Annotated in this window: 75 protein-coding genes and 3 tRNA genes; 59 read left to right on the top strand and 19 right to left on the bottom strand. The window is 69.6% G+C overall.

Going from position 1 to position 84,647, the window contains the following annotated elements:
* Positions 1 to 936: 936 nt before the first annotated feature.
* The 16 genes from dnaE to KAH28_RS07920 all read left to right on the top strand — a co-directional run bounded on the left by dnaE (position 937) and on the right by KAH28_RS07920 (position 22,005).
* Positions 937 to 4,461 (top strand): DNA polymerase III subunit alpha, encoded by a 3,525-nt coding sequence (gene dnaE / locus KAH28_RS07995; protein ID WP_290575463.1) that lies wholly within the window; start codon positions 937 to 939, stop codon positions 4,459 to 4,461.
* 67 nt (positions 4,462 to 4,528) lie between these two features.
* Entirely contained in the window at positions 4,529 to 5,488 is a 960-nt protein-coding gene (locus KAH28_RS07990) for an acetyl-CoA carboxylase carboxyltransferase subunit alpha (RefSeq protein WP_290575462.1), read from the top strand.
* Positions 5,469 to 6,809 (top strand): tRNA lysidine(34) synthetase TilS, encoded by a 1,341-nt coding sequence (gene tilS, locus KAH28_RS07985; RefSeq protein WP_290575461.1) that lies wholly within the window; start codon positions 5,469 to 5,471, stop codon positions 6,807 to 6,809. Before KAH28_RS07990 ends, tilS begins: the two co-directional genes overlap by 20 nt.
* Positions 6,810 to 6,920: 111 nt before the next feature.
* Positions 6,921 to 9,581, top strand: coding sequence for a DNA gyrase subunit A (gyrA, locus tag KAH28_RS07980; protein ID WP_290575460.1), 2,661 nt, complete (start codon positions 6,921 to 6,923; stop codon positions 9,579 to 9,581).
* Positions 9,582 to 9,593: 12 nt separating this feature from the next.
* Positions 9,594 to 10,676 carry a 3-phosphoserine/phosphohydroxythreonine transaminase gene (gene serC / locus KAH28_RS07975; protein ID WP_290575459.1) on the top strand — a complete coding sequence of 361 codons (1,083 nt, stop codon included), beginning with the start codon at positions 9,594 to 9,596 and terminating at the stop codon, positions 10,674 to 10,676.
* A gap of 76 nt (positions 10,677 to 10,752) precedes the next feature.
* Positions 10,753 to 11,916 carry a phosphoglycerate dehydrogenase gene (locus KAH28_RS07970; protein ID WP_290575458.1) on the top strand — a complete coding sequence of 388 codons (1,164 nt, stop codon included), beginning with the start codon at positions 10,753 to 10,755 and terminating at the stop codon, positions 11,914 to 11,916.
* A complete protein-coding gene (pheA, locus tag KAH28_RS07965; protein WP_290575457.1) occupies positions 11,916 to 13,025 on the top strand; it encodes a prephenate dehydratase in 1,110 nt (369 codons plus the stop codon). Before KAH28_RS07970 ends, pheA begins: the two co-directional genes overlap by 1 nt.
* A gap of 152 nt (positions 13,026 to 13,177) precedes the next feature.
* Positions 13,178 to 14,320: a histidinol-phosphate transaminase gene (gene hisC / locus KAH28_RS07960; RefSeq protein WP_290575456.1), complete on the top strand. Its 1,143-nt coding sequence runs from the start codon at positions 13,178 to 13,180 to the stop codon at positions 14,318 to 14,320.
* Positions 14,317 to 15,213: a prephenate dehydrogenase/arogenate dehydrogenase family protein gene (locus KAH28_RS07955; RefSeq protein WP_290575455.1), complete on the top strand. Its 897-nt coding sequence runs from the start codon at positions 14,317 to 14,319 to the stop codon at positions 15,211 to 15,213. Before hisC ends, KAH28_RS07955 begins: the two co-directional genes overlap by 4 nt.
* A gap of 4 nt (positions 15,214 to 15,217) precedes the next feature.
* Positions 15,218 to 16,540, top strand: a complete 1,323-nt coding sequence (gene aroA / locus KAH28_RS07950; protein WP_290575454.1) for a 3-phosphoshikimate 1-carboxyvinyltransferase — start codon at positions 15,218 to 15,220, stop codon at positions 16,538 to 16,540.
* Positions 16,537 to 17,217, top strand: coding sequence for a (d)CMP kinase (gene cmk, locus KAH28_RS07945; protein WP_366918147.1), 681 nt, complete (start codon positions 16,537 to 16,539; stop codon positions 17,215 to 17,217). Before aroA ends, cmk begins: the two co-directional genes overlap by 4 nt.
* Before the next feature lie 94 nt (positions 17,218 to 17,311).
* Positions 17,312 to 18,988 carry a 30S ribosomal protein S1 gene (gene rpsA / locus KAH28_RS07940; protein WP_290575452.1) on the top strand — a complete coding sequence of 559 codons (1,677 nt, stop codon included), beginning with the start codon at positions 17,312 to 17,314 and terminating at the stop codon, positions 18,986 to 18,988.
* Between the two features lie 212 nt (positions 18,989 to 19,200).
* Positions 19,201 to 19,509: an integration host factor subunit beta gene (locus KAH28_RS07935; RefSeq protein ID WP_290575451.1), complete on the top strand. Its 309-nt coding sequence runs from the start codon at positions 19,201 to 19,203 to the stop codon at positions 19,507 to 19,509.
* On the top strand, positions 19,502 to 19,801 hold the full coding sequence (locus KAH28_RS07930; protein ID WP_290575450.1) for a LapA family protein: 300 nt from the start codon (positions 19,502 to 19,504) through the stop codon (positions 19,799 to 19,801). The genes KAH28_RS07935 and KAH28_RS07930 overlap by 8 nt, the downstream gene beginning before the upstream one ends.
* 3 nt (positions 19,802 to 19,804) lie before the next feature.
* Positions 19,805 to 20,962: a tetratricopeptide repeat protein gene (locus KAH28_RS07925; protein WP_290575449.1), complete on the top strand. Its 1,158-nt coding sequence runs from the start codon at positions 19,805 to 19,807 to the stop codon at positions 20,960 to 20,962.
* 47 nt (positions 20,963 to 21,009) lie between these two features.
* Positions 21,010 to 22,005 (top strand): SDR family NAD(P)-dependent oxidoreductase, encoded by a 996-nt coding sequence (locus KAH28_RS07920; protein WP_290575448.1) that lies wholly within the window; start codon positions 21,010 to 21,012, stop codon positions 22,003 to 22,005.
* 36 nt (positions 22,006 to 22,041) lie between these two features.
* Here KAH28_RS07920 and KAH28_RS07915 read toward each other — a convergent pair whose 3' ends face one another.
* The 3 genes from KAH28_RS07915 to KAH28_RS07905 are packed head-to-tail and all read right to left on the bottom strand — an operon-like array spanning position 22,042 to position 25,071.
* The gene (locus KAH28_RS07915; protein ID WP_290575447.1) at positions 22,042 to 23,526 is read right to left on the bottom strand and encodes a M48 family metalloprotease; all 1,485 of its coding nucleotides are present in this window, start codon (positions 23,524 to 23,526) and stop codon (positions 22,042 to 22,044) included.
* Between the two features lie 22 nt (positions 23,527 to 23,548).
* Entirely contained in the window at positions 23,549 to 24,463 is a 915-nt protein-coding gene (gene asd / locus KAH28_RS07910; RefSeq protein ID WP_290575446.1) for an archaetidylserine decarboxylase, read from the bottom strand.
* Positions 24,460 to 25,071, bottom strand: a complete 612-nt coding sequence (locus KAH28_RS07905; RefSeq protein ID WP_290575445.1) for an SCO family protein — start codon at positions 25,069 to 25,071, stop codon at positions 24,460 to 24,462. Before KAH28_RS07905 ends, asd begins: the two co-directional genes overlap by 4 nt.
* A gap of 98 nt (positions 25,072 to 25,169) precedes the next feature.
* Between KAH28_RS07905 and prmB the strand changes: the two genes are divergently transcribed.
* Both prmB and aroC read left to right on the top strand, forming a co-directional pair.
* Positions 25,170 to 26,117, top strand: coding sequence for a 50S ribosomal protein L3 N(5)-glutamine methyltransferase (gene prmB / locus KAH28_RS07900; protein WP_290575444.1), 948 nt, complete (start codon positions 25,170 to 25,172; stop codon positions 26,115 to 26,117).
* Entirely contained in the window at positions 26,107 to 27,219 is a 1,113-nt protein-coding gene (aroC, locus tag KAH28_RS07895; protein ID WP_290575443.1) for a chorismate synthase, read from the top strand. Before prmB ends, aroC begins: the two co-directional genes overlap by 11 nt.
* A gap of 155 nt (positions 27,220 to 27,374) precedes the next feature.
* Here aroC and KAH28_RS07890 read toward each other — a convergent pair whose 3' ends face one another.
* Entirely contained in the window at positions 27,375 to 28,241 is an 867-nt protein-coding gene (locus KAH28_RS07890) for a LysR family transcriptional regulator (protein WP_290575442.1), read from the bottom strand.
* 110 nt (positions 28,242 to 28,351) lie between these two features.
* Here KAH28_RS07890 and leuC point away from each other — a divergent pair, with 110 nt between their 5' ends.
* The 17 genes from leuC to KAH28_RS07805 all read left to right on the top strand — a co-directional run bounded on the left by leuC (position 28,352) and on the right by KAH28_RS07805 (position 47,492).
* A complete protein-coding gene (leuC, locus tag KAH28_RS07885; protein WP_290575441.1) occupies positions 28,352 to 29,755 on the top strand; it encodes a 3-isopropylmalate dehydratase large subunit in 1,404 nt (467 codons plus the stop codon).
* Between the two features lie 3 nt (positions 29,756 to 29,758).
* Positions 29,759 to 30,409, top strand: coding sequence for a 3-isopropylmalate dehydratase small subunit (leuD, locus tag KAH28_RS07880; RefSeq protein ID WP_290575440.1), 651 nt, complete (start codon positions 29,759 to 29,761; stop codon positions 30,407 to 30,409).
* On the top strand, positions 30,406 to 31,482 hold the full coding sequence (gene leuB / locus KAH28_RS07875) for a 3-isopropylmalate dehydrogenase (RefSeq protein ID WP_290575439.1): 1,077 nt from the start codon (positions 30,406 to 30,408) through the stop codon (positions 31,480 to 31,482). The genes leuD and leuB overlap by 4 nt, the downstream gene beginning before the upstream one ends.
* A 247-nt stretch (positions 31,483 to 31,729) precedes the next feature.
* Entirely contained in the window at positions 31,730 to 32,752 is a 1,023-nt protein-coding gene (locus KAH28_RS07870) for an aspartate-semialdehyde dehydrogenase (protein WP_290575438.1), read from the top strand.
* 114 nt (positions 32,753 to 32,866) lie between these two features.
* Positions 32,867 to 36,094: a FimV/HubP family polar landmark protein gene (locus tag KAH28_RS07865; RefSeq protein ID WP_290575437.1), complete on the top strand. Its 3,228-nt coding sequence runs from the start codon at positions 32,867 to 32,869 to the stop codon at positions 36,092 to 36,094.
* Complete coding sequence (locus KAH28_RS07860; protein ID WP_290575436.1) at positions 36,095 to 36,781, top strand: hypothetical protein; 687 nt, start codon at positions 36,095 to 36,097, stop codon at positions 36,779 to 36,781.
* A complete protein-coding gene (truA, locus tag KAH28_RS07855) occupies positions 36,781 to 37,557 on the top strand; it encodes a tRNA pseudouridine(38-40) synthase TruA (protein WP_290575435.1) in 777 nt (258 codons plus the stop codon). Before KAH28_RS07860 ends, truA begins: the two co-directional genes overlap by 1 nt.
* A gap of 22 nt (positions 37,558 to 37,579) precedes the next feature.
* Entirely contained in the window at positions 37,580 to 38,212 is a 633-nt protein-coding gene (locus KAH28_RS07850) for a phosphoribosylanthranilate isomerase (protein WP_290575434.1), read from the top strand.
* Positions 38,202 to 39,416, top strand: coding sequence for a tryptophan synthase subunit beta (gene trpB / locus KAH28_RS07845; protein ID WP_290575433.1), 1,215 nt, complete (start codon positions 38,202 to 38,204; stop codon positions 39,414 to 39,416). The genes KAH28_RS07850 and trpB overlap by 11 nt, the downstream gene beginning before the upstream one ends.
* A gap of 304 nt (positions 39,417 to 39,720) precedes the next feature.
* Positions 39,721 to 40,530, top strand: a complete 810-nt coding sequence (gene trpA, locus KAH28_RS07840) for a tryptophan synthase subunit alpha (protein ID WP_290575432.1) — start codon at positions 39,721 to 39,723, stop codon at positions 40,528 to 40,530.
* Between the two features lie 60 nt (positions 40,531 to 40,590).
* On the top strand, positions 40,591 to 41,463 hold the full coding sequence (accD, locus tag KAH28_RS07835; protein WP_290575431.1) for an acetyl-CoA carboxylase, carboxyltransferase subunit beta: 873 nt from the start codon (positions 40,591 to 40,593) through the stop codon (positions 41,461 to 41,463).
* Positions 41,464 to 41,473: 10 nt separating this feature from the next.
* Positions 41,474 to 42,709, top strand: coding sequence for a Mur ligase family protein (locus KAH28_RS07830; RefSeq protein ID WP_290575430.1), 1,236 nt, complete (start codon positions 41,474 to 41,476; stop codon positions 42,707 to 42,709).
* A complete protein-coding gene (locus KAH28_RS07825; RefSeq protein ID WP_290575429.1) occupies positions 42,706 to 43,350 on the top strand; it encodes an SPOR domain-containing protein in 645 nt (214 codons plus the stop codon). Before KAH28_RS07830 ends, KAH28_RS07825 begins: the two co-directional genes overlap by 4 nt.
* 71 nt (positions 43,351 to 43,421) lie before the next feature.
* The gene (locus tag KAH28_RS07820; RefSeq protein WP_290575428.1) at positions 43,422 to 43,949 is read left to right on the top strand and encodes a CvpA family protein; all 528 of its coding nucleotides are present in this window, start codon (positions 43,422 to 43,424) and stop codon (positions 43,947 to 43,949) included.
* A gap of 4 nt (positions 43,950 to 43,953) precedes the next feature.
* A complete protein-coding gene (purF, locus tag KAH28_RS07815; RefSeq protein WP_290575427.1) occupies positions 43,954 to 45,477 on the top strand; it encodes an amidophosphoribosyltransferase in 1,524 nt (507 codons plus the stop codon).
* Positions 45,470 to 46,666, top strand: a complete 1,197-nt coding sequence (locus KAH28_RS07810) for an O-succinylhomoserine sulfhydrylase (protein ID WP_290575426.1) — start codon at positions 45,470 to 45,472, stop codon at positions 46,664 to 46,666. The genes purF and KAH28_RS07810 overlap by 8 nt, the downstream gene beginning before the upstream one ends.
* A 10-nt stretch (positions 46,667 to 46,676) precedes the next feature.
* The gene (locus KAH28_RS07805) at positions 46,677 to 47,492 is read left to right on the top strand and encodes a ferritin-like domain-containing protein (protein ID WP_290575425.1); all 816 of its coding nucleotides are present in this window, start codon (positions 46,677 to 46,679) and stop codon (positions 47,490 to 47,492) included.
* A gap of 663 nt (positions 47,493 to 48,155) precedes the next feature.
* Here the strand turns inward: KAH28_RS07805 and KAH28_RS07800 are convergent.
* From KAH28_RS07800 to dusA, 6 genes are all read right to left on the bottom strand, one after another.
* Complete coding sequence (locus tag KAH28_RS07800; protein ID WP_290575424.1) at positions 48,156 to 49,949, bottom strand: TadG family pilus assembly protein; 1,794 nt, start codon at positions 49,947 to 49,949, stop codon at positions 48,156 to 48,158.
* A gap of 18 nt (positions 49,950 to 49,967) precedes the next feature.
* A complete protein-coding gene (locus tag KAH28_RS07795) occupies positions 49,968 to 50,471 on the bottom strand; it encodes a TadE/TadG family type IV pilus assembly protein (protein WP_290575423.1) in 504 nt (167 codons plus the stop codon).
* Positions 50,471 to 50,974 (bottom strand): TadE/TadG family type IV pilus assembly protein, encoded by a 504-nt coding sequence (locus KAH28_RS07790; RefSeq protein WP_290575422.1) that lies wholly within the window; start codon positions 50,972 to 50,974, stop codon positions 50,471 to 50,473. The genes KAH28_RS07795 and KAH28_RS07790 overlap by 1 nt, the downstream gene beginning before the upstream one ends.
* A gap of 138 nt (positions 50,975 to 51,112) precedes the next feature.
* Complete coding sequence (locus KAH28_RS07785) at positions 51,113 to 51,799, bottom strand: UDP-2,3-diacylglucosamine diphosphatase (protein WP_290575421.1); 687 nt, start codon at positions 51,797 to 51,799, stop codon at positions 51,113 to 51,115.
* A 23-nt stretch (positions 51,800 to 51,822) separates the two neighbouring features.
* A complete protein-coding gene (locus KAH28_RS07780) occupies positions 51,823 to 52,398 on the bottom strand; it encodes a peptidylprolyl isomerase (RefSeq protein WP_290575420.1) in 576 nt (191 codons plus the stop codon).
* A complete protein-coding gene (gene dusA / locus KAH28_RS07775) occupies positions 52,395 to 53,414 on the bottom strand; it encodes a tRNA dihydrouridine(20/20a) synthase DusA (protein ID WP_290575419.1) in 1,020 nt (339 codons plus the stop codon). Before dusA ends, KAH28_RS07780 begins: the two co-directional genes overlap by 4 nt.
* 153 nt (positions 53,415 to 53,567) lie before the next feature.
* Between dusA and KAH28_RS07770 the strand changes: the two genes are divergently transcribed.
* The gene (locus KAH28_RS07770) at positions 53,568 to 54,506 is read left to right on the top strand and encodes a glutathione S-transferase family protein (RefSeq protein WP_290575418.1); all 939 of its coding nucleotides are present in this window, start codon (positions 53,568 to 53,570) and stop codon (positions 54,504 to 54,506) included.
* Here KAH28_RS07770 and KAH28_RS07765 read toward each other — a convergent pair.
* The 6 genes from KAH28_RS07765 to KAH28_RS07740 all read right to left on the bottom strand — a co-directional run bounded on the left by KAH28_RS07765 (position 54,503) and on the right by KAH28_RS07740 (position 60,715).
* Positions 54,503 to 56,143 (bottom strand): hypothetical protein, encoded by a 1,641-nt coding sequence (locus tag KAH28_RS07765; protein WP_290575417.1) that lies wholly within the window; start codon positions 56,141 to 56,143, stop codon positions 54,503 to 54,505. The genes KAH28_RS07770 and KAH28_RS07765 overlap by 4 nt on opposite strands.
* A 78-nt stretch (positions 56,144 to 56,221) precedes the next feature.
* Positions 56,222 to 57,664: a sucrose phosphorylase gene (gene gtfA / locus KAH28_RS07760; RefSeq protein WP_290575416.1), complete on the bottom strand. Its 1,443-nt coding sequence runs from the start codon at positions 57,662 to 57,664 to the stop codon at positions 56,222 to 56,224.
* 33 nt (positions 57,665 to 57,697) lie between these two features.
* On the bottom strand, positions 57,698 to 58,459 hold the full coding sequence (locus KAH28_RS07755) for an SDR family oxidoreductase (RefSeq protein ID WP_290575415.1): 762 nt from the start codon (positions 58,457 to 58,459) through the stop codon (positions 57,698 to 57,700).
* A gap of 45 nt (positions 58,460 to 58,504) precedes the next feature.
* On the bottom strand, positions 58,505 to 59,401 hold the full coding sequence (locus tag KAH28_RS07750; RefSeq protein ID WP_290575414.1) for a bile acid:sodium symporter family protein: 897 nt from the start codon (positions 59,399 to 59,401) through the stop codon (positions 58,505 to 58,507).
* A gap of 28 nt (positions 59,402 to 59,429) precedes the next feature.
* Positions 59,430 to 60,515, bottom strand: coding sequence for a phosphotransferase family protein (locus KAH28_RS07745; protein WP_290575413.1), 1,086 nt, complete (start codon positions 60,513 to 60,515; stop codon positions 59,430 to 59,432).
* Between the two features lie 5 nt (positions 60,516 to 60,520).
* Positions 60,521 to 60,715 (bottom strand): hypothetical protein, encoded by a 195-nt coding sequence (locus KAH28_RS07740; RefSeq protein WP_290575412.1) that lies wholly within the window; start codon positions 60,713 to 60,715, stop codon positions 60,521 to 60,523.
* Positions 60,716 to 60,875: 160 nt separating this feature from the next.
* Between KAH28_RS07740 and ribA the strand changes: the two genes are divergently transcribed.
* The 6 genes from ribA to KAH28_RS07710 all read left to right on the top strand — a co-directional run bounded on the left by ribA (position 60,876) and on the right by KAH28_RS07710 (position 66,565).
* The gene (gene ribA, locus KAH28_RS07735; protein WP_366918150.1) at positions 60,876 to 61,496 is read left to right on the top strand and encodes a GTP cyclohydrolase II; all 621 of its coding nucleotides are present in this window, start codon (positions 60,876 to 60,878) and stop codon (positions 61,494 to 61,496) included.
* A gap of 10 nt (positions 61,497 to 61,506) precedes the next feature.
* Entirely contained in the window at positions 61,507 to 63,534 is a 2,028-nt protein-coding gene (locus KAH28_RS07730; protein ID WP_290575410.1) for an AarF/ABC1/UbiB kinase family protein, read from the top strand.
* Positions 63,531 to 64,556 (top strand): quinone-dependent dihydroorotate dehydrogenase, encoded by a 1,026-nt coding sequence (locus tag KAH28_RS07725; protein WP_290575409.1) that lies wholly within the window; start codon positions 63,531 to 63,533, stop codon positions 64,554 to 64,556. Before KAH28_RS07730 ends, KAH28_RS07725 begins: the two co-directional genes overlap by 4 nt.
* Positions 64,557 to 64,620: 64 nt before the next feature.
* Positions 64,621 to 65,826, top strand: coding sequence for an OmpA family protein (locus KAH28_RS07720; RefSeq protein WP_290575408.1), 1,206 nt, complete (start codon positions 64,621 to 64,623; stop codon positions 65,824 to 65,826).
* 77 nt (positions 65,827 to 65,903) lie between these two features.
* Positions 65,904 to 66,131 (top strand): DUF1289 domain-containing protein, encoded by a 228-nt coding sequence (locus KAH28_RS07715; RefSeq protein WP_290575407.1) that lies wholly within the window; start codon positions 65,904 to 65,906, stop codon positions 66,129 to 66,131.
* The gene (locus tag KAH28_RS07710) at positions 66,128 to 66,565 is read left to right on the top strand and encodes a thioesterase family protein (protein ID WP_290575406.1); all 438 of its coding nucleotides are present in this window, start codon (positions 66,128 to 66,130) and stop codon (positions 66,563 to 66,565) included. Before KAH28_RS07715 ends, KAH28_RS07710 begins: the two co-directional genes overlap by 4 nt.
* A 68-nt stretch (positions 66,566 to 66,633) precedes the next feature.
* Here the strand turns inward: KAH28_RS07710 and purB are convergent, their stop codons facing one another.
* Positions 66,634 to 68,001, bottom strand: a complete 1,368-nt coding sequence (purB, locus tag KAH28_RS07705; RefSeq protein ID WP_290575405.1) for an adenylosuccinate lyase — start codon at positions 67,999 to 68,001, stop codon at positions 66,634 to 66,636.
* A 111-nt stretch (positions 68,002 to 68,112) separates the two neighbouring features.
* On the opposite strand from purB, the gene KAH28_RS07700 reads away from it, so the two are divergent.
* The 5 genes from KAH28_RS07700 (at position 68,113) to aceA (ending at position 73,632) form a co-directional block, all read left to right on the top strand.
* A complete protein-coding gene (locus KAH28_RS07700) occupies positions 68,113 to 69,483 on the top strand; it encodes a class II fumarate hydratase (protein ID WP_290575404.1) in 1,371 nt (456 codons plus the stop codon).
* 53 nt (positions 69,484 to 69,536) lie between these two features.
* On the top strand, positions 69,537 to 71,057 hold the full coding sequence (locus KAH28_RS07695) for a fumarate hydratase (protein ID WP_290575403.1): 1,521 nt from the start codon (positions 69,537 to 69,539) through the stop codon (positions 71,055 to 71,057).
* A gap of 10 nt (positions 71,058 to 71,067) precedes the next feature.
* Positions 71,068 to 71,577, top strand: coding sequence for a disulfide bond formation protein B (locus KAH28_RS07690; protein ID WP_290575402.1), 510 nt, complete (start codon positions 71,068 to 71,070; stop codon positions 71,575 to 71,577).
* Positions 71,578 to 71,606: 29 nt separating this feature from the next.
* Positions 71,607 to 72,086: a ribonuclease E activity regulator RraA gene (rraA, locus tag KAH28_RS07685; RefSeq protein WP_290575401.1), complete on the top strand. Its 480-nt coding sequence runs from the start codon at positions 71,607 to 71,609 to the stop codon at positions 72,084 to 72,086.
* 232 nt (positions 72,087 to 72,318) lie between these two features.
* Positions 72,319 to 73,632 carry an isocitrate lyase gene (gene aceA / locus KAH28_RS07680; RefSeq protein WP_366918149.1) on the top strand — a complete coding sequence of 438 codons (1,314 nt, stop codon included), beginning with the start codon at positions 72,319 to 72,321 and terminating at the stop codon, positions 73,630 to 73,632.
* Between the two features lie 67 nt (positions 73,633 to 73,699).
* Here aceA and KAH28_RS07675 read toward each other — a convergent pair whose 3' ends face one another.
* Both KAH28_RS07675 and KAH28_RS07670 read right to left on the bottom strand, forming a co-directional pair.
* A complete protein-coding gene (locus KAH28_RS07675) occupies positions 73,700 to 75,277 on the bottom strand; it encodes a POT family MFS transporter (protein WP_290575399.1) in 1,578 nt (525 codons plus the stop codon).
* Between the two features lie 205 nt (positions 75,278 to 75,482).
* The gene (locus tag KAH28_RS07670) at positions 75,483 to 77,594 is read right to left on the bottom strand and encodes a PhoX family phosphatase (protein ID WP_290575398.1); all 2,112 of its coding nucleotides are present in this window, start codon (positions 77,592 to 77,594) and stop codon (positions 75,483 to 75,485) included.
* A 167-nt stretch (positions 77,595 to 77,761) separates the two neighbouring features.
* Here KAH28_RS07670 and KAH28_RS07665 point away from each other — a divergent pair, with 167 nt between their 5' ends.
* The 12 genes from KAH28_RS07665 to ccsA form a co-directional block, all read left to right on the top strand.
* Entirely contained in the window at positions 77,762 to 78,421 is a 660-nt protein-coding gene (locus KAH28_RS07665; RefSeq protein WP_290575397.1) for a response regulator, read from the top strand.
* Positions 78,418 to 80,229, top strand: coding sequence for an excinuclease ABC subunit UvrC (gene uvrC / locus KAH28_RS07660; protein ID WP_290575396.1), 1,812 nt, complete (start codon positions 78,418 to 78,420; stop codon positions 80,227 to 80,229). The genes KAH28_RS07665 and uvrC overlap by 4 nt, the downstream gene beginning before the upstream one ends.
* 72 nt (positions 80,230 to 80,301) lie before the next feature.
* The gene (gene pgsA / locus KAH28_RS07655; protein ID WP_290575395.1) at positions 80,302 to 80,874 is read left to right on the top strand and encodes a CDP-diacylglycerol--glycerol-3-phosphate 3-phosphatidyltransferase; all 573 of its coding nucleotides are present in this window, start codon (positions 80,302 to 80,304) and stop codon (positions 80,872 to 80,874) included.
* Positions 80,875 to 80,911: 37 nt separating this feature from the next.
* Positions 80,912 to 80,987, top strand: a tRNA-Gly gene (locus KAH28_RS07650).
* 50 nt (positions 80,988 to 81,037) lie between these two features.
* Positions 81,038 to 81,111: transfer RNA gene (locus KAH28_RS07645), tRNA-Cys, on the top strand.
* 44 nt (positions 81,112 to 81,155) lie between these two features.
* Positions 81,156 to 81,242 (top strand) — tRNA-Leu (locus KAH28_RS07640).
* A 48-nt stretch (positions 81,243 to 81,290) separates the two neighbouring features.
* On the top strand, positions 81,291 to 81,902 hold the full coding sequence (gene ccmA, locus KAH28_RS07635; protein WP_290575394.1) for a heme ABC exporter ATP-binding protein CcmA: 612 nt from the start codon (positions 81,291 to 81,293) through the stop codon (positions 81,900 to 81,902).
* Positions 81,899 to 82,567, top strand: a complete 669-nt coding sequence (gene ccmB / locus KAH28_RS07630) for a heme exporter protein CcmB (RefSeq protein ID WP_290575393.1) — start codon at positions 81,899 to 81,901, stop codon at positions 82,565 to 82,567. Before ccmA ends, ccmB begins: the two co-directional genes overlap by 4 nt.
* Positions 82,564 to 83,310, top strand: a complete 747-nt coding sequence (locus tag KAH28_RS07625; RefSeq protein ID WP_290575392.1) for a heme ABC transporter permease — start codon at positions 82,564 to 82,566, stop codon at positions 83,308 to 83,310. The genes ccmB and KAH28_RS07625 overlap by 4 nt, the downstream gene beginning before the upstream one ends.
* A complete protein-coding gene (gene ccmD / locus KAH28_RS07620; RefSeq protein WP_290575391.1) occupies positions 83,303 to 83,464 on the top strand; it encodes a heme exporter protein CcmD in 162 nt (53 codons plus the stop codon). The genes KAH28_RS07625 and ccmD overlap by 8 nt, the downstream gene beginning before the upstream one ends.
* Positions 83,451 to 83,921 (top strand): cytochrome c maturation protein CcmE, encoded by a 471-nt coding sequence (gene ccmE / locus KAH28_RS07615; RefSeq protein WP_366918148.1) that lies wholly within the window; start codon positions 83,451 to 83,453, stop codon positions 83,919 to 83,921. Before ccmD ends, ccmE begins: the two co-directional genes overlap by 14 nt.
* The coding region (gene ccsA / locus KAH28_RS07610) for a cytochrome c biogenesis protein CcsA (RefSeq protein WP_290575389.1) at positions 83,921 to 84,647 on the top strand (727 nt) is incomplete at its 3' end. The genes ccmE and ccsA, both read left to right, overlap by 1 nt.

Here is an 84,647-nt window from a genome sequence, read left to right as displayed (position 1 = left end):
CGCTCCGGCCCGCCCGCGGGGCGGGCCGGAGTCCCGGCGACTGGCGGCGCGCTCCGGGGTCGCCGCGGACGGACATCCTGTCCTCCGCGGCTCGGCCGGCCTTCCGTGGCCGGCCGACTCCCTGCGCGCACCACCAGTCGCCGCGCCTCCTGAAGGGGGACATGGTCGGCTCGTTGCTTCGCAACGTCGCAGCAGTGACGTGGCGCCATTCCCGATCTGTGGCGACGTTGCGAAGCAACGAGCCGTCCCGGGTGCCTTCACGGGTGGCCGGACCGGGAGGCGCGCGCAGTGGGGCTGCGAGACAGGACGTCGAGCAAGGGTGAGCCCGACCGAATGCCCAGTGGGCATTCGCAGCGAGGCGAACGCCCGGACATGGATGTCCGGGCCGGGGCATGTCAGGAGCGAAACGGTAGCGCCACGGATGGCAGGCGCCAACCGCACGCTACTGCAAGGATCATCGCCGTCACTAAGCTCGGCTCCTGCCTCGCTAAGTGACCCTGCCAGGGCCTTCCTGGCCCCGGCGTTCACCCGCTGCGAAGCGCCACCGGCGCTTCGGTCGGGTTCACCCATGGCTTTGGCTACTTTGGCCGTAACCAAAGTAGCCCGCGCCGGTCGAGCGGCAACGTTCGGCAGCGTCAAAGTTCCGTGGCGCGGAACCCGGGAGCGCAGCCGGGTCAACGAGGAAGACTCAAGCGCCGAGGTCACGAGGCGCGGAACCCGCGAGCAGGAACGCGTCACCAAGAACGCTCAGCCGCAGCTTGAAAGCCTGGGAACCAGTGAGGGGATCCAGGGTCAGCCCTTGCGACGGGGACAGTATATTGATTTCCCTGACCATGACGCTGTAGCCGGACGGTATGCAGGCCACTATTGCGCTGTCGGCACGATCGGCGCGTGGTGGAAATCAATATACTGTCCCCTTAATGGGGGTCGCTGCCAATGAGCACCTTCGTCCATCTCGCCGTCCACAGCGAATATTCCCTGGTCGACGGCACGATCCGCATCGAGCCGGTCAAGACGCAGCGCGGGGACGATCGCCTGCAGCCGCTGAGCAAGCGTGCGGCCGAGCTGGAGTTGCCGGCGATCGCGCTTACCGATCGCGACAACCTGTTCGCGATGGCGAAGTTCTACAAGTCGTGCGAGGGCGCCGGTGTCAAGCCGTTGCTGGGCGTCGATCTGGCGCTGAGCAGCGATGGCGCGCCGGGGCGCGTGACGGTGCTGGTGCAGAACGATGCCGGGCTCGCGAACCTGATGCGGCTGGTGTCGCGCATGTACACGGAGAGCCGCGGCACGGTGGACGCGATGGTCGACCGGGACTGGCTGCTGGAGGCGGCCGAGGGTCTGATCGTGCTGTCCGGCGCCCAGGGCGAGATCGGCCAGAAGCTGCTGACCGGGGATGTCGACGGGGCGGAGGCCGCGCTGACTCGCTGGCGCGCGGCCTTCGGGGACCGGCTCTACTTCGCGCTGGCGCGCTGCGGACGGCCGCACGATGAGCTGCACGTGCAGGCTGCGACCGCGCTGGCGCGGCGCCACGGCGTACCGGTGGTGGCGGTCAACGATGTCTGCTTCCTGCGGCGCGACGATTTCGAGGCCCACGAGGCGCGCGTCTGCATCCTCCAGGGCCGCACGCTGGAGGATCCGCGCCGGCCGCGAAGCTATACGCCGGAGCAGTACCTGAAGTCGGCCGACGAGATGGCGACGCTGTTCGCCGATCTGCCCGAGGCCGTGACCAACACCGTCGAGATCGCGCGGCGCTGCTCGCCGCGGCTGCACTTCGGCACCAACTATCTGCCGGATTTCCCGGTGCCGGAGGGGCGCAGCGTCGCCGAGCATCTGCGCGCGACCTCGGAGGCGGGGCTCGAGGCGCGCATCGCCAAGCACGGCATGGTCGACGAGCGCTCGGTGTACGACGACCGGCTCGCCGAGGAGCTGCGCATCATCGAGCAGATGGGCTTCCCCGGCTACTTCCTGATCGTCGCGGACTTCATCCAGTGGGCCAAGGACAACGGCGTGCCGGTGGGGCCGGGGCGCGGCTCGGGTGCGGGCAGCCTGGTGGCGTATGCCATCGGCGTAACCGACCTGGATCCATTGGCTTACAACCTGCTCTTCGAGCGGTTTCTCAACCCCGAACGCGTGTCGATGCCGGATTTCGACGTCGATTTCTGCATGGAGGGCCGCGACCGCGTCATCGAGTACGTGACGCACAAGTACGGGCTCGACCGGGTGGGGCAGATCATCACCTACGGCTCGATGGCGGCGCGCGCGGTGGTGCGCGACGTCACGCGCGTGCTGGGGCAGCCGCACGGCTTCGGCGACCGCATCGCCAAGATGGTTCCGGGCGCGCCGGCCTTCAAGGTGGAGGCGGGCGGCGCCGGCCGCACCGAGCTCGAGCACGCCATCGAGACCATCCCCGAGCTCAAGCAGGCGCAGCAGGAGGAGGATGTCGGCGAGGTGCTGCGCTACGGCCTGCTGCTGGAGGGCCTGGCGCGCAACATCGGCAAGCACGCCGGCGGCGTGGTGATCGCGCCCGGGCCGCTCACCGACTACGTCCCGCTCTACCGGGAACCGGAGGCGCAGGGCGTCGTCACGCAGCTCGACATGAAGGATCTCGAGGCCATCGGGCTGGTCAAGTTCGACTTCCTCGGGCTGCGCACCCTCACCATCATCCAGTGGGCGGTGGACATCATCAACGAGCGGGTGGCGGATGCGAACCTCGACATCCTCGCCATTCCCAAGGACGATCCGGCGGTCTTCGATCTGTTCCGGCGCGGCGAGCTGGCGGCGGTGTTCCAGATGGAATCGGCCGGCATGCGGCGGCTGGCCATGCAGATGCAGCCCAGCCGCTTTGAGGATCTCATCGCGCTGGTGGCGCTGTTCCGGCCGGGGCCGCTGCAGTCGGGCATGGTCGAGGACTTCATCGCGCGCAAGCACGGGCAGGCCGAGGTCGAATACCCGCATCCGGCGCTGGAGGCGGTGCTCGAGGAGACCTACGGCGTCATCGTCTACCAGGAGCAGGTCATGCGCATCGCGCGCGAGCTGGCCGGCTACTCCCTGGGCGGTGCCGACCTGCTGCGGCGCGCGATGGGCAAGAAGAAGGCCGACGAGATGGCGCGCCAGCGCGAGGCCTTCGTGTCGGGCGCCACCGAACGCGGGATCCCGGCGGAGAATGCCGGCCAGATCTTCGACCTGATCCAGATGTTCGCCGAGTACGGCTTCAACAAGTCGCATTCGGCCGCCTATGCGCTGGTCGCCTACCAGACGGGCTGGCTCAAGGCGCACTATCCCGACGCCTTCATGTGCGCGGTGCTGTCGGCGGAAATGTTCAAGACCGACACGCTGGTCGCGCTGGTCGACGAGTGCCGCAACATGGGCCTCACGGTGCAGGCGCCGGACGTCAACGCCTCCGACTACCGCTTCAAGGTCGTCGCCGACGGCGTCATCTGCTACGGCCTGGGCGCGATCCGCGGCGTGGGCGAGGGCGCGGTCGAGAGCATCCGCGCGGCGCGCGCCGAGGGCGGGCCGTTTCGCAGCCTGTTCGACTTCTGCCGGCGCGTCGATCCCAAGCGCGTCAACAAGCGGGTGTTCGAGGCGCTCATCCAGTCCGGGGCCTTCGACGGGCTGGGCGAGACCCGCGCCACGCTGTGGCAGAACCTGTCGCGCGCGGTGGCGGCGGCCGAGCAGTCCAGCGCGCTGGCCGATGCCGGCCAGAGCGATCTCTTCGGCTTCGGTGACGACAATGCTGCCGAGGAGCCGGCGCTGGAGCTCGACCGCTGCACCGAGTGGCACGATCTGGAGCGCCTGCGCCGCGAGCGCGACGCGCTCGGCTTCTATCTCAGCGGGCACCCGATCGAGAGCTTCAGCGAGCTGCGCAGCCACTGCACGGACGGCACCCTCCGCGAGCTGTGCGCGCAGCTGCCGGACCCCGAGTCGGATCCGGAGACCGGCCGCTCGCTGCGCCGCCAGCCGCGCGTGACGGTGGTGGGCTGGCTGCTGGACATCCGGCGCTTCGGGCCGCGCGCGGTGCTGACGCTCGATGACCGCAGCGCCCAGGTGAGCGTGCCGCTGTCGGAGGACCAGTGGATGCAGCACGCCGAGCTCCTGCGCAAGGACAGCCTGCTGCTGGTGCGCGGGCGCCTCGGCCACGACGATTTCTCCGGCGGCTATCAGCTGCGACCGTCGGAGCTGCTCGATCTGGACGGCATCTATGCCCGCTACGTGTCGAAACTGGAACTGTGCCTGCCGGCGCAGAGCCCGAGCGCCGGCGAGGTGGTCGAGCTCATCGACGGCGCGCGCGCGGACAGCGGCTGCGCGCTCAGCGTGCGGCTGGTCGGCGAGGGGGCGGAAGCGCGGGTGCGGTTCCCGTCACGTCTGCGTCTGCGCCTGGCCGATCCGCTCTATCGGCGGCTCCAGCACTTCCTCGGCGACGACGCCGTGCGGGTGGGTTGGCGGACGCCGGCCGAATGAGCACGGCACGTCGATTGCAACTTGCGTAAGCTAGTGTGAATCGCTTTTCGGGGAGGCGCGCGCAGGCATGAATCTGAATTATCTCGACTTCGAGCAGCCCATCGCCGAGCTGCAGCAGAAGATCGAGGACCTGCGCAACATGTCCGACGGCTCGCAGGTCAGCCTCTCGGAGGAGATCCAGCGGCTCGAGGCCAAGCAGAAGCAGCTGACCGAGCAGATATTCTCCAAGCTGGAGTCCTGGCAGGTCACGCAGCTCGCGCGCCATCCGCAGCGGCCGTACGCGCTCGACTACATCGAGTCCGTGTTCACCGACTGGGAGGAGCTGCACGGCGACCGCGCCTTCGCGGACGATCCCGCCATCGTCAGCGGCATCGCGCGGCTCGACGGGCGGCCGGTGGTGGTCATCGGCCAGCAGAAGGGTCGCGACGCCAAGGAGCGCATCCACCGCAACTTCGGCATGCCCATGCCGGAGGGCTACCGCAAGGCGCTGCGCCTGATGAAGATGGGCGAGAAGTTCTCGCTGCCGGTGATCACCTTCATCGACACGCCCGGCGCCTTCCCGGGCATCGGCGCCGAGGAGCGCAACCAGTCCGAGGCCATCGCGCGCAATCTCTTCGAGCTGTCGCGGCTGCGCACACCGGTGGTGGCGACGGTCATCGGCGAGGGCGGATCGGGCGGTGCGCTCGCCATCGGCGTGGCCGATCATCTGATGATGCTGCAGCTGTCGATCTACTCGGTGATCTCGCCCGAGGGCTGCGCGTCCATCCTGTTCAAGAGTGCCGAGCGCGCCCGCGACGCCGCCGAGGCCATGAAGGTCACAGCCACCGATCTGCACGGCTACGGGCTGATCGACGAGATCATTCCGGAGCCGCTCGGCGGCGCGCACCGTGATCCGGAAACGATGAGTGCCACGCTGTGCGGGCGCCTGCTGGCGACCGTCGACCACCTCAGCCGGCAGCCGCTCAATCAGCTGCTGCAGACGCGCTACGAGCGGCTCATGAAATTCGGTGCCTTCCAGCAGGGGTGAGGCCGCCGGGTCCGCCGGCGCGTCGCTGACGCACGCGCTGGCGGCAGGATTCGAGGCGCTTCCCCCGCACGGCGGCTACTGCATCGGCTTCAGCGGCGGCCGCGACTCGACCGCGCTGCTCGACGCGCTGCACGGCCTGCGTCCCGGCCGCGTGCGCGCGGTGCACGTGCACCACGGCCTGCACGCCAGCGCCGACGACTGGGCCGAGCACTGCCGGCGCTTCTGCGAGGCGCGCGGCATCGGGCTCGACATCCGCGCCGTGCGCGTGCGGCCCGACGGCGACGGCCCCGAGGCGGCCGCGCGCCGGGCCCGCCACGCCGCGTTGCAGGAAGCGCTGCGGCCGGGCGAGCTGCTGGTGCTGGCGCACCACGCCGATGACCAGGCCGAGACCGTGCTGTTCCGTTTGCTGCGCGGTGGCGGCACCGCGGGCGCTGCAGGCATGCGCGCGCTGCGACCGACGGGCGACGGCGGCTGGCTCTGGCGCCCGCTGCTGGGCGTGACGCGCGATGCGATCACCGCGTACTGCCGGGCGCGCGAGCTGCAGTGGGTCGACGACCCGGGCAATCACGGCGGTGCCAATGCGCGCGCCCGGTTGCGTGCCGCGCTTCCGATGCTGGAGGCGGTGGTGCCCGGTGCGGCGGCAGCGCTGCGGCGCCACGCCGGGCTGCTCGGCGACCAGCAGGCGCTGATCGCCACGGCGCTGGGCCCCGATCTGGCCACCCGCCTGCACGACGGGCGACTGGACCTGCGCGGCTTGCGGGGCTGGTCACGCGCACGCCGACACGCGCTCCTGCGCCAGTACTGCGCAGCGCTCGGCGCACCGGTTCCGGGAGCGGCATGGCTGGCCGAGTGCGATACCAGCGTGATCGCCGCCGGCGCCGACCGACAGCCGGTGCTGCAACTGGGCGCGCTGCGCGCATGCCGGTTCGACGACGCCCTCTGGCTGCTGCCGGCATTGCCACCGACTGAGCCGGCGTGGTGCACGAACTGGGATGGATGCGCGCCGCTGTCGCTGCCCGCTGCCGCAGGGTCGCTGCACTGTAGTGGTGCAGGACCACCGCTGCATGCCCTGACCGTCGGCTTCGTCGCGCCGGGTACCCGCTGCCGTCTGACGGCGGGCGGTCGCACGCAGCGGCTGAAGCATGTCTTCCAGCGCGCCGGAACGCCGCCGTGGGAGCGCGCGCGGACCCCCGAGATCCGCGCGGACGGGGAACCGGTGCAGGTCGGCCAGTGGCGCCTGCCGGCCGCGAACGCCTACCTGCCGGGAACCCGCTTCCACTGGCGGAAACCGCACTGGCACCTGCCCTCTGAAGGGACCTGAGCCGGGCCGCCAGCCCCGGGGAAGCCGGGGGCGGCGTGCTAGAATGTCGGCTTTCCATGCCTCTTTATCCACGCGCCGCGCGGCATGGTCGCGACGCGAGCCGGGACGCACATGACCGAGTTTGCAAAAGAAGTCCTGTCGATCAATCTCGAAGAGGAGATGCAGCGCTCCTACCTCGATTACGCGATGAGCGTGATCGTCGGGCGCGCGCTGCCCGACGCCCGTGACGGCCTCAAGCCGGTGCACCGCCGCGTGCTGTACGCGATGAAGGTGCTCGGCAACGACTACAACAAGGCCTACAAGAAGTCGGCGCGCGTGGTCGGCGACGTCATCGGCAAGTACCACCCGCACGGCGACTCGGCGGTCTACGACACCATCGTGCGCATGGCGCAGACCTTCTCGATGCGCCACGTCCTGGTCGACGGGCAGGGCAACTTCGGCTCCATCGACGGCGACGCGCCGGCGGCCATGCGCTACACCGAGGTGCGCATGGCGAAGCTGGCGCACGAGATGCTGGCCGACATCGACCGCGAGACGGTGGACTTCGTCCCCAACTACGACGAATCCGAGACCGAGCCGGCGGTGCTGCCCACGCGGCTGCCGCAGCTGCTGGTCAACGGTGCCACCGGCATTGCCGTGGGCATGGCCACCAACATCCCGCCGCACAACCTGTGCGAGGTCATCGACGGCTGCGTGGCGCTGATCGACAACCCGGAGATCGATCTCGCCGGGCTCATGCAGCTGATCCCGGCGCCCGATTTCCCGACCGCCGGCCTAATCCTCGACGTCAACGGCGTCGCCGACGCCTACGCCACCGGCCGCGGCCGCATCGTGGTGCGCGCGCGCACGCACTTCGAGGACATCGGCCCGGACCGCCAGGCCATCCTGGTCACCGAGCTGCCGTACCAGGTGAACAAGGCGCGCCTGCTGGAGCGCATCGCCGAGCTGGTCAAGGACAAGAAGGTCAGCGGCATCTCGGAGATCCGCGACGAGTCCGACAAGGACGGCCTGCGCATGGTCATCGAGCTGAAGCGTGGCGAGAACGCCGAGGTCATCCTCAACCACCTCTTCCAGCACACCCAGCTGCAGACCGTCTTCGGCATCAACATGGTGGCCCTGGACCAGGGCCAGCCGCGCACCTTCACGCTCAAGGAGCTGCTGGAGACCTTCGTGCGGCACCGGCGCGAGGTGGTCACCCGCCGCACGCGCTACCTGCTGCGCAAGGCACGCGAGCGTGCCCACGGCCTGGAAGGTCTGACCGTGGCGCTGGCCAATATCGACGAGGTCATCGAGTGCATCCGCAAGGCGCCGACGCCGGCCGAGGCCAAGGCCGCGCTGCTGTCGCGGGTCTGGCAGCCGGGGCAGGTGGTGGCGATGCTGGAGCGCGCCGGTGCCGACGCCTCCAAGCCGGACGGTCTCGATGCGTCGCTGGGGCTGCAGGACGATGGCTATCACCTGTCCGAGGCGCAGGTGCAGGGCATCCTGGAGATGCGGCTGCAGCGCCTGACCGCGCTGGAGCAGGACAAGATCGTCGAGGAGTACGGCGAGATTCTCGACGCCATCGGCGAGTACCTGCACATCCTCGGGTCGGACGAGCGCCTGCTGGAGGTCATCCGCGAGGAGCTGCTCGAAGTGCGCGAGCAGTACGGCGATGCCCGCCGCACCGAGATCTCGGCCGACGCCGTGTTCATCAATCGCGAGGACCTGGTGGTCCCGCAGGACATGGTGGTCACGCTCTCGCACGAGGGCTACGTCAAGAGCCAGCCGCTGACCGAGTATCAGTCGCAGCGACGCGGCGGTCGCGGCCGCATGGCCGCCGGCACCAAGAACGACGACTTCATCGACCGCCTCTGGGTGGCGCACAGCCACGACACGCTGCTGTGCTTCTCGTCGGCCGGCAAGGTCTATCGGCTGCGCGTCTTCGAGCTGCCCGCCGGCTCGCGCGGCGCGCGCGGCAAGCCCTTCGTCAACCTGCTGCCGCTGGAGTCGGACGAGCGCATCTCGGCGGTGCTGGCGATCCAGAGCTTCGAGCAGGGTGGCTCGGTGTTCATGGCCACGCGCCGCGGCACCGTCAAGAAGACGCCGCTGGCGGCCTTCGCCAACATCCGCAGCAGCGGCATCATCGCGGTCGACCTGCGCGCCGACGACGCGCTGGTGGGCGTGACGCTGACCGGCGGCGAAGACGACATCCTCCTGATCTCCAGCGCCGGGCGCGCCATCCGCTTCAGCGAAGCGGATGTGCGCAGCATGGGGCGCGGGGCCACCGGCGTGCGCGGCATGCGGCTGGTGGGCAACGGCAGTGCCGACAACGGCGACGAGGGCGGAGAAGGCGAGACCGCCGACGATGTCCGCGTCATCGCGCTGCTCAAGACGGACGGCGGTGACGTGCTCACCGTCTCCGAGTACGGCTTCGGCAAGCGCACTGCCGTCGCCGAGTTCCCGCTGCGCGGTCGCGGCGGGCAGGGCGTCATCGCCCAGCGACTCACCGACAAGAGCGGCGAGCTGATCGGAGCCATCGAGGTCGACAACGAGCACGAGGTCATGCTCGTGTCGCACGACGGTAACCTGATCCGCGTGGCCGCCGGCGAGATCCGGACGCTCGGCCGCAACACCCAGGGTGTGCGCATCGTCCGGCCGACCGCCGGCGATCGTCTGGTCGGTGTCGATCGCATCGCCCCCGAGGACGGCGACAACGGCGGCGACGCCGATGGTGCCGACGGGGAAGCCGCACCGGATGCGCCCGCCGGTGCCGATCCATCCATTTCCGAATAGGACAGAACAACGATGTCACGTGTATTCAACTTCAGCGCCGGCCCGGCCACGCTTCCCGAGGCCGTGCTCGAGCAGGTCCGCGACGAGCTGCTCGACTGGCGCGGGACCGGCATGTCGGTCATGGAGATGTCGCATCGCGACAAGCCCTTCATGTCGATCGCCACCGAGGCCGAGGCCGACCTGCGCAAGCTGCTCGGCGTGCCCGACAACTACAAGGTGCTGTTCCTCCAGGGCGGCGCCACCGGCCAGTTCGCCTTCGTGCCGATGAACCTGATGCCGGAGGGCGGCAGCGCCGACTATCTGGTGACCGGTTCCTGGGGCAAGAAGGCCATCAAGGAAGCCGGCAAGTACGGCACCGCCAACACCGCGGTGCGCCCGGCGGACGACAAGTTCGACCACATCCCGGCGCGCTCGGAGTGGAAGCTGGACCCGAACGCGGCCTATGTGCACTACACGCCCAACGAGACCATCGAGGGCGTCGAGTTCCATCAGCCGCCCGAAGTCGGCGGCGTGCCGCTGGTCGGTGACTTCTCGTCCAACTTCCTGTCGCGCCCGGTCGATGTCGCGGCCCACGGCGTGATGTACGCCGGCGCGCAGAAGAACGCCGGCCCGGCCGGCCTGACCATGGTCATCGTGCGCGACGACCTCATCGGCAAGGCGCGTCCGACCACGCCGTCGATCTTCGACTACAAGGCGGTCGCCGACGGCGAGTCGATGCTGAACACGCCGCCGTGCTTCGCCTGGTACGTCAGCGGCCTGGTCTTCAAGTGGCTGCTCGATCAGGGCGGTCTCGAGGGCATGGCCGAGCGCAACGCGCGCAAGGCCGGACTGCTCTACGACTACATCGACAGCGAGCCCTTCTACGACAATCCGGTGGCGCCGGCCGACCGTTCCCACATGAACGTGACGTTCCGGCTCGCCAAGCCCGACCTGGACGCCACCTTCCTGGAAGGGGCCAAGGCGGCCGGCATGCCGGGGCTGAAGGGCCATCGCTCGGTCGGCGGGATGCGTGCCAGCATCTACAACGCGATGCCCGAGGCCGGCGTGCAGGCGCTGGTCGACTACATGAAGGAATTCGTCCGCACCAACGGGTAGCGCGCCCCCGCGCGCACCCCACGCGGCGCTGCTGCGCCGCCAACCCCATTCGCATCCAAGAGGTCATCCCAACCCCATGTACCGAATCCAAACGCTGAACAACATCTCGCCGCGCGGTCTCGAGCATCTTCCGCGCGAGTCCTACGAGGTGGCCAGCGAACTGAGCAATCCCGACGCCATTCTGGTGCGCTCGTACAAGATGCACGACATGGAGATCCCGAAGTCCGTGCGCGCCATCGGGCGCGCCGGCGCGGGCACCAACAACATCCCGGTCGAGGCGATGAGCGAGCGTGGCGTGCCGGTCTTCAATGCCCCGGGCGCCAACGCCAACGCGGTGAAGGAGCTGGTCGTCGCCGGCATGCTCATGGCCGCGCGCAACATCCCGCAAGCGATCCGCTTCGTCGACAGCATCAATGCCGACGACGCCAAGGCCGTCGAGGACGGCAAGAAGAAGTTCGCCGGCTTCGAGCTGCCCGACCGCAAGCTGGGTGTGATCGGCCTGGGAGCCATCGGTGTGCGCGTCGCCAACGCGGCCTATGACCTGGGCATGCAGGTCACCGGCTTCGACCCGAAGATGACGGTGGACAACGCCTGGCTGCTGTCCTCGGGCGTGCAGCAGTCCACCTCGGTGGACGAGCTCTGTGCCAACTCGCAGTTCCTGACCGTGCACGTGCCGCTGATCGAGGCTACCAAGAACCTCATCAACGCCGACCGCATCAAGTCGATGCCGAAGGGCGCGGTCATCGTCAACTTCGCGCGCGGCGGCATCGTCGACGAGGACGCCGTGCTGGCCGCGCTCGACGAGGGCCATCTGCAGGGCTACGTCTGCGATTTCCCCTCCGAGAAGCTCAAGGGCAACGACAAGGTGATCGCGCTGCCGCATCTCGGCGCCTCCACCGGCGAGGCCGAGGAGAACTGCGCGATCATGGTGGCACGCCAGGTGCGCGACTTCCTCGAGAACGGCAATGTCACCAACTCGGTGAATTTCCCCGAAGCGGTGCTGCCGCGCGTCGAGGACGAGCCGCGGCTGTGCATCGCCAACGCCAACGTGCCGAACATGGTGGGTCAGATCACCACGGCACTGGCCAAGCACGACCTGAACATCGCCGACATGCTCAACAAGTCTCGCGGCAACGTTGCCTACACCATGGTCGATGTCGACTCGGACATTCCCGACACGGTCGCGGAAGAGCTGGGCGCGATCGAGGGAGTGCTGTCCGTGCGAGTGCTCCCCGCCTGATGGCCGCCGGGGATCGGCTCGACGGCGCGCGCGCGCGCATCGATGCGCTGGATGCGGAGATCCAGGAGCGCATCGTCGAGCGCGCGCGCGTTGCGCAGGAAGTGCGCGACATCAAGCGCGCCGAGGGCGATCTCTCCGACCACTACCGGCCGGCGCGCGAGGCGCAGGTCCTGAAGGCGGCTGCCGAGCGCAACAGGGCGCTCGGCAGTCCGCTCTCGGACGCGGCGATGTCGAGCATCATGCGCGAGATCATGTCCGCGTGCCTGGCGCTGGAGACGCCGCTGTCCGTCTCCTATCTCGGGCCCGAGGGTACCTACACGCAGTCGGCGGTGTACAAGCATTTCGGCCATCAGGTCAGCACGCGCGTGGCCGCTGCCATCGACGACATCTTCCGGGATGTCGAGTCGGGCGCGGCCTCCTACGGCGTGGTGCCGGTGGAGAATTCGACCGAGGGTGTCGTCACCAGCACGCTGGACCTGCTGCTGTCGACGCCGTTGTCGATCTGCGGCGAGGTGTTGCTGCCGGTGCATCACCACCTGCTGTCGGGCTTCGATGCCATCGAGCGGATCGATGTGGTCTACGCCCATCCCCAGTCCTTCGCGCAGTGCCGGCGCTGGCTGGACAACCAGCTGCCCAACACGCCGCGCGAGCCGATGCCGAGCAACGGCGCCGCGGCGCGTCGCGTGTCCGAGACCGGCCGCGGTGCCGCCATAGCCAGTGCCGCCGCCGGCGTGCTCTACAAGCTCAACGCGCTGGCGGCGAACATCGAGGACGATCCCAACAACACCACGCGCTTCCTGGTGATCGGACGCCAGCAGCCCGAACCCACCGGCGCCGACCGTACCTCGCTGGTGTGCTCGGCTCCGCAGGGCGGGGAGCCGGGAGCGCTGTTCTCGCTGCTCGAGCCCTTCGCCAAGGCCGGCGTCAACCTCAGCAAGATCGAGTCGCGCCCGAGCCGCCGCGCCGCGTGGGACTACAATTTCTACCTCGATCTCGACGGTCACCAGGCGGATCCGACGGTGGCGCAGGTGATCGATGACGTGCGTTCGCGCGCGGCCTTCTTCAAGATCCTGGGCTCGTACCCGCGCGCGACCGACCACGCCGGCTGACCGCCGGCCCGGCGGTGCGGCAGGTCCGGTCGCGGTGCTGCATCGCCGACGCGGCGCGCAGCGCAGACAACATCCTGCCGTCGGCGCGGCCGGGCCCGTTTCCTTCAACCCGCATAATCTGCGGTCCGCAATGACCCGAACGAAGCAACGCGATGGCTGACCCCGCTTTCTGGCAACGCGTCCCGGAAGGGATCCGCGCGATGGCGCCCTACCAGCCCGGCATGCCCATCGACGAGCTGCGCCGGCGCATGGGCGTGACCGATGTCGTCAAGCTCGCCTCCAACGAGAATCCGCTCGGCTGCAGCCCGGCGGTGCGCGCCGTGCTGGGGCGCGATCACGCCCTGGCGCGCTACCCGGATGGCGGCGGCTTCGCGCTCAAGGCGAGGTTGGCCGCGTTCCACGACGTCGCGCCCGAGCAGATCACGCTGGGCAACGGATCCAACGACCTGCTCGAATTCGTCGCCCGCATCTTCCTCGGGCCGGGCAGGGCGGCGATGTACTCGGCGCACGCCTTCGCGGTGTATCCGCTGGCCGCGGCGGCGCAGAATGCGCCCAGCGTGGTGGTGCCGGCCCGTCCGGTGGACGCGGAGGATGCCTACGGCCACGACCTGACCGGATTCGCGCGCGCGCTCAGCGACGATGTGGCGGCGATCTTCATCGCCAATCCCAACAATCCGACCGGAACCTGCCTGCCTGCCGGTGCGGTGGCGGAGTTCCTCGGCGAAGTGCCCGAGTCGACCGTGGTCGTGCTCGACGAGGCGTACTGGGACTATCAGGACCCGGCCACGCGGCCCGATATCGCGGCGCTGCTGGCGCGTCATCCCAATCTGCTGGTCACGCGCACCTTCTCCAAGATCTACGGCATGGCGGCGCTGCGCCTGGGCTACGGCCTGTCGCACCCGGCGCTGGCCGATCTGCTCAACCGCGTGCGACAGCCGTTCAACAACAACTCGCTGGCGCTGGCGGCCGGCGAGGCCGCCATCGACGACCAGGGCTTCGTGGCCGAGTCGGTGGCGCTGAACCGCACGGAACGGGCCCGGCTGGAGCGCGCGCTGCGCGATCGCGGGCTCGGCGTGCTGCCGTCGCACGCCAACTTCGTGGCGGTGGATTTCGGGCGTGACGCCGCGCCGATGCACCAGGGGCTGCTTGAGCAGGGCGTCATCGTGCGCCCCATGGGCAGCTACCAGATGCCGCACTTCCTGCGGGTCACGGTGGGCACCGAGGCCGAGAACACGCGCTTCCTGACCGCCCTGGACACGGTGCTCGCCGCCGGCTCCGCCGACGCCGCGTCATGAGCATGCCCCGGCGTGTCGCCGTGGTCGGCCTCGGGCTGATCGGCGGCTCCGTGGCGCGGTCGCTGCGCGATCGCACCGGCGCCCCGCACATCGTCGGTTTCGATGCCGACCCCGAGGCGATGCGGTACGCCCTCGAGGCCGGCTGGATCGACAGCGTCGCCGCCTCGGTGGCGGAGGCCGCACGCGGCGCCGGCGTGCTGATGGTGGCGACGCCGGTGCGCGGCATTGCGCCGCTGGTCCGCATCGCGCTCGAGGCCGATCCGGACGTGGTGGTCACCGACGCCGGGAGCGTCAAGCAGGCGGTGATGGAGGGGCTGGCAGGCGTCGGCGGTGCGGTCGCGCGCTTCGTTCCGGGGCATCCCGTGGCGGGCAGCGAGCGCTTCGGCGTCACTGCCGCCGAGGCCGCGCTCTTCCGGGGCCGGCGTGTCATCCTGACGCCCACCGACGCTACCGATGCGTCCGCCGTGGCCCGGGTGCGCGCGCTCTGGGAGGCGACCGGAGCGCTCGTCGAGTGCATGACCCCGGCGCACCACGACGAGGTGCTGGCCGCGACCAGCCATCTTCCGCACGTGCTGGCCTTCGCGCTGGTCGACTGTCTGGCCGGCATGGAGGATCGCCGCGAGCTCTTCGCCTACGCCGCCGGCGGCTTCCGCGATTTCACCCGCATCGCGTCCAGCAGCCCCGAGATGTGGCGCGACATCCTGCTCGAGAACCGCCGTGCGCTCGACGACACGCTGGCAGCCTTCGAGCGTACGCTCGGCGCGCTCAGGACATCGCTCCGCGAAGGCGACGAGCCGGCGGTGCTCGAGACCTTGACGCGCGCGCGTGCCGCCCGTCAGCGTTTCCTGTCGCTGATGGAAGCACCCCTTCCGGATCCGGATACCGGAGATTGACGATATGGACTACCTCTGCCAACCGGCTCGCGATATCCGCGGCAGCCTGCGTGTTCCCGGCGACAAGTCGATATCGCATCGTGCGGTGATGTTCGCGGCGATCGCCGACGGCAGCAGCCGGGTCACCGGCTTCCTCCCCGGCGAGGACTGTCTGGCCACCCTGCGCGCCTTCGCCGCCATGGGCGTGCCGGTGGAGCGGCTGGGCGATACCGAGCTGCGCATCGACGGCGTCGGCATGCACGGGCTGCGTGCACCGGCGCAGCCGCTCGACCTGGGCAATTCCGGAACCTCCATGCGGTTGCTGGCCGGACTGCTGGCGCCGCAGGCATTCGAGGTCACGCTCACCGGCGATGCATCGCTGACGCGGCGACCGATGCGGCGCGTCACCGAGCCGCTGACGCGCATGGGCGCGGACATCGGCACCAGCGCGGACGGCACCGCGCCGCTGCAGCTGCACGCACCGAAGGCGCCGCTGCGCGCCATCGACTACCGGTCGCCGGTGGCCAGCGCACAGGTCAAGTCCGCGGTGCTGCTCGCCGGGCTGTACGCCGAGGGCCGCACCAGCGTCCACGAGCCGCATACCTCGCGCGACCACAGCGAGCGCATGCTGCGCGCCTTCGGCGTCGAAGTGGAGTCCGGAGACGGCTTCGCGGCGCTGGAGGGCGGCCAGACGCTGCGCGCCGCCGACGTGGAGGTGCCGGCCGACATCTCGTCGGCGGCCTTCTTCCTGGTGGCGGCCGCCATCACGCCCGGCGCCGAGCTGACGCTGGAAGCGGTGGGCCTCAATCCGACGCGCACCGGCGTCATCGACATCCTGCGCAGCATGGGCGCGGACCTGACGGTGCACGACGAGCGCACCCTGGGCGGCGAGCCGGTGGGGGACATCACCGTGCGCGGCGGCCGTCTGCATGCCGCCGAGATAGCGGGTGAGGTGGTGTCGCGCGCCATCGACGAGTTCCCGGCGATCTTCGTGGCCGCCGCCTGCGCCACCGGCGAGACCGTGATCCGCGATGCCGCCGAGCTCCGCGTCAAGGAATCCGACCGCATCCGCACCATGATGGACGGTCTCCGGGCACTGGGTGTATCGGCGATCGCGGAGCCGGATGGCGCGCGCATCCTGGGCGGCCGCATCCACGGCGGCGTGGTCGACGCCTGCGGCGATCACCGTGTGGCCATGAGCCTGGCGATGGCAAGCCTGCGCGCCGAACAGCCCATCCGCATCCGCGACTGCGCCAATGTGCAGACCTCGTTCCCGGGCTTCCGCGAAGCCGCCTGCGGGGTCGGGCTCGACCTGCGCGTGCTGCAGGCCGGCGGGCCCGACGCGTGAGGGCGGTCGTGCCGCACTGCACGATCGACGGGCCGTCCGGTGTCGGCAAGGGTACCGCGGCCAAGTGGCTGGCCCGCGAGCTCGGCTGGCATCTGCTGGATTCCGGCGCCATGTACCGGGTTGCGGGCATTGCCGCCATCGACGCCGGTGTGCCGGTCGAGGCGCCTGCCGAGGTCGCCGGGCTGGTGCGCACGATGGACGTGCGCTTCGACGGCGGCATCGACGATGACCGCATCGTCCTCGAGGGGCGGGAGATCAGCGGACGCGTGCGCGACGAGGCGGCGGGCATGCTGGCCTCCCGGATCGCGGTGTTCCCGGAGGTGCGCGAGGCGCTGCTCGACGCCCAGCGCGCCTTCCTGCGCCCGCCCGGTCTGGTCGCGGACGGCCGCGACATGGGCAGCGTGGTCTTTCCCGAAGCGCCGCTCAAGGTGTTCCTGGACGCCAGCGCCGAGGAGCGCGCGCACCGCCGCTGCCGGCAATTGTGGGAGGCCGGGAAGCAGGCTACAATGGCGGATGTTTTAGCCGATATCCGTTCGCGCGACGCGCGCGATCGGGGACGTGCGGTGGCGCCGCTGGCGCCGGCGCCCGATGCCGTGGAGATCGATACCACGGATCTGGACGTCGCCAGCGTATGCCGGCGCATTCTCGGCTTGGTACGGGAACGCGGCCTCGCCTGAGGTCCGTTCGAACGATGCCGCACGGATGCGGCGTCCACTTTTCACATCCTGACCGGGACGGATGCCGGACAGTCTATCGAGTTGATCATCATCTATGAGCGAAAGTTTCGCCGAACTGTTTGAAAAGAGCCTCGCTGAGGGGCAGTCCATGCAGCCGGGTGCGCTGGTGCGCGCGACGGTGCTGGAGATCAAGTCCGACGTCGTCATCGTCGACGCGGGCCTGAAGTCGGAAGGGGTCATCGCCCTGGACGAGTTCAAGAACGAGATGGGTGAGCTCGGCATCCACGCCGGGGACGAAGTGGAAGTCGCACTGGAGACCGTCGAGGACGGCTTCGGCGAGACCCGCTTCTCCAAGGAGAAGGCCGAGCGCATCAAGACCTGGGACCGCCTCACCAAGGCGTTCGAGAACGGCGAGATCGTCAACGGACAGATCACCGGAAAGGTCAAGGGCGGCTTCACCGTCGACATCGGCGCCGTACGGGCCTTCCTCCCCGGATCGCTGGTCGACGTGCGTCCGGTGCGCGATACCGCGTACCTCGAGGGCAAGCCGCTCGAGTTCAAGGTCATCAAGCTGGACCAGCAGCGCAACAACATCGTGGTGTCGCGCCGCGAAGTGCTCGAGGCCGAGTACAGCGCCGAGCGCGAGCAGCTGCTGGAGACGCTGCAGGAAGGCGTCGTTCTCAACGGCGTCGTCAAGAATCTGGTCGACTACGGTGCCTTCGTCGATCTCGGCGGCATCGACGGCCTGCTGCACATCACCGACATGTCCTGGAAGCGCATCAAGGATCCGTCGGAGGTCGTCGCGGTCGGTGACGAGATCGAGGTCAAGGTCCTCAAGTACGACCGCGAGCGTCGCCGCGTGAGCCTCGGCCTGAAGCAGCTCGGCGAGGACCCGTGGGTCGACATCGCCCGCCGCTACCCCGAGAAGACGCGCCTGTTCGGCAAGGTCACCAACATCACCGACTACGGTTCCTTCGTGGAGATCGAGTCCGGTGTCGAGGGCCTGGTCCACGTGTCCGAGATGGACTGGACCAACAAGAACGTCAACCCGAACAAGGTCGTCACCATCGGCGACGAGGTCGAGGTCATGATCCTCGACATCGACGAGGAGCGCCGCCGCATCTCCCTCGGCATGAAGCAGTGCGTGCCGAACCCGTGGGAGGAGTTCGCGCAGAACTTCCAGAAGGGCGACAAGGTCCGCGGCACCATCAAGTCGATCACCGACTTCGGCGTGTTCATCGGCATCGACGGCGGCATCGACGGTCTGGTGCACCTCTCCGACCTGTCCTGGAACGAGACCGGCGAGGAAGCGGTGCGCCGCTACTCCAAGGGCCAGGAAGTCGAGGCCACCGTGCTGGCGATCGACGCCGAGCGCGAGCGCATCTCGCTGGGCATCAAGCAGCTCACCGCCGATCCGGTCGCGCAGTTCATGGCCGACAACAAGCGCGGCGAGCAGGTCACCGGCACCGTCCGTGAGGTCGAGGCGCGTGGCGCCATCATCGAGCTCGCGGAAGGCGTCGACGGCTACATCAAGGCCAACGACCTGGCGCGCGAGCGTGTCGAGGACGCCACCAAGGTGCTGGCGGTGGGCGACGAGCTCACCTCGACCTTCATCGGCATCGACCGCAAGTCGCGCGTGGTCCAGCTGTCGGTACGCGCCAAGGAGATCCAGGAAGAGGAGGAGGCCGTTGCCGAGTACAGCAACAGCCGCAACGCGACCACCGGTCGTACCTCGCTGGGCGATCTCCTCAAGGAGCACATCGGCGACTGATCGCCCGGAAACGGGTCGACTTCACATCAGGTCGACCCGCTATCCGGTTGAAAAGCAACCGATCGGAAAGGGGCGCGCTTGCGCCCCTTTCTTGTGTAACCTATCGTGAAAGCGTTCCCGCTGGCCGCGGCGCGCATCCCGCTCGGGCGGGCTCGAGCCCTTTGCAGGGCCTTCCCGTCCGCCCCACCCGGAAACCTATCGGGCGCCTGATCATGACCAAATCCGAACTGATCGACCGCCTCGCGGAGCGTGCCGCACCGTTGCAGGTGCCGCATGCCGACGTGGAGATGGCCGTGAAGCTCATCCTCGATGGCATCAGCCGCGAGCTCGCCGCCGACCGGCGGGTCGAGATCCGCGGCTTCGGCAGTTTCTCGGTGCACCACCGCGACGCGCGGACCGGGCGCAACCCGCGTACCGGCGTGACGGTGGACATTCCGCCCAAGCGCGTGCCGCACTTCAAGCCCGGCAAGGCGCTGCGCGAGCGCGTGGATGCGGCATCCGACGAGGCATCGAATGCATAGATTCCGTCAGGCGTTGCTGGTGCTGGTGGTCGTGCTGGTGCTGGTCGGCGGGCTCTCGCTCGGTCTGTTCAACAGCCAGCCGGTGACCTTCGACTATCTCGCCGGACGGGTCGAGCTGCCGCTCATCGCGTTGATGGTGCTCTCGGCGCTGTTTGCGGTGCTGCTCTGCGCGCTCGTGACGGTCTATCCCTTCCTGCGCCACAAGCGGCGCGCAGCGCGACTGCAGCGCGAGGTGGAGCGACTCCGGCAACAGGAGTCGGTAGCAACCAGGCTGCCCGCCACGCGCGGCTGAACGATGTTCGGCAGCCTGGGCATGGCGGTCCTGCTGTTGCCGCTGGGCCTGGCACTGGGCTGGCAGCTGCATCGGCTGTCGCGCGAGACCCCGGAGGAAAGCAGCGGCACGCCGGTATCGCCGGATTATCTCGAGGGACTCCAGCTGCTCGCCAGCGGTGACCCGGATCGCGCCATCGCCGCACTCACGCGCGCGGTCGCGGTGGATCAGGACACCATCGAGCTGCATCTCACCCTCGGACGCCTGTTCCGCAAGCGCGGCGAGGTCGATCGCGCCATGCGCATTCATCAGCATCTGCTGGCGCGCGAGGGCATTCCGGCCGCGCAGGTCAACCAGGTGCGGCTCGAGCTGGCGCGCGACTACCACGAGGCGGGGCTGCTCGATCGCGCGGAAGGGCTGTACCGCGAGCTGATCGACGACGGCATGTTCCTCGAGGATGCGCTGCGCGCGCTGCTCGCCATTCTCGAGCAGACCCGGGACTGGGCCGCCGCCGAATCGGTCGCCCAGCGCCTCCAGTCGGTACTGGGCCAGTCGCACGCGCTGCAGATCGCGCACTACTGCTGCGAGCAGGCCGATGCGGCGCTGGCGGCCGGCGATCGCGACCGGGCGCTGGCGCTGGCGGAGCGTGCTCTCGACGTGGATGGCGGCTGTGTCCGGGCGAGCCTTCTGCTCGGCGAGCTCCAGGAGAAGGCGGGCCAGTACCGTGCCGCGCTGCGGGCCTACGAGCGCGTGCCCGAACAGGATCTCGACTTCTTCGCGATGGTGCTGCCGCGGCTGCGGCGCGTGCACGCCGAACTGGGCAGGGACGGCGGCTATCGCCGCTACCTGGTGGCGGCCGAGAAGCACTACGACAGCGTGCAGCCGGTGCTGGCACGCCTGCGACTCGATGCCGAGGGCGGCGGCGACGTGGTCGAAGAGCTGGTGGCGCTGTGTCGTCGCCAGCCGACGTGGACCGGGCTGCGCATGCTTGCCGAGATGCGCGCCGGGCACGATGATCTGGCCCAGGTGCTGCACGAAGGCATGGAGACGGCGCTGCAGTCGGCGCCGCAGAATCGCTGCGAGAACTGCGGTCTGACCCCGCGGATGCTGTTCTGGCAGTGTCCGAGCTGCAAGCAGTGGGCTACGATTCGTCCCAGAAGCGATCGACTGCAGAACAACTAGAGGCGCGCGCAGCGCGTCCGATCACGGAAGTCCCGGGCAGGAGACTCATGGCGGCATCGCAGGCCTCATCGCGTACAGCCCTGGTAACCGGCGCCACCGGTTTCCTCGGCAGTCACGTTGCCCGCGCGCTGGCCGACGCCGGCTGGCGCGTGCTGGCGCTGCAGCGCGGGGAGGCCGATACCGCGCTGCTCGAAGGCACCCCGGTGACGGCGGTCGAGGCCGACGTGCTGGACCATGCCGGGCTCGACGCGGCCGTGCCGCAGACCGTGGACCTGATCGTGCACTGCGCCAGTCACGTCAGCCTCTGGCGCCGTAACGGGCCCGAGCAGCTGCGCGTCAACGTGCGCGGCACGCGCAACATCGTGCGCCTGGCGCTGGCCCGGCGCGCCCGACTGATCCACGTGTCCTGCGCGGTGGCCTATGGCCAGCACAGCGGCGTCATCGCGCCGGACACGCCGCGCCTGGGCCGCAACTCGTCGATCACCTTCGTGCGCAGCAAGGCCATGGCCGAGACCGAGGTCGAGCGCGGCATGCGCGCCGGACTCGATGCGGTGATCCTCAATCCGGCCTTCCTGCTCGGGCCGCGCGACCGCAACGGCTGGTCGCGCATGGTGCGCCTGGTGGCGCAGCGCCGCCTGCCGGGGGTGCCGGGCGGCGGCGGATCGTTCTGCTCGGTGACGGACGTCGCGGCAGCCGTGCCACGCGCCGCCGAGACGCTGAACCGGGGCACCCGCCTGCTGATCGGGGGCGTCAACGTGAGCTATGCCGGGCTCGCACGCGAGATCGGTACCCAGCTCGGCCATCGTCGTTTCCTGCGGCCGGTGCGCTCCGGCATCCTGCAGGCCTACGCACGGCTGGAGGAGGGGGTGGCGCCGCTGCTGGGCCGCGACCCCGATGTCACCACCGAGGCCGTCTCGCTGCTCACCGGCAACGTCTACTGCGATGCCCGCCAGGCGCGCGAGCAGCTGGGCATGGCGGAGGTCTCGCTCGAGCGCATGGTCGCGGACTGCATCGCCTGGATGCGCGAGGCCGGGCGGCTCTAGCCGGCAGCCGATCGCGCGCCCGCGCGGAGCGTCGGGCTACTCCTCCGACTGGGTATCGTCGCGCGGGCCGCGCTGGCGCTCCGGGCGCCAGTTCTCCGGCAGCGTGTCGCGGACCTCGCGCCGGAAGCTGCGCAGCCGGGCGCGTTCCTTCTCGGTCAGGGACGCCTGGCGCAGGCCGGCGTCGATCTGGCCGATGGCGGTGGCGGAGTCGCCGCGTCGCCAGGAATAGGCGGCGCTCTGATAGGCCAGCTCGGCACGGTCGCCGCTCTCGCGCGCGGCGCGCGCCAGGATCTGGTGGGCGAGCGGGAACTCGGCCACGTGCCGGAACTCGTCGAGCAGGAACTGGCGGGCGCGGTCGGCCTGCCCGTCATCCATCAGCGTCTCGGCGTAGGCGAACAGCGCCGGGGCATAGCGCGGATGATGCTCGAGCGCGCCCTCCAGCCGCGCCAGCGCTTCGTCGGTGCGCCGCATGCGGCGGAGGTTGTGGGCCTCCAGCAGCTGCAGGTTGGACTGCCGCGGGTGGGCCTCGAGCAGAGGCGCCAGGCGCTCGCGGGAGCCGGCGTAGTTGCCGAGCTCGTGCAGGGCCAGCGCGGCACCGTACTGCTCGGCCGCGTCATCGTTGCCGCTGCTGATCCGGCGGCTGAAGTAGTCCAGCGCCTGCGACGGACGCTCGGCGCTGAGCACGCGCGCCCGCGACCGCATGAGGCCGAACAGCAGCGGCCGCTCGGCCTCGTCATTGCCCGAATGGCCGGCGGCGCGGGCGCGCGCCTCCGAGATGCGGGTGGTGTTCACCGGGTGGGTGCGCAGGATCTCCGGCATCTGCGAGCCGTAGAGGCGCGACTGCTGCTCCAGCCGCTGGAAGAAGCTGACCATGCCGTCCGGATCGAAGCCGGCATCGATCAGGTTGCCGATGCCGATGCGGTCGGCCTCGAGCTCGTGATTGCGCGTGAAGTTGATCTGCCGCTGCAGCGTCGCCGCCTGGCCGAGCGAGAGCGCGCCGAGCACCACGTCCGGCGCCGCCGAGCCCGCGATGATCGCGGCCAGCACCGCCGCCCAGGTGGCGATGTCGGCGGCGCGCGTGCCCGATATGGTGCGCGCGATGTGACGCTGCGTGACGTGCGCGAGCTCGTGGGCCATGACGCCGGCGAGCTCGCTCTCGGTCTCGGCGGCCATCAGGAGGCCGGCGTTGAAGCCCATGAAGCCGCCGGGCAGGGCGAAGGCGTTGATGCGCGGGTCCCGCACCACGAAGAACTCGAGGTGCTCGGGGGTGTTCGGCGTGTGCGAGGCGATGTGCCAACCGAGTTGCGCGACGTAGTCCTCCAGCTCGGGGTCCTCGATGGCGTAGCCGGCGGCGTGGATCTGCGCGGTTACGCGCGACCCGATCTCGAACTCCTCGCGCGGCGACATCACCACATCGGCCGGCTCGCCCAGCTGCGGCAGCACGATCTCCTTGCCGCCGGTTTGCGCGGACGAGGCGACGGGGGAGGCGACGAGGCCGAGGGCGACGGCACCCGCGATCACGCTGCGGCTTCGTGGATTCCGGCTAGGAGCGGGCAATGTCATGTCCGCTTGGACGCCCGGCCGCCGCCGATGGTTCGGCACCGCCCAGCGTGCCGATGGCCTGACCCATGCGCAGCGGCGCACCTGGCCCGAGGCCGCCCGACCACTCCAGCAGGCCGGGGGTTGCCAGCAGGATGACAGTGGAACCCATGTTGAATCGTCCGATCTCCTCGCCGACAGCGTAGCGCCCCCGGGCGGGGATTGCCGGCGATGGTCGACGGCGGTGCGGCGGCGTGACGCGACCGGCCCAGACGGTGTCCACGGACCCCACCAGCAGCGCGCCCACCATGACCACCGCGAGCCTGCCGCCGGCGCAGTCGAACAGCGCCACGACCCGCTCGTTGCGCGCGAACAGGCGGGGACGCGCGGAAACCGTGACCGGGTTGACGCTGAACAGGCGTCCCGGGATGTGGCGCCAGGCGGTCAGCGACAGCGGCGCCGGCGCGTGGATGCGGTGGTAGTTCCACGGCGCCAGGTAAATGGTGCAGAAGCGCCCGTCGCGGAAGTCCCCGGCATCCTCGCCGATCAGGCCCGCGGCGTCATAGTGACTGCCCTTGGCCTGGATGAGCGTGGTGCCGTCGATGGCGCCGAGCTCGCTCATGGTCCCGTCCACCGGACTCGCCACGGTGTGCGCATCCTCCGGCAGCGGGCGCGCCCCGGGAGCGAGCGCGCGGGTGAAGAAGGCATTGAAGTGGGGGTACGCGGTTGCGTCGGGTTCGGCGGCCTCGCGCATGTCGACGCCGAAGCGCGTCACGAAGATCCGGATCAGCGCGTTCTTGACCGGCCTGGCGCGCACGTGGGCGAGGGCGTGCACGACCCGCGACAGCAGTCGCGTCGGCAGCAGCGCCTGGAGCAGGACGAGGAGGCGTGCCGCCGCACCCGGTTGCGCGGCGCTCACGACTGGCTGGCGCCGGCGGTGCGCAGGTCGGCCGCGATGCGTTCGGGGGCGAAGGGCGGCTGCAGGAAGCCCGCCACGCGACCCTGCGGGTCCACCAGCACGATGGCCGCGGTGTGATCCACCGTGTAGCCGTCCTCGCCGGTGGGGGTGTACTGGTAGGCGATCGACAGATCCCTGGCCAGCTGGCCGATGCCGTCCTTGTCGCCGGTCAGCCCGACGAAGTCCTGCGAGAAGTAGCCGACGTACTGCGCCAGCGCCTCGGGCGTGTCGCGCTGGGGGTCGACGGTGAGAAAGACGATCTCCCAGTCGCTGCCGGTCTCCGCGAGCTGCTCGGCGGCGGTGCGCAGCACGCCGAGGGTCGTCGGGCAGATGTCGGGGCAGTTGGTGAAGCCCGGAAAGATCGCGGTCCACTGTCCCTGCAGATCGGCGCGCGTGAAGGTCTCGCCGGCCTGGTCCACGAGCTGGAATTCGCGGATCGGCCGCGGTTCATCGAGCAGCACGCCGCCCTGCAGCTCGCCCGTCGTGTCCGGCCGCAGCGTGGATACCGCCAGCAGGACGCCGAGCATGAGGGCGCCGATGGCGAAGAGCGGTACGAGGTAGCGGATCATGCGTGGGCGGGCGCTTCATTGCGGCAGTGCCGAGGGGTTCGCATACTATCAAGCCCACCACCCGCATTGCGCCGTGGCTCGAGCCGCGGCGCCGCTCCATGTCCGAAACCCCATCTCCGGTCGACGGCGACCCGGCCGACGTCCTGTGCACCCCCGCCGACTATGTCCGATGGGCCGCGAGCCGCTTCGAGGCCGCCGGCCTGAGCTACGGGCACGGACTCGACAACGCCCTCGACGAGGCCTTCTACCTTGTGCGCGGCGCGCTGCATCTGCCGCACGAGCTGCCGGAGGTCTATCTGCGCGCCCGCCTGATGCCGGCGGAGCGTCGGCGCCTGGTCGGGTTGATCGAGGCGCGCGTGACCACGCGCAAGCCCATCGCCTATCTGCTGGGCGAAGCATGGTTCTGCGGCATGCGCTTTCGCGTCGACGAGCGCGTGATCGTGCCGCGCAGCCCGCTGGCCGAGCTCATCATGGAAGGCTTCGAGCCGTGGGTGGCGCGGCCGCCGCGGCGCATCCTCGATCTGTGCGCGGGCAGCGGCTGCATCGCCATCGCCTGCGCCAAGGCCTTCCCGGATGCCGAGGTGCACGCGGTGGAGCTCGACGATGGCGCCGCCGAGCTGATGGACGCCAACATCGCGGACCACGGCCTCGGCGGGCGTGTCCATGCCCATCGCGGCGACCTCTTCGAGCCGCTTCGCACCGCCGGTGTGGAGGCCTTCGACCTGATCGTCACCAATCCGCCCTACGTGCCGGACGACGAATGGGCGGCGCTGCCGGCGGAGTATCATGCCGAGCCGCGCCTGGCGCTGGCGGCCGGGACCGACGGCATGGAAGTGGTCGATCGCCTGCTGCACGAGGCGCCCGGCTTCCTGGCGCCCGGCGGCACGCTGGTGGGCGAGGTTGGCGCCTCGGTGGCGCCCTTCATGGCGCGCTTTGCCGGCCTGCCGGCGCACTGGCCGGAGTTCGTGCACGGCGGCAGCGGCGTGTTCGTGATCGAGCGCGACGATTTGGTGGACTGGCTGCAGGGAGATCGGGATGTCGGGTAACACGCTGGGTCGGTTGTTCTGCGTGACCAGCTTCGGCGAGTCACACGGGCCGGCGATCGGCTGCGTGGTCGACGGCTGCCCGCCCGGACTGGCGCTCGACGCGTCCGACATCCAGCCGGCGCTCGACCGTCGCCGGCCGGGGCGCTCGAAGTTCGTCACCCAGCGCAAGGAAGCCGACAGCGTGCGCATCCTGTCCGGCGTCTTCGAGGGCGAAACCACCGGCACCCCGATCGCGCTGCTGATCGAGAACACCGACCAGCGCAGCTACGACTACGACAAGATCGCGCAGACCTTTCGGCCCAATCACGCCGACTACGCCTACATGCAGAAGTACGGCCGCCGCGATCATCGCGGCGGCGGGCGTTCCTCCGCGCGCGAGACGGCGGTGCGCGTGGCCGCCGGCGCGGTGGCGCAGAAGTATCTGCGCGAGCGCCTGGGCATCACCATCCGCGCCTGCCTGACGCGCATCGGCGAGATCGGCCTGGACGTCGCCGACTGGTCGGCAGTCGAGGACAACGCCTTCTTCTGCGCCGATCCGGCGCGCGTACCCGAGCTGGAGCGCTACGTCGAATCGCTGCGCAGCGAGGGCGATTCGGCCGGCGCCATGATCCAGGTCGAGGCCGCCAATGTCCCGCCCGGCCTGGGCGAGCCGGTCTACGACCGTCTCGATGCCGATCTGGCGCAGGCGCTGATGGGGATCAACGCGGTCAAGGGCGTCGAGATCGGCGACGGCATGGCGGCTGCCGGTATGCGCGGCACCGCGCATCGCGACGAGATGCGCGCCGACGGCTTCCTGTCCAACCATTCCGGCGGCGTCGCCGGGGGCATCAGCACCGGGCAGGACGTGGTGGCGTGCATCGCCATCAAGCCCACGTCGAGCATCACCACGCCGGGGCGCTCGGTGAACGAACACGGCGAGAATGTCGACATGCGCACCACCGGCCGCCACGACCCCTGCGTCGGCATCCGCGCCGTGCCCATCGCCGAGGCCATGGTCGCGCTGGTGCTCATGGACCACTGGATGCGCCACCGGGCGCAGTGCGGCGATGTCGAGCCCACCACGCCGCGCCTGCCGGGCCGCAGCCCCGACGGACCGGCCTGAGCGGGGGTGGCTGGAAACTGCTTTAGAACCACAGATTTCACGGATTCAGGGGATTCATGCTGGTGGCGCTGACTTCGTCAGCGCGCACCAGAACAAGAAGAATCCGTGTCAATCTGTGAAATCGGTGGTTCGCTTCTCGCTTGCTTCATTGTTCTTCAAGCGCCGTCGAGGGCGTGGAGGAGCGCGCGGGCGGCGTTCGAGAGGCGGCGTCCCGGGTGATGCACGGCGCCGAGGCTGCGCTGGATGCGGAGCCCGGGGAACTCCAGCGCGATCAGTTCGTCGTCGATCATGGTCGCGGGCAGGGCGCTCCAGCCGAGTCCCACCGCGGTCAGCATCTTGAGGGTCTCCAGGAAGTTGCTGGCGACCTGCGCCTGCAGCGGCACGCCGCGCGCGGCGAGCGCCTCGGCGACCAGCGCATGGGTGGCGGTGCCCGCCTCCGGCAGCAGGGCCGGGTAATCGCCCAGTCGCGCCTCGCTCGGCTGCGTCGCTTGGGCGAGCGGGTGATCGCGCGCCACGCAGATGCGCATGGGGTCGGGCCAGATCTCGCGCTGGACCAGGGGCTCCGGCGGCATCCGCGGCAGGGTGATGACCGCCAGCTCGATGTGCCCGCGCGCCACCGACTCGCAGGCGGCCTCCGATCCGAGGAAGGCGATGTCCAGGGCGACATCGGGATAGCGGTTCACGAAGCGCCGCAGCATCGGCGGCATGCGGTGCAGCGCCACGTGATGCGACAGCGCCAGTCCGAGGCGACCGGACACGTGCGCGGACAGGCTGTCCAGGGCGCGGCGGCCGTCCTCGATCTCGGCGAGCAGTCGACGGGCGTGCGGCAGGAAGGCGCGTCCGGCCTCGGTGGGTGCGATGCCGCGACCGACGCGGTCGAAGAGCTCGTGCCCGAACTGGGCTTCCAGCGTGGCGATGCGCTTGCTGATGGCGGGCTGCGTGAGATGCATCGCCGCGGCCGCGGCACGCACCGAGCCGTGCTCGCAGACCGCGACGAAGGCTTCGATGGCGGAGAGCTGCATGCCGGCATGGTATTCCGAAATGGAAAGCAGTGCTTGATAAAGATTCAATTGAGTTATTCGTGACGCGGGACTACGCTGCGCGCCCGGAACAATCGCGATCGGTGATCACCATGAGCGGGCAGACCCTCTACGAGAAGATCTGGAACCAGCACGTCGTGCAGCGCTTCGGCGACGGCGCGGCGCTGCTCTACATCGATCGCCAGCTGGTGCACGAAGTCACCTCGCCGCAGGCCTTCGAGGGCCTGCGCCTGGCCGGGCGCAAGCCCTGGCGCGTGGACGCCAACCTGGCCGTGCCCGACCACAACGTGCCCACGGTCAACCGCGCCGGCGGCATCGCCGACGCGATCTCGCGCGCCCAGCTCGAGGCGCTCGACGCCAACTGCGCCGAGTTCGGCATCACCAAGTTCGATCTGCTCGATGTCCGCCAGGGCATCGTGCACGTCATCGGCCCCGAGCAGGGCGCGACGCTCCCCGGCATGACGGTGGTCTGCGGCGACTCGCACACCTCAACGCACGGCGCCTTCGGTGCGCTGGCCTTCGGCATCGGCACCTCCGAGGTCGAGCACGTGCTGGCCACGCAGACGCTGGCGATGTGGCCGGCCAGGACCATGCGCGTCAACGTCAACGGCAAGGTCGGCAAGGGCGTCACCGCCAAGGACATCGTGCTCGCCGTCATCGGCCGCATCGGCACCGCCGGCGGCACCGGGCACGTCATCGAGTACGCCGGCGAAGCCATCCGCGATCTCTCCATGGAAGGCCGCATGACGGTCTGCAACATGAGCATCGAGGCGGGTGCCCGCGCCGGGCTCATCGCTGCGGACCAGACCACCATCGACTACATCCGCGGGCGCCCCTTTGCACCGTCGGGCGAGGACTGGGACAAGGCGGTGGCGGCCTGGCGCGAGCTGCACAGCGACGCCGACGCGGTGTTCGACTGCGAGATAGACCTCGACGCTGCCGACATCGCGCCGCAGGTCAGCTGGGGCACCTCGCCGGAGATGGTGGCGCCGGTCACCGCGCGCGTGCCGGATCCCGCCGAGGAGGCCGATGCCGGCCGCCGCGGCGGCATGGAGCGGGCGCTGACCTACATGGGCCTTCAGGCCGGCACGCCGCTGGCCGAGATCGCGGTCGACAAGGTATTCATCGGCTCGTGCACCAATGCGCGCATCGAGGACCTGCGCGCGGCCGCCGAGGTGGTGCGCGGCCGCAGGCGCGCCGACGGCGTCAAGCTCGCCATGGTGGTGCCGGGCTCCGGCCTGGTGCGCCGTCAGGCCGAGGAGGAGGGGCTGGACCGCATCTTCATCGAGGCCGGTTTCGAGTGGCGCGAGCCCGGCTGCTCGATGTGCCTCGCGATGAACGCCGACCGCCTCGAGGCCGGGGAGCGCTGCGCCTCGACCTCCAACCGCAATTTCGAGGGCCGCCAGGGCGCGGGTGGGCGTACCCACCTGGTCTCGCCCGCGATGGCGGCTGCGGCCGGCATCGCCGGCCACTTCGTCGACGTCCGGGAGTTGTAGACCATGGAAGCCTTCACGACCCACCGCGGCCGCATGCTGCCGCTCGACCGTTCCAACGTCGATACCGACGCGATCATTCCCAAGCAGTACCTCAAGTCGATCCGCCGCACCGGGTTCGGACCGTTCCTGTTCGACGACTGGCGCTATCTCGACCCGGGTACGCTCGACATCGACCCCGGCACCCGCCGCCCGAATCCGGATTTCGTGCTCAACGAGGCGGATCGCGCCGGCGCCAGCGTGCTGCTGGCCCGCGAGAACTTCGGCTGCGGCTCGTCGCGCGAGCATGCCGTGTGGGCGCTGGCCGACTACGGCATCCGCTGCGTGATCGCGCCGAGCTTTGCGGACATCTTCTTCAGCAACTGCTTCAAGAACGGCGTGCTGCCGGTTGTTCTGAAAGCGGATGAGGTGGACCAGCTCATGCACGTCGCGACCGCTTCGCCGGCGCGCGAGGTGGAGATCGATCTGGCCGCCCAGACCGTCGCCAGCGACGATCTCCGCTTCACCTTCGACATCGACCCGCAGCGCAAGCACAACCTGCTGGAGGGTCTCGACGAGATCGGCATCACGCTGAGCGCGCATGCCGACGCCATCCGTGCCTACGAGGCGCGTCGCCGCCAGGAAGCGCCCTGGCTGTTCCGGGAGGATTCGGTATGACCGCGAAACTGTTGCTGCTGCCGGGTGACGGCATCGGACCCGAAGTGGTGGGCGAGGCCGAGCGCGTGCTGGCCGCCCTGCGCGACGGCTTCGGGCTCGACGCGAGCTGGGAGCACGGGCTGATCGGCGGTGCCGCCATCGACGCCGAGAACGACCCGCTGCCGGCGGCGACGCTGGAAGCCGCACGCGCGGCCGACGCCACGCTGCTGGGCGCGGTCGGCGGCCCGAAATGGGAGGCCATCGAGCGGTCCATCCGCCCCGAGCGCGGTCTGCTGCGCATCCGGGCCGAGCTCGGCCTCTACGCCAATCTGCGGCCGGCGCTGCTGTTCGGCGAGCTGGCCGGCTCGTCGTCGCTGCGCCCGGAGCTGGTCGCGGATCTGGACATCCTCATCGTGCGCGAGCTAACCGGCGGCATCTACTTCGGCCAGCCGCGCGGCATCCGCGACGATAACGGTGAGCGGGTCGGCTACAACACCGAGGTCTACAGCGAGTCGGAGATCGCCCGCATCGCGCGCTCGGCCTTCGAGGCCGCGCACAGGCGCGACCGCCGCGTCTGCTCGGTGGACAAGGCCAATGTGCTGGAATCGTCGGAGCTGTGGCGCGAGGTCGTCACCACGGTGGCGCAGGACTATCCGGACTGCGAGCTGTCGCACATGTACGTCGACAATGCCGCCATGCAGCTGGTGCGCGCGCCCAAGCAGTTCGACGTGCTGGTCACCGGCAATCTCTTCGGGGACATCCTGTCCGACATCGCCGCCATGCTCACCGGCTCCATCGGCATGCTGCCCTCCGCTTCGATCAACGAGGCCCGCCAGGGGCTCTACGAGCCGGTGCACGGCAGCGCCCCGGACATCGCGGGCCGGGATGTCGCCAATCCGCTCGCCACCATCCTGTCGCTGGCCATGCTGCTGCGGCATTCGCTGGACCGGGGCGATCTCGCGGATCGCGTCGAGCGCGCCGTGGCGCGCGTGCTGGCCGACGGGCTGCGCACCGGCGATCTGGCCGCTCCGGGCGCCGAGGCCACGGGCACGCGGGCCATGGGCGACGCTGTGCTGGCACGGCTGGCGGACTAGCAGCGAAGCGCATGAACCGGAAAGCATCTGGAACCACAGATTTCACAGATTGAGGGGATTCTTTGCTGGTGGCGCTGACTTTGTCGGCGCGCACCAGAACCAGAAAAATCTGTGGAAATCTGTGCAATCTGTGGTTCCGGCTTTCAGGAACGCTCGAAAACCCGGACCCGGACGCATACACTGCGCGCCCCGTCGGCCTGGACGGCAAGCGCCCGGGCCTTCATCACACAACAGCAATCGGCAGGAAATGAGCAAGCGATTCGATGTAGCCGTGGTCGGCGCGACCGGCGCCGTGGGCAATGAGATGCTCAAGGTGCTGCACCAGCGCAGGTTTCCGGTGGGCAAGGTGTACGCGCTGGCGTCGTCGCGCTCGGCGGGCGAGGTGGTGGACTTCGGCGACGACGAGCTGATCGTCGGCGATCTCGCGGAGTTCGATTTCTCGCAGGTGCAGATCGGCCTGTTCTCGCCGGGCGCCAGCGTATCGGCGGAGTACGCGCCGAAGGCGGCGGCCGCGGGATGCGTGGTGGTCGACAACACCTCGCAGTTCCGCTACGACGACGATGTGCCGCTGATCATCCCCGAGGTCAATCCGCACGCGGTGGCCGGCTACACGAGGCGCAACATCGTCGCCAACCCGAACTGCTCGACCATCCAGATGCTGGTCGCGCTCAAGCCCATCTACGATGCGGTGGGCATCGAGCGCATGAACATCGCCACCTATCAGTCGGTGTCCGGCACCGGCAAGGACGCCATCGAGGAGCTCGCCAGCACCAGCGCCCGCGCGCTCAGCGGCCAGCCCTTCGAGTCGAAGGTCTATCCGAAGCAGATCGCGTTCAACTGCCTGCCGCACATCGATACCTTCCAGGCCAATGGATACACCAAGGAAGAGATGAAGATGGTGTGGGAGACCCACAAGATCTTCGAGGACGACGCCATCCTGGTGAATCCCACCGCGGTGCGCGTGCCGGTGTTCCACGGGCATTCCGAGGCGCTGCACATCGAGACGCGCGACAAGATCACCGCCGAGCGCGCGCGCGAGCTGCTCGCGGCGGCACCCGGGATCACGGTGATGGACGAGCGCGCCGACGGCGGCTATCCGACCGCCGCCACCGAGGGGGCGCATCACGATGCCGTCTTCGTGGGCCGTATCCGCGAGGACATCTCGCACCCGCGTGGCCTCGATCTCTGGGTGGTCTCGGACAACATCCGCAAGGGTGCCGCGCTCAACAGCGTGCAGATCGCGGAGCTGCTCGCCGAGCGCCATCTCTGAGGCGGCCGACGGGCGGTGGCGGAGTGCCGGCCCGGGTGCCCGTCGCGCGGATTACAAAGGCCGCGCAATGCAGTAGGCTGATTTCCGGAGATTGTCCGGGGGTGTAAGTTCGTCATGACCGTTGCCAAGCGCGCGCTGCTTGCCGTCGCCATTGCCTGCGTTGCGCCGGGCGCCCGGGCCATCGGTCTGGGGTCGCTGGAGCTGCACTCGGCGCTCAATCAGCCCCTGCACGCCACCGTGACGCTGCGCGACGTCAACATGGACGCGCTCGACGAGGTCAGCGCGCGCATCGCGCCGGCGGATCGCTACGCCGCCACCGATCTGGTGCGCGACGACTACCTGCGCAACCTGCGCCTCGCGGTCGAGCGCATCGACGGGCGCCCGGTGGTCACCGTGCGCGGCGCTTCGGCGTTGCGCGAGCCGGTCATCGATCTCCTCATCGAGGTGCAGCAGGGTCGCCAGAGCGTGCAGCGCGCCTACACGCTGCTGGTCGACCCGCCGCGCACCGCCGGCGATCCGGAGCCGGTGGAGAGCGCGGGCAGGGCGGTCGATCCGGCCGAAGGGATGCCGGCCGACGCGGCGCCGGCCGCCGCCACGGCGGGTACGGATGCCGGTTCAGGCGCCGATGCCGGGGCCGATGCCGGGGCCGCATCGCCGGCTCCCACGGCATCGTCGACGTCCGGTGCGTCGGCTGATGCCGGATCGGCCGCCTCGTCGGCCCCCGATACCACCACTACCGAGGCCGCGACACCGGCGCAGGCAGCGGCAGAACCAACGGCTCCGGCAGCATCGCCGGCCACCGAATCGGATGCCGCGGAGGGTACCGACGGCGAGACGCGCTTCTTCACCACGCCCGAAGAGCGCCAGCTCGATCCCGAGCTGCTGGTCCGCATCGGGGAGGGCGGCCGCGCGGCGCAGCGCGAGCGCAGCGCCACGACCGGGACCGATACCACCAGCGCGACAACGACCGACAACGCGGCCGCGACCAGCCCGCCGGTCGGCGGGGCCGCCTACACCGTATCGCGCGGGGACACGCTCTGGCGCGTCGCCGAGCGCGCCCGCGGCGACGACCGCGGCGTGACCATGGAGCAGCAGATGCTCGCCATCGTGCGCGCGAACCCGCGCGCATTCGAGAACGGGCAGGCCACCAACATCCTGCTCGGCGCGCGCATCCGCATTCCCGACCGCGCCACCGTGCGCGCCATCGATCCGGCTCTGGCGCAACGTCGCATGACGGCGCTGGTCGACGGGTCCATGCGCACCGGCGAGGCGGCTGCCGAAGCGGGGAACGCTTCCGGCACCCGCTCGACACCAGCGCCTTCCGCTAGCACGCCTTCCGCACAGCGCACGGCACAGGCGCCATCGGCGCCGCGTACCGACAGCGCGAGCGCCGAACCGGTGACACCGGTCGCGTCGTCGGTGCAGCAGGCTGCGTCCGGATCGGACGATGACGGCGCCGACGACCCGGTGGTCGCCGGCACCCCGGATGCGGGCGACGAACCCGGCGGCGACGACACCGACGCACCCGCTGCGGATCGCTCCGAGGCGGATGCGGTCTCCACCGGTCCGGCCGATGCCGAGCCGGCAGCGGGCGGCGAGAGCGGCGAGAGTGGCGACGGCACGGCGGAGGGCGGCACGGTCGCCTCCGACGCTGCCGAGGGCGCTGCCGCTGATGACGTCGAGACGGCTGCCGGGCCCGGAGTCGCCGACGCCGATGCGCCGGCCGACGCGAGCGCCGAGTCCGGGCCGCGCCCGCAACCGGTGGCGCCGTCGGGCGGCTTCCCGATGGCCCTGCTGCTCGCCGTGGCCGCGGTGCTGCTGCTCGCGGGTGGCGCGCTGTGGTGGCGTCGCCGCCAGGCCGCAGCCGACGCCGCGCCCTACGATCCCGCACCGATGCCCGAAACACCGGAGCCGACTGCGCCCCCCGCTGCCGGGGCGGACACGGCGACCGATCCTGCCGCGGGCGACGACGAGCCCGAGCCCGAGAGCCTGGAGAGCGCCTACCGCAATGCGATGGCGTCATCGGACGGCGACAGCGAAGACGGCACTGCGGTTGCCGCGGCGGACAGCGACGGGACCGATGACGATCCGCTCGCCGATGCCGATTTCCGGATCGCCTACGGCATGTACGCCGACGCCGTCGAACGGCTGGAGGCGGCCATCGCCCGCGACCCGGACAACGCCGAGCTGCGGCTCAAGCTGGCCGAGGTCTATCACGTATCCGAGCAGCGCGAGGACTTCCTCGAGGCGGCCGACGCCGCCAGTGGTTGCGAGCTCGACGACGCGCAGCGCGAGCGGCTGGCGGCGATGGCGGACCGCATCGCCCCCGACTCGCGTCACGCCAGCGCGGCGGGTGGCGCCGGTGCGGCAGCCGTCGCCGGTGCCGGCACGGTGGCCACGGCGGCGCTGCCGGCCGACGAGCCGGAAGCCCCGCCCGCCGACGACCTTCCCGCGGAAGCGGCCTTCGCCGACGCCACGCCGCCCGCGGCAGCGAGCGATGACCACGTCGCGGCGCCCGAGCCCTTCGCCGACACGGCCGCGCCGGAAGGCGCCGGCGCGTTCGCCGAGCCGGTTGAGGCCGACGGCGCGGATGCGGCGGCGGACGAGACGCTGCATGACGTCGACCCCGAGGAGGCCGAGCAGCTCCTCGATTTCGATCTCGGCGATCTGGAGCCCCCGACGCCGGTCGAGGAGCCGACGTCGCCGCCGGCGTTCGCCGACAGCGACCACGTGCTCGACTTCGACACCGAGGCGCTGGCTGCGCCCGCGCCCGCGAAGACGGCGTCCGGGGACAGCGGAGAAGCGACCTTCGCCGATGCCGGGCTCGACTTCGATCTCGACGACCTCGAGCTCGATGACGGCGCAACGGCGGGGCAGAGCGACGCCGAATCGACCGACACCGGTGCCGATCCCTTCGGCAGCGCGGACGACGACGCCTTCGACCTGGCCGACTTCTCGCTCGACGATTTCGATGCCGGGATGGGTGCCGACGACGATGCCCCGACGGGCGGATCGCCGGAGGCGGGTGCCGATGCGCCGCCCGCGTCGGCACCGGATTCCGGCGCGGACGACGCCGGCGGCTTCCTCGATCTGCCGGCGGAGGAACCGGCCGAGCCGTCGGCCGACTCGGACGATTTCGACATCGCCGGGCTCGAAGTGGAGCCCGGCGGCGAGCCCGAGAGCGATCCCACGCTGCAGGCGGCCGGGCGTCTCGATCTGGCGCGCGCCTACGCGGACATGGGCGAGGCCGAGCTGGCACGGCCGCTGCTGCAGGAAGTCGTCGACGGCGGTGACGCGCAGCAGCGACAGGAAGCGGAGCAGCTGCTGGCGTCGCTCGGCTGAGTGAGCGGCGGGGTCACGCCAGCGCCGCCTCTGGACGGGCCGCACAGCGGAATACGCCTGCTGCTGCTGTTGATGTTCGCGGCGACGCTGCCGGAGCTGCCGGTGGCGGGGCTCTGGCTGGCCGGCGCGCTGGCGCTGGCGTGGCTGCATGCGCGTTCGACAAGCGGTGCGCGCTTCTACCTCAACGGCCTGTGGCGGCTGCGCTGGCTGTTCTTCGCCATCGTGGTGCTGCACCTGTGGCGCGGTGGCGGCACCCCCATATGGCCGACGCTGCCGGGGCTCACCGATCTCGGTGCCGAGGAAGCGCTGCGTCGCTGCGGCGTGCTGGTGGCGCTGCTCGGCGCCGTGGTGGCGCTCACGCGCAGCACGCCGCCCCAATGGCTGGCGGCGGGGCTGATGTGGTGTCTGGCGCCGCTCCGGCGCGTCGGCGTTCCGGTGCAGCGCTTCGCCAGACGCGTCGCGCTGGTATTCGCGGCTGTGGATACCGCGCGCGGTGAAGCCGGCCGCCTGCGTGGGCGCGGTGAAGGGCTCGAGACCGCCGCGGCCCGCATGATGCTGGAGGCCGAATCCGGCCGCTTCGCCGGCGACGCGGTGTGGGAGATCCCGCCCGCGGGGCTGCCGCGCGCCCGCGACTATCTGCTGCTGACGGCCGCGTGCGCGGCGGTGCTGCTGGTCTACGCGGCCTGATGCGCTGGGCGGCCGGGATCGAGTACGCCGGCACCGCCTATCGCGGCTGGCAGAAGCTGTCGCATATCGACAGCGTGCAGGCCCGTGTCGAGGACGCGCTCGGCCGGGTCGCGAACCACCCGCTGCGAGTCATGGCCTCGGGCCGCACCGATGGCGGCGTGCACGCGGCGATGCAGGTGATCCACTTCGACAGCCCGGCCGAACGCGACGAGCGCGCCTGGTGCATGGGCGCCAACAGCCACCTGCCGGGCGATATCGCTGTGCGCTGGGCGCGGCTGGTGGACGACGGCTTCCACGCGCGCCATGCCGCGACATGGCGGGCCTACCGCTACGTCTTCCTGTGCGCCGGCGCACGCAGCGCGCTGTGGCGCGATCGCTGCGCGTGGTCGCCGCACGAGCTGGATGCGGAGCGCATGCACGAGGCGGCGCAGGTCCTTGTCGGCGAGCACGATTTCTCGGCCTTCCGGGCCGCGGAGTGCCAGTCGCCGACGCCGATGCGCCGGCTCGACGCCATCGCCGTGCATCGCCGGGGCAGCTTCGTCTGCATCGATGTCGGCGGCAACGCCTTCCTGCATCACATGGTGCGCAACATCGCCGGTTCGCTGTCGGCGGTCGGGCGGGGCGCGGCCGAGCCGGCCTGGATCGGGACGCTCCTGGCCGGACGCGACCGGCGCGCAGCGGCGGCGACGGCGCCGGCGGCCGGCCTCTATCTGCTGGGCGCGCGCTACCCGGAGGCGTACGACATTCCCTCTCCGGTCGATCCGGTGTTCCCCTGAGGCGCGTACAATTCGCGCCGCCATGAGCCATCGCACGCGTGTCAAGATCTGCGGCGTGACGCGGCGCGAGGACGCGCTGCACGCGGCCCGTTGCGGCGCCGACGCGGTCGGCGTCGTGTTCGTGCCGGCGTCGCCGCGCGCCATCGGCGTCGACGAAGCGGTGGCCCTGCGCGGGGCGCTGCCGCCCTTCGTGCAGCTGGTGGCGCTGTTCATGGACAGCGATCGCGACGCGGTATCGGCGGTCTGCGAGCGCGTCGCGCCCGATCTGCTGCAGTTTCACGGCAGCGAGGACGCGGCCTTCTGCACCGCGTTCGGGTTGCGCTACATCAAGGCCGTTGCGGCGGCCGACGGCACCGATCTCGAGGCGGCCTCGCGGGCGCACCCGAGCGCAGCGGGGCTGCTGATCGACGGCCACGGCACCGGCGAGATGGGCGGGAGCGGCCAGCGGGTGACGCCCGGCGCGCTCAGCGGGGCGAGCACGCTGCCGCTGGTGCTCGCGGGCGGTCTCGCGCCCGGCAACGTGGCCGATGCAGTGCGTCAGTTCCGCCCCTGGGCGGTGGACGTATCGAGCGGTGTCGAGTCGGCACCGGGCGAGAAGGATCCCCGCAAGGTGGCGGCATTCATTGAAGAGGTGGGCAAGGGCGATGACCAGTAATCCGAACAGCTACGACTATCCGGACAACCGCGGGCACTTCGGCCCCTACGGCGGCCGCTTCGTCGCCGAGACGCTGATGGAGCCGCTGCTGGAGCTCGAGAAGGCGTATCTGTCGCTGCGCGACGACCCGGATTTCCGGGCCGAGCTGGACCGCGATCTGGCGCTCTATGTCGGCCGCCCCTCGCCGCTGTATCCGGCAGAGCGCCTGACCCGGCGCTGGGGCGGCGCCGAGATCTACCTGAAGCGCGAGGACCTGAATCACACCGGCGCGCACAAGATCAACAACACCGTCGGTCAGGCGCTGCTGGCCAAGCACCTCGGCAAGACCCGCATCATCGCCGAGACCGGTGCCGGCCAGCACGGCGTGGCGAGCGCGACGATCGCTGCGCGGCTGGGCCTGAAGTGCGTGGTCTACATGGGCGCCGAGGATGTCGAGCGCCAGTCGATCAACGTCTACCGCATGAAGCTGCTCGGTGCCGAGGTGGTACCGGTGAAGAGCGGGACGCGCACCCTCAAGGACGCCATGAACGAGGCGCTGCGCGACTGGGTGACCAACGTCGACGATACCTTCTACGTCATCGGCACCGTGGCCGGTCCGCATCCGTACCCGCTGCTGGTGCGCGACTTCAATGCGGTGGTGGGCCGGGAAGTGCGCGAGCAGACGCAGGCGGCCTTCGGTGCGCTCCCCGACGCGCTGGTGGCCTGCGTGGGCGGCGGCTCCAACGCCATCGGCCTGTTCCACCCCTTCATCGGCGACACCGATGTGCGCATGTGGGGCGTCGAGGCCGGTGGCCACGGCATCGCCAGCGGCGAGCACGCGGCGCCGCTCTCGGCCGGCCGGCCGGGCGTGCTGCACGGCAACCGCACCTACATCATGGCCGACGATAACGGGCAGATCAGCGGCACGCATTCGATATCGGCCGGGCTCGATTATCCCGGCGTCGGGCCCGAGCACGCCTGGCTGAAGGACAGCGGCCGCGTCGAGTACGTCAGCGTCGACGACGACGAGGCGGTGGCGGCGTTCCATGAATGCACCCGTGTAGAGGGCATCATTCCGGCGCTGGAGACCTCGCACGCGCTGGCCTGGGCGCGTCGCCTGGCGCCGGAGTTCGGTGCCGGCAAGCGCATGGTGGTGAACCTGTCCGGACGCGGCGACAAGGATCTCTACACCGTCGCCAGACTGCAGGGGACGACGCTCGAATAGATGGCCCCTCGCTGCCAGTCTGTTCTTGCAGAACCACAGATTTCGCAGATAGACACAGATTCTTCTGCATCAAGACACAAGGCTGTTCGAACCAAGCCGCCACGCGATGCGTGGCCCCTCACCATCCCTGGCCCTTCTCCGCGACGGGGAGAAGGGGTGAAGACCCTGATATGCGCAATAGTTGGCTCGACACAATGCAACGGAATCTGTGGAAATCTGTGAAATCTGTGGTTAACCGCGATGAGCATCTGCGCAGATCCGCGCAATCTGCGGTTTTTGCCATCGCGATGCAGGCACGGCGCTCATGAGCCGCATCGCAACCGCCTTCGAGCGCCTGCGGGCGGCGGGCCGCAAGGCTCTGGTGCCGTACATCACGGCGGGCGATCCGCATCCGTCGCACACCGTCGACTATCTGCACGCGCTGGTGCGGGGCGGCGCCGACGTGCTGGAGCTGGGCGTGCCGTTCTCCGATCCGATGGCGGACGGACCGGTGATCCAGCTGGCGTGCGAGCGTGCGCTGCGCCACGGTACCAGCCTGCGCGACGTGCTCGACATGGTGCGCCGGTTCCGCGCCGACGACCCCGACACGCCGGTCGTGCTGATGGGCTATCTCAACCCCATCGAGCGCTTCGGCGCCGCGGCCTTCGCCGCGGCCGCCGCCGAGGCCGGCGTCGATGCCGTGCTGATCGTCGACCTCTCGGTGGAGGAGGCGCCCGATCTCGCGCCGGTGCTCCGCGAGCACGGGCTCGACTGCATCTTCCTGCTGGCGCCGACCAGCAGTGCCGCCCGCATGGACGCGATCGGCGCCCTGGGCTCGGGCTACGTCTACTACGTCTCGCTCAAGGGTGTCACCGGCTCCGATCGACTCGATCCCGAGGATGTCGCCACCCACGTCGCCGCGATCCGCGAGCACGTCTCGCTGCCGGTGGCGGTGGGCTTCGGCGTCCGCGACGCCGCCAGCGCCCAGGCGGTCGGGCGCAACGCCGACGGCGTCGTGGTGGGCAGCGCCCTGGTGCAGCGCATCGCCGATCTCGAAGCCACGCCCGATCGCGCGGGCGGCGAGCTCGAAACCACCGCCCGCGCGTTGCGCGAGGCGCTCGATGCGCTAGCATGACCGTGAAGCGGTGCCGCGCGAGCGCGGCGACCCGGCCAACATCGACGTAACGGAGCTGCCTTGAACTGGCTCGACAAGATCCTGCCCTCGCGCATCGATACCAGTGAAACCGAGCGCAAGAAGAGCGTTCCGGAAGGGCTCTGGACGAAGTGCGAGGATTGCCAATCGGTGCTCTATCGCGCCGAGCTCGAGCGCACGCTCCAGGTCTGCCCGAAGTGCGGCGCGCACCGCCGCATCAACGCGCGTGCCCGCATCGCGCATTTCCTCGACGCGGACGCCGAGCAGCACGAGATCGGCACCGACATCAAGCCCACCGACCCTCTGCGTTTCCGCGACACCAAGAAGTATCGCGACCGGCTCGCCGAAGCGCAGAAGAAGACCGGCGAGGACGATGCGCTGGTGGTCGTGCGCGGCGCGCTCCAGGGCATGCCGGTGGTCGCGGCCGCCTTCGAGTTCTCCTTCCTGGGGGGCAGCATGGGCAGCGTCGTCGGCGAGCGCTTCGCACGCGGCGTGCAGCGCGCGGTCGACGACGGCGTCCCGATGATCTGCTTCACCGCCACCGGCGGCGCGCGCATGCAGGAGGCGCTGTTCTCGCTGCTGCAGATGGCGAAGACCTCGGCGGCGCTCGCGCGCATGGCCGACCGCGGATTGCCGTACGTGTCGGTGATGACCCATCCCACCACCGGCGGCGTGTCCGCCAGCCTCGCCATGCTGGGCGACATCAATCTCGCCGAGCCGGGCGCGCTGATCGGGTTCGCCGGCCCGCGCGTGATCGAGCAGACGGTGCGCCAGACCCTGCCGGAAGGGTTCCAGCGTTCCGAGTTCCTGCTGGAGCACGGTGCCATCGACGCCATCGTCGACCGGCGCGACATGCGCGCCCGCGTCCACCGCATGCTCGCGTTGCTGACGCACGCGCCGCCGCAGGCGGCCTGAAGCGGCGACCATGACTGCCACCCGGCCGGCGCCGGGCTGGTCGCTCGAGCAATGGCTGGCCTGGTTGGAGCAGGGCCCGCGCGGTGGCATCGTGCTGGGTCTCGACCGCGTGGCCCGCGTGCTCGATCGACTCGCTCCCGCGGCGCGTCCGACCCTGACCGTTGCCGGCACCAACGGCAAGGGCAGCTGCGCGCATTTCGCGGCTCAGCTCGCGCGCGCCTGCGGCCGTCGGGTGGGGCTCTACACCTCGCCGCACCTGCTCGATTTCGGCGAGCGCATCCGCATCGACGGCGTCCCCTGCGAGCGCACGAGCCTGATCGACGCCTTCGCCCGGGTCGAGGCCGCGCGCGGCGACGTGATGCTGACCTATTTCGAGTTCACCACCCTGGCGGCGCTGTGCCTGTTCGACGACGCCGATGTCGATCTGCGGGTGCTCGAGGTCGGCCTGGGCGGTCGCCTCGACGCGGTCAACGCGATCGACGCCGACGCCTGCGTGATCACCAGCATCGGCCTCGATCACGTGGCCGAACTGGGGGACTCGCTGGACGGCATCGCCCGCGAGAAGGCCGGCGTTGCCCGGCCGGGCCGCGCGGCGGTCCTGGCCATGCCTGAGCCCCCGGTCGCGCTGCGGGAGGCGCTCGACGGCATCGGCGCACGCGGACGACCGGTGGGCGTGGTCGCCGACGATGCCGCCGGCGGCTGGCGGATCGACGGCTTCGATACCGTGCTGCCACCCCCCGCGATCGCCGGTGACGCCGTCCGGCGCAACATCGCGGCGGCCGCGATCGGCCTGACCGAGACGGGCATGGAGGCAGCCTCCATCGCGGCCGCGCTCCCCGGCGCGGTCGCGGCCTTCTTGCTGCCCGGCCGGCAGCAGACCCACGGGGACCTGATCCTCGACATCGCGCACAACGTCGAGGCGGCCGGAGAGCTTGCGGCGGCGCTCGGCCAGCGCCATCGTCGCTGGCGTATCGTGCTGGGCATGCTTGCGGACAAGCCGGTGGAGGGCGTTGCACAGGTGCTGGCACCGCTGGCGGCCAGCTGGGTCTGTGCGGGGCTTCCCGGGCCGCGCGGGATGACCGGCGACATGCTCGCCGGCCGCGTCGCCGGCGCCGGCATGACGGATGTGACCGCAGCGCAGGATGTCGCCGAAGCCCTGGCGCTTGCGCGCGCATCGCGCGCCGACAACGAGTCGATCCTGGTGACGGGCTCCTTCCTCACCGTTGCCGGAGCGCTGCGCGCGTGAGCGACGAGGTCGACAAGGTCCTGATGCGGCGCCTGATCGGTGCGGTGACCGTGTTCGGCGCTGCCTTCCTGCTGTCGCTGCTCATCCCGGAACCGGGGGCGGAACGCGAACAGGACGGCGCCGTCGTGCTGCGTCTGGACACCCCCGAATCGGTCCGGACGCCGGGGTCGGACGGGGCGTCACCGGCGGCGCCGGAGGCGCGGGCGGCGCGCGACGCACCGGACGATCGCGCCGCGCCGTCCGGCCCGCCGCAAGCCGAGCCGCGGGAGGCGGATGCGCCGCCGCCCCGGCCGGCCCCGCAGGACGAGCCGTCGGTTGCGGAGCGGACGCCACCGGGAGCGCCCGACCCGCAGCCCGCGACCGATCCCGCGCCCGCGGCATCCGCGTCGTCGGCGGGGGAGTGGTGGGTCCAGGCAGCGTCCTACAGCGATCGCGAGACCGCCGATGCCGGGCAGTCGCGCGCCCGTGCGGCGGGGTTCCGGACCCGGCTGCGCGACGTGCAGGTGGAGGGTCGGCGCTACTGGCGTTTGCAGGTCGGCGCGTTCGGCACCGAGGCCGAAGCGACCCGCGCTGCCCGGCGACTGCAGGACAGCGGCTTCGCCGGTGCGCGGGCCTTTCACGAGGGGTCGGCGGGCCGATGAGCAGCCGTGGAATCGCCGGGACGCCGTAACGCGGGTGTTACAATGCGCCCCGTTCTCGGCCGGCGGTCCATATGAACTGGGTTGACTACTGCGTGATCGCCATCGTCCTGGTGTCGGCCCTGGTCGGTCTGCTCCGCGGTTTCGTCCGGGAAGCGCTGAATCTCGCCAGCTGGGTGCTGGCGGTGGTCGCCGCCATCCTGTTCGCGCCGACGCTGGACGCCATGCTGGTCGATACCATCGGCCTCGATCCGGCGCGCATGATCATCGCCTACCTGGCCGTGTTCATCGTGGCGCTGATCATCGGCTCGGTAGCGACCCATTTCATCGCCAACGCGGTGCGGGGATCGCCGTTCTCGGGCCCCGATCGCGCCCTGGGCGGCCTGTTCGGCGGTGCGCGAGGCGTGCTGATGGTGGTGATCGCGGTCGCGGTCGGCGGCATGACGGTCATCGAGCGCGAGTCGTGGTGGCAGGACTCGGCACTGGTCCCGCAATTCGAGCCGCTCGCCGAGTGGACGCGGGCGCAGTTGCCGAGTGAATGGGTGCGGGACATCGCTCCCGACCCGGAACCGGAGCCGGAAGCGGCTTCAACAGCGGAGTAGGGCTATGTGCGGGATTGCGGGCATCGTTTCGGCCAACCTGCCGGTGAATCAGGATCTCTTCGACGCGCTGACCGTGCTTCAGCACCGCGGGCAGGATGCGGCGGGCATCCTGACCAACGCCGACGGCAAGCTCTACCTGCACAAGGACCTCGGGCTCGTGCGCGACGTCTTCCATCGCGACGAGGAGATGGCACGGCTCCAGGGACGGATGGGCATCGCGCACGTGCGCTACCCGACGGCCGGCGAGTCGAGCGCCGCGGAAGCCCAGCCGCTCTACACCAACATGCCCTACGGCATCGCCTTCGCGCACAACGGCAACCTGACCAACACCGAGCTGCTCAAGGACGAGCTGTTCGCGCAGGACCGGCGTCACATCAACACCGATTCGGACTCCGAGATCCTGCTCAACATCTTCGCGCACGAGCTCATGGAGCAGGCCGAGGGCAGCCTGCGCCCCGAGCACATCTTCGCGGCGGTGGCACAGCTGCACGCCCGCGCGCGCGGCGCCTACGCCTGCGTGGCGCTCGTCACGGGCTACGGCATGGTGGCGTTCCGCGATCCCTTCGGCATCCGGCCGGTGATCCTCGGCAAGCGCGAGGGGCCGGACGGCACCGACTACATGGTGGCCTCGGAATCGGTGGCGCTGGACGCGCTGCAGTTCGAGATCATCGGCGACATCGCACCCGGCGAGGCCGTCGTGGTCACGCACGACGGACGGCTTCTGCGGCAGCAGTGCGCATCCAAGCCGGTGCTGTCGCCGTGCCTGTTCGAGTACGTCTATCTCGCGCGCCCCGACTCGGTGCTGGACGATGTCTACGTCTACAAGGCGCGGCTGCGCATGGGCGAGAAGCTCGGCGACAAGCTGCTGCGCGACTGGGGCGAGCACGATATCGATGTCGTCATCCCGGTACCGGAGTCGTCGCGCACGGCGGCGGCGGAGATGGCGGGGCGTCTCGGCGTGAAGTACCGCGAGGGCTTCATCAAGAACCGCTACATCGGCCGCACCTTCATCATGCCCGGCCAGGCCATGCGCAAGAAGAGCGTGCGGCAGAAGCTCAACCCGATCGATCTGGAGTTCCAGGGCAAGAACGTGCTGCTGGTCGACGACTCCATCGTGCGCGGCACGACCTCGCGCGAGATCATCCAGATGGCCCGCGACGCCGGCGCGCGCAAGGTCTACTTCGCGTCGGCCGCGCCCCCGGTGCGGTATCCCAATGTCTACGGCATCGACATGCCGACCGCCTCGGAACTGGTCGCCAACGAACTGTCCGAAGAGGGCATCCGCGAGGCGCTGGGCGCGGACCGGCTGATCTTCCAGGAACTGGACGATCTCAAGGAATCGGTCAACGAGGGCAATCCGGCGCTGCAGCACTTCGACTGCTCGGTGTTCAACGGCGAGTACGTCACCCAGGACATCTCCCGCGACTACCTCGATCAGCTGGAACTGTTCCGCTCGGATGCGGCCAAACGGCAGCGCCGGGACGCCCCCGGCATGCCCATCGAACTGCACAACGCCGCCCATGGCTGAATCATCCGACACACCCGCTGCACCGCGGCCGCTCGGCGCCGGCACCCTCGGCGTGCGCGGCGCCACCCTGCGCACGCCCTGGCGCGAGCACTCGCCGGCGATCTTCGCCACCTCCAGCTTCGTCTTCGACTCGGCCGAGCAGGCGGCGGCGGTCTTCGCCGAGCGCGAGGCCGGCTACGTCTATTCGCGCTTCACCAACCCCACCGTCGAGGCTTTCGAGAAGCGGCTGGCGGTGATGGAGGGCGCCGAGGCCGGCATCGGCACGGCCTCGGGCATGAGCGCGATCCTGGTGCTGTGCATGGCGCTGCTGTCGGAGGGCGATCACGTCGTCGCCTCGCGCACCCTGTTCGGTTCCACCATCTCGCTGTTCGAGAACATCCTGTCGCGCTTCGGGTTGTGCTTCTCCTACGTCGATCCGTGCGATCTCGACGCCTGGCGCGAGGCGGTTACGCCGAGCACGCGCATGCTCTTTGTCGAGTCGCCCACCAACCCGCTGTGCGAGGTCGTCGACATCGCCGGCCTGGCGGAGATCGCGCGCGCCGCGGACGCCCGTCTGGTGGTCGACAATTGCTTCCTCACGCCGGTATTCCAGCAGCCGATCGCGCTCGGCGCGCACCTGGTCATGCACTCGGCGACCAAGTATCTGGACGGGCAGGGGCGCTGCGTCGGCGGTGCCATCGTCGGCGATCAGGAAACCGTGGGCGGCACCCTGTTCCGCTTCATGCGCACCTGCGGGCCGTCGATGAGCCCGTTCAACGCCTGGAGCTTCCTGAAGGGTCTGGAGACGCTGCAGGTGCGCATGGAAGCGCACGAGACCCGCGCACGGCAGGTCGCCGAGGCGCTGGTGGCCGAGGACGCCGTGCGCCACGTCTACTATCCGGGGCTGCCGGATCATCCGCAGCACGCGCTGGCCAGCCGCCAGCAGGGCGGCTTCGGCGGCATCGTCAGCTTCGACCTGGTCGATCAAGCCGCGGCCTGGCGCTTCATCGACCGCCTGCAGCTCGCCTCGATCACGGCCAATCTGGGCGACACCCGGACGACCGTGACGCATCCGGCGTCCACCACGCACTTGCGGATCGGGCCGGAAGCGCGGGCGCGTGCCGGCATCGGCGACGGCCTGGTGCGCATCGCGGTGGGCCTCGAGGACGCCGCCGACCTGGTCGACGACATCCGCGGCGCACTGCGCTGAGGCATTCGTCGTGGCGGAATCCGACGCGCGCTGGCGGGCGATTCGCGACGCGCTGCTGAGCGCCGATCCCGACGACAAGCGTGCGCGTGTCGCGGCGCTGGATGGCCTAAGCGCCCCATGCCATCCGGACGCGCCGGCGACCGCGCTCGCCGGCGCGCCGGGGCGCCCGCCCAGGCCGGTGCTGCTGCATCCGCGCGATGTGCCGACACGCGGGCTGGGCAGCGAGGCAGGGCGGGTGGCGCTGTTGCACGCGGTCGCCCACATCGAGTTCAACGCCATCAATCTGGCCCTCGATGCAGCAGCGCGCTTTCCGGGCATGCCGGATGCCTTCTACCGCGACTGGCTATCGGTGGCCGCCGACGAGGCGCGGCACTTCGGCATGCTGCGCGACCGGCTGGCCGATCACGGCGTGGCCTACGGCGATCATCCCGCGCACAACGGGCTCTGGGAGATGGCGGAGAAGACCACCCACGACCCGCTGCACCGCATGGCGCTGGTCCCGCGCGTGCTGGAAGCGCGCGGGCTCGACGTCACCCCCGGCATGATCGCGCGGCTGGAGCAGGCGGGCGACCGGCGCAGCGCCGATGTGCTGCGCGTCATCCTCGACGAGGAAGTCCGCCACGTCGCCATCGGCACACGCTGGTTCCGCTGGCTGTGCGCGCGGCACGGGCTGGTCTCGGACGCGACCTTCACGGCACTGCTTGCCGACTACGGTGTTGCGCTGCGCCCGCCGTTCAACGATACGGCGCGAGAACAGGCGGGTTTCAGCCGATCGGAAATGATGGGGGCTGGACCCGGTCGAGCGCCTGGCCGCCAAACTCGGTGAACGAGTACGGCGCCCCTGCTGCAAGCCCGCTCCGCTACGGCTCCATCCGTCTAGCCGATGTTCGGACACCGGAGGCCGTCCAGAAGGGGCATCGACCGTGCGTTGCCGACCGCATCGCTGCTGGGCGGCCGGGCGGTCTTCGAAATGACCGAGGCTGCCGCCCAAGGTCTTGCCCTCCATGGCGATACGCTTCCCCGCCGCCGATGGGGCTTCAAGGCGGGCGGCCGGTTGGCGGAACGCCGCTTCAACGGCTCGAGGCTTGAGTCCATGAAGGGCGCAGCGAATCGAAGGATGCGCCGGTACCCGCTTCCAGCGCAGCTGGCACAGCGCATTCAGCCGCTCGCGATGCGTGTCCATGAAGCGTTGGAGCTAGCGACAGGAAGTCGCGCCCGAGGCCACCGCCAAGACGCTGAACAGCGGCAGATGGGGCAGGGCACATTGCCGGGCTTGCGCGCGCCGAGGATCGGGAATCGCCGAAAAGCAGGCCTTCATCTGCATCATGATCGCCTCTAACCCAATGGGTTACAGGGCAATCTTCCATCAATTTATCAGTATGGGGCAGCCCTGGCTGTTTCGGAAGCTGCGCAATCTTGACCCGGGCGGGTGGGAAAGTCCGACAGGCTGCTGCAGCCCCGACCCCTGAGCCCCCCGTTCAGATTGTCGCTAATGCACCAGCGCCGCGCCGCCAAGCATGCAGCTCATGCGCGCGCCGACATCGGCTTCGGCGAGGTTGACGCCAAGAATGTTGAGCAAGGCGTTGACAATGGGGTCGAGCAGCAGGCTGAGCGGTGCGAGAACGAGATTGCCGACGAGGGCCAGCACCCCTTCGAGAAGGTTACCGAGAAGCTCCGAATTCAGGATCGTGACCTCAAGCTCGAGGCCGGTGAGGGTGTTTGACAGGCTCGCGACGATGTCCTGACTTGAAATCTGCTGGTACATGTCGTCGCTTTCCGGGTCACTGATCTCCGGCAGCTGCTCGGGCTCGGGCGGCAAGTTGTCATAGACCAGGGACTGCGAAGACTCCGCCACCGGGACATTGGCGCTGATGCCGATTTTGGCCACCGTGATCGGCCCTACCGAGAGGCTCAGAATGTTGAGCAGATCGGCGTCGGGAAAGGGCGTGCCGGAGCCGAAGAAGTCGTTCAGTGCGGCGGGGCTGTAGACGCCGACGCCCAGATTGGCGGCGGCGGTCGCGGTGTCCACGTCCAGGGACTTGTCCCCATCCAATGCGCAGTTGTGGTCGGTCACCCAGGCCTCCGCGCCGCCGACATTCAGGCCGACGTCGAGATCGCTGCCAAGCACCTCCAGGTTCAACAACGGCAGGTGAGCGAGCACCTCGTTGAGCAAACCGAGCACCCCCAGATCGACACCGAGCAGCAGCCGTACCTGGGCGGTGCGCACATAGATGCGCCCGTCGCCGTTCCTGGGGTCGACCGGGTCGATCCGCGCCGGGTTGCCGACGACGGCGATCTGCGGCGGTTCGATGACGCTGGCGCGGAGCGAGACGCCGGCCACGCCGGGGAGGTTCACGCCGACGCCAGCGGCCAGGGCGTGCTCCGCGCTGGCGGCCTGGACGAAGGCCTGTACCAGGTCGAAGGCATTTACGCCGAGGTCGAGTCCCGCCGTCTCGGTGCCGAGACCGAGCGAGAGCAGATCGCCCAACGGAATCTCCAGGCCGCCAAGGGTCAGGTCCAGCAGGTCAGTCCTCAGCAGTCCCAGGTTGACGCCGGCGATGCTCTCGGGGCCGACGGCCTCGATGGTGGCATTGACCAGGTTGAGCAGGCTGACATCGGCAGCCAGCAGGTTCTCATAGGTGCCGATGTCGGCGCTGACCTCGATACCTTCGAGGAAAGCAAGCTCATTGAGAAAGTCGAGCAGGTTGACGTCGGCGTTGGCCACGCCTTCCCAGCCAACGACGTTAAGCGACACGTTGCTGCCGAGCAATGCGCCGAGCAGGGCATTGACGACGCCGTCCTCAAGCGAGACCAGGGTTGAGCGGATGTTCAGCGAGGCCTGCGGCCGCTGAGCGACCGCCACCGCGGTGGCGGTGATGGTGCGCTCGCCGGGGATCAGAAAGCGCGGCGGGTTCCCGGAAACGGTCACCCTCAGGGCGTTGCGGTCGACACCCGAGTCGGGCGTGAAGCTGGAAGGGGTGTCTTCGTCGCCCTTCTCCCATACCCCGCACTCCGGGAGGATGCTCTGCACGCCGGTATTGCCGAGGTTGGCCTGCGCGCTGGTAGTGGCGCGGTTCTTGGCATCCTCGCAGGCCGCTCGCAGCTCCTCAGTGCCGGCAAGGGCCGCGAGGTCGGCGGCCTTCTGGTAGTCGCGCTTGTAGTGGTAGAGGAAACCGATATCGAGAATCGCCAGCACGGAGATCATCACGCTGATACCGAGCGCCGCGAACATGGCGATCGCGCCCTGCTGGCGCTGCCGGGGCTGCCTTCCTGGATGGATCATGCGTCCGCCTCCTTCTCGCTAGAGCAGGACGCTGGCTTCGCCCACCAGCGTATCGGGTAGCCAGTTCATGTCCCCGATCACGGGAATCGTGATGCTTGGCAGGATTCGTGTTCCGGATCCGTTGTCGTAGGGGAATACGATCCGTATCCGCAGGCAGCTCGCTCCGTTGCAGTCGCTGCTAATGAGCTGAATGTTGTTGCGGACCTCGGCCAGCCAGGCGCGCCGGTCGCCGATGGTGCCGTTGTGTTCCTTGGGGGCGATGGGCGATGCCGACAGGGAATTGATGATCTCGTCCTTGATGCGCTCCACGTCGTCGGACGGAATGTTGCCGCCCTCGCTGAAGCTGGCGCGGAGCAGATTGGCGGCTGTCGCGCCGTCCTCGGCTGCGCGCGTGAGAGCAATCTGCGTGTAGAAGATGGCGCCGAAGCTCACCACGCCCCAGAGCAGCAGGAGCATTGCCGGGAGCACGAGGGCTGCTTCCAGTACCACACTGCCGCGCTGGTTCCGGCGATGGCTTGTCATCAGAGCACCCTTCCGTCGATGCGCACGCGGGCCTGGCCCTGCAGCGAGGTCGGCGAAACGATGCCGAATCCGGGCAATGCGGGAATGATGGGCTGCTGGGCGTAGGGGTAGGTCACGGTCACGATGAGCTGGCAGCTGCTATCGACGGTGTCGCCGCAATCGGGGAGGGCGCCGCCGCCGGTCGTGCAATCCACGCCGGTGGGGCACAGGGCCGTGTCGATCTGCGGGCTTCCCCATGCGGTGAGCCAGTCGAGCTGCGCGCAGCTCGCCTGGCGCGCCCGCGCCATGCGCTGCTGAAGTTGATCCTCTGCCTCGGTGACGAGATCACTGCCGGGGCATCCGACCTGGATGCCGCCGGCTTCGGCCTGTTGAAAGCGCAGCGCCTCCCGCGCTCCTTCCTCCGCCGCGTGCTGCAGGCTCAGTCGCGCGGTGAAGACCATCCCGAAATGCAGCGTGCCGTAGAGCAGCATGAAGATGACGGGGAAGACGAAGGCGAATTCCATCGCGGCAACGCCGCGTTGTCGCGATCGGCTGTGGAGCGAGCGTATGGCGTCCTTGCGCATGTCCGATTCCGGGAAGGGGGACTGTGCGCAGTATGGTGCGTAGCTGACGGCGGCATCGGCTTCGCGCCGACGAGTGGTTCATTCCAGCCGAAATTCGGCGAGGCCGGTCGAAGTGGCAAGCAGATAGCGGTGGTCGTCGGGCCGCCAATCGGGGAGCACAAAGCGGTCTCCGCCTGCGTGACGATGGTGGGCCGGACGGTGTGTATGCCCGTGGATGATGCGCTGGATGCCATTTTCCCTGAAGGCGCTGTCGATGGCCGCGTCCGCAACGTCGAGGATGTCGGCTTCCGTTGCGCGGGCGCGCCCGGCGCGCAGCCGGTGCGCGATGGCCCGGCGGATGGAACGCGGCAGAGCGAGAAAGCCGCGGCGCGCGGCCGGGTAGTGGGCGAAGCGACGCCAGCGCTGATAGGCGTGATCCTGTGTGCACCATTGATCGCCATGCGACAGGAGGGCCGGGCCGTCCGGCAGCATCACCACCGCGGGGTCGGGCAGCATCGTCACGCCGTTGCTTGCCAGCAGCGCCGGAGACACCAGGAAGTCACGGTTGCCGGCCATGAAGTGGATGCGCGTGCCGCCTTCGGCACGGCGCCGCAGGGCGGCCAGCACCGGGGCGTGCTCGGCACCCGAGACATCGTCGCCCAGCCAGTACTCGAAGATGTCGCCGAGCAGGTAGATCGCGTCGGCGTCGACATCCTCGAGCAGGGCGAGCAGGCCGTCGCGGTACGCGGAGGGGCCACCCGGCAGATGGATGTCCGACACGAGCACCGCCGATCCTTGCCGCGTCGAACTCATTCCGCGGCCGCGACGACCTCCACGCGCTCGATGATGACCGGCCCCACGGGGACGTCCGCGTGTCCGGCGCGTCGCGTCGTCTCCACCGCGGCGATGCTGTCCACCACATCCATGCCCGAGATCACGCGCCCGAAGACCGCATAGCCGTGCGGGTCGACGCCACCGGGTTCGAGGAAGGCGTTGTCCTTGAGGTTGATGAAGAACTGGCTGGTGGCCGAGTCCGGCGCGCTGGTGCGCGCCATCGCCACGCTGCCGCGCGCGTTGGTCAGCCCGTTGCCGGCCTCGTTCGCGATGGGCTCGCGTGTCGGGCGGCTGCCCATGTCGGGTTCCATGCCGCCGCCCTGGATCATGAAGCCGGGAATGACGCGATGGAAGATGGTGCCGTCGTAATGGCCGTCGCGGGCGTAGGCCAGGAAGTTCTCGACCGACAGCGGAGCGGCCCCGGAGTCGAGCGACAGCGTGATCGCGCCGGCGCTGGTGTGGAGGATGACGTCGCCGGAATCGGCGGCGTGGGCAGCGCCGGAAGCGGCGGCACCGAGGGAGACGGCAGCGAGAACGCGCTTGAATGTCATGCGGGGACCGTGGAGTTGTCGTGGCGGGGAAGCGTATCCGGAACGGCACCGCGCATGAGCGCGAGTGCGTCGTCGATGATGCCCGCGTCGGCGTCGGGTCGGCGGGCTGTCTCGCCGAGCAGGCGACGGAAGGCGCGACCGCGCGGCTGGCCGCGGTAGAGACCGAGCATGTGGCGGGTGATGGCGGCGACCGGCACGCCGGCGGCGTGCTCGCGCGCGATGTAGTCGCGCATGCGTTCGAGCACGGTCTCGCGGCAGTCGACCGCGGGCGGGGCATCGTGGAAGCGGCTGTCGACATCGACGAGCAGCCAGGGATTCTCGTAGGCGGCACGCCCGAGCATGACGCCCGCGACATCGCTGCCCAGCTGCCCGCGGGCGGCATCGAGGTCGCGCAGCCCGCCGTTGAGCACGATGCTCAGCTCGGGATGCGCGGCGGCGAGGGCATCGACCCGGGCGTAGTTGAGCGGCGGCACCTCGCGGTTCTGCTTCGGCGACAGGCCCTGCAGCCAGGCCTTGCGGGCGTGGACGATGAAGCGTTCGCAGCCGGCGGCCGCGACCGTGTCCACGAAGGCCTCGAGGAAGGCGTCCTCGTCGCAGTCGTCGACACCGATGCGGCACTTCACCGTGACGGGGATCGTGCACGCCGCCCGCATCGCGGCGACGCAGTCGGCCACCAGTGCCGGCTCGCGCATCAGGCAGGCGCCGAAGCCGCCGCCCTGGACGCGGTCCGATGGGCAGCCGCAGTTCAGATTGACTTCGTCGTAGCCGTGCGCCTCGGCCATGCGCGCGCACTGCGCCAGCGCCCGCGGGTCGCTGCCGCCCAGCTGCAGCGCCACCGGGTGCTCGGCGGGGTCGAAGGCGAGAAAGCGCTCGGTGTCGCCGTGCAGCAGGGCGCCGGTGGTCACCATCTCCGTGTACAGCAGCGCGCGCGTGCTGATCTGGCGCAGGAAGAACCGGCAGTGCCGGGTCGTCCAGTCCATCATCGGGGCCACGGAGAATGTGTGCGCGTAAGTCATTGAAAGCATTCTAGCCAACCGGGGGTGCTCGCGCTCATTGCATGGGTGCCGTCCTTCGGCGGAGGCTGGACGTACGGCGTGGCACCGATGCCGGCGGTAAGGTGACCCCCGGCGTCAGGCGCCGCATTGGCTGGGAACGAACAAGGAGTAGCGATGGGCAGGCTGGTCGAAGGCGTATGGCGCGACGAGTGGTACGACACCTCCAGCACGGGCGGCGCCTTCCGGCGCGAGGACGCCGGCTTCCGCAACTGGGTGACCGCGGACGGCAGCCCGGGGCCGAGCGGCGAGGGCGGCTTCGCGGCCGAGTCGGGCCGCTACCATCTCTACGTGTCGATGGCCTGCCCGTGGGCGCACCGCACGCTGGTGTTTCGCGCGATCAAGGGCCTGACGCCGCACGTCGGCGTGTCGGTCGTGCACCCGCACATGCTGGAGAACGGCTGGGAGTACAAGCCCGAGTCGGAGCCGCTGCACGGCTACCGTTTCCACCATCAGCTCTATACGCACGTCAAGGCGGACTACACCGGCCGCGTGACCGTGCCGGTGCTGTGGGACCGGCAGCGCGAAACCATCGTCTCGAACGAATCGGCGGAGATCATCCGCATGTTCAACTCGGCCTTCGACGGCATCACCGGGAACACCGACGACTACTGTCCGGCCGAGCTGCGGGACGCGATCGACGCAGTCAACGCGCAGGTCTACGACACCGTCAACAACGGCGTGTATCGCTGCGGCTTCGCGACCACGCAGGCGGCGTACGAGGCGCCCTTCCACGCCCTGTTCGCGACCCTGGACGAGCTGGAGAAGCGGCTCGACGGCCAGCGCTGGCTGTGCGGCGACCGCCTGACCGAAGCGGACTGGCGCCTGTTCACCACCCTGGTGCGCTTCGACGCCGTCTACCACGGCCATTTCAAGTGCAACAAGCGACGCATCCGCGACTATCCGGCGCTCTCGCGCTACCTGCGCGCGCTGCTGGCCGTTCCCGGCGTGGCCGATACCGTCGACATCGAGCAGTGCAAGCAGCACTACTACGTTAGCCACGGCACCATCAATCCCACCGGGGTGGTGCCGCTGGGGCCCGATCCGCTGTTCTAGTCGGCGGCGGCGCTGCCGATGCCCGCGGGCACGCCGGCGCACGGGAAGTCGGAGGACGGCGGCCCGCGCAGCGCGCCGCCGATCTCGGCGCGGCGGATACCCGCGAGGTCGCCGTCGAGCAACTGATCGACGACCGTGCGGTAGGCCCCGAGAATCGGATCGACCGCCCTGTCCAGGATCTGGCTCTCGTCGTCGCCCGCGGTGTGGTGATAGACGTTGGTTCCCGCCAGGCTGACCGTGGGAATGCCGGCTTCCCAGGCCAGCGCGGCTTCTCCGGGCTTGAACAGCGTGGGCGCGAAATCGAACAGCGGCGCCAGCGCCGGATCGGAGAACGCGGGGTTGGCGATGAGGCGGAGCGGAATGTTCTCCGAGATGCTCAGTGTCCGGGTGCGCGCGGCCCGGTCCAGCGGAACGGGCTCGCCGTCCGGACCGGTGTCGTGCCCGCGGCTGATGAGGGCCGCACCGGCGTGGATGTACGCGCCGATGCGGTCGGGATTCCAGCAGCCCAGGAATCGCTGCAGCCCGATCTGGAAGACCTCGTGCCCGCCGGTCGCCACGAAGTAGACCGGATGCGGCAGCGCGCCGTCGCGTTCGACGCGTTCGGCCAGATGCTGCGCCAGATGCAGGAACACGGCGATGCCCGGACCGCGCTCCGCCGCGGCGAGCTGCCAGCTGTTGAGCGGCGTGCCGATCACGATCCAGAGCGAGTCGTCGAATCCGGGCAGCCAGGCCGATACATTGCTCGACGCGGCGGGACGCGAGGCCGCGCTCGCCGGGACCGACTGCGCACCGTTGCGGTACTCCGCGTCCAGAACCAGACGCGCGGTCCGGCCGTCGAGCGCCTCCAGCGCCGCACCGTCGCGCTTGCCGACGAGCAGCGTGGGCAGGTCGCCCAGACCGTCGCGGCTGTCGTAGTTCTGCGACACGACGAGGTTGGCGGGGCCGCCGGGGAAGTAGACCACCGCGCCCAGGGCGCCCTGGTCGGCGAGGGAATCGAGCCGGTTGCGCAGCGCGGGGCGCTCCGCGTTGAACAGGCGCTCGCCCTCGACCAGCGCGATGCGGCCGTCGACATCGGCGCGCAGGATGCCGTCCAGCAGCCAGTCGGGGCCGACGGAGACCAGTTCGCCGGTCACGCCGTCGGGCGGCGTCCGCCCGCTGTAGTACCAGGGCATGCTGGCGGGCGCGATGCGATCCGGCCCTTCGCCTATCTCGATGCCCCACGCGCGCGGCACGAAGAGCGGAATGTCGAAGGGGTGCGAAGTGGCGTCGCGCATCGCGGGCAGCGCGTCGAGCGCACGCGCCATCCAGTCGTGAACGGCGATGCCCGCGGGGGAGCCGGAACGGGCGCCGGGCGGACAGCGGGTGGTGCCGTCGAGTTGTGTGCATGCCTCGGCGTGGCGTGGATCGCGCACGATGCCGAGGTACTGCGCGATGCCCTCGTGGGCGCGCTCCCGCGGCGTCGCGTCCGGATCGAACAGATCGGCGATATTCCCGCCGCCCGTGCTCGGCGGTTGCGGCCCCGGTCCATCCGGGCCGTCGCCGTCGCCGTCGCCGCCGCCGCCGCCGCCGCCACACCCGCCAAGACACAACGCCAGTGCCACCAGGCACGAGCGCGCGTGCCAGTCTACGAGCCGCATCGCCGGTTCACTCTGAAGCTGAAAGGCTCAAGGATCGCGAGCATGCGCTGCACTTTCGTGACAGCGCCATGACGTGCGTCAGCAGACGCGCGAGATCATGCGGCCCGTGCGCTCGTCGCGATAGCGGATGGTGGTCTTCTTGAAGTTGAGATCCACGAACAGGACGGCCTTGGCGTCGCCGTTCTTCCACTGCATGCAGACGCTGGAATCGTTGGAGTACACCAGGTCGAACTTGCCGCGGAAGGCGGGATGCGACTTGCGGAATTCGAGCAGCTGCATGAGACGCCGCACGACCGGCTTCTCGACGCAGGCATCGACATCGTCGAGCGAGAAGTAGCCGCGATTGATGTCGCGCAGCTCGCCGGTGCGGTCCATGAGTTCGTCGTCGTTGGTGCCGGCGAGCAGGCCCACGTAGTAGACCTGCGGAATGCCGGGTGCGAAGAGCTGGATGGCGCGCGCCGCGATGTAGGCGTCGTCGTTCTGCTTGAGGGCGTCGTAGAAGGTGCAGGTGAGCTGGTAGATCGCGCCCACGCTGTGCACGTTGGCCGCCGACCGGCGCAGGATGGGGTCGGCGCTGCGCTGCGACACGTTGTCGATGACGGCCTGGATCTGCTCGGCCGGCAGGATGCCCTCGACATCGGGAATGCAGATGCCGTCGTGAGTGTCGAGCACCGTGATCTGGTTGCGCGGGCAGACGCGCAGCCAGTTCTTGAGATAGACGCTGTTGGCGTCGAGCAGCGAGTACAGCAGCAACGGCGGCAGCGCGAAGCCGTAGGGCCGCATGCCGCGCATGCCGATGGCGAACTGGTAGCTGGAGTGGTCGTGCACTTCTGGCAGGACCTCGGCGCCCATCGAGTTGGCGGCGCGGTGGAACCAGCCCAGGATGTCGTAGACATCCGGCTCCACCAGGAAGCAGCTGGTGCCGATCTTCTTGGTGGTGTAGCCGAAGGCGTCGAGCCGGAACAGCTTGACGCCGTGCCCGGTCATGACGCGGAGGTTCTCCTCCATGAAGTCGTAGGTGACCTCGGCGTCGTAGTTGAGGTCCACCTGCTTCTCGGTGAAGGTGCACCAGACGCGGCGCTTGCTGCCGTCGGCCAGCACCACCTCGCGGAAGGGCTCCTTCTCCTTCCGGATATGGATCTTGGCCAGGTCGTCGGGCGTGATCTCCCCGAGCGCGTCGACATCGACGAACAGTTCTGCGTAGCGGCTGTCCTTGCCCTTGGCAAGGTAGTCCTGGAACTCCGGTGACTCGTCGGCGATGTGGTTGAGCACCAGGTCGAGGCACATGTCGTACTCCGCCGCCATCGCCTCGAAGTCGTCCCAGTCGCCGTAGCGCGCGTCGATCTCGCGATGCGTCAGCGGCGAGAAGCCGCCGTCGGCGTTGGACGGAAACGGCGGCAGCAGATGGACGCCGCCGAAACAGCGCGAGAAGTGCTTCGTCAGCACCCCGTGCAGGTCGGCGATGTTGTCGCCCATGCGGTCGGGGTAGGCGATGAGCTGAGGCTGGTTGCGAAGGATCATGCGAGCGGGTGTATGACTGGACGGATGGGTGCGTCAGGCGAGGTAGCCGCCGTCGACGGTCAGGGATGTGCCGGTGACGTAGCTGGCCGCGTCGGACGCGAGGTAGAGCACGGCGGGCGCGATTTCTTCGGGCTGCGCCGTGCGCTTCATCGGGATGTAACGCAGGAATCGTTCCAGCTGCTCCTCGTCGCCGGTGAGGGCGCTGGCGAACTTGGTCTCGGTGAGCCCGGGCAGCACGCAGTTGCAGCGGATGCCCCAGTCGGCGCATTCCTTGGCGAAGGCCTGCGTCATGTTGATCACGGCGGCCTTGGTGATCGAATAGATGCCCTGATCCACCGCCGGTCGCACGCCGTTGATGCTGGCGATGTTCACGATCGCGCCGCCGCCGTGCTGCCGCATGCGGTGCGCCACGCGCGACGACAGGTCGAAGTAGCCGCGGATGTTCACCTGCAGGGTCTTGTCGACCATGTTGAGGTCGGTGTCGGCAATGTGGCCGAAGTAGGGGTTGGTCGCGGCGTTGTTGACCAGGATCCGGATCGGTCCGGCCTCGCGCTCCGCCTGCGCGACCAGCGCCTCGAGCGCCTCGGGGGTGCCCTGGTGGGCGGCGATGGCCGTTGCCTTGCCGCCGTCGGCGCGGATCGACTCCGCGACCGCCTCGCAGGCTTCCTGCTTGCGGCTGGAGATGATCACGTGGGCGCTGTGCTCGGCGAGCAGGCGGGCGGTGGCCTCGCCGATGCCGCGCGAGGCGCCCGTCACCAGGGCGACGCGATCGCTGAGGTCGAAGAGTCTGTGCATGGCGGTCTCCTGTCGTGCCGCGCCCGGCCGGCGGGGCGGAATGGGTCAGATCGAGGCGGCCGGTGCGGGCAGGCGCCGCCGGCCGATCACGATCAGCACCGTACCAAAGCCGAACATCAGCACCCCGTAGACCGCGGACGGCACCGACATCGCCGGCGAATGCAGCAGGGTGAGGGTGATGAGCAGACCCAGCGTTCCGTTCTTGATGCCCAGCTCCATCGCGCAGGTCAGCGCGTCGCGCGGCGCGAGGCCGGCCAGGGCGCCGCCGAACAGGCCCAGCGCGATGCCGGCAATGTTGAGCACGGCTACCGCGATGCCGGCGTCGCGGAACATGGGAACCGCATCGGCGCCGAGCTGCGCGACGATCAGCGCGATCAGCACGGCGAGCACGACGAGGCCGAATACCCCCACCGCGCGCTCTGCGCGCGCCGCCAGCGAGGGCCGCCAGGCGCGCAGTGCCATGCCGATGGCCACCGGCAGGATGACGATGGCACCCAGCGTCCCGATCGTGCGCAGGAAGGGGAGTCGCAACTCGGCGGCCGCCTCCGCGAGGTCCGGGCGCAGCGGGAACAGCCCGAGGGCGAGATTGATGATCAGCGGGAGACTCAGCACCGTGATCAGGCTGGCGGTCACGGTCAGGGTGATGGAGAGCGCCACGTTGCCGCGCGCGAAGAAGGTGAAGATGTTGGAGGTCGTCCCGCCGGGGCAGGCGGCGATGACCACCAGGCCCACCGCCAGCGCCGGATCCATGGGCAGCACCCACGCGATCACGATGGCGATGAGCGGCATCAGCACCACCTGCGTCGCCGTGCCGAAGGCGGTCGCGCGCGGGTAGACCACGATGTCGTGGAAATCCCGCCGCCGCAGTGTGAGACCGATGCCGGTCATGATGATGAACAGGGCCAGCGGGAGGCCGACATCGATCAGGATTGAGCTTTCCACGTAGTGTCCGTTGGGGGCAGGGGGGCGGTCAGATGCCGGCGACGTGCCGCGCGCGTGCGACGAGGACATGGACCATGCCGCCGAAGTCGCGATAGCGCGTGTTGGTGGTCTGACCCACCGCGTAGCGGTAGTAGATCTGCTGGGCGATGACCGCCAGCCGGAACAGGCCGAAGGCGATATAGAACTCGGGGTGGGGCACCGCGATGCCGGTCTGACGCTCGTAGAAGGCGAGGATGTCGTCCCGGCGCATCATCCCGGGGAGATTGGAGGGCTGCATGCGGATGGCTTCCAGCGCCGGATCGTCGCCGGCCTCGATCCAGTACGCCAGCGAGCAGCCCAGGTCGAGGAGGGGATCGCCGATGGTGCACATCTCCCAGTCGAGCACGCCGATGATGCGCAGCTCGTCGTCCGGGGAGAGCACGACGTTGTCGAAGCGGTAGTCGTTGTGGATCAGGCTGGCGCGGCCATCCTCGGCGCGCTGGTGCGCGTCCAGCCAGCTCATCACGTCATCGGCCTCCGGCGCATCCTCGGTCCGCGCGCGGCGGTAGCGCTCGTTCCAGCCGGCGATCTGCCGCGCCACATAGCCCTGGGGGCGTCCCAGATCCGCCAGGCCGGTGTCGGCCGGGGACAGCCGGTGGAGGTCGATCAGCGCTTGCCAGAAGCGCTCGCAGAGGCCGGCGGCGGCGCCGGCATCGAGGTGCATGCCGGCCGGAAGATCGCGGCGCAGGATGATGCCTTCGAGCTTCTCCATGACGTAGAAGGGCGCGCCGAGCACCGTCTCGTCCTCGCACTGCGCCAGCGGCCGCGGGACCGGGTAGTGCCCGTGCAGCCCGGACATGACCCGGAACTCGCGTCCCATGTCGTGGCCGGACCTGGGACGCGTCCCGAAGGGCGGGCGCCGCAGGATCAGCGTCCGCTCGCCGAAGTCGAGGGCATAGGTGATGTTGCTGGCGCCACCGGGATACTGCGCCACCCTCGGGGGCGTATCGGGCAGATGGTCGACGTGGTCACGCAGCCACGGCAGCAGTGCGTCGAGGTCGAGGGTGTCCTCTTCCCGCACGGCCTGCGGCTGGTCGACGAGGTGGCGGCTGTCTCCTCCCGTGTCGGCCGGCATGGCGGCTAGCGCGACGAGACGGAGCCCCCGGGCGGTGTCCCCGGTTCCGAGAAGATGCGGTCGAGCCGCTCCTCGTGGCTGGGGCCGGTATCGCTGGTGCCGTCCTCGGACAGCGCAATCGTCAGTCCGTAGTGGACGCCGATGGCACCGACCCCGATGGCGGCGACCACCACGACCGAGCGTACGATTGTGTTCCCCATGCTCCTCCCTCCTGTGTGATTCCGGACGCGGGTGCGACGGGCGGCAAGCAACCCGTACGCTGAGCAGCGATAATAACGCGCATGGCCGGCGCTGCTGGCGCCGGGTCAAGCCTCTTCCACCAACGCGATGCCGCCATTGAGCGACCACCACGCCAGCGAGATCGATCCGCCCCGGGCGCCGTACCGCGCCCAGGCGCGCGCCGAGCTGCCCACGCCGTTCGCGACCTTCACCCTGTCGGTCTACACCGACGACGACGACAAGGAGCATCTCGCGATCACGCTGGGCGACGTTGCCGAGTGCCGGGAGCCGGCGCCGCTGCTGCGCATCCATTCCGAGTGCCTGACCGGGGATGCGCTGTTCTCGCTGCGCTGCGACTGCGGCTTCCAGCTCGAGCACGCGCTCCAGCGGATCGCCGTCGAGGGCCGCGGGGCGCTGCTCTACCTGCGCCAGGAAGGCCGCGGCATCGGCCTCGCCAACAAGATCCGCGCCTATGCGCTGCAGGATCAGGGTCACGACACGGTGGAGGCCAATGTCCGGCTCGGCTTTCCGGCGGATGCGCGCAACTACGACATCGCACTCGCCATACTCGCCGACCTGGGCATGGCCCGGGTCCGCCTCATGACCAACAACCCGCGCAAGATCAAGGCGCTGAACGATGCCGGCATCGAAGTGGTGGAGCGCGTGCCCATCGAGTGCGGCCGCAACCCGCACAACGAGAGCTACCTGACCACGAAGGCCGGGCGGCTCGGTCATCTCATGCGTACGCCGGAATCGGGCTGAGCGCATCGCCATGGGTGCTGAGAAACGCAGGCGCGGCGTCGGCATCGTCGGCGAGCTCGGATCGCTGACCGTCCAGACCTACCGGCTCTCGCGCTCCTTCTCGCCGCTGGTGCGGCTGCTCGCGCACGAGCACGATGTCACGCGCGACGAGCTGTCGGCGGCGGTCGACACCATCTTCGAGGGGCTCTATGCGCACCCGGCGACCCGCTCGGTGGAGCGCATCACGCAGCACCTGCGCGCGCGCCGCCTGATCCCGGACGAGCAGTCCACCGAGGATCTCATCCGCTTCGTGGTCGACCAGCTGCTGCAGCGCAGCCCGGTGCCGGTGCCCCAGGCCCTGGTCGACGAGTTCTGGCAGTTCTTCGAGGAGCTGTTCTCCAGCGAGGAGATCAAGGGACTCGGCGAGATGTCCCTCGACATGGTGCGGCTGGTCATCACCACCTACGAGCCGCTGCTCACCGAGGTCATCAACATCCTGAAGGCGGGACGGCGCTTCAACCAGTGGCAGATCCAGGAGCTGCTGCGCCGGGCCGCCACGGTGCGCGAGGACATCGCCATCGTGCGCCGCCAGTTGCGGGCGCTGCGCTGGGTGCGCCCCTTCTTCCAGGCCGATCCGAAGGATTTCCACCAGCAGGCCCAGATCGTGGTCGCGATGGTGCGCGAGTTCGGGCCCTTCTTCATCAAGATGGCCCAGGTCGCCGCGGCCAATGCCGATTTCCTGCCCGAGGAGATCGCGCGCGAACTGTCGGTCTTCCACGAGGATGTACCGCCGATGACCCCGGAGGAGGTCAACGAGGCCTTCCTGGAGAGCTTCGGCAAGCTGCCCGCCGATCTCTACATGGGGTTCGACGCCGAGAAGCCTCTGCGTTCGGGCTCCATCGGCTCGGTCTATCTGGCCAAGAAGCCCTTCGTCGAGAACGGGATGGAGGTCCTGCGCCCGATCATCGTGAAGGTCGGCCGCCACAACATCGACCGCGAGTTCGCCATCGGCAAGCTGGTGATCGGGCTGGCTATCCTGTCGAGCCAGTACTGGGCGCCGCATTCGAAGCTGGCGCCCTTCCTGCGCGCGCTCCAGGAACAGGTCGACGAGTTCGTGGTCGGCTTCCTGCAGGAACTCGACTTCGAGGACGAGGCGCGCAACCAGATCCGTTTCCATGCCCGCGCCCGGGATACCGGGGTGTGGCGCGTGCCTGCGCTGTACGGTGCATCGCGACGGGTCCTGGAGATGGAGTTCCTGTCGGACGGCGACAGCCTGCTGCGCGCGCTGCGCCGGCAGACACCATCGGCCCGCAAGCGCTTCCGCGCCCAGGTGGCGCAGCGACTGCTCTACACGATCCTGCACCACGCGCTGGTGTACAAGGAAATGCACGGGGATCTGCATCCCGGCAACATCATGATCGGCTCCGACAACGCCCTCTACCTCATCGACTGGGGCAACACGGTGCCGCTGACGGGCAAGTGGAATGCGGTGTGGGACTACGTGTCCGGCGCGTGCCTGGCCGACGTCGACCTGCTCACCGACGCGCTCATCCGCATCAGCACCGCGCCCGAGGCCAACGCCGCGCGTCGCGCCGAGATCCGGGCGCTGCTGGCGGAAACGCTCGCCAAGCGCGGCATCAAGCCGCTCGGCGCACGCAATCTGGTGCGGGAGCTGCGCCACGGCGGTCTGGCGTCGCTGCACCGGCGCGGGCAGGCGATCCTCCACCTGATCTCGAACACGCAGCATCTCGGGCTGGTGGTGCGTGGTGACTACACCCATCTCTCCCGCGCGCTGATGGCTGCCGCGGGCAGCTTCGGATCACTCTACGAGGGCGTGCCGCGGCGCAGGATGCTCCGCGACCTCGCGGGCAGCGTGCTGCGCCTGCCTTTGCTCTACTCGCGCGATCGCGTGCGCAACGAGGTGCGCGACCTCCGGCGGCGGCTGGCGCTGCAGCCGGCCGCCCGTCCCGCCGCGGCGCTCGAGGTGCTGCCGCGCGACCGGCCCGAGGCGCTCTCCGCGCCGGCGGAGATGCCGAAGCACGGACAGCACGGGCGATGAGCGGCGCCTACGCGCTGGCGCGACCGCTGCTCTATGCGCTCGACGCCGAGCGCGCGCACTGGCTGACCGTGCGCGCGCTGGCCGCGGCGCCCGCTCTGGCGGGATGGGTCGGGGAGCGGGTCGAGGACCCGGTCGCGTTGTTCGGGTTGTCCTTCGGCAATCGGGTGGGGCTCGCCGCCGGTGCCGACAAGGACGCGCTCGCGGTGCGCGGCTTCGCCGGGCTCGGGTTCGGATTCGTCGAGGTCGGCACGCTCACCCCGAGGGCGCAGGGCGGCAATCCGCGGCCGCGCGTCTTCCGCGCGGTCCGGCAGGGCGCGGTCATCAACCGGCTCGGCTTCAACAACGGTGGCATCGACGCGGCCATGGCCCGTCTGCGGAGCCGGCCCGAAGGTCTCGTGGTCGGGGTCAACATCGGCAAGAACCGGGACACCGCAGCGGCGGATGCCGCCGACGACTACCGGTACTGCCTGCAACGGGCGCACGATGTCGCCGACTACATCACCGTCAACATCTCCTCGCCGAACACGCCCGGTCTGCGCGACCTGCAGCAGGACGATGCGCTGATGGCGCTGCTCGGTGCCATTGCCGAGGAGCGCGCGCGGCTGGCGGATGCGCAGGGGCGGCGGACACCGGTGCTGCTCAAGCTCGCCCCCGACCTGACCGACGATGCCATCGCCTCGCTGGCAGCGACGGCGCGCGAGCACGGCATCGACGGGCTGATCGCCACCAATACCACGGTCACCCGGCCGGAGGGCCTGCCGGCCGCCTTCGCCGATCAGGCCGGTGGGCTTTCCGGACGGCCGCTGGCCCCGCTTGCGGGGCACGTCATGCGCACCCTGCGGCGGGCCTGCGGCCCGGACTATCCGCTCGTCGGGGTCGGCGGCATCGACAGTCCCGAAGCCGCCCGGCAACGCATCGCGGACGGCGCCGACCTCATCCAGTTGTACACCGGCCTGGTGTACGAGGGGCCGTCGCTGCCGGCGCGCCTGGCCGGGGCGGTCCGCGACGGGGCGCGTTCCTAGCTGGTGCTCGCCGTTCCGAGCGGGCACAATGCACTGCAACAATATCAGGGAGAGAGAGTTCCGCATGACGACAAGCAGAATCCTTGCGAGTCTCGCACTGTGCGCGCTTGCCGGCTCGGCATACGCGGTCAGCAGCAAGTACGAGGACAGCCCCTATGCCGCCGGCTTCGGCAGCTACACCATCGTCGACGGCGAGCGTCAGTGGGATGACGACTTCGGCTACCAGGTGACCTTCGGGCTGCCGCTGTCCTGGGAGGACACGGCGCTGGAGCTCTCGTTCTTCAATGGCGCCTTCGAGCGCGACATCGACGGCGAGGATGACTACCACGCCGGCATCACGGTCGATCTCGTCCGCGATTTCGGCGGCATCAGCTTCCTCTCGCGCACCGACGTGACGCCGTACGCGCTCGCCGGCATCGGCGCTGTGCGTGACGACGTGCAGGGTGACGACGAGATCCGGCCGATGGCCAATGTGGGCGGCGGTGCCCTGTTCGGCCTGCCGGTATGGGGCATGGGTCTGCGCACCGAGTTCCGTCTCATCGGTCAGCACGAGTCGCTGTCCGCGCCGGGGGCCAGTCTGCTGCTCGACTACCGCTTCCTGGTCGGTCTGCAGCTGCCGCTTTCGCCGTTGTTCGCTTCCGGCGAAGCGCCGGTCGAACCGCTGCCCGAGGAGGAGGCCTGCGAGGTCGCCGTGGTCGATCCGGTCACTGGCCGCACCGACTGCCGCAACGATTCCGACGACGACGGCGTCGACGACACCATGGATCAGTGCCCCGGCACCGAGCCCGGCGTCACCGTCGACGAGGCCGGCTGCCCGCCGGTCACCGGCGGCGAGGACAGCGACGGCGACGGGGTCATGGACGCCGACGATCAGTGCCCGGACACCTTCACGGGCGTGACCGTCAACACCGCCGGCTGTGCCGAACCGCAGCCGCTGGTCCTGCCGACGCTGACGTTCCATTACGACACAGCGCGCCTGACCGGTGGCGCGCAGGGCGTGCTCGACGAGGTGGCGGCGATGCTCCGCGGCCAGCAGGATCTCACCATCGAGATCATCGGGCACACCGACAGCCGCGGGGACGACGGCTACAACCAGCGCCTCTCCGAGGAGCGTGCCGCAGCGGTGAAGACGCGCCTGCAGGGGCTGGGTATCGCGGCTGCCCGCATGAGCACGACCGGCCGCGGCGAGAGCCAGCCGGTGGCCAGCAACGAGACCGAGGAAGGCCGTGCCGCCAATCGCCGCGTGACCTTCTGGCTCTACCTCGAGTAGGCGGTCGGGCAATCGATGCACCGTCGGGGCGGTCCCATCGGGCCGCCCCGCTTCGTTACGCCTTCGGAGACATTCCCATGAATCGCGCACAGCGGCAGGACGCACCGACACCGGCATCGCCGTGCACCGGGGTGTGCACGCTGGACGCGGCCGGTCGCTGCTGCATCGGCTGCCTGCGGACGGGTGACGAGATCATGGAGTGGCCGGCGGCGGACGCCGCCCGCCGGCACGAGATCCTGCGCGCGATCGCGCACCGCCGGCTGCAGGCGGGACCGGCGGCCAACGGCAGCGGAGAGGTGCAATGACGCAGCCGGCGGCGGTACCGCACCGCGTGCGCATTCCGGTGCGGTGGGGTGACATGGACGCGCTCGGCCACGTCAACAACGCGCGCTTCTTCACCTACGACGAGGACGTGCGCCTGGGCTTCTTCTCCGAGCTCATGGCCGGCGACAAGCAGTTCTGGACCGAGTACGGCCTCATCCTGGCCCACATCGCGTGCGACTTCGTGGCGCAGCTGCGCGCGCCCACCGAGCTCGACGTGCACTATGGCCTCAGCCGGATCGGCGGCAAGAGCTTCGAGACGCGCGCCCTCATGCACGATGGCGACACGCTGGTCGCCCGCACCCGGGCGGTCGTGGTCTGGTACGACTACCGCCAGCAGTCCACGCTGGCCATCCCGGACGGCGTGCGCGCGCGGCTGCAGCCCTACCTCCTGCCGGCAGAAGAGGCCTCAACCTAGGCGCGGCCGCGTCTCTCGGCCGCTGGCGGCGAACCGCCGTTCCGGCGCCGGAACGGCGGCCTGCCGGTTCAGATGTCGCGCGCCTGATCCGCCGCGTTGCCGACGTAGTCCGCGGGTGTCATGGCCAGCAACCGGTCGCGCGCCTCGACCGGGATGTCGAGCCCGTTGATGAACTCGCGCAGCGCGTCGCGCTCGATGCGGCGCCCGCGGGTCAGCCGCTTGAGCTGCTCGTAGGGCTCGGGCAGGCCGTAGCGCCGCATGACCGTCTGCACCGCCTCACCGAGGACCTCCCAGTTGTCGTCGAGTTCGCGGCCGAGACGCCAGGCATCGGCCTCGAGCTTGCCGGTGCCCTTCATGATCGACTCGTAGGCGAGCACACCGTGGGCGACGCCGACGCCGATGTTGCGCAGCACGGTCGAATCGGTGAGGTCGCGCTGCCAGCGCGAAACCGGCAGCTTGCCCGCAAGGTGATCGAGAATGGCGTTGGCCATGCCCAGGTTGCCCTCGGCGTTCTCGAAATCGATGGGATTGACCTTGTGCGGCATGGTCGAACTGCCGACCTCGCCGTCCACCATGCGCTGGCGGAAATAGCCCAGCGAGACATAGCCCCAGACGTCGCGGCAGAAGTCGATCAGGACGGTATTGGCGCGCATGAGGGCGTGGAAGTACTCGGCCATGAAGTCGTGCGGCTCGATCTGGGTGGTCGCCGGAGTCGGCGACAGCCCGAGCCCTTCGATGAAGCGCGCCGAGAAATCCGGCCAGTCGACGTCCGGGTAGGCCGCCATGTGCGCGTTCCAGTTGCCGGTGGCGCCGTTGAGCTTGCCCATGATGCGCACGTCCGCCAGCTGTTCGCGCTGACGGGCGAGGCGGTGCACGAATACCGCCAGCTCCTTGCCGAGGGTGGTCGGCGATGCGGGCTGGCCGTGCGTGCGCGACAGCATGGGCTGCTCGGCGTACATGCGACCGAGCTCGGCGATGCGCGCGGTGAGGTTCTCCAGCCCCGGCAGCAGCACGCGTTCGCGGCACTCGCGCAGCATGAGCGCGTAGGCGAGGTTGTTGATGTCCTCCGATGTGCACGCGAAGTGCATGAATTCCTTGACCTTCGACAGCTCCTCGTGGGCGCCGATGCGCTCCTTGAGGTAGTACTCCACCGCCTTCACGTCGTGATTGGTGGTCTGCTCGATCTGCTTGACGCGCTGCGCCTCGTCGATGTCGAAGTTCTCGGCGATCTGCTCGAGCCGGTCCTGCGCCGAGGTCGACAGCGGCGTCACCTCCGGAATCGCGTCGGAGGCGGCGAGCGCTTCCAGCCAGCGGATCTCGACCAGCACGCGGAAGCGGATCAGTCCGTACTCGGAACAGATTTCGCGCAGTTCCCAGGTCTTGTCGGCATAGCGGCCGTCGACCGGTGAGAGCGCGGAGAGCGAAGTCAATTGCATCAGGGAATCCCGGGTCGGGGCGGCGTGGATGGGGTGGCCGCCAGTGTCGTCGGCGCGCATTTTAAGGCACGCTCGTCCCGGAGCCGAGCAACCGACGACAGGAGTGCCAGCATGGCCGAGATGCGCACCCGCACCGAGCACGACTCGATGGGCCCGGTGGCGGTTCCCGAGAACGCTCTCTGGGGCGCCCAGACACAGCGCGCCATCGACAACTTCCAGTTCTCGGAGCTGCGATTCCCGCGCGCCTTCCTGCGCGCGCTGGGCCTGGTCAAGGCGTCGGCGGCGCACGCCAACCGCGAGCTCGGCGTGCTGGGAGCGCCGGTGGCCGATGCGGTCGCGGCCGCCGCCGAGCGCGTCGCGGCCGGCGAGGTCGACGACGCCTTCGCGGTGGATGTCTTCCAGACGGGGTCGGGCACCTCCACCAACATGAACGCCAACGAGGTGATCGCGCGCCTCGCCAGCGATGCCAGCGGGCAGACCGTCCACCCCAACGATCACGTCAACGCCAGCCAGTCGTCCAACGACGTCATCCCGACCACCATTCACGTGGCGGCGCTGCTGGCCGTCGAGGAGGCGTTGCTGCCCGCGCTGACATCCCTGGGGCAGGGCATCCGGACGCGCGCCGGCACGCTCGCCGAGCACGTCAAGACCGGTCGCACCCACCTGATGGATGCCATGCCGGTGCGGCTGGACCAGGAAGCCGGCGCCTGGGCCACGCAGATCGAGCTGTCCGCCGAGCGCCTGCGCGCGACCCTGCCGCGACTGTGCGAGCTGGCGCAGGGCGGCACCGCGGTGGGCAGCGGCGTCAACGCGCCCGAGGGTTTCGCCAAGGCGTTCTGCGAGGCGCTGTCGGAGCGCACCGGGCAGTCGTTCACGCCGGCGCGCGACACCTTCGCGGCGCTGGCGTGCCAGGACACCGCCGTGGAGCTGTCCGGCCAGCTGCGGGCGCTGGCGGTGGCACAGATGAAGATCGCCAACGATCTGCGCTGGATGAACTCGGGGCCGCTCGCCGGCCTCGGCGAGATCGCGCTGCCCGCGATTCAGCCCGGGTCGTCGATCATGCCCGGCAAGGTCAACCCGGTGCTCCCCGAGGCGGTGTGCATGGTGGCTGCCCAGGTGATGGGCAACGACGTCACCGTCGGCGTGGCGGGGCAGTCCGGCAGCTTCCAGCTCAACGTCATGCTGCCGGTGATCGCCTACAACCTGCTGCAGTCGATCGCGCTGCAGGCCGCCGCCTGCGAGGCGCTGGAGCCGGTGATCGCGGGTTTCGAGGTGCGCGCGGAGACCCTGGTGCGCGCGCTGGAGCGCAATCCCATCCTGGTCACCGCGCTCAACCGCGAGATCGGCTACGACAAGGGCGCGGCAATCGCCAAGCGCGCCTACGCCGAGGGCCGGAACGTGCTCGATGTCGCGCTCGAGGACAGTGGATTGTCCGAGGAGCGCCTGCGCGAGCTGCTCGATCCGCGCGGCCTGACCGGGTAGGCGGAAGACGAATCGGCTAGCATGTCGCGCCCGGTCCATAGCCCTTTCCCGCAATGACCACGATCCGCCAGGACGACTTCATCGAGTCGATCGCCGACGCCTTCCAGTACATCAGCTACTACCACCCCCTGGACTACATCCAGGCGCTGGGCGCGGCCTACGAGCGCGAGGAATCGCCGGCGGCGAAGGACGCCATCGCGCAGATCCTCACCAACTCGCGCATGTGCGCCGAGGGGCGCCGGCCGATCTGCCAGGACACCGGCATCGCACTGGTCTTCCTGAAGGTCGGCATGAACGTGCGGTGGGACAGCACGATGTCGGTGCAGGCGATGGTCGACGAGGGCGTGCGGCGCGCCTACGGCAACCCGGACAACGTGCTCCGCGCCTCCGTGCTCGCGGATCCCGCGGGCAAGCGCCAGAACACGAAGGACAACACACCGGCGGTGGTGCACTACGAGATCGTGCCCGGCGACGGGCTCGAGGTGATCTGCGCGGCGAAGGGGGGCGGTTCGGAGGCCAAGAGCAAGCTCGTCATGCTCAATCCGTCCGACTCCATCGTCGACTGGGTCCTGAAGACGGTGCCCACGATGGGGGCGGGCTGGTGCCCGCCCGGCATCCTCGGCATCGGCATCGGCGGCACGCCCGAGAAGGCGGCGCTGCTCGCCAAGGAATCGATCATGGCGCCGGTGGACATCCAGGAGCTGATCGCGCGCGGCCCGCAGAACCGCCTCGAGGAGCTGCGCCTGGAGCTCTACGAGAAGGTCAACGCGCTGGGCATCGGCGCGCAGGGCCTGGGCGGGCTGACCACGGTGCTGGACGTCAAGATCCTCGACTATCCGACGCACGCCGCCAATCTGCCGGTCGCGATGATCCCGAACTGCGCCGCCACCCGCCACGTACACTTTCACCTCGACGGAAGCGGTGCGGCCCATCTGCCGGCGCCGAAGCTCGAGGACTGGCCCGACGTCACCTGGCAGGCCGATACCGAGGTCGCCACCCGGGTCGACCTCGACGCGCTCACGCCCGAGGAGGTCGCGAGCTGGAAGCCCGGGCAGACGCTGCTGCTCAACGGGAAGATGCTCACCGGCCGCGACGCCGCGCACAAGCGCATCGCCGACATGCTCGCGCGCGGCGAGCCGCTGCCGGTGGATTTCACCAACCGCGTGATCTACTACGTCGGTCCGGTCGATCCGGTGCGCGACGAGGCCGTCGGTCCGGCCGGGCCGACCACGGCCACGCGCATGGACAAGTTCACCGAGACCATGCTGTCGCAGACCGGGCTCATCGCGATGGTCGGCAAGGCCGAGCGCGGTCCGCAGGCCATCGAGGCCATCCGCGCGCACGGCTCCGCCTACCTGATGGCGGTAGGCGGTGCGGCCTATCTGGTCTCCAAGGCCATCCGCTCGGCGAAGGTGGTCGGATTCGAGGATCTGGGCATGGAAGCCATCTACGAGTTCGAGGTCACCGACATGCCGGTGACGGTGGCGGTCGACGCATCCGGCGAATCGGTCCACCGGACCGGTCCCGCGCAGTGGCAGGCCCGCATCGGCAAGATCCCGGTCGTGACCGACTGATCCCCCGGAGATGCTCGTGCTACGCAGCTTCCGTTTGCTGAGCCTTGTCGGATTCCTGGCCTGCGCCGGCGCCATGGCCTTCGCGCTCTGGCTGGAGCACTTCGGCGGTCTCGAACCGTGCCCGATGTGCATCTTCCAGCGTATCGCCATGATCGCGGCCGGGGTCGTGTTCCTGGTCGCGGCGCTGCACGGACCCGGCGCAGCCGGGCGCTGGGTCTACGCGCTGCTGGTATGGCTGACGGCCGGCGCCGGCGCGGTGATCGCGGGGCGCCATGTCTGGCTGCAGAGTCTGCCGGAGGATCAGGTACCGGCCTGCGGACCCACCCTCGACTTCCTGGTCGATGCGCTTCCCATCTGGGAGGTCGTGACCACGGTGCTGAGCGGCGACGGCAACTGCGCGATCATCGACTGGTCCTGGATGGGGCTGTCGCTGCCCGCCTGGACGCTGGTGGGTTTCGTGGCGCTCATGATCTGGGCGCTGCTCGCCGCGATCCTGCCCCGGCCCACGACCACCGTCTGATCCCTATCACCCGCAACGGAACGCCTGCCATGTCCTACGCCACCACCGATCTCTCCGACGCGCACCCCGAAGCCGCGGTCCTGGAACCGCTCTTCCTCGACTTCGGCGGCAACATCGATTTCCACGGACCGGCGCACACCCTCAAGATCCACGAGGACAACACGCTGGTGCGTGCTGCGCTGGAGCAGCCCGGCGAGGGCAAGGTGCTCGTGGTCGACGGCGGCGGGAGCATGCGCTGTGCACTGCTGGGGGACCAGCTCGCCGAACTCGGCGTCAAGAACGGCTGGGCCGGCGTGATCGTCTACGGCTGCATCCGGGATTCGGCGGCCATCGAGGAAATGGCCATCGGCGTCAAGGCGCTCGCGACGCACCCGCGCAAGTCGGAGAAGCGGGGCGCCGGCATCGAGAGCATCGCCGTGCATTTCGGTGGCGCAACCATCCACCCGGGCGACATGGTGTACTGCGATTCGGACGGCGTGCTGGTCTCCCGCGAGCCCCTCAGCGCCTGACATCCGCCGAATTGCTGCAGTGCGATTGCACGCCCTGCGGCCGTCGGGTATATTCGCGCCCCCTTCGAAAGCGCGCCTCTGAAGGCCGCCGTCGGGGAGGCCTCCGTCAGCTCGGCCGTCGCGGAGCGCTGCCGGCTGCCGGGTGTGTCGACGCACCGAGGATCAGCCTACAGGTTCGCCGACGCCGCACGCCATCGCATACCTCAACTGAAGGACTTTCAACCCTATGAGCATGTCCCGCGAAGAGCAGATCAAGCAACTCGAGAACGACTGGGCGAACAATTCGCGCTGGAAGGGCGTCAAGCGCCCGTATTCCGCCGCCGACGTCGTCCGGCTGCGGGGCTCGGTGCAGCCCGAGTACACCATCGCCCGTCAGGGCGCCGAGAAGCTCTGGAACCTGGTCAACGGCGGCGCCAAGAAGGGTTATGTGAACAGCTTCGGCGCGATCTCCGCCGGACAGGCCATGCAGCAGGCCAAGGCCGGCCTCGAGGCCGTCTACCTCTCGGGCTGGCAGGTCGCCGCCGACGGCAACACTTCCGAGACCATGTACCCGGACCAGTCGCTGTACGCCTACGACTCGGTGCCGACCATGGTCCGCCGCATCAACAACACCTTCAAGCGCGCCGACGAGATCCAGTGGAAGAAGCTGTGCGACGGCGAAATGGACGAGAAGGAAGCCATCGACTACTTCCTGCCCATCGTCGCTGACGCGGAAGCCGGCTTCGGCGGCGTGCTGAACGGCTTCGAGCTGATGAAGAACATGATCCAGAACGGTGCCGCGGGCGTGCACTACGAGGATCAGCTGGCGGCGGTCAAGAAGTGCGGCCACATGGGCGGCAAGGTGCTCGTGCCGACCAAGGAAGCCATCGAGAAGCTGGTCGCGGCCCGTCTGGCCGCCGACGTCTGCGGCGTGCCGACCATCGTGCTCGCGCGCACCGACGCCGAGGCCGCCAACCTGATCACCTCGGACCACGACGCCAACGACGCGCCGTTCCTCACCGGTCAGCGCACCGCCGAGGGCTTCTACCGCGTCAAGAACGGCCTCGAGCAGGCGATTTCCCGCGGCGTGGCCTACGCGCCCTTCGCCGACCTCGTCTGGTGCGAGACCGGCACCCCGGATCTCGGCTTCGCCAAGGAGTTCGCCGACGCCGTCCGCAAGGAGAACCCTGGTCAGCTGCTGGCCTACAACTGCTCGCCGTCGTTCAACTGGAAGAAGAACCTCGACGACAAGACCATCGCGAAGTTCCAGGAAGAGCTGGCCAGCTACGGCTACAAGTACCAGTTCATCACCCTCGCGGGTATCCACATCAACTGGTACAACACCTTCCAGTTCGCGTACAACTACGCGCGCGGCGAGGGCATGAAGCACTACACCGACATGGTGCAGCAGCCCGAGTTCGCGGCCCGCGAGAAGGGCTACACCTTCGTGTCGCACCAGCAGGAAGTGGGCGCCGGCTACTTCGACGACGTCACCACCGTGATCCAGGGCGGTGCCTCGTCGGTGACCGCGCTGACCGGCTCGACCGAGGAAGAGCAGTTCGGCTGATCGCGTCGCGATCGCTGGACGAAGGAAGGGGCCCGGCATTGCCGGGCCCTTTTCGTTGGGCGGTGGCTCAGCGCTGCGTGTCCGGTATGCGCTCGGCGTCGTCGAGGGACTGGATGAACTGGCGCTCGCGGTAGAAGCGCGCCACCACGCTGAACACGATGCCCGCGGTCAGCACCATCCAGGCGAAGAAGTAGAAGTAGTCGGCGCCGGTCATGCGGTAGGTGCTGACGCGGGTATCCGCGGAGAAGGTGCCGCGCGTGACCAGCGGCTCCTGCTGCACGGTCTTCAGCGCCACCGTGCCGGCGCCGCTGTCGACCGCCGAAACCAGGTAGGTGCCGCCCAGCGGCCGCGTGCTGCCGTCGTCCGCGACGACCTCCACGCCCGTGGCGCCGACGATGTCGATCCGCTGCGACGGCTCGAAGCGGGCGATGTCCTCGAAGCGCAGGCGGGTGGGGTCGCCGGCAATCATGGCGGTCGGCGCCAGCGGCTCCTGGATCTGCTTGTTGACCACGGTGGTGATGACGTTGCCCACCGACACCGACAGCAGGTAGAAGGCAACGATGAAGGACTTCATCGCGTTGGGCGCCTGCGTGTAGGCGAATTCCAGCGCCGTGATCGAGACCATGACCTCGGCCGCCGTGATGACCACGTAGGCCAGGAACTGCCAGCCGATCGACACCGTCTCGCCGTCCGCCATGCGGCCCTCGGCCCAGCCGACGATGAAGAAGGACACCGAGGTCAGCATCAGGCCGGCCGCGATCTTGCCCAGCGACGGCGTTCCCACGTAGCGCCTCAGGAAGGGATAGAGCAGGAAGGTGAACAGCGGCGTCAGCGTGAGGATCAGGACCGGGTTGGCGGCCTGGATCTGGCTGGGCAGCAGCTCGATGGTGGTGAAGCCCAGGTTGATGGTCTTGTCCATCAGCCCGTTCTGCGCCTGGATCACCCAGGTCGAGGCGGTTTGATCGAACAATGACCAGAAGAAGGCGACGAAGCCGAAGTAGATGACCGCCAGCACGCCGATCGCGCGCAGGCCCTGCGGGCTCTTCAGCTCGGCGAGGAAGCGCTGCCGGAAGGGCTTGATGGCAATGAACTCGCGTCGCCCGGCCCAGAACACGAAGGTGGCCAGGAACATCAGCGCCCCGGGCGTGCCGAAGGCGACCTGCGGACCGACGGTCTCCAGCAGCACCGGCGTCAGCAGGGTCGAGACGAAGGCGCCGAGATTGATCGACAGATAGAAGTAGCTGTAGACGCGTTCCAGCATGTGCGCCTGGTGCGGCTGGAACTGGTCGCCGACGTGCGCCGAGACGCACGGCTTGATGCCGCCGGAGCCCATCGCGATGAGGCCCAGCCCGAGCGCCAGCCCCTCGCGCGACTCGTTGAGGGCCAGCACCACGTGGCCGGCGCAGTAGACCAGCGACAGCAGGATGATGGTGCGGTACTTGCCGAGGAAGATGTCCGACAGCAGTGCCCCGACGAAGGGGGTCGCGTAGACCGCGATGCTGAACTGGTGGTACCAGATCGTGGCCTCGGACTGCGAGAAGGCCAGGTACTGGGTCATGAACACCACCAGGATGGCGCGCATGCCGTAGTACGAGAAGCGCTCGGCGAGCTCGTTGCCGATGATGTACGGGATGCCCGGGGGCATGCGTTGGCTGCTCCGCATCGTCATTCGGCCTTCTTGCTGTGGTGGCGCGCGACCAGTAGCCGCGCAAGAGTCGTGCCGCCGTGCCGCGAGGATCGCGACGATCCGATTCTGTCATGAAGGCGTCAGGTTGGGGGGAGACGCCCCCGCAAAGCGAAAGGCCCGGCAGAGCCGGGCCTTTCGGGGTATTGCGTGACGCTGAGGGCGATCAGACCGCGATCTCGCCGCCGTCGTCGCGGGTGATGACGATGGTCGCCGAGCGCGGCAGCACGCCGGCCTGACCCGCCTGGGTGGCGTCGCGCGACGGGTTCGGCCAGTTGCCCTCGCCATTCTCGCCGGGGTGCTGGACGTTGACGAACAGGGTCCGGTTGTCCGGCGTGGCGGTGATGCCGGTGATCTCGCAGCCGGTCGGCCCGACCAGGAAGCGCCGCAGCTGGTTGTCGGCGGCGGGGCGGCCCACGAAGGTGCCCTGCGTCTGCGACTGACCCTCGAGGGTGCTGGTGATGGCGATGCCGTCGCCGTCGCCCACGGCGCCCGGATTGCATACCAGCATCTGGTTGTTGGTCCGGTCGCCCAGCGAGCTGTCGTCGGTCTGGATCCAGAGCAGGCCGCGATCGTCGAACCAGAGACCGTCCGGGCTGGCGAAGTCGTTGTCATCGTCCAGGCCGGAGATGTTGACGCTGCCCGCATCGGCGGTGGCGGACGCACCGAAGGCGAAGATGTCCCACTGGAAGCCGGTGGCCGCGCTGCGCGAGCCGTTCTCGCGCCAGCGGATGATGTGGCCGTTGACGTTGCCGGTGCGGCCGTTCTCGTCCTCGTAGGTGCGCGGATTGGCGCCATCGAGGGCATCCAGCGAGCGGATGCTGTCGTTGTTGTTGGTGAGCGTCATGTAGACCTCGCGGTTGCGCGGATTCACCGCGCCCCATTCGGGGCGGTCCATGCGCGTGGCACCCACCACGTCGGCGGCCAGGCGCGTGCCCACCAGCACTGCGGCGAGCGAATCGAAGGGATAGGGCGTGGTGCCGGCATCGAGGCCATTGGACCCCGGCTCCAGGGCCACCCACACGCCGGTGCCGTCCTCGTTGAAGCGGCACACGTAGAGCGTGCCCTCGTCGAGGTACTTGTCGCCGGCACCGGGATCGGTGGCGTCGGCCGGGTCCCAGTTCTCGGCGGACACGAACTTGTAGATGTACTCGCCGCGCGAGTCGTCTCCCATGTACAGGACCACGGGCTCGCCCGCGATGGCCGGGGCCGCCCAGGCACCCTCGTGACCGAAGCGGCCGAGCGCAGTACGCTTGTTCGGCGTCGAGTCGGGATCGAAGGGATTGATCTCGACGATCCAGCCGAAGGTGTTGGTCTCGTTGGCGAAGGCGTTGCCGGCGACCGTCTCGGTGATATCGAAGCGCGTGTACACCGAGTCGCCCGGGACCGTGTCCCAGGAGCGGTACGAGAAGCCGGTGGAATCCGGGCCGATGCCGTAGCGCGCCAGGTTGGCGTTGTCGGCGTCGCTGCGCAGCGCCACGTCGTCATCGCGCCGGAAGTAGCTGAACCAGTTCTCTTCGCAGGTGAGGTAGGTGCCCCACGGCGTGTAGCCATTGGCGCAGTTGTTGAGCGTGCCGCGCGTGCGCGTGCCGTTCGGCGAGTAGCCGGTCCTGACGAGATCGCTGCCGCGCACCGGGCCGGTGATCTCCATCGGCGTGAAGCCGGTGATGCGGCGATTGAAGGGCGAGTCCTGCACGACCTCCCAGACGCCGCCGTTGCTGCGCACCTCGATCACGCTGACCCCGTGCGCGTTCATCTCGTTGTCGACCTCGGCCCTGGCGCGCGCGTCCGGCGAGCGCGTGGTGCCCTGGTGCAGGCCGTTGCCGCCGTCGCGCTCGACATCGAGCTGCTCGTGGTTCATGCACAGCAGGCCGCGGTCGGCGCGGCCCGGGTCCCAGGTGCCGTCGTCGGACAGGCCGAAATAGGTCATGCCGTCATGCTGGTCACCGGCCCGCTTGTCGAAGTCGCCCTGCGTGCCGTCGTTGGTGAAGGCGGCCACGCCGGCGGCGATGGGATCGCCCATGGCGTAAAGCACGGCGGCGCTGTAGCCGGCGGGCAGGGTGACGCGATCCTCGAGGGACTTCGGCACCGCTTCGAAACCCAGCGTGCCCCCCGAGCCGTTGTCATCGCTGCAGCCGACCAGCGCCAGGGTGGCGACGGCGCCGGTGGCGGACGCACCTCCGGCGATGAAGCCGCGGCGCGTGGTGCGATGGCCGAGCACCTCGGCGATGTGCGGATTGCTGCTCGGATTATGGTCTTCTACGGGATGATGTCCCATGGCTGCGGCCTCTGCGGGTTGTGGAAAAATCTCAAGCCGGCAAAGTTAGGTGCCGACCGTGGCGGTACCGTGATCGCTGCGTGACCGCAGCGTGACGGTGCCCGGCAGTGCGACAGCCGGCGCCGGGCTTTGGCGCTACCATGCTCGATCAGCCGCGGAGCGTTCCCATGATCACGATCATTCTCGTTGACGATCACCGCCTGGTCCGGGCCGGTCTGCGGCGGGTCGTCTCCGAGCAGCCCGACATGGAGGTGCTCGCCGAGGCGGCATCCGGCGAGGAGGCGATCGACGCCGTGCGCGCCCAGGAGCCCGACGTCATGCTGCTCGACGTCAACATGCCGGGACTGGGCGGTCTGGAGGCGACACGCCGGATCCACCAGCGCTTTCCGGACGTCAAGATCATCGGCGTGTCGATGCACATCGACGAGCCCTATCCGTCGCGCCTGCTCGCCGCCGGCGCCGTGGGCTACATCGGCAAGGATTCCGCGGCCGACGAAGTGGTCGCTGCCATCCGGCGCGTGCACGCCGGCGCTCACTACGTGGCATCGGCCGTGGCCGGCAATCTGGCGGCGCACCTGTCGCGCGGCGCCAATGCCTTGCCGTTCGACGCGCTGTCGCAGCGCGAGCTGCAGGTCATGTACATGCTGACCCAGGGCCTCGGCACGCAGGCGATCTCCGACCGCCTCTGCCTGAGTCCGAAGACGGTGAGCACCTACCGCTACCGGCTGTTCGAGAAGCTGGGCGTGCACAACGATGTCGAGCTGACACGGCTCGCCATGCGCTACGACATGCTCGACGACATGCAGGGGGCCGACAACGCCCGATGAGCGCGGAAGGCTTCGACAGCCGGGCCTACCTCGCGCAGCTCACCACCGCCCCCGGCGTCTACCGCATGTACGACGCCGACGGCGCGCTGCTGTACGTGGGCAAGGCGCGCAATCTGCGCAAACGCGTGGGCAGCTACTTCCTGCGCGCCTCGGGCAATCCGCGCATCGAGGCGATGGTCGACCAGATCGCGCGCGTCGAGGTCACCGTCACGCACAGCGAGGACGAGGCGCTGCTGCTCGAGGCCATCCTCATCAAGGAGCAGCATCCGCGCTACAACATCCTCTACCGCGACGACAAGAGCTACCCCTACGTGCGGTTCAGCGCGCACACCTATCCGCGCATCAGCTTCTTTCGGGGGCGCCGGAACCGGCAGGACCGCTTCTTCGGGCCGTTCCCCTCGGCATCGTCGGTGCGCGAGACCCTCGACACGCTGCAGCGCCTGTTCCAGCTCCGGCCCTGCCGGGACAGCTACTTCAACAACCGCACGCGCCCCTGTCTCCAGCACCAGATCAAACGTTGCTCCGCGCCCTGTGTCGCGCGCATCAGCGAGGCCGATTACGAGCGCGACGTGCGCCGGGCGATGCAGCTGCTGAACGGTCGGTCCGACGCCCTCATGCAGGAGCTGCAGCAGGAAATGGAGCGGGCGTCGGCGGAGCTGGCCTTCGAGCGGGCGGCCCGGCTGCGCGACCAGATCGCGGCGCTGAAGCGCGTGCAGCAGCATCGCGGCGTGGACGCCGGCAGCAAGAACACCGACGTGGTCGCGCTGGCGCCGCACGCCGGGGTCAGCGCCCTGGTCGTGATGTCGGTGCGCGACGGGCTGAATCTCGGCCACCGCAGCTTCTTCCCGAAGCATCCGGCCGACACCGCGCCGGCCGAGCTGATGGAGAGCTTCCTGTCGCAGCACTACGCCGAGCACGCACCGGCGCGCGAGATCCTGGTCAGTCATCCGGTCTCCGAGGAAGCCGGGCTGGCGGCCGCGCTCAGCGCGCGTCTCGGCCACAACGTCGCCATCCGGACGCCGCAGCGCGGCTTCAAGAGGCGGCTGCTCGAGATGGCCGCGAACACGGCCGCGCAGGCGCTGTCGACGCATCTCACCGAGGCCGCGAGCATGGACGAGCGCCTGGTCGAGCTCGCGGACCGGCTCGAGCTGCCGGCGCCGCCGCAGCGCATCGAGTGCTTCGATATCTCGCACACGGGCGGCGAGGGGACCGTGGCCTCCTGCGTGGTCTTCGACCAGGGCGGGGCGGCGCGCACGGCCTATCGGCGCTACAACATCGCCGACATCACGCCGGGCGACGACTACGCCGCGCTGGCGCAGGCGGTGCGCCGGCGCTTCCGGCCCGGAAAGGCCGACGAGACGGTGGTGCCCGACCTGCTGCTCATCGACGGCGGCAAGGGGCAGGTGAGCGGCGTGCACGAGGTGCTCGTCGAGGTCGGACTCGGCGAGATGCCGGTGTTCGGCGTCGCCAAGGGCGTCACGCGCAAGCCCGGCCTCGAGGTCCTGGTCCGGCCGGATAGTGACCGGGAGCTGCGCCTGCCGCCGGATTCGCCGGCGCTGCATCTCATCCAGCAGGTGCGCGACGAGGCGCACCGCTTCGCCATCACCGGGCACCGCGCCAAGCGCGGCAAGGCGCGCACGCAATCGCGCCTGGACGGCATCGAGGGACTGGGGCCGACGCGCCGGCGCGCGCTGCTCCAGCATTTCGGCGGTGTCGCCCAGGTCAAGGCGGCCAGCGTCGAGGCCATTGCCCAGGTCAACGGCATCAGCCGAACGCTCGCGCAGCGCATCCACGACCAGCTTCGCTGAGCGCCGCGGCGCGCAGCGAAGCCGCCGTGCACGGCATACACTGGCACGCCCCAATGCCCGCACCCGGATTCCGTGCAACTGACCCTGCCGCTGCTTCTGACCCTCGGTCGCGTGGCCGCCATCCCGGTGGTCATGGTGCTGTTCTTTCTGCCGCTGCCGCACGCCCGTCAGGCCGCCATGGTGGTTTTCGTCGCCGCCAGCATCACCGACTGGCTGGACGGCTGGCTGGCGCGGCGCTGGCAGCAGGAGAGCCGCTTCGGCGCCTTCCTGGACCCGGTCGCGGACAAGCTGTTGGTGGCGGTGGCGCTGATCCTGCTGCTCTATGATCGTCCCGGCATGCTGCTGGCGCTGCTGACGGCGGTGATCATCGGCCGCGAGATCGCGGTTTCGGCGCTGCGCGAGTGGATGGCCGAGCTCGGCACGCGGGCGCGCGTGGCGGTGAGCTGGCTGGGCAAGCTCAAGACCGGCTTCCAGATGACCGCCATCGCGATGATGCTGTGGTCGTCGACGACCTTCGGCATCCCGTTCTACGCCGTGGGATACGCGCTGCTGATCGTGGCGGCGGTGCTGACGCTGCAATCGATGGTGGCCTACCTGCGTGCCGCGTGGCCCGACATGCACGAACAGAGCGATCCCGGCTCTTGACACCGCGACGCGGCGTCATAGAATACGCGCCTGCTTTGCGGGAATAGCTCAGTTGGTAGAGCGCAACCTTGCCAAGGTTGAGGTCGCCGGTTCGAGCCCGGTTTCCCGCTCCATTACGGCTAACCCCGGCCCCGCCGGGGTTTTTGCTTTCAGCGCCATGCGCGGCTCGGTGGCAGAGTGGTGATGCAGCGGACTGCAAATCCGCGTACGTCGGTTCAATTCCGGCCCGAGCCTCCAGAATCCCCGGTGAATGAGCATTACGCCATACTGGGCATCCGCCCGCCCGAGTGGCGAAACTGGTAGACGCACGGGACTTAAAATCCTGTGGCCGCAAGGCCGTGTCGGTTCGAGTCCGACCTCGGGCACCACGGCGTCGACACGCGCTACGCACCACCGCGGTCCGTGATCGCCGCCGCATGAGCGCCTCCGGAGAGCCACCAGCCACGCGCGTCGCGACCGGTCGCGGAATCCGCGTCTGCCGCGGACTGCGCACGCTGCTCGACGGCGTCGATCTGCACGTGGACGCCGGGGAAGTCCTGCATCTTGTGGGGCCGAACGGCTGCGGCAAGACCACGCTCCTCGAAACCCTGGCGGGCCTGTTCGAGGCCGAGGCCGGCGAGCTCGATCTGCCGCCCATGCACGCGAGCATCTGGATCGGCCACCGCCACGGTTTCGCCCCCGAGCTCGATGCGCGCACCAATCTCGCGCTCTGGTGCCGCCTGCAGGGCGGGGATGCCGGCCGTATCGCCGACGCCATGCAGCACTGGCGCGTGCCGCGTGCCCGCAATCGCGCGCTCGGCGCCCTCAGTGCCGGGCAGCAGCAGCGCACCGCGCTGGCGACGCTGTCGCTGAAGCCGACGGCACGCCTGTGGATGCTCGATGAACCCATCGCGGCACTGGACCGTCACGCCGTGCCCTTGCTGGTAGCCGCCATCGCGGCGTTCTGCAGCGCGGGCGGTGCGGTCATCCTGACCACGCATCAACCGCTCGACGGACTCACGGTGCGGGTCCAGGAGCTCGCCCGATGAGCGCGGCCGCGGGCGCCATCCTCCAGCGCGAATGGCTGCTGATGCGGCAGCGCGGCGCCGCCTGGATGCAGCCGCTGGTGTTCTTCGCCGTGGTGGTCACGGCCTTCGTGCTGGGCGCTGAGCCCGGCGCGCAGTGGCTCGATGCGGCGGCGCCGTCGGTGGTCTGGGTGGCGCTCCTTCTGGCGCTCATCGTCGGCAACGAGCGCAGCTTCCGCGACGATGTCCGCAGCGGCTTCCTGCAGCAGATGGTGCGCAGCGATGCACCGCTGGCGCTGTTGATGCTGGCGAAGCTGGTGGCGCAGTGGCTGTTCGTCGCGCTGCCGCTGGTGGTGGTGGCGCCGATCGGCATGCTCGGACTCGGCATGGGCGGCGATCAGGCGCTGCTGCTGTTCGTGACGCTGCTTCTGGGATCGCCGGCGGTGTCGACGATCACCGGCCTGGGCGCTGCGCTGACCGCGAGCCTGCCACGCGCCGGTCTGCTGCTGCCATTGTGCGTACTGCCGTTGTGCCTTCCGGTCATCATCTTCGGCAGCGGGGCTGTGCGGGCCTTCGAAGCGGGACTCGGGGTCGCCGGACCCTTATACTTCCTGTCCAGCGTATCGCTGCTCTGCCTCTGCGCATTGCCCTTCGCGAGCGCCTCCGCCGCCAAACTGCAAGCGACATGAGCTGGAGCTGGTTCCACAAACTGGGGTCGCCGCCGCACTTCGACGACCGCGCGCGCCGCTGGGCGCCGTGGCTCGAGATCGGCGCCTTGCTGCTGCTCGCCTACGGGCTGATCGGCGGGCTCGTGCTCGCCCCGCCGGATTACCAGCAGGGCGAGGTCTACCGCATCATCTACGTGCATGTGCCCGCCGCCTGGCTGTCGCTGTTCCTGTACTCCGGAATGGCCGTGTCCGCCATCGTGGTGCTGGTCTGGCGCATGAAGCTCGCCGAGTGCGCGCTGGTCGCGCTGGCGCCGGTGGGCGCGAGCTTTACCGCGCTGGCGCTCGTTACCGGCATGATCTGGGGCAAGCCGACCTGGGGCGCCTACTGGGTGTGGGACGCCCGCCTGACCTCGGAGCTGGTGCTGCTCTTCCTCTATCTCGGGGTCATCGCCCTGCAGGGCGCCATGCTCGACGCGCGCAAGGGCGCCCGTGCAGCCGCGCTGCTGGCGGTGGCCGGCTGGGTGAACGTGCCCATCGTCCACTATTCGGTGGAGTGGTGGAACAGCCTGCACCAGACCGCGAGCATCGCGCGCATCGGCAAGCCGTCGCTGGATGCCAGCATGCTCTGGCCGCTGCTGGCGATGGCTCTGGGACTGACACTGTTCAGCGCCGCCAACGTGCTGCGACGGATGCGGGCGGAGAACCTGCGCCGGAACGCACGGCAGCGCTGGGCGCGCGAACGTGTGGAGGCGGCGCGTGTCTGAATGGCTGGCCATGGGTGGCTATGGTCTCTACGTGTGGTCGAGCTTCGCGGCCACGCTGGGGGTCGTGGTGTGGAACGCGTTCGCGGCACGACAGCAGCGACTGCGCGCCCGCAACGAGGTGGAGGAGATCTGGGATGAAGATGACGGCGCGTAGACAGCGCATGGCGTGGATCGCGATCCTGGTGCTGGGCGTGGCGCTCGCCGCCGTGCTCGGTTCCGCGGCGTTCCGCGAGAACCTGATGTACTTCCATACGCCGAGCGATATCGCGGCCGGGGCCATCCCGCAGGGCGCGAGCTTCCGTCTCGGCGGGCTGGTGACCGAGAACAGCGTCGAGCGCGACCCCGATTCGCTGCGCGTGGCGTTCCGGCTCGCCGATTGCGAGAACGAGGTGCCGGTGGTCTACGAGGGCATCCTGCCCGACCTGTTCCGCGAGGGGCAGGGCATCGTCACCACCGGCAGCATCGACGGCGAAGGCCGGTTCGTGGCGGAGCAGGTGCTCGCCAAGCACGACGAGAACTACATGCCGCCGGACCTGGCCGAGGCGCTCGACGACGGTACCGGCCACAGCTGCGAGCCGTTCAAGGCGGTTCGCGCGGCGTCCGCTTCCTGATGCTGGCCGCGATCGGGGAAATCGCGCTCGCGGCCGCGGTCTGCGTATGCGTTCTGCAGGTGCTGTTCGCGGTGCGGGCGGCGCGCGGCCCGGCCGGCTCGCTCGATCACGGGCTGCTGCGCGGCATGGTGAGCGCGCAGCTGGCGCTGATCCTGGTGACCTATGTCGCGCTCTCGCTGCTGTTCGCGCGCGACGCCTACGCGGTGCAGTTCGTCGCCGAGAACAGTCACGCCGATCTGCCGCTGATCTACAAGCTCACCGCCGTGTGGGGCGGGCACGAAGGCAGCCTGCTGCTGTGGATGACCATGCTCGCGGGCTGGACCTGGGTGGTGGCGCACCGCAGCGCGCGACTGCCCGCGCACACCGCGGCCACCGTGCTCGGCGTGCTGGGTTTCGTCTCGCTGGGCTTCCTCACCTTCACGCTGTGGACCTCGAACCCCTTCGACCTGCAGTTTCCGGCGCCGCGCGACGGTCAGGATCTGAACCCGCTGCTGCAGGATCCCGGCATGGTCATCCATCCGCCGCTGCTCTACATGGGTTACGTGGGCTTCGCAGTGGCATTCGCCTTCGCGGTCACCGCGCTCATCGAGGGCCGGCTGGACAGCGAATGGGCGCGCTGGACGCGGCCGTGGACCACTGCCGCGTGGAGCTTCCTGACCGCCGGCATCGCGCTGGGCTCGTGGTGGGCGTATCACGAGCTCGGCTGGGGTGGCTGGTGGTTCTGGG

Source organism: Algiphilus sp., from assembly GCF_023145115.1.
Classification (GTDB): Bacteria; Pseudomonadota; Gammaproteobacteria; order Nevskiales; family Nevskiaceae; genus Algiphilus.
The sequence above is the reverse complement of the archived record's forward strand: the minus strand, read 5'-3'. Positions and strand labels throughout refer to the sequence as shown.

Excerpts from the sequence above, each read along its gene's own strand:
- dnaE (WP_290575463.1), top strand. The coding sequence starts at position 937 with ATGAGCACCTTCGTCCATCTCGCCGTCCACAGCGAATATTCCCTGGTC.
- KAH28_RS07990 (WP_290575462.1), top strand. The coding sequence starts at position 4,529 with ATGAATCTGAATTATCTCGACTTCGAGCAGCCCATCGCCGAGCTGCAG.
- gyrA (WP_290575460.1), top strand. The coding sequence starts at position 6,921 with ATGACCGAGTTTGCAAAAGAAGTCCTGTCGATCAATCTCGAAGAGGAG.
- serC (WP_290575459.1), top strand. The coding sequence starts at position 9,594 with ATGTCACGTGTATTCAACTTCAGCGCCGGCCCGGCCACGCTTCCCGAG.
- KAH28_RS07970 (WP_290575458.1), top strand. The coding sequence starts at position 10,753 with ATGTACCGAATCCAAACGCTGAACAACATCTCGCCGCGCGGTCTCGAG.
- pheA (WP_290575457.1), top strand. The coding sequence starts at position 11,916 with ATGGCCGCCGGGGATCGGCTCGACGGCGCGCGCGCGCGCATCGATGCG.
- hisC (WP_290575456.1), top strand. The coding sequence starts at position 13,178 with ATGGCTGACCCCGCTTTCTGGCAACGCGTCCCGGAAGGGATCCGCGCG.
- KAH28_RS07955 (WP_290575455.1), top strand. The coding sequence starts at position 14,317 with ATGAGCATGCCCCGGCGTGTCGCCGTGGTCGGCCTCGGGCTGATCGGC.
- aroA (WP_290575454.1), top strand. The coding sequence starts at position 15,218 with ATGGACTACCTCTGCCAACCGGCTCGCGATATCCGCGGCAGCCTGCGT.
- rpsA (WP_290575452.1), top strand. The coding sequence starts at position 17,312 with ATGAGCGAAAGTTTCGCCGAACTGTTTGAAAAGAGCCTCGCTGAGGGG.
- KAH28_RS07935 (WP_290575451.1), top strand. The coding sequence starts at position 19,201 with ATGACCAAATCCGAACTGATCGACCGCCTCGCGGAGCGTGCCGCACCG.
- KAH28_RS07930 (WP_290575450.1), top strand. The coding sequence starts at position 19,502 with ATGCATAGATTCCGTCAGGCGTTGCTGGTGCTGGTGGTCGTGCTGGTG.
- KAH28_RS07925 (WP_290575449.1), top strand. The coding sequence starts at position 19,805 with ATGTTCGGCAGCCTGGGCATGGCGGTCCTGCTGTTGCCGCTGGGCCTG.
- KAH28_RS07920 (WP_290575448.1), top strand. The coding sequence starts at position 21,010 with ATGGCGGCATCGCAGGCCTCATCGCGTACAGCCCTGGTAACCGGCGCC.
- KAH28_RS07905 (WP_290575445.1), bottom strand. The coding sequence starts at position 25,071 with ATGATCCGCTACCTCGTACCGCTCTTCGCCATCGGCGCCCTCATGCTC.
- prmB (WP_290575444.1), top strand. The coding sequence starts at position 25,170 with ATGTCCGAAACCCCATCTCCGGTCGACGGCGACCCGGCCGACGTCCTG.
- aroC (WP_290575443.1), top strand. The coding sequence starts at position 26,107 with ATGTCGGGTAACACGCTGGGTCGGTTGTTCTGCGTGACCAGCTTCGGC.
- KAH28_RS07890 (WP_290575442.1), bottom strand. The coding sequence starts at position 28,241 with ATGCAGCTCTCCGCCATCGAAGCCTTCGTCGCGGTCTGCGAGCACGGC.
- leuC (WP_290575441.1), top strand. The coding sequence starts at position 28,352 with ATGAGCGGGCAGACCCTCTACGAGAAGATCTGGAACCAGCACGTCGTG.
- leuD (WP_290575440.1), top strand. The coding sequence starts at position 29,759 with ATGGAAGCCTTCACGACCCACCGCGGCCGCATGCTGCCGCTCGACCGT.
- leuB (WP_290575439.1), top strand. The coding sequence starts at position 30,406 with ATGACCGCGAAACTGTTGCTGCTGCCGGGTGACGGCATCGGACCCGAA.
- KAH28_RS07870 (WP_290575438.1), top strand. The coding sequence starts at position 31,730 with ATGAGCAAGCGATTCGATGTAGCCGTGGTCGGCGCGACCGGCGCCGTG.
- KAH28_RS07865 (WP_290575437.1), top strand. The coding sequence starts at position 32,867 with ATGACCGTTGCCAAGCGCGCGCTGCTTGCCGTCGCCATTGCCTGCGTT.
- truA (WP_290575435.1), top strand. The coding sequence starts at position 36,781 with ATGCGCTGGGCGGCCGGGATCGAGTACGCCGGCACCGCCTATCGCGGC.
- KAH28_RS07850 (WP_290575434.1), top strand. The coding sequence starts at position 37,580 with ATGAGCCATCGCACGCGTGTCAAGATCTGCGGCGTGACGCGGCGCGAG.
- trpB (WP_290575433.1), top strand. The coding sequence starts at position 38,202 with ATGACCAGTAATCCGAACAGCTACGACTATCCGGACAACCGCGGGCAC.
- trpA (WP_290575432.1), top strand. The coding sequence starts at position 39,721 with ATGAGCCGCATCGCAACCGCCTTCGAGCGCCTGCGGGCGGCGGGCCGC.
- KAH28_RS07830 (WP_290575430.1), top strand. The coding sequence starts at position 41,474 with ATGACTGCCACCCGGCCGGCGCCGGGCTGGTCGCTCGAGCAATGGCTG.
- KAH28_RS07820 (WP_290575428.1), top strand. The coding sequence starts at position 43,422 with ATGAACTGGGTTGACTACTGCGTGATCGCCATCGTCCTGGTGTCGGCC.
- purF (WP_290575427.1), top strand. The coding sequence starts at position 43,954 with ATGTGCGGGATTGCGGGCATCGTTTCGGCCAACCTGCCGGTGAATCAG.
- KAH28_RS07810 (WP_290575426.1), top strand. The coding sequence starts at position 45,470 with ATGGCTGAATCATCCGACACACCCGCTGCACCGCGGCCGCTCGGCGCC.
- KAH28_RS07800 (WP_290575424.1), bottom strand. The coding sequence starts at position 49,949 with ATGATCCATCCAGGAAGGCAGCCCCGGCAGCGCCAGCAGGGCGCGATC.
- KAH28_RS07795 (WP_290575423.1), bottom strand. The coding sequence starts at position 50,471 with ATGACAAGCCATCGCCGGAACCAGCGCGGCAGTGTGGTACTGGAAGCA.
- KAH28_RS07790 (WP_290575422.1), bottom strand. The coding sequence starts at position 50,974 with ATGGAATTCGCCTTCGTCTTCCCCGTCATCTTCATGCTGCTCTACGGC.
- KAH28_RS07780 (WP_290575420.1), bottom strand. The coding sequence starts at position 52,398 with ATGACATTCAAGCGCGTTCTCGCTGCCGTCTCCCTCGGTGCCGCCGCT.
- dusA (WP_290575419.1), bottom strand. The coding sequence starts at position 53,414 with ATGACTTACGCGCACACATTCTCCGTGGCCCCGATGATGGACTGGACG.
- KAH28_RS07770 (WP_290575418.1), top strand. The coding sequence starts at position 53,568 with ATGGGCAGGCTGGTCGAAGGCGTATGGCGCGACGAGTGGTACGACACC.
- KAH28_RS07765 (WP_290575417.1), bottom strand. The coding sequence starts at position 56,143 with ATGCGGCTCGTAGACTGGCACGCGCGCTCGTGCCTGGTGGCACTGGCG.
- gtfA (WP_290575416.1), bottom strand. The coding sequence starts at position 57,664 with ATGATCCTTCGCAACCAGCCTCAGCTCATCGCCTACCCCGACCGCATG.
- KAH28_RS07755 (WP_290575415.1), bottom strand. The coding sequence starts at position 58,459 with ATGCACAGACTCTTCGACCTCAGCGATCGCGTCGCCCTGGTGACGGGC.
- KAH28_RS07745 (WP_290575413.1), bottom strand. The coding sequence starts at position 60,515 with ATGCCGGCCGACACGGGAGGAGACAGCCGCCACCTCGTCGACCAGCCG.
- KAH28_RS07740 (WP_290575412.1), bottom strand. The coding sequence starts at position 60,715 with ATGGGGAACACAATCGTACGCTCGGTCGTGGTGGTCGCCGCCATCGGG.
- KAH28_RS07730 (WP_290575410.1), top strand. The coding sequence starts at position 61,507 with ATGGGTGCTGAGAAACGCAGGCGCGGCGTCGGCATCGTCGGCGAGCTC.
- KAH28_RS07725 (WP_290575409.1), top strand. The coding sequence starts at position 63,531 with ATGAGCGGCGCCTACGCGCTGGCGCGACCGCTGCTCTATGCGCTCGAC.
- KAH28_RS07720 (WP_290575408.1), top strand. The coding sequence starts at position 64,621 with ATGACGACAAGCAGAATCCTTGCGAGTCTCGCACTGTGCGCGCTTGCC.
- KAH28_RS07715 (WP_290575407.1), top strand. The coding sequence starts at position 65,904 with ATGAATCGCGCACAGCGGCAGGACGCACCGACACCGGCATCGCCGTGC.
- KAH28_RS07710 (WP_290575406.1), top strand. The coding sequence starts at position 66,128 with ATGACGCAGCCGGCGGCGGTACCGCACCGCGTGCGCATTCCGGTGCGG.
- purB (WP_290575405.1), bottom strand. The coding sequence starts at position 68,001 with ATGCAATTGACTTCGCTCTCCGCGCTCTCACCGGTCGACGGCCGCTAT.
- KAH28_RS07700 (WP_290575404.1), top strand. The coding sequence starts at position 68,113 with ATGGCCGAGATGCGCACCCGCACCGAGCACGACTCGATGGGCCCGGTG.
- KAH28_RS07695 (WP_290575403.1), top strand. The coding sequence starts at position 69,537 with ATGACCACGATCCGCCAGGACGACTTCATCGAGTCGATCGCCGACGCC.
- KAH28_RS07690 (WP_290575402.1), top strand. The coding sequence starts at position 71,068 with ATGCTCGTGCTACGCAGCTTCCGTTTGCTGAGCCTTGTCGGATTCCTG.
- rraA (WP_290575401.1), top strand. The coding sequence starts at position 71,607 with ATGTCCTACGCCACCACCGATCTCTCCGACGCGCACCCCGAAGCCGCG.
- aceA (WP_366918149.1), top strand. The coding sequence starts at position 72,319 with ATGTCCCGCGAAGAGCAGATCAAGCAACTCGAGAACGACTGGGCGAAC.
- KAH28_RS07675 (WP_290575399.1), bottom strand. The coding sequence starts at position 75,277 with ATGCCCCCGGGCATCCCGTACATCATCGGCAACGAGCTCGCCGAGCGC.
- KAH28_RS07670 (WP_290575398.1), bottom strand. The coding sequence starts at position 77,594 with ATGGGACATCATCCCGTAGAAGACCATAATCCGAGCAGCAATCCGCAC.
- KAH28_RS07665 (WP_290575397.1), top strand. The coding sequence starts at position 77,762 with ATGATCACGATCATTCTCGTTGACGATCACCGCCTGGTCCGGGCCGGT.
- uvrC (WP_290575396.1), top strand. The coding sequence starts at position 78,418 with ATGAGCGCGGAAGGCTTCGACAGCCGGGCCTACCTCGCGCAGCTCACC.
- ccmA (WP_290575394.1), top strand. The coding sequence starts at position 81,291 with ATGAGCGCCTCCGGAGAGCCACCAGCCACGCGCGTCGCGACCGGTCGC.
- ccmB (WP_290575393.1), top strand. The coding sequence starts at position 81,899 with ATGAGCGCGGCCGCGGGCGCCATCCTCCAGCGCGAATGGCTGCTGATG.
- KAH28_RS07625 (WP_290575392.1), top strand. The coding sequence starts at position 82,564 with ATGAGCTGGAGCTGGTTCCACAAACTGGGGTCGCCGCCGCACTTCGAC.
- ccmE (WP_366918148.1), top strand. The coding sequence starts at position 83,451 with ATGACGGCGCGTAGACAGCGCATGGCGTGGATCGCGATCCTGGTGCTG.